Origin of the sequence: Nocardioides marmotae, assembly GCF_013177455.1 — a bacterium.
In the GTDB taxonomy this organism is placed as follows: domain Bacteria; phylum Actinomycetota; class Actinomycetes; order Propionibacteriales; family Nocardioidaceae; genus Nocardioides; species Nocardioides marmotae.
The window spans coordinates 2200254-2311251 of sequence record NZ_CP053660.1 but is presented as its reverse complement, the minus strand read 5'-3'; the positions used below and the strand labels follow the sequence as shown (position 1 = coordinate 2311251).

Sequence of the window (110998 nt, the reverse complement as noted above, 5' to 3'; positions counted from 1 at the left end):
CTGGTTCCTGCTCAACCTCAGCGACCGGGCGCCCTTCGCGGCCACGCGCGACGCGATCGCCGGCCTGCGCTCGGTCTTCCGCCGCACGCTGGTGGCGGCCGAGCCGGCCACGCTCCGCGCCCGCCGGCCCGGCAACCTCACCGTCGTGGCCGGCCCGGACGACTCCCTCGCCGAGGCGCTCGCCGCCCGCGCGTCCGGCGGGGCGCTGGCGGCCCGTGTGCTGGGCCACGACCGGGTGAGTGACTCCTTCGGCGGCGGAACGGGTACCTGAGGGGCATGAAGATCATGAGGAACGTCGCCCTGCTCGGGGTCGCCAAGAAGGTCTACGACGAGGCTCGCAAGCCCCACAACCAGGAGAAGATCAAGTCCGCGGTCGGTCAGGTCCAGCGCCGCGCGGGCAAGAAGCGCTGACCGCACGCGCCGGGCACGCCCGGCCCTGACGCCACGAGGCCGTCCCCCTGACCGGGGGACGGCCTCGCCTGCGTGGTGCGAGCTGTGTGGTGCGTGTTGCGTGGTGTCGCGTCAGTTGCCGCTGCGCGAGGTACCGGCCCACATCAGGCGAACGGCGTACATCATGAGCGCTCGCTTCACGGTGGTGCTCCTTCGGGTCGGGCCTGGGCCGGTGCCGGGGGACTGTGCCCGGCGTGCTCGAGCGGGAACCTCACCCGGACGGGCGGCTGCTGCCCCGCGCGGCCCTGGGTACCGACCTGACATGAGCGACACGAGCAGCACCGACGACCCGAGCAGCGCCGGCAGCGACCCGTCCTACGGGCACGACCAGGACGCCGAGCCGCCCCTCACCGCCTCCGGGCTCGACGGCCCCACCGCGGCCGACGACGACCCCACGGGCGACCCGGTCGACGGGGGCAACCCCGACGCCGACGACCAGGACGCCCAGCCGTCCACGAACGCCCCGCGCACCTGAGCAGTGTTCTTCTTCTTCAGCAACCGGCTCGGCTGCCTCGGCTCCGTGCTGGTCTCGCTCGTGCTCACCGCCGTCCTCGTCGCGGTCCTGATGCTGTTGTAGCTGCTGGTCGAGCAGGAGGCGCCCCCGGCGCCGACGTGTCGAGGCCCCTGGCAGCCGAGCTTCGGCCTGCGGGCCCGCCGCTGGTCGAGCAGGAGGCGCCCCCGGCGCCGACGTGTCGAGGCCCCGTGAGCCGACCTTCGGCCTGCGGGCCCCGGCCGCTGGTCGAGCAGGAGGCGCCCCGGCGCCGACGTGTCGAGGCCCCGAGCCGACCTTCAGCGTGCGGGCCCCCGCCGCTGGTCGAGCAGGAGGCGCCCTGGCGCCGACGTTGTCGAGGCCCCGGCGGCCGAGCTTCGGCCTGCGGGCCGCCTCCGCTGGTCGAGCAGGAGGCGCCCCGGCGCCGACGTGTCGAGGCCCCGTGAGCCGACCTTCGGCCTTCGGGCCCTTCCGCTGGTCGAGCAGGAGGCGCCCTGGCGCCGACGTGTCGAGGCCCCGAGCCGACCTTCAGCGTGCGGGCCCCCGCCGCTGGTCGAGCAGGAGGCGCCCTGGCGCCGACGTGTCGAGGCCCCGGCGGCCGACCTTCGGCCTGCGGGCTGTGGGTGGTTGCGGTATTGGCAGCTATGGGACGAGGTACGCCGTGGGTTGCGGTCGGCTGCTGGGTCTCTGGCCGCCGCCTCGGGCTGGCGTGTCCGATCGGTTCGGCAGGATCTGTTGAGAGCCTCTTCCATTCGAGCATGTGTTCGAGTAGAATGAGGCATGGCCTTGATCGCGACGCTCGAGCACCCGCTGGACACCCCAGCCGACGTGCTGAGCCTCGCGCGCGCCAAGCAGCGCGCCGCCAATGCGGCCGAGGCCGAGCTCCTCGAAGCGGCGGTCCAGTGGTGCGTGCTGCACCCGGCGGAGTCGTTGGACGATGCAGCGTCCTGGTCGGTGTTCCGCGGGTTCGGCGACAAGCCGGTCTGCCTGGCGGGTGAGGGTGCTCCGTTCGTGACCGAGTTCGCGGTGGTGGAGTTCGCCGCGGGCCTGGGGAAGTCCGAGGACGCCGGCCGGGCCTATCTCGCCGAGGCCCTCGAGCTGCGCTACCGGCTCCCGAAGCTCTGGGCCAAGGTCACCTCGCTGGACCTCCCGGCCTGGAAGGCGCGGTCGCTGGCGCGGCGGACGCTGCACCTGCCGAAGAAGGGTGCGGCGTTCGTCGACACCCATGTCGCGCCGGTGGCCTCGACCATCGGGCCGGCGGCTCTGGAGCGGTTGCTGGAGGAGGCGTTGGTCCGGTTCGACCCTGACGAGGCGCAGCGGGTGGCGACCGAGCGGGCCGAGGCTCGGCACGTGACGGTCCAGTCGCGGCAGGTGTCTTTCGACGGGCACGTGGACGTGTGGGCGACCCTGGACCTGGCCGATGCGCTCGACCTCGACGACGCCCTGGCGAAGGGCGCGGCGAGGCTGGAGGCGCTGGGGTGCACCGACACCCTCGACGCCCGCCGCTCGGTCGCGCTGGGTGACATGGCGCGGCGGCAGATGCAGCTGGAGTTCGACACCGACCCCAAGCCCCTCGTGGTCCACGTCCACCAGCGTCCCGACGGGACCCTCGACGACATCACGCGCGTCGAGAACGTCCGCGGGTTCGTCCTCACCAGCCAGCTCGCGGACTGGTGCACCCGCGCCGCGCGGTCCGACGCCGGCAAGACGATCACCGTGAAGCCGGTCATCGACCTGAGCGAGCGGATCCACGTCGAGGCCTACGAGGTCCCCGACCGCCTCTCGACCCAGACCCGGCTCCGCGACCTGCACTGCGTGTTCCCCTGGTGCACCCGCCCCGCCCACGCGTCATCGCGAGTGGATGACGACCACGTCATCCCCCACGCCAGGGGCGGACCGACGGCGACCGAGAACATCGCCCCACTCTGTAGGCGCCACCACCGCGCCAAGACCCACGGCGGCTGGTCACAACAATCACCCTCGCCGGGCACGTTTGAGTGGCGAAGTCCGACCGGACTCACCTACCGGGTCGACCACCGAGGCACCCACGACCTCGGCCCCGAACCGCCCCCGACATAGCCCACCGCCCCGACCCCGCCGGACCACCCAGCCGGCGGGGCACAGGCACGCCCGGAGCTCGGCGGCCCCTGGTGCCATCACTCCCGGCGCCACCGCGAGGTCATCGGCTGGTGTCGAGCACGACGCGGGCACCGGTGGTCAGGACGAGCACGCACGCGCAGATGGGGACGAACAGGGCGCTCAGCTGCGCGGCGCCGCTGGTCACGTAGAACAGCAGGAGCAACAGCAGCGATCCGGCCAGGGCAACGCTCGCCGCGCCGATCGGCGTGAGTGCTCGGCCGCGTCTCCGGGCCCGTACCAGCCACCACGCCAGCATCACGTGCGGGAGCGACCAGAGCAGACCCCCGACCACCATGAGCCCACCGAAGAACAGCCCGAGGCCGTCCCAGTCCTCGCCCTGCGTCCTGGCGTCATTGACCATGACCAGTGCTCCCCAGCCCACGACCAACAGGCCGACGCCGGTCGCGGCCCACAGTGAGAAGTCCAGGAGACGAGAGCTGCTGGTGCTGACGACGCGAGTCATGGGCTCACTCTCTGGGATCACCGAGGCCGGCGTCATGAGCATGGATGCTCGGCAGCCCGGGGGATCTCCTGCGAGGCTGTGCCGGCCGGGGTGCGGCTCAGGCCAGGTCGGGGTGCGCGCGGCCGGCGACGAGCGGGAGGTCGAGGAAGGTCTGGATGCCCGGCGGTGCGGCGACGACGTACGGGATGGAGTTCACGCAGTGGGCGGCGGTCGCGACGACGCCGGGGTTGCGCAGGAGCCCTTCGGCGACGCTGCTGGGCTGCCAGCCCTTGATGGTGACGTACGACGGCGGGTCGCCCTGCACCTCGACCTCGAACCGCTCGCCCTCGGGCCCGAACGTCCACGGCGGGTCGAGGTGCTCCTCGCCCATCAGCCAGTTGACCGCGACCCGGACGACGACGAGCTCGCCGACCACGGCTTCCCAGACGAAGCGTTGCGCAGCGACGCGACCCGGCTCGATGGGGCCGATGGGGGAGTCGATCGGGGCGGTGGCGACCGCGACCTCCTGGGAGGTGCGCAGCTCGGCGTCCTTGCTGAAGCCGAGCGCGTCCAGGCACATCCGCACCGACTGGCGGAAGCCGCCGGTGAGCAGGCCGAGCATGGGGCCGCCCATCGCGTCCTCGGGGAGGCCGCCGAACATCATGATGTGGCGGACCACGTCGGGGGCGTCGTACGTGCGGATGTCGGAGAACTCCTCCCCGCGCACGAACGTCACCGCCGAGGAGAGCGCGGAGAACATCAACGGGTGCAGCTCGGTGATCCCGCCCGGGTTGATCCCCGTGCCGTGCAGCGTGGTGCCGCCCTCGGCGCACGCCTCGGCGAGCGGGCCGGCGGCGCGCTCGGAGGGGTAGAACCAGCCGACCGGCGTGACGACGTTCTTGCCCGACCGCAGCAGCGCCGCGACCTCGTCCCGGTCGGGCACGAGCGGGGAGTAGAGGACGCAGTCGGCGTCCAGGGCGAGGATCTCCTCGACGCTGGAGGTCGCGGTCACCCCGATCGGCGCGCGGCCGATCAGCTCGCCGACGTCGCGGCCGTGCTTGTCGGGGGAGTGGACCCAGCACCCCACCAGCTCCAGCTCGGGGTGGAGGAGCAGGGTCTCGATCGCGGCCTTGCCGACTCCGCCGGTGGCCCACTGGACGACGCGCACGGGCGCCACCGTGGCAGGTGGAACGCGTTCTCGTCCAGCGTCGGGACGGGGCCGATGAGTCCCGATGGCAGGGCGGGTCGGACTGGTGACCGCACGCCGACCCGACTCCGATCCACCCCGACCCCCCAGGAGCGCCCATGCCCGCCTACCTCCTCGCCTTCCCCGGAGGCGCGATGGACCTGACCGACGTCCCGCTCGACCGCGTGAGCGAGGAGTCCCACGCCGCCGTCCGGGAGGCCAAGGCCGCCGGTGTCTGGGTCTTCGGCGGCGGGATCCTCGACGAGGTCGCCCCGGTCCGCGTCGCCGCGGACGGCTCGGTCACGCCGGGCGCCCACCCCGAGCACGCCGGGCTCCCGGGCGGGTTCGCGGTGCTGAGGACGGCCTCCCGAGCCGACGCCGAGGCGTGGGCGGCCCGCTTCGCCGCAGCGTGCCGGGCACCGCAGGGACTCTGGCAGTTCGGCGACGACCCCGAGTCCTGAGGCCGGAGGACCGGCCGAGCCGCTCAGAGCGAGGTCATCACCCCGACCGCCTCGGGCCGGAAGCCGGGGAAGACCTTGGCGGTCGAGGCGCGGAACCGGCTCGCGACGACCTCGGCGAGCACGCTGCGGTAGTCGGTGGTCACCAGCAGGTCGGCGTCGAGGGTGTCGGCCAGCCCGGGCCAGGTGCCGTAGTAGCGGCCGCCCTTGACCCCGGCGCCGGCCAGCAGCATCACGTTGCCGTAGCCGTGGTCGAGCCCGTTGCTGTCGTTCTCGACCACCCGGCGGCCGAACTCGCTGATCGTCACCAGCGTGACCTTGGAGGCCAGCGGACCGAGGTCGGCGAAGAACGCCGCGATCGAGGCGGCGAGGTCGCCGACGTTGCGTCGCATCCGGCCCCACTCGAGCGTCCCGAGGTCGGAGTGCATGTCCCAGTCGCCCTGGTCGACGGTGAGCACCTCCACCCCGACGTCGCCGCGGATCACCCGGGCGACCTCGGCGAGCGACGTGCCCAGGTCGGATCCGGGGTACGCCGCGGAGCGGTCCGGCGTCGCCCGCGCGGGCCCGAAGGCGTCGACCGCCGCGAACGCCGATCCGACGGCGCGACCCAGCGGGCCGGTGTCGCGGTCCCACATCGTGTGCAGCGAGCGGACCCGGCCGCCGGTGGTGTCCCACTGGTCGTCGCCCGGGATGGACACCGCCTTGACCGACCCCGTCGACATGACCGGCTCGGCGCCGTACAGGCTGGTCGGCACGACGCCGCCGCCGAGGGCGACCGCCTGGAGCGGGGAGCGCCGGGTGTCGGTGCTGATGAGCCGGTTGAGCCAGCCCTGGCGAGCGGCCGAGCCCGGGTTGGCGTCCTCGACCTCCTCCATGGCGGCGAAGTGTGAGCGGTTCGGGGCCGGCAGCCCGGTGGCGTGGACGGCCGCGAGCCGGCCCGAGCGCCACAGCGGCACCAGCGGCGCGAGGTTCGGGTGCAGGCCGAACATCGCGTCCTTGGCGAGCAGGCTGCCGGCCGGGACCGCGATCCGCGGGCGGGCGGCGTAGTAGACCGGGTCGCCGTGAGGGACCACGAGGGAGAGGCCGTCGGCGGCGCCGCGCAGCGAGAGCACGACCAGCACGGCGTCCGCGCTCGCGGCGCGCGCGGGGGAGGCCGTGACCACGGCCGAGCCGATCGCGGTGGCGGCGCCGGCCATCGCCAGCGCGCCGCCGATCAGGCCGCGCCGGGAGACGCGGGCGAACTCCGCGCAGCAGGCGGCGTCGGAGGCGGAGGCTGAGGCTGAGGCGGAGTCGGAGGAGTGCGTCGAGGAGGTCATGGCGGTCACCGGGTCAGGTGGGCGGGGGAGTCGAGGACGGTGCCGAGCAGCCGGTGGAAGTCCCACTTCACCAGCGCGTGGTCGGCGGTGACGACCTCGCCGGGCTTCATGACGCACGCCTCGCAGCAGGCGCGCAGGAGCGTGGCGGTCGACCGGCGGTGCAGCAGCTGCTGGCTGAGGTGGTCGACGAGCAGGTCGAAGCGGATCCGCTTGCGCGGCAGCCACTGCGCCGGCGTGCGGTAGCTGATGCCCTGCTTGGGCCACCAGCCGCCGGCGAGGGTCCAGTGCAGCTCCATCGAGGCCAGCACGCGCGAGGCCGAGGACCACGACTCGCTGTCGATCGGCTGCCCGTCGGGCCGCGGCCAGGAGAAGGGGCTCACCCCCAGGTTGCCGACCTGCCAGAGCATCGCCCGCACGGCGTACTCGCCGCCGGCCCGCCCCGCCGGCGGCCGGGCCAGCCCGGCGCGCAGCACGCGGTAGGTCGCCACCACGTCCTCGCCGGGGTCGCGGACCTTGGCGCCCACCGACGCCTTGAACTCCGGGCTGGCGACCAGGGCCCGCAGCACCGGGCGGAGCTCGGTGCCGGCGTCGAGGTAGACCTTCGCCAGCCGGTCCACGAGCGCCTGCGGCGGGTCGTCGCGGACGAGCTTGACCGCGAGCCGGCGGGCGACCCGGACGGCGGTGGCCGGGTGGTGGGCCAGGTAGGTGAGGTAGCGGCGTACCACCTCGCGGCCGTCGCGGTCGGCGTTGGCGTCGCTGAACCCCATCACCCGCACGGGGCCGGTCCAGTGGTCGCGCGGGGAGTACGCCGCCTTCCAGGTGTTCCACAGGTCGACCCGGTAGCCGGTGAGGATCCGCGCCGACGCCTTGACGTCGTCCTCGTCGAACTGACCACGGCCGACGGTGTGCAGCTCGAGCAGCTCGCGGCCGAGGTTCTCGTTCGGGTGCTTGGCGGTGGAGACCGCGTTGTCGAGGAAGATCCCCATCGCCGGGTGGGTGATCGCGGCGTGGAGCAGCTCGTCGAAGCGGCCGAGCGCGTGCCGGCGGATCGTGTCGCCGTAGGAGACCCGGTAGGTGAACTGGGCGTCGCCGACGGCCGGCACGTTGAAGTGGTTCTCCCACAGCTCGGTCATCACCTCGAGGACCTGGCGCTGGGAGGTGATCCGACGCACCAGCGCCCAGCGGGCGTAGTCCTCCATGACCTCCCAGCCGCCCTCGACCTCGGCGACCTGGCGCTCCCACAGCTCGGCGGGCCCGCGCTCGAAGCTCGGCCACCACGAGCGCAGGGCGTCGGCCTGGCGGTCGGCGACCCGGTCGGGCTCGAGCTGCTGCTCGAACCAGCGCCGCGCCCCGCCGGCGGCGCGCACCTGGGCGGCGAGCGCGGGGGTCACGCCGTAGGAGAAGCGGCCGACGAGGTGGCGGTCCTGGGTGCCGAGCAGCGGCGCGCCGGGAAAGCGCGCGGGCCGGTACGCCGGGCGGGCGGTGCTGGCTGCGACGGTCACGGGTGCTCCCAGGAGGTCCGGCGGACCCGTCGGTGACGGGCAAGGTCCGGGCAGCCCCCCATGCCGCCGGGACCAGTGTGGCCCCGCGGGGGCCGGTTTCACCTCCCTTGTTCCTCCGGCGCGCCATGGCCCGGGTGGGCCATGCCCGGGCGGCGAAGGGCCGACCCGTCGCGCACGCGGGCTGGGTCGGGGGACGGCGCCGCTGTATCGTGGCCCCGCTCACCGGCCCTGACCCGACGAGGACCCAGAGAAACCCCTGATGGACGGCTCTCAAAGTAGCCCGCTCTCCCTTGATGGAGAGCGCCCATGACCCCCCTGATCCTGCTCGCGATCGCGCTGCTGCTCGTCGTGGCCTGCGGACTGTTCGTCGCCGCGGAGTTCGCCTTCGTCACCGTCGACCGCACGAAGGTCGACCAGGCCGCCGCGGCCGGTGACGCCGGCGCCCGCGGTGTGCAGAGCGCCCTGCGGTCGCTCTCGACGCAGCTCTCCGGGGCCCAGGTGGGCATCACCGTGACCAACCTCGGCATCGGCTTCCTCGCCGAGCCCGCGATCGCGGACCTGATCGAGGAGCCCCTGGGCACCCTCGGCGTGCCCGCCGGAGCGGTCTCGCCGGTCGCGGTCGGCCTGGGCCTGGTGATCGGCACGGTGCTCACGATGATCTTCGGCGAGCTGGTCCCCAAGAACCTCGCCATCGCGCTCCCGCTCCAGGTCGCCCGGGCGACCCAGGGGCCGATGCGGCTGTTCACCGCGGTCAACCGCGGCCCGATCCGGCTGCTCAACAACTCCGCCAACGCCGTGGTACGCCGCCTGGGCATCGAGCCGCAGGAGGAGCTCCGCTCCGCGCGCAGCTCCCAGGAGCTGGCCTCGCTCATCGCCCGCTCGGCCGACGAGGGCACCCTCGACGCCGACACCGCCGAGCTGATGGAGCGTTCGGTGGAGTTCGGCACCCGCACCGCGGGGGAGATCATGACCCCGCGCGTGCGCACCCACACCCTGGAGGCCAACGACCGCGCCTCGGCCGTCATCGAGCTGGCCCGCTCGACCGGCCACTCGCGCTTCCCGGTCCTCGACGACGAGGACACCGTCGTCGGCACCGTCCACGTCAAGAACGCCGTCGCGCTGCCGCTGCACGAGCGGAGCACCACCAAGGTCAAGCACCTGATGGCCAAGCCGATCGTCGTGCCCGACACCCTCCGCCTGGACCCGCTCCTGGCCCAGCTGCGCAACGAGAGCTTCCAGATGGCCGTCGTCCTCGACGAGTACGGCGGTCACGCCGGGATCGTGACCCTCGAGGACGTGGTCGAGGAGATCGTCGGCGACATCGCCGACGAGCACGACCGGATGAGCGCCCGCGCCCGCCAGCGCCGCGACGGCACCTGGCTGCTCTCGGGCCTGCTGCGCCCCGACGAGGTTGAGGACCTCACCGGCGTCGCGCTCCCGGAGAACGAGGACTACGACACCGTGGCCGGTCTCGTGCTGCGCGTGCTCGGCCGGGTGCCCGACTCCGGCGACATCGCCGAGGTGCCGGTGCCCGACCACAGCGACCCCGAGCAGCCGCGCGAGCGGCTCGCGGTGCTGACCGTCGAGCACATGGACGGCCTGCGGATCGACCGGCTCTCGCTGCGCCTGCACGACGTCGAGCCGTCGACCGCCACCACGACCCGCGGCAGGGGTGAGCGCGGATGAGCGACCTCGCCGGTGTCCTCCTCGTCGTCGTGCTGCTGGCGTTCAACGCCTTCTTCGTGGGCGCCGAGTTCGCCCTCGTCTCCGCGCGCCGCAGCCAGATCGAGCCCCACGCCCAGGCCGGCTCCCGGATGGCCCGCACCACGCTGCGGGCCATGGAGCAGGTCTCGCTGATGATGGCGGGCGCCCAGCTCGGCATCACCATCTGCTCCCTCGCCCTCGGCGCGGTCGGCGAGCCCGCGATCGCGCACCTGATCGAGCCGGGCATCCACGCCCTGGGCGTGCCCGACTCCTTCCTCCACCCGATCGCGTTCGTCATCGCGCTCTCGCTGGTCACCTACCTGCACGTCGTGCTCGGCGAGATGGTGCCGAAGAACATCGCCATCGCCGGGCCCGAGCGCTCCGCGATGGTGCTGGGCCCGCCGATGCTGGGCGTGGTCACGGTCCTCAAGCCGCTGATCGTGGTCCTCAACGCGATCGCCAACGCCGTGCTCCGGCTGATGCACGTGGAGCCCAAGGACGAGCTGACCTCGGCCTTCACCCGCGAGGAGGTCGCGGCGCTGGTCGAGGAGTCGCGCGGCGAGGGGCTGCTGGAGGCCGACGAGTACGACCGGCTCGCCGGCGCGCTCGGCTTCACCGAGAAGACCGTCGCCGCGGTGCTCATGCCCGCCGACACCCTCACCGTGGTCGGTCGCGGCTCGACCGCCGCGGAGGTCGAGGCGGTCTGCGCGAGCACCGGCTACTCCCGCTTCCCGGTCGCCGGCGCCGATGGGGACCTGATCGGCTACCTGCACATCAAGGACGTCCTCGAGCCCGACGAGGAGCGCCGCGAGCGCCCCATCGACGACAAGTGGATCCGCCCGTTCGCGCCGGTGACGCCCGACGAGTCGCTCCACGACGCGCTGGAGACGCTGCAGCGGCGCGGGGCGCACATGGGCCGGGTGGTCGACAGCGAGGGAACCACCCTCGGCCTGGCCACCCTCGAGGACGTGCTCGAGGAGCTGGTCGGCGAGATCCGCGACGCCGCGCACCACGAGGACCCGGTGCCGAACCCGAGCACCGCCGTCTGAGCGGCCCCGCCGGCCGGGGCGGCGCGCGCCGCACCACCCCTGACCTGCTGCTTCGAGGGCGTCGTACCGGCGGTTAGGGTGGGAGTGTGGCAGCCGATCCTCCCCGCTCGACGCGCGTGTGGACGTTGCCGAACGCGTTGAGCATGCTGCGCCTGGCCGGCGTCCCGCTGTTCCTGTGGCTCGTGCTCGGCCCGGAGGCCGACGTCTGGGCGCTCGTGGTGCTCATGATCTCCGGCTTCACCGACTGGCTCGACGGCTACCTCGCGCGCAAGTGGGACCAGGTCACGCTGCTCGGGCAGGTGCTCGACCCGGTCGCCGACCGGCTCTACATCCTCGCCGCCGTCGTCGGGCTGGCACTGCGCGACGTGATCCCGTGGTGGGTCGCGGTGCTGCTGCCGCTGCGCGACGTGCTCATGTGGGGACTGGTGCCGCTGCTGCGCACCCGCGGCTACACCGCGCTGCCGGTGCACTTCCTCGGCAAGGCCGCGACCTTCAACCTGCTCTACGCCTTCCCGCTGCTGTTCCTCGGCGACGGCGAGGGCACCGTCGCCACGCTCGCGCAGGTGCTCGGCTGGGCCTTCGCGCTGTGGGGGATCGGCCTGTACTGGTGGGCCGGCCTGCTCTACGCCTGGCAGGTGCGCACCCTGCTCGCCACCACCGAGCCCCGGCGCCGGACGGCGCTCGATGCCTGAGTCGGCACCGCCCGACCGGCCCACCCCCGACCGGTCGACCCCGGACCAGCCGCTGCCCGAGCGGGTCCGGCTGCCGCTGCTCACGCTGATCACCCAGCAGTCGCTGGAGGAGGACTACCTCCACGCCGCCGAGCGGCGCGCCCTCGCCGCCCGCGAGGCCGGCGCCCCGGCGCCCGGCTCCGGGGCGGGGTCGGGCTCGGGCACGCCGGGCGTGCCCGTCCGCAGCCGACCCCACCGGATGGCCGCCGTCGTGGTCGCGCTCTTCGGCGTCCTCGTCACGACGGCCTTCGTGCAGACCTCCCGCAACGAGGACGTCGACGCCGCCAGCCGCGCCACGCTGGTACGTCGCGTGACCGACGAGCGCGAGCGGGTGGCCGATCTCCAGGAGCAGATCGTGGACCTGCGCGAGCGCAACGCCCAGCTCGAGGGCGAGCTCACCCAGGCGCGCTCGACCTACGAGGGCGTGCTCACCCGGCTGCGCCGCGTGCAGACCCGCACCGGGTTCGTCGCGGTGAGCGGCCCCGGGGTCGTGATCACCCTCGACGACGGGCCGCCGGAGATCGTCGACAGCGACGTGCGCGACCAGGACCTGCGGATCGCGGTCAACGGGCTGTGGCGGCTCGGCGCGGAGGCGATCGCGATCAACGGCCAGCGGCTGACCGCGCTGTCGGCGATCCGGACCTCGGGGATGGTGGTGCGGGTCAACAAGGTCAACCTGTCGCCGCCGTACCGCATCGAGGCCATCGGCGACATCGACGTCCTGCAGTCCCGGTTCCTCGAATCGCCGGAGGGGGGCAGGCTGTTGCTGCTCGAGTCGAGCTACGGCATACCCTTCGACATGAGGAACGAGGACTCACTCGAGCTGCCTGCCGCGCGTCTGCGCGAGCTGCGCTCGGTCGAGCCCCTCGAGGACAACGACCCGCGACCCCCGGAGGAGGCCTCGTGATCGCCGCGCTGGGCCTGCTCGTCGGCATCGCCCTCGGGCTGGTCTTCCAGCCCGACGTGCCGCTCGGCCTCGAGCCGTACCTCCCGATCGCCGTGGTCGCCGCCCTCGACGCCGTCTTCGGCGGCCTGCGCGCCTACCTCGACGGGATCTTCGACGACAAGGTCTTCGTGGTCTCGTTCGTCTCCAACGTCGTGATCGCGGCCGCGATCGTCTACCTCGGCGACAAGCTCGGCGTCGGCGGGCAGCTCTCGACCGGCGTCATCGTCGTCCTCGGCATCCGGATCTTCTCCAACGTCGCGGCCATCCGCCGCCACCTGTTCCATGCCTAGCACCAGCAGCGGACCCCCGGACCAGCGATCGAGCGGACGCACCCGGCTGTTCCGCGCGATGCTGCGCCCCTCGCGCAGCCAGGTCGTCGTCGGCGTGCTCCTCGCCCTGGTCGGCTTCGCCGCGATCGTCCAGGTGCGCGCGACCGAGGTCGACGCCACCTACGCCGGCCTGCGCGAGCAGGACCTGATCGACGTCCTCAACGGCCTCGCCGGCACCACCCAGCGCGCCGAGTCCGAGATCGAGCGGCTCGAGGCGGCCCGGGAGGACCTGCGCTCGGACAACCGCCGGGTCGGCGCGGCACTCGAGGCCGCGCAGACCCAGGCCGACACGCTCGCGATCCTCGCCGGCACCGTGCCGGTCACCGGCCCCGGCATCCGGATCACGATCACCGAGACCGACACCCCCGTGGACGCCCAGGACTTCATCGACCTGGTCCAGGAGCTGCGCACCTCCAACGCCGAGGCGATGCAGCTCAACGGCAAGGTCCGGCTGGTCGCCCAGTCCTCCTTCGCCGAGGCCGAGGGCGGGCTCGTCGTCGACGGCGAGCTGCTGGGCCCGCCGTACGTCCTGGACGCCATCGGCGACCCCGACACCCTGGCCGGCGCCATCTCCATCGCCCGCGGCGTGACCTTCGAGCTGGAGAAGGACAACGCGATCGTCGAGGTGCAGGAGCTGCCCTCGCTGGACATCGAGAGCGTCCGCGAGCCGGTCCAGCCGGAGAACGCCACCCCCGAGCTGGACACCAGCACCCCCTGAGGGCCAGTAGGGTCGGCGGGCACCCCTCGGACCGACAGCTTGGAGACCGCGTTGTACCCCGACGACCTGAAGTACACCAGCGAGCACGAGTGGCTGCGGACCCCCGGCGAGGCCGAGGGCTCGGTCCGCGTCGGCATCACCCACTACGCCCAGGACGCCCTCGGTGACATCGTCTACGTCTCGCTGCCCGAGGTCGGCGCGACCATCGAGGCCGGCAGCACCTGCGGCGAGCTGGAGTCGACCAAGTCGGTCAGCGACGTCTACGCGCCGGTCTCCGGCGAGGTCGTGGCCCGCAACGAGGCGCTGGACGCCACCCCCGAGCTGGTGAACAACGACCCGTACGGCGGCGGCTGGCTCTTCGAGGTCGTGCCCACCGAGGCCGGTGGGACCGACGGCCTCATGGACGCCGCGGCGTACGAGGCCTCGCTCGACTCCTGAGTACCGCTTGATCACCCTCGCCCGGCTGATAGGTTCGGACAACCGTCAGCCTCAGCCCCGAGGTGAGGGTTTTCCGCCCCCGACGCCGAACCCCGGAGGATGCCCCGATGCCGTTCTGCACCGCGTGTGGCAGGCAGAACCCCGACGACGCCCGCTTCTGCTCGCAGTGCGGCACCAAGCTGGCCACCGCCGACGACGCGACGGGCTCCGTCGCCGTGCAGCCGGGCCAGCCCGCGACCTCGGGCGACTCCACCGCCACGATCCAGATCGGCCTCGGCGAGAAGACCGAGACCTCCGACCGGCAGCTCAACCCGGTCGACGCCGCGGCGGTCGACGCCCTGCCCGCCGGGCACGCGCTGCTCGTCGTGCAGCGCGGACCGGGGTCGGGCAGTCGGTTCCTCCTCGACGCCGACGTCGTGACCGCCGGCCGGCACCCGGAGAGCGAGATCTTCCTCGACGACGTGACCGTCTCGCGCCGGCACGCGCAGTTCGACCGCTCCGGTGACACCTTCACCGTGAGCGACGTGGGCTCGCTGAACGGCACCTACGTCAACCGCGACCGCATCGACACCGTCCAGCTCAAGGACGGCGACGAGGTGCAGATCGGCAAGTACCGACTGGTGTTCTTCTCCGGTCACCAGGCCGGCTGAGCCCTCCGCAGATGAGCTCGATCGGCTCGGCCGGCACCGGCCAGGCAAGTGCGCCGCGCGCGCGGATGAACATCGGAGAGGTCCTCGACCACCTCCGGCCGGACTTCCCGGGGATCACCATCCCCAAGATCCGCTTCCTCGAGGACAAGGGGCTGATCAAGCCCGAGCGGACGCCGGCGGGCTACCGGAAGTTCTCGGCCGACGACGTCGACCGGCTGCGCTACGTGCTGCGCATGCAGCGCGACCACTACCTGCCGCTGAAGGTGATCGGCGAGCACCTCGACGCGATCGACCGCGGCCTGGAGCCCCCGGCGATCGAGCCGGTGGTGCCGACCGTGCCGAAGGTCGCCCTCTCCGCCGACGGCCTGCCCAGTCCCGAGTCGTTCCGCCGCCACGACGGCATGCGGCTCTCGCGTCGCGAGCTGGTCAAGGTCGCCGAGATCTCCGAGGACCTCCTCGAGCAGCTCGAGCAGTACGGCCTGATCAGCGCCAAGCCCGGCACCGGCCACTACGACACCGACGCGCTGGTCATCGCCCAGACCGCCCGCGAGCTGGCCGACTTCGGCTTCGAGCCGCGCCACCTGCGCGCCTTCAAGACCGCCGCGGACCGCGAGGTCGGCCTCGTCGAGCAGGTCGTCGCCCCCCACAAGCGCGGCCGCGACGCCGCCGCCCGGGCCCGCGCCGAGGAAGCCGTCTCCGAGATCGCCGCCCTCTCCGTGCGGCTCCACGCCACCCTCGTCAAGGCCGGCCTCCGCTCCTCCTGACCCCCGCGACGTGGGAGTCCTGCAGCGCCGACGTGGGAGTCCTGCAGTGCCGAGGTGGCAGTCCTGCAGTGCCGAAGTGGCAGTGCTGCAGGGGAACTCGTGCACCGGTGCCACCTCGACCGTGCAGGGGTGCCACCTCGACCGTGCAGGGGTGCCACCTCGACCGTGCACGAGTGCCACCTCGACCGTGCAGGGGTGCCACCTCGGCGGGGGGAGGGGGGTTCCGGGGCGGGAGTAGGCTGAACGCGTGCGCGAAGTCGATGTCATGGGTGTCCGTGTGGAGATGCCGTCGAACCAGCCGATCGTGCTGTTGCGCGAGGTGACGGGGGAGCGGTACCTCCCGATCTGGATCGGCGCGGTCGAGGCGACCGCGATCGCGTTCGCGCAGCAGGGCGTGGTGCCGCCGCGACCGCTGACGCACGACCTGATGAAGGACGTGCTGGAGGCAACCGGCAACGAGCTCACCGAGGTACGGATCACCGACGTCCAGGACGGCGTGTTCTTCGCGACCCTGGTCTTCGACTCCGGCGCGGAGGTCAGCGCCCGCCCCTCGGACTCGATCGCGCTGGCCCTGCGCACCGGCACGCGGATCGTCTGCGCCGAGGAGGTGCTCGACGAGGCCGGGCTGGCGGTGCCGGCCGAGCAGGAGGACGAGGTCGAGAAGTTCCGCGAGTTCCTCGACCAGGTGACCCCGGAGGACTTCGAGTCCCGCTGATCCTCCTGGGCTCTCCGTGAGAGGTCTCACCCTCAACCGCAACTTGAGGGTGCCGACACGCCGCCATGATCTTTGACGGCCTCGACAGAGGGGCCTACCTTGAACTGTCTCTGTTGTAACTCCACCGTTGTGGTTGCGCTCCCGCCGCCACGGCACCTTCCCCGGGTAGTTACGCGCAACGGAGTAGACCCACGGAGGACCGTGTGAACGAGCAGGAGCAGCAGGGCGAGCACCCAGAGGCCGCAGTCGCGGCCGAGGTGGCCGAGGAGCAGGGTCTCCTCTTCACCGACGATGTCTCGCCCCTGCCCAGTGACACCGGCTACCGCGGTCCGACCGCGTGCAACGCCGCCGGGATCACCTACCGCCAGCTGGACTACTGGGCCCGCACCGGGCTCGTCGAGCCCACCGTGCGCGGCGCGAGCGGCTCGGGTTCGCAGCGGCTCTACTCCTTCCGCGACATCCTGCTGCTCAAGGTCATCAAGCGCCTCCTCGACGCCGGCATCTCGCTGCAGCAGATCCGTACGGCGGTCCACCACCTGCGCGAGCGCGGCACCGACGACCTGACCCGCGTGACGCTGATGAGCGACGGCGCCTCGGTCTATGAGTGCACCAGCAACGACGAGGTCATCGACCTGCTCCAGGGCGGTCAGGGTGTCTTCGGCATCGCCATCGGCGGCGTGTGGCGCGAGATCGAGGGCACCCTCGCCGAGCTGCCCAGCGAGCGCACCGCCGACCAGGCCGCCCCGAGCGCCAGCGACGAGCTCGCCGCGCGCCGCGCCGCCCGCAAGATCGGCTGACCCGAGCACCACAGCACACCGACGCGACGTCGTACGTCGTCCGGCCCGCCACCCGCGCAGGGGGCGGGCCGTCGTCGTTCCCCGGTGCCCCGGGTGGCTGGTAGCCTCGGCGACGCTGACAATCCCGCACGGGAGAGTCTCCGCCCGGCCACCCGCAGGACCGCAGGACTCGCAGCACCCGGCCGGCAGCGGAGCGCCGAAGGGGCAATTCCTCCCCGGAACCTCTCAGGCGCCCGGACCGTGCGGACCAGGCGACTCTGGAGCACCGACGAGGCTGTGACAGAGGGGGAGGCACCCAGACCCCCGCGTCCGAGGAGCCCGCCATGTCAGACCACCCCACCCTCGCCGAGCTCGACGCGGCGCTGCCGTTCGTCGACCGCCACATCGGCCTCCGGCCCGCCGACCAGAGCGCGATGCTCGAGCGGCTCGGCTTCGACTCCCTCGAGGCGCTGATGGAGGCCGCCGTGCCCGGCGGCATCCGCGCCGACGCCGCGCTCGACCTCCCGCCGGCGCAGTCCGAGGACGCCACCGCCCGCGAGCTGCGCGCGATCGCAGCGCTGAACAACCCGCTCGAGGCGATGATCGGGCTCGGCTACTCCGCGACGATCACCCCGCCGGTGATCCGCCGCAACGTGCTGGAGGACCCGAGCTGGTACACCGCGTACACGCCGTACCAGCCGGAGATCTCCCAGGGCCGGCTCGAGGCGCTGATCAACTTCCAGACCGTCGTCGGCGACCTGACCGGGCTGCCGACCGCGAACGCCTCGCTCCTCGACGAGGGCACCGCGGCCGCCGAGGCGATGACGCTCGTGCGGCGCGGGAACAAGAAGGCCGCCGGCCCGTTCGTCGTCGACGCCGACGCGCTGCCGCAGACCATCGAGGTCGTCCGCACCCGTGCCGAGGCGATGGGCATCGAGGTCGTCGTCGCCGACCTGACCGACGGCCTGCCCGAGGGCGAGACCTCGGGCGTGCTGGTGCAGTACCCCGGCGCCTCGGGCCGGGTGCTCGACCCGCGGCCGGTCATCGAGGCCGTCCACGAGCGCGGCGGCCTCGCCGTCGTCGCCGCGGACCTGCTCGCCCTGACCCTGCTGGAGTCGCCCGGCTCGATGGGCGCCGACGTCGTGGTCGGCTCCTCCCAGCGCTTCGGCGTGCCGCTGTTCTACGGCGGCCCGCACGCCGGCTACATGGCGGTCGCCTCCGGCCTGGAGCGGCACCTGCCCGGCCGCCTGGTCGGGGTGTCGGTCGACGCCGAGGGCCGGCCGGCGTACCGCCTGGCCCTGCAGACCCGCGAGCAGCACATCCGCCGCGACAAGGCGACCTCCAACATCTGCACCGCGCAGGTGCTGCTCGCCGTGGTCGCCTCGATGTACGCCGTGCACCACGGCCCCGAGGGGCTGCGCGCGATCGCCACCCGCACCCACCGGTACGCCGCCGTGCTGGCCGCCGCGCTGGGTGCGGCCGGGCACGAGCCGCGCCACGGGCAGTTCTTCGACACGATCCACGTCGCGGCGCCCGGCCGGGCCGCGGAGGTCGTCGCGGCCGCACGCGAGCGCGGCCTCCACCTGCGCCTGGTCGACGCCGACACCGTCGGGATCAGCACCTCGGAGTGCACGACCCGCTCCACGGTCGAGCGGGTGCTGGCGTCCTTCGGCGTCGAGGGCACCGACCTCGAGGCCCTCGACCGCGCCACGGCCGACGCGCTGCCCGAGCCGCTGCGCCGCACCACGCCGTACCTCACCCACGAGGTCTTCTCCACCCACCACAGCGAGACCCAGATGCTGCGCTACCTGCGCCGGCTCTCGGCGCGCGACTACGCGCTCGACCGCGGGATGATCCCGCTCGGTTCGTGCACGATGAAGCTCAACGCGACCACCGAGATGGAGCCGGTCTCGCTGCCGGGCTTCGCCGACCTGCACCCGTTCGCGCCGGCCGAGGACGCCGCGGGCTACCACCTGCTCGTCGACCAGCTCGAGGGCTGGCTGGCCGAGGTCACCGGCTACGACCGCGTCTCGATCCAGCCCAACGCCGGCTCGCAGGGCGAGCTGGCCGGCCTGCTCGCGATCCGCGGCTACCACCGCGCGAACGGCGACACCGGCCGCGACGTGTGCCTCATCCCGTCCTCCGCGCACGGCACCAACGCCGCCTCCGCGGTGATGGCCGGCATGCGGGTCGTGGTGGTCAAGGCAGCCGCGGACGGCGGGGTCGACATGGCCGACCTGCGCGCGCAGTGCGAGAAGCACGCCGACGACCTGGCCGCGATCATGGTCACCTACCCCTCGACCCACGGCGCCTACGAGGACACCATCACCGAGCTGTGCGAGGTGGTCCACGCCCACGGCGGCCAGGTCTACGTCGACGGGGCCAACCTCAACGCGTTGCTCGGGCACGCCACGCCCGGCGAGTTCGGCGGCGACGTCTCGCACCTGAACCTGCACAAGACCTTCTGCATCCCCCACGGGGGCGGTGGCCCCGGGGTCGGGCCGGTCGCGGTGCGCGAGCACCTGGCGCCGTACCTGCCCTCGCACGGCATGCACCCCGACGTCACCAAGCGCGAGGGCATCGGCCCGATCAGCGCGGCGCCGTACGGCTCGGCCGGCATCCTGCCGATCTCGTGGGCCTACGTGCGGATGATGGGCGGCGCGGGCCTGACCCGGGCGACCGCGAGCGCGGTGCTCTCGGCCAACTATGTCGCCGCGCGGCTCGGGGAGCACTTCCCGGTGCTCTACCGCGGGCACGGCGACCTGGTCGCGCACGAGTGCATCCTCGACGTCCGCGGGATCACCAAGGAGACCGGCGTCAGCGTCGACGACGTCGCCAAGCGGCTGGTCGACTACGGGTTCCACGCCCCGACCATGTCCTTCCCGGTGGCCGGCACGCTGATGGTCGAGCCGACCGAGTCCGAGGACCTCGGCGAGATCGACCGGTTCTGCGAGGCGATGATCGCGATCAAGGGCGAGATCGACCGCGTGGCCGCGGGGGAGTGGAGCCCGGCGGAGTCCCCGCTGCGGGGCGCGCCGCACACCTCCCGCGCGCTCGTCGGCGAGTGGGACCGGCCCTACTCCCGCGAGCTGGGCGTCTTCCCCACCGGCGTCGACCCGGACAAGTACTGGCCGCCGGTCGCCCGCATCGACCAGGCCTACGGCGACCGCAACCTGCAGTGCTCCTGCCCGCCGCTGGAGGCGTTCGCGGAGTGAGCAGCCCCGTCGGCGACACCACCGCCCACCGCCTGCTGGGCCACCTCGCCCGCGTCCAGACCGCGGGCCGGCTGCCCTCGGTGACGGCGGGGGTGGTGCGCGACGGCGCGCTGGCCTGGTCGGGCACGTACGGCACCCCGGCGGTGCCCGGCCACGACCCGGCCGACGTCCAGCACCGGATCGGGTCGATCACCAAGACCCTGACCGCGGTGCTGGTGCTCCAGCTCGCCGACGAGGGCCGGCTCGACCTCGACGCGCCCATCCGCGCCGTCCTCGGCGAGGTGCCGTACGCCGACCGGTCGGCGCGCCAGCTGCTGGCCCACGCCTCGGGGATCACCGCGGAGCCGGCCGGTGAGTGGTGGGAGCGCTCGGCGGGCGTCTCGTTCGAGGAGCTGCTGGCGCGACACGCGGCCGCGCCGGCGGTGACCTCGCCGGGCAGTCGCTTCCACTACTCCAACCTCGGCTACGCCCTCCTCGGCGAGGTCGTCGCCCGCCTGCGCGGGCGGCCGTGGGCCGACTGCGTCGCGGAGCGGGTGCTGGCGCCGCTCGGCATGACCCGCACCTCCTACCTCCCGACGGGGCCGGCCGCCCAGGGCTGGAGCGTCGACCCCTACACCCGCGAGCTCGTGCCCGAGCCGGCCACCGACACCCGGGCGATGGCACCCGCGGGCCAGCTCTGGTCGACCGTCGCCGACCTGGCGACGTACGCGGCGTTCCTGGTCGAGGGGCACCCGGGCGTGCTCGACGCCTCCTGGCTGGAGGTCGCCGCGGTGCCCCAGGCCGGCTCGGCCGGGGACGCGCTCGCCGCGGCGCAGGGTCTCGGCCTCCAGCTGCTGCGCGGCGGCTCGGGGACGCTGGTCGGCCACGGCGGGTCGATGCCGGGGTTCCTGGCCGCCTGCTTCACCGACCGCCCACGTCGGACCGCCGCAGTGGTGCTCGCGCCGGCGACGACCGGCTTCTCGCCGACCGACCTGGCCCGGGCGCTGCTGGAGGAGCTCGAGGCGTGCGAGCCCGCGCTGCCGCGCCCGTGGCGGCCGACCGACGTGGTGCCGGCCGCGCTCGACGGCGTGCTCGGCACGTGGCACTGGGGCAACACCCCGCTCGTGCTGGCCCTGACCGGCGGGCCGGGCGGGGGCGAGGTCGTGGCGACCGGCCCCGGTGGGGCGGAGAAGTGGCGCTTCGCGGTGGTCGACGGGCGGATCGTCGGCACCGGCGGCTACCACCACGGCGAGGAGCTGCACGTGGTGCGCCGCGCCGACGGCTCGATCAGCCACCTGGAGGTGGCGACGTTCGTGCTGACCCGGACGCCCTACGACCCGGACGCCCCCGCTCCTGGGGGACATCCGGGTCGTTGAGCCACGCCGCTGGGCGTGCCCGGGTCAGTCGCCGGTGGTGTCGGTCGTGGTGACCTCGAGGTCGTAGAAGAACGCCTCGCCGCAGTCGAGGCCGATCGTGCGGCCCTTCCAGGTCATCGCCAGGTCGGTGCGCAGCGCGCGGTGGAAGCCGTCGATGACGATGTGCTGGCCGGCGTCGTCGTGCTCCTCGTGGACGGCGATCCGCTTCCCGACCCGCTTCGCGGTGCCGGCGACGAGGACCCGGCGGTCGTCGAGCCGCAGGCCGGCCCGCACCTCGCCGCGGGAGACGAACCCGTTCGCGGACTCCCGCGACCGGCCGAGACCCTCGTCGCCGACAACGACCTGGAAGACGTTCGCGAAGGTGTTGTTCTCGTAGACCGACACGTAGACGTCGTCGCCGCGGAACCTGCCGCCGCACTCGACGACCACCCCGCGCTCGTGGGTGACGGTCGGCTCGGCGGCAGCGTTGGCAGCGTTGGCAGTACTGGGGGAGAGGCCGAGGCCGGCGAGGGCGGTGGCGGCGGCGAGGACGAGGGGAGTGCGCATCGGTGGTGCTTCTTCCTGTGAGGTGCAGCGGGTCGCTGCGGTCTGTCAGGAGGAGTACGCCGGGGCGCGCGGCGCGGTTGCGTCGCAGCCGGGCCGGGGTGCCCAGTGGCCGGGACCGGTCGGTGGGTACCGGGCCCGCATGCCGCGCACCCACCTCGAGATCGAGCACACCTACGCGCCGCCGGCGGACGCCGAGCCGCCCGAGCTCGCCGGCGAGGGCGGGCTGCCGGGGGTGGCGCGGGTCAGCGAGCCGGTGGTGCACGAGCTGCACGCGACGTACCACGACACGAGCGGGCTGGACCTGACGGCTGCCGGGGTCACCCTGCGCGCGCGGACCGGTGGGCCCGACGAGGGCTGGCACCTCAAGCTGCCCGCGGCGGGCGGCCGCGAGGAGATGCACCACCGCCTCGGCCGCGGCGAGACCGTGCCGGCCCGGCTGCGCGAGCTGGTCGTGCCCTGGACCCGCGGCGAGGCGCTCGCCCCCGTCGCCACCGTCACGACCCGCCGGACGGTGCGGCAGCTGCTCGGCGAGGACGGGGCGGTGCTGGCCGAGCTGGCCGACGACGAGGTCACCGGCACCCCGACCGGCACCCCGACCGGCGGTCCGCCGGTGACCTGGCGGGAGTGGGAGCTGGAGCTCGTCGAGGGCGACCCGAGCCTGCTCGCCGCGGCCGACGAGCTGTTCGCCGACCACGGCGCCCCGGTGCGCCCGCTGGCTCGCAAGATCGTCGCCGTGCTCGGCGACCGGGTCCCGCGGCTCCCGACGGCCGAGGGGCCGGTGCTGGGGGCCGTCGGCGCCGACGTCGGCGAGCTCAAGATCCTCGACAGCCGGCTGCGGCGCGGTGAGCCCGCCGCCGAGGAGCTCGCGGCGGTGGTGCGCCGGCTCCGGTCGGCGCTGTGGGTGCTGCGCCCGCAGTGGGGCCGCGCGGTGACCGACCCCGTGCGCGCCGAGCTCGCCTGGCTGGCCGAGCCGCTCGGCGAGGCCGCGGACCTGGTGGTGGCGCGCGAGCGCATCCTGGCCGCGCTCGAGGGGGAGCGCGTGGGCGTCGCCCCGGTCCGGCGGCTGGTGCGCACGAGCCTGGGCCAGCAGGAGAAGGCGGACGCGGCGCGGACGCTCGAGCGGCTGCGCGACGATCGCTACCTGGCCCTGCTGCGCACCCTCGACCGGCTCGTCGCCGAGCCGCCCTCGGCCGAGCCGCCGACGAAGAAGCAGCTGCGGCGCCGGTTCGCGAAGGCCGCGCGGACGGCGACGGCCCAGACGCGCCAGGACGAGGACTCCCTCGACCCCGAGCGGCTCCTCGCCCACCTGGAGCGGCTCGCGGACGTCGCCACGCTGGCGCGGGCGGCGGTCGGCAAGGAGGCCAAACGGACCCGGCGCCGGGCCGAGGACCTGGCCTGGCTGCTCCACGACGCCCGCATCCGGGCGCGCGCCCAGCGCGAGGTCCGGGCACTGGCGGACGCCGCGACCACGACCGGCGAGGCGTTCCTGCTCGGACGGCTGCACGCCTTGCTCGAGGTGCGGCTACCCGGCTGACCGCACGGCCGTCGCCACGAACCGGTCCCCGTCGCAGCGCACCCGCGCGCTCACCTCGCCACCGGTCCACAACGTCTCGCGCACGTCGTCGGGCCCGAGCAGTGGGTCGGTCGCGGCGGTGACCTGGAGCCGCAGCGTCGTGCCGAGGTACGCCGCCTGGCCGGCGGTGACCGCGACCTCGATCCGGTACGGCGGCCGGATGTCGCCGTCGAACTGCGCCTCGTGCGGGCCGGTCACCCCCAGCCAGGCGCCGGTCAGCTCGACCACGCCCGCGTGCTCGCAGGTCGGCGAGTCGAACCAGGCGCGCGCGGCCGGCGGGAGATCCTCGCCCTCGCGCACGTAGACGCTCCCGTCGAGCAGCACCGCGACGGCGGCGGGCACGTCCGCGAGCTCCTGCGCCCGGGCCGTCCGCGCCGGCTCCGGATCGTCCTGCCCGCCGGTGTCGTCGCACCCGGGCACGAGCGCCTCGAGGTTGCGGCCGGTGACCGCCGGCTCGCGGCGCAGGTCGCCGTGGCCGAGGTAGGTCCGTCCGTCGATCTCCAGGACGGCCGCGCACGACGCCTCGCCCCCGCCGCCCTCGCCGCCACCCGTGCCGGTGCAGCCCGCGAGCAGGACACCGCCGGCCAGGAGCGCGACGGCGAGGCGGGAGGAGCGCATGCCGGTGCGACGCCCGCGGCGGCGCACCGGTTCCGCTCGCCTGCGGCTCACATGGCCTGGGAGACGCTGGACATGTTGAAGTCCGGCACCCGCAGCGCCGGGGTGGCGGTGCGGCTGAAGTAGTCGTCGCCCCACTCGCGGCTGAAGCTCGGCACGGTCGCGCCCGCGTGGGTGAAGCGCCGCAGCAGGTCGACGGGGCTCTCGTTCCAGCGGAAGTTGTTGACCGCGCCGGTGATCTCGCCGCCCTCGACGAGGTAGACCCCGTCGCGGGTCAGGCCGGTGAGCAGGAGCGTCTGCGGGTCGACCTCGCGGATGTACCACAGGCAGGTCAGCAGCAGCCCGCGCTCCACACCCGCGACCAGGTCCTGCGTGCTGCCGGCCCCGCCGTCGACGTCGAGCACCAGGTTGTCGACCGCGGGCGTCACCGGCAGGGCGGTCATCGCCGCGGAGTGCCGCGTCTGGAGCAGCGCGGTCAGCTCGCCGTCGCGGACCCAGTCGGTGCGGCCGAGCGGCAGGCCGTTGTCGAAGACCGAGGACTCGTTGCCCGAGGAGGAGGCGACGACGAACGGCGAGCACTCCAGGCCCGGGTAGGCCGGGTCGGAGAGCAGGTGGACCCCCTCGCGGGCGATCCGCTCGCCGACGCGGGTGCCGCCGCCCCGGCGGCTGTAGACCGACTGGCCCTCGTGGGCGACCCGGGCGCCGGCGTACCAGTAGGCGTCGATCATCAGGTCGGCCACCGCGCTCGGCGGCAGGACGGTGTCGTACCGGCCGGCGGGGAGGTCCACGCGGCGCTTGCCCCAGCCGAGTCGCTGCTCGAGCTCGGCGTCCATCGCGAGCGCGTCGACGTCGGCGAAGTCGCGGGTCGCGCCGCCGACCCAGGCGCTCTGGGTCAGGTCGCTGGTCTTGCCGGTGCAGCCGTAGTGGCCGGTGGGCTGGACGTGGCGCAGCCGCAGGCCGGTGGTCGAACCGAGGTAGGTGGTGGTCAGCTCGTGGTTGACGAAGCCGTAGAGCACGCGGCCGGCCGCCCCGGCCCGGCCGAACGCCTCGCCGAGCGCGGGTGCGAACGCGTCGTAGACACCGATGCCGGTGCGGACCGGCTCGTCGGCCCAGTCCGGCGAGGTGCGGTCGCGGACGAGCTCAGCGGCGTCCTCGGCGGGCTCGGCTGCCCGGGCGGCGGCGTCGGCGGCGGCGACGAGCGCGCTCATCTGCGCCGGGTCGGTCGCGCTGCCGGAGACCGAGCCCGCGCTGGTGCCGCCGGCCTGCCGGACGAAGGAGACGACGGTGACGTCGAGGCCGTGCATGACGCCGTTGGTGGTCAGGGTGTTGCCGGCCCAGCGCAGGTTGGCGCTGGTGCGGTCGCGGACGATGACCAGGCATTCGTCGGCGCCGGTCGCGGCGAGCGCGTGCTCGACCAGGTCCTGCGGGGTGGTGGTCGCCATCAGTTGCCTGCCTCGTCGGTGGTGTTGAGGATCCGGACGTCGCGGAAGAGCGCGGTCGGGCAGCCGTGGCTGACCGCCGCGACCTGGCCGGGCTGGGCCTTGCCGCAGTTGAACGCCCCGCCGAGGACCCACGTGTCGGGGCCGCCGACGGCCTCCATCGAGCCCCAGAAGTCCGTGGTCGTGGACTGGTACGCCGCGTCGCGCACCTGGCCGACGATCTCGCCGTCGCGGATGGCGTGGAACCGCTGGCCGGTGAACTGGAAGTTGTAGCGCTGCATGTCGATGCTCCACGACTTGTCGCCCACGACGTAGAGCCCGCGCTCGACCCGGCTGATCAGCTCCTGGGTGCTCGGCCCGTCGGGGGCGGGCTGGAGAGAGACGTTGGCCATCCGCTGGATCGGGATGTGGCCGGGGGAGTCGGCGTACGCGCAGCCGTTCGAGCGGCCCTGCGGGTGCTCGGGTCCGGCGAGCTCGGGCTTCATCGCGGCCATCGGCCGGTCGAGCTGGTAGCCGACGAGCACGCCGTCGCGGACGATGTCCCACCGCTGGGTGGCGACGCCCTCGTCGTCGTACCCGGTGGTCGCCAGGCCGTGCTCGACGGTGCGGTCGCCGGTGACGTTCATGACCGGGCTGCCGTACTGCAGGGTGCCGAGCTGGTCGTAGGTCGCGAAGCTGGTGCCGGCGTAGTTGGCCTCGTAGCCCAGCGCGCGGTCGAGCTCGGTGGCGTGGCCGATCGACTCGTGGATGGTCAGCCAGAGGTTCGAGGGGTGGATGACCAGGTCGTAGGTGCCGGCCTCGACGCTGGGCGCCTTCAGCTTCTCGGCGAGCAGCTCGGGGACCTCGGCGAGCTCGGCGTCCCAGTCCCACAGCGGCCCGGCGGAGCCGCCGACGAGGTACTCGTAGCCGCGGCCGACCGGCGGCGCGATGCTCGCCATCGAGTCGAAGGTGTCCGCGCCGGCGCCCATCGCCTCGAAGGAGGGCTGGAGCCGGACCCGGCGCTGGGTGGTGCGGGTGCCGGCGAGGTCGGCGTAGTACTTGTGCTCGTCGACCTGCTGGAGGTGGGCGCTGGCGTGGTCGACGGCCGCGCCGGCGCGCAGCCGGCGGGTCCAGTCGATGAGCAGGGCGGCCTTCTCCGCGACGGGCACGGAGAAGGGGTCGATCTCGAAGGCGGAGACCCAGGTGACGTCGTCGTACACGGGCTCGGGCGCCAGCTCCACCGGCACCGGCGTCATCGCGGCGGCGACCTGCGCGACCTGGATCGCGGTCTCGGCGACCCGGACGGCCTCCGCGGGGGTGAGCACCACGCCGGAGGCGAAGCCCCACGCGCCGCGGTGGACGACGCGGACCGCGAAGCCGAGGTCCTCGGCGTCGCTGGCGCCCTGGAGGGCGCCGTCGCGGACGCCGAGGTTCTGGTAGCGCACCCGCTCGAAGCGGAACTCGGCGTGGCTCGCGCCGAGCTCGCGCGCCCGGCTCAGCGCCACGTCGCCGAGCTGGCGGTGGGGGAGGGCGAGGAAGGTGGGATCGAGACCCGGCTGGCTCATGGCGTGACCCTAGTGGGGCGCACCGACAACGGGGCGACCGGTTTGCGTGGGGCGGGGTGGCGGCTCGTTAGGGTGCTCCCCATGAGCGCACCGGCATGGTTGGGGATCGGCGCCCAGCGCAGTGGCACGACCTGGTTCACCGACCTGCTGACCCAGCACCCCGCGGTGGGGCTCGGGACCAACGGCAAGAAGGAGCAGCAGCTCCTGCACAAGGTGGCCGACGGGCGGGTCGAGGCCCACGAGTACCTCGACCTCTTCCCCGCCGACGGGGTGCACCGGGGTGACTGGACCCCGCAGTACCTCCGCCACGCCTCCGCTCCCGCGACCGCCGCCCGGCTCGTCCCCGACGCGCCGGTGCTGGTGCTGCTGCGCGACCCGGTCGAGCGGTTCCGCTCCGCGATGCGGCTCGCCGCCACCCGCGGGAAGTCCTGGCCCTACCCGGTCCCGATCACCATCCAGACCTGGAGCGGCTTCTACGCCGACCAGCTCGACGCCTGGGCCGCCGCCGTCGGCCGCGACCGGATGCACGTCATGGTCTATGAGGTCGTACGCCGCGACCCCCAGGCCGCGGTCGACGAGGTGTGGCGCCGGATCGGCGTCGACCCCGTCCCGCTCGCGGAGGTCGAGCGCGCCTCCGGCTCCTCCTCGCAGGCCGAGTGGGACTGGACGCCGGGCCTGAAGGAGTCGCTGCAGGTGATGTACCGCCCGCAGGCCGAGCGGCTCGCGAAGGACTGGGGGCTCGACGTCTCCGCCTGGTCCGGCCTGCACTAGGTCGCGGGGGTCCCCGGACCCGTTGAGATCCACGCGAGGGGGCAACGGGGAGGTCGACGTACCTCAGCGGCTCGGCCGCGAACCTCCCGGGAGACTCCCTGTGGCAACTGCCCCCGATCGCACGTCGCTGTCGCGGCGGCTGGAGACCGGCCGACTCCTGCTGGGCTCGCTCCTCGAGGCCGGGATCAAGGCGTACGGCGCCGGCGCGGCCCTGGCGGTCGCCCTCAGCGATGCCGAGACGGTGGGCGGCAAGGGGCAGGACGCGCTCGCCGCGGTGCCCAGCCTGATGGAGCGCTACCGCGCCGCGGAGTACGTCGTGGACCACCGCCAGGAGATCCAGGTCGCCCTCGACTACGTCAACGAGCAGACGCCCCCCGAGGCGGAGCTCGAGGCGGCGATCGAGAGCAGCACGGCGACGCTGAGCGGCATCGAGACGACGTACAGCTCGGTGCTCGAGGCGCGGGACGCGCTCCCGTGGAACCCGCGCGACGCGTGGGGGCACGTCAGCGATGCGTGGGGCGCCAAGCCCGACCTGGGCTCGATCGCCGACCTGGCCGCGACGGCGGAGCGGATCGGTCCCTACGTCGACCAGGTGGAGGTGCTGACCCCGGTCTACTACGGCGGACTGCTCGCCGTGGTCGACAACTTCGCGAGCGACGAGATCGTGGGCACGCTCGCGGTCATGGCGCTGGCGCTCGGGCTCGCCGTCGTGCTCGGCCAGGCGGTCGGCTTCTGGGTCCGGCGGGGCCGGCCCGGGCTGGTCGCCCGGACGCTGCAGCGCTGGGGCGCGCGCACGTTCCGCGGCTGGTACGTCGCCAACCTCCCTGCCGCGCTCAGCCCGCCGCTGTACGCCGCGGCCCGGGAACGGCTCCAGCGCGACATCGCCGCGGACCCCGAGCAGGCGCTGGACCCGGCGACCCTCGCCGAGCTCGAGCGCTACTTCGCGAGCCGGCTCCCGGAGGACGTCGGCCGCTGACCGGCGCGGCGCTTTCGACCGCTCAGGCGCCTCGGTCCGGGCCGACCTCCGGACGCACGAGCACCTCGAAGCTGCGTCCGTCGTGGGTGGCGTCGAACCGGCCGACCGGCTCGAAGCCCAGGGACCGGACGACCCGCAGGGCACGCACGTTGAACGTCGCCACGGTCACGCGGAACGCCGGGGGCGCGAAGGTCTCCCGGCCGAACGCCAGGCCGGCGGAGATGGCCTGCCGGCCGAGCCCCCGGCCGACCAGCTGCGGCCGCAGTCCGCCTCCGGTGTCGAGCGCCCGGTCGTCGTACCTCCAGCCCGGCACCTGCCCGTCGATTCCGAAGGAGCGGAAGCCGACCAGCCGGTCCTCGGCGGTCACCGCGTGGAAGCCGGACTCCGGCTGCAGCAACCAGTCGGGGTCCGCACCGGTCATGTCGTAGCAGTCGTAGGGCGGGTCGTACCGCCACGTGCAGATGTCCAGCGCCTGCTCGGGCGTCAGCGGCACGACCTGCATGGTCCGCAACCTAGCGCTGCAGCTCGGGGCTGCCGGTCCCACGCGGTACCTGTGGCCGACGGTCCGGCACCTCCGGCCGAGGCGCGTCCCGGTCCCGGCGGGCAGGCTGGTCGAGGTCGACAGGTGCGGCCCGCAGGGAGGGGAGGAGCCAGGATGTTCCATGAGGTGTCGGTGCTGCCGGTGGTGGTCCCGCTCGCCGGGGTGGTGCTCGTGGTCCTGGTCTGGCGCCTGCACCGGCGGGGATCGCTGACGGCGCCCCGCGCGGCGGTCGCGCTCGCCGCGTGCGTGTACGCCGCCGGCGTGGTCGCGAACACCGTCTTCCCGATCTACCTCGACAAGCCCGCGCGCACCGCCCGGTGGGACGACTCGCTCCACCTCGACCTGCTGTCGGACTACGAGGTCGCCGACGCCGTGATGAACATCGGTGTCTTCGTCCCGGTCGGGATCCTGCTGGCGCTCGTCGCGCCGCGGTGGTCGGGCGCCCGGGTGCTGGCCGTGGCGACCGCGTGCAGCCTCACGATCGAGGTGAGCCAGTACGTCGCCGCGCAGACGCTGGCGGGCGGCCACGTCGCGGACGTGAACGACCTGCTGTTCGACGTCGTCGGCGCCGCGCTCGGCCTGCTCGCGGTGACCGAGCTGCGGCAGATGCCGCTCGGGGCGCGCCTGGTCGACCGCTTCCGCTGGGCCTGACCGCCTGCCGGAGCGAGCCCCGGCGCGCCGTCCGAAAATCGCGCGACGATGTCGGTGCTCCAGGAGAGAATCTCCAGCGATGCTCACCGCGCTCCGCAACTACGTCAAGCCTCCGTCCACCCTCGCCGGACGCCTCTCGGTCCAGTCGCTGCTCTTCGCGACGGGGGAGGGCGCCTTCCTCGCGGGCTCGGCCGTCTACTTCGGCGTCATCCTCGGGTTGTCGCTGGGGCAGGTCGGTGTGGGTCTCACGGTGGCGGCGATCGCCAGCTTCTTCGCCGCGGTGCCGGCCGGGAAGCTCGTCGACCACTTCGGCCCGAAGCGGATGTGGTCGCTGAGCGCCGTGCTGCAGGGCGCGCTGTTCCTCGCCTGGCCCTTCATCGACAGCTTCCCGCAGTTCATCGCGCTGGCGGTGGTGATGGAGCTGGCGGGCAGCCTCGGCGGGGCCGCCCACGGGGCGTACGTCCTCGACGTGCTGCCCCCGGCCGAGCGCGTGGAGTCCCGGGCGTACATGTACTCGGCTCTCAACGTCGGCTTCAGCATCGGGGCGTTCCTGAGCGGCGGCGCCATCGCCTTCGGCTCCGACGTGCTGCGCTGGGCCCCGCTCCTCACCTCGGTCCTCTTCCTGGTCAACGCGGTGGCGATCCTCCGGCTCCCGAACGCCTCCCACGACGTCCGCTCGACCGAGCCCCGCCGCAAGCCGGAGGGCCCGCCGGCGATCCGCAACCGCAGCTGGCTGGCGGTGACGTTCCTGACCGGCGTGCTGTGGTCGAACCAGGTGCTGCTGCACACGGTGATCCCGCTGTGGCTGGTGCTGGAGACCGACGCTCCGCACGAGCTCGTGGCGGTGCTCTTCGCCACCAACACGGTGATGTGCATCGTGCTGCCCCGGCTGACCTCGCGCGGCATCCGCGACATCGACACCGCCCTGCGCGCGGTGCGCCTCTCCGCGGTCTTCTTCGCGCTGACCTGCATCGTCACCCTGGCCACCCACGAGACCGTCGGCTGGGTCACGGTCGTGCTGTTCTTCGTCGGCCACATCGTGCTGACCTGGGCCGAGCTGTACCTCTCCGCCTCGGGGTGGACCTTCGAGGCCGAGCTGATGGACCCCCGCAGGCGCGGGGACTACCAGGGCGTCTCCGAGCTCGGCAACACCCTCGGCCGGTTCTGGGCGCCGGCCGTCTACGGCTTCCTCGCCATGGAGTGGGGCGCCGTCGGCTGGCTCACCATCGCCGCCATCGTCGGTGTCGCCGCGGCCGCCATGCACCCCGCGACCCGCGCCGGGCGGCGCTACCTCGAGCAGCACGTCCCGCCCGACATCCTCGCCGACGCGCGTGCCGGCGCCCCCGAGGACGCGCCACCGCCTCCGACGACCCTCACGGACCCGCTCGACCCCGGCACGACCGTCACCGACACCCCGCTGCCGCGCTGACCGTCAGGTCCTCTACGTCGGGCTGTTACGTGCCGCCGGGGGAGGAGGGTCGGACCGGCTCGGGGCCCTGCGGGGAGCCGACGTTCCGCGCGACGGCACACGTCAGCCACAGCAGGACCCAGAGCAGCAGCGACAGGGCGACGACCGCGACCCCCAGCGTGGTCTGCTCCCCGTCCGCGAGGGCCATCCGCAACCCTGCGACGACGCCCACGGCGGCCAACGCTCCTCCGCCCCACAGGGCCAGGTCGACGCGCACGCGCCACTCCTGGGGTGTCGGTGGCGCAGCCGAACCGAGTGGTGGGCTCTGAGCCTCGTCGTCCATGCGCAGACCCTAGGGCCGGTGCGGGCCGGTGCGGGCCGGTGCGGGCCGGGAGGCGCTAGGGACGCAGGGTCGCTGCGAAACGCTGAGCCATGACCTCGCGCGCGACCTGCACGTGCACGAGAGGCGTGCGTGACGTCGCCACCGTGGAGACGCGTCCGCTGGGCACGTCCCACAGCCAGAGGTCTCCGCTGCTCCAGTCGTCGACCAACAAGGTGCGGTCCGTGAGCCACGCCTGCGGCACGAGCTGGCACTGACGCCCCTGCCCGTTGGCGAGCATGGCCACGACCGTGCCCTCCGACGGCTCGACCACGACGACGCCGCCGTTGTCCCGCGCCCGGGGCCGGGCGGAGCAGTGGGAGAACGCGACGTGCCTGCCGGCAGCCGGGCCACCAGCGGTGTACGACGAGGTGCGATGTCCCAGCTCAGCGACCGTGGACGTCCCGCCTGCGTGGTGCGTGATGATCCGCGCTGGGCGGCTCCTGGCCGACCCCTTCACCTCGAACGCCTGCCCCGCGCCGCCGTGCGTGGTGTGGAAGAGGTCGTACGGGACGGGACCGAGGTCGCCGGTGGTCACGTCGAGGGCGCAGCCCTTCGGCCCGCAGGGTCGCCTGCTACTGGTCCGGTCCTTGAGGAAGAGCGTCGCCCCGTCCGCGGACCACTCCAGGGCGACGGCGTGATCCACCGGCAGGTCGTACCGTCGGAACCCGTTGCTCTGGAGGTCGACCGTCACGAGCCCGGACGGGTCCGCCAGAGCCACCTTCCGGCCGTCCGACGAGATCGCCGTCGACAGCTCCAGGTAGGCGACGGCACCGAAGCCGTACCGCTGGAGGTCGAGCTGCCGCCAGTCGCCCGTCCGTGTCATGAGGTAGGGGTGGCCCACGCGAATCGTGTCGCGGTCCTCGTCCGTCGAGTCGGGGAGCAGCTGCGCGAGCAGCATCGCTGTCCCGACGGGTGCCTCGTCGACCGTCGGGGCCGCGACGGCGCTCATGAGGTCGATGTCGATAGCCCCCTGGATCGGCACTGTCGCGGTCGGGAGCCGCAGCCGAAGGGCGTCGGGGATCGGGTCGAGGGCTCGCGGAGGTGAGGGAGTCGATGTGGGGGAGGCTGTCGACCGTTCGGGAGCGGGAGGCGGGCCGGTGTCCGGTTCACCTCCGGCAGAACAACCCGTGGCCGCCAGCAGTGTCCCGCACCACGCCGCCACGCTTCTGCGTCTCACCGGCACCCTCTCCACCCACCTGTCGTCGTCCACCTGGGACACCAGTCAGGAATGCTTGGTTGCCCTCCTGAGCGGGAGGTGGAGATCTACGCGGACCGACCCGTCCGCGCCGACCACAGCGAGAAGGTACGGCGTCCGCGGTCGCGGGGAGGCGACCCCGAGGCGGCTTCCGGACGCACCGATACCCGGCGGCGTTCCCGGCTGATCCTGCTGGCCGGCACGGTGCCGCGGTGCCCGCGCACGTCGCCGAGCTCGTGGGTGGTGGTCCGCGGGGTGCCCCCCGCGATCCGTTGACCGGGGAGACCGGGCAGTCCTACGTTGGCAAGCACCCCCTGGGGAATCGCCGGAACCCTCCGGCGGCCAGCGGAAACAAGAGGCCACCATGCCCGAACGCGAGCCCCACCCCAGCCCGACGAACCCTCTCGGACCAGCTGACACGGGGCGGTGGTGGGCGCTGCAGGACATCGCCGACCTGAGCCTCGTCCTGGGACACGGTGCCGACGCTCCGGACCCGGCTGACCTCGGAGAGCCGGCCCCCGTCACCGAGGCGATGAACCGACATGTCGCGGCCAGCCTCACGCGACGGCGCGCGCTGGCGGCAGGGGCGGCCGGCGTGGCGGCCGGAGTGGTCGGGGCTGGGCCGGCGGGGTCGGCAGCTGCGGCGCCGCAGGCCGCCAAGCCGTGGCGGGGGGACGTCACCACCCTGAACGAGGCGCTCGACACCGGGTACATGCGTCGGGTCACCCAGCGGATCACCCGCTTCGGAGACACCGCGGACGGCTGGCGGCCCGGCGGTTCGCCCGCCAACCTCGAGGCGGCCGACTACATCGAGCGGGAGATGCGCCGCCTCGGCATGCGCAAGGTTGCCCAGCTGCCGGTCCCGATCGACCGGTGGGTCTTCCGCGGCGCCTCGGTCACGGTGGCGGGCGGCGGACCGAGGTTCGAGGCGAGCTCGTGGGGAGGCGTCCCCGGCACGCCCGCCGGCGGGATCACCGCCGAGGTCATCGACGTCGGTGCCGGCCAGGCGGCCGACTACGAGGGGATCGACGCCACCGGCAAGATCGTGCTCGTCGACTGGGCCTTCGGCGACCACTGGGTCAACCGGCACGGTCACCAGGCGACGCTGGAGGGCGCGCTGGCAGTCATCTTCTACACCGGTCGCACCGCGGAGGGGGCCTACTACAACAAGCGCGACGACGGCCTGCTCAGCTTCGACGGCACCTACGACGACGACTGGGTGCCCTTCGTCTTCGTCACCCGCAACGCCGCCAACGACCTCATCGCCCGGATCGCCGCCGGCACCACGCGGGTCCGCCTGAGGTCCGACGTCGAGCTCACCCGCGCAGCCGAGGGAGGGGTGGGCTACAACGTGCTCGGGGCGGTCCCCGGCACCGACCGCGCGGACGAGTTCATCATCTTCACCGGCCACCACGACGCCTGGTTCCGAGGCGCCGCCGACGACGCGACCGCGATCGCCGCGATGCTCGGCACCGTGAAGGCGATCAAGGAGTCAGGCTTCAAGCCCCGGCGGACGCTGCTCTTCCTCGCCAGCACCAACGAGGAGTACGGCTACACCGACGCCTACTACGAGTGGCTGATCGGTGCCTGGTACGCCGTGACGCACCAACGTCCGGACTGGGGACGCAAGGCGATCCTGTCGCTGGACTTCGAGCTGCTCGGCACCGGCGACCCGGGGGAGCGGCTGCTGATCCGCACCCACGGCGAGCTCCTGGCCCAGGCCGTCGAGAAGCTGGAGGCCGACCCCGCGCGGACGCCGTACGGCACGCTCTCGCAGAACGTCATCTGGGCGAACGCCGACCACTTCACGCTGGCTGCCGCGGGAATCCCCAGCATCTACTTCAACACGGTCGGCACCGAGTACCTCACGCACAACTACCACACGAACTTCGACCTCATCGAGAACGTCGACTTCGACTACCTGCGCATGAACGTCGAGGTCGTCAACGACATCTGGGTGGAGCACGACCGGTCGACGCTGCCCATCCTCGACTTCGTGGCGCGGGCCACCGAGGCCGAGGCACGCATCGACTACCACCCCGAGCCCGAGGTCGGCCTCGCCGAGCTCCCCGGCGTGGACCAGCCGCTCGTCAGCGCACTGCAGGAGGCCGTCGCCCGGTTCCGGTCCGCCGCCGAGCGCCTCGACGCCCGCCTGGCCCGGGGCAAGGTCGCCCACCAGCGCGATGTGGGCGACGCCATGATGAGGGCCGAGCGGATGATCCTGCGCAGGCTCGTGGCCCTCGACGTCTTCGACCAGTACGTCTTTCCCCACGAGCAGGTGCAGCGCGACGCCACGCGCCTGCAGCTGGCGCTCGACGCGCTGGAGGCGGGCGACCCCGGACTGGCCAACGAGACCTACGTGCGCCGTACGGGGCTGACGGACGCGGGCCGGCTGTTCGCCTACGAGGCCTACGCATCCGAGCTGGCGCGTCACGACCATGACTTCGACCGGCTGCAGTGGGGCGCTCAGGCGCACCTCGCGCCGTACGTCGACCTGTGGAAGGAGTACCACTCGATCAGCGCGAAGGTGGCGGCCGGGCTGACCGCCCCGACGGCGTACGCCGAGGAGATCGCCTCGATCCGGGCCAAGCTCGCGCACCTCTACCGGGAGCTCAACCGCAGGCTCGCGTAGATGGCCCGCGTCTTCGAGCTGGCCGGTGACGACCTGGCGAGGGCGCGGCGGCGGGCGCAGTAGGCCGGTCGCGGCGCCATCACAGCGCCTGCGACACGCTCGACATGTTGAAGTCCGGCACCCGCAGCGCGGGGGTGGCGGTCCGGCTGAAGTAGTCGTCACCCCACTCCCGGCTGAAGCTGGGAACGGTCGCGCCGGCGTGGCTGAAGCGGCCGAGCGGGAGGTGGACACGCACGCGCGTCGACACGTCCGCGCCGACCACAGCGAGAGGGTACGGCGTCCGCGGTCGCGGGGACGCGAGCCCGAGGCGGCTTCGAAGCATGGAGCGGACGCGAGGATTTGAACCTCGACCCCTTCCCTGGAAGGGAAGCGTGCTGCAACTACACCACGTCCGCGGAGCCGGTCTCTGACGAGGCCGACACGTCGGAAGTATGGACCACCGCCAGGGCTACCCGGGCGCCAGGGTGCGGCTCTCGCCCGTCGCCGGCGCCGGCTCCGTGCGACCATCGGCAGCGAGCCGGGTCCACCCGAAAGCGGCCAGCCCCACCAGCACCGGCCACAGGGCGAGGCGTTCGAGGGCACCCGCTGCGGGGCCGTCGGCGGCGAGCACGAACGACACGGCTGCCGCGCCGGTCACGACCCCCGTCGCCACGAGCGTTCCGGCCAGACGCGGCCGGTCCTTCCGCATCCGCGCACCGAGGAGGATCAGCGCGACCGGTTGTGCCACGAACAGCGGTGTCGCGGCGATCGCATGCAGGGTGGCGTCCTGGTCGAGAGGCGCCAGGCCCGTGGCGACCGAGCTCAGCCCGGAGACCACGAGCAGCCCCGTGACCCACGGCCCCAGGGACCGCGAGAGCAGCACCGCACCGCCGGCCAGCAACGCCCCGAAGCCCATGAAGGAGCCGTTCATGATCTCGTGACGCGGGGAGCAGTACGCCGCCGAGCAACCGACCTCGCCGAGTCGGCTGACCGAGTCGGCCAGGAAGCTGTAGCCGCCCCTCGTGGCCGCCGCGACGACGAGCTCGGTCGCGATGTAGGCCGGTCGCACGAGCAGCGCCAGCGCTCCCCAGCGCGCAGCCCGCCCCGAGCCCGGTGACCCCCACGGCGTACGTCGTCGGGCCAGGCGCATCCGGTCACCGTAGACCGTGCTGGAGACGCAGCTGCGTCCAGTCGAAAAGGCCCGGTACGCAGCCGCGGATCGACTCGGGACACCTCGTAGGCTGGCGGCGTGAGCAACTACCTGACCGACCAACGTGATCGCCCGGTCAGCGCGTTCGTCGCCGTCGTCGTGGCCCTGCTGACCGGCGGCTACATGCTGCCGTGGGCCGTTGCGGCCCTGCGCGGCAAGTCGAACCACTGGACGATCTTCTGGATCAACCTGCTGGGTGGCTGGACGGTGATCCTCTGGATCGTCGCCCTCGTGATGGCCTTCGGCTCCCACAAGCCGATCGTGCGCTACTGACCTCATCCTCGCTCGGCGGGGCGATCGGCCACCGACATCAGCACGTCAGTCGATCGGCGGCTGTGGCGGCGGAGCGACGCACCTCGGAACCACTCGACTCGCGGCACCGCGCGACATTGCCGTGATCGCGGGAGACGTACGCTGGCAATCATGACCGTCCGGGTCAGTAGGGTGCGGCAGCACAGCGTCTGGGCGAGCCTCGTCAGCGATGACGCCCAGGCCCTTCGCGGTTGGCTGCTCCAACTCGGGTTCGCCGAAGACCTTCTGATTCCCGGTGAGCGTGTGGATGCCATTCACCACTGCCAGCTCGACTGGCCCGAGGGTGGGCGGATCCTGCTCTCGAGCACCGGTGAGCGACCCACACCGTGCCGGCCGGGGACCGCCTCGCTGCACGTGGTGACCGCAGATCCAGACGCGGTGTTGGCTCGCGCAACTTCACTGGACGCGAGAGTCGTGCGCGAGATCGTCGACCAGACCGACTATCCGTCGCGCGACTTCACGGTGGCTGACCCCGACGGCAACCATTGGACCTTCGCAACGTTCGCAGGCTAGGCCAACACGGCAGGGGCGTGGCCGACTGTTCGACCGATGCGCGGCTTTGGACGAACGATCTGACCAGTATCGCCACGGACCGCAGATCGGTGCCGATGCAGATCGGCGCCGTGCTGCTCCTCGATGACGACGGCTAGCGTCGGCTGTGTGAGCGAACTCACCGTGATCCCGGCCCGCCCTCCCGTTCGGGGGCTCGTCATTGTCCTCGACGTGGCGGCCAAGGTGATGCTCCTGCTCCTGCTGATGACTGCGCTCCGGTACCCCGAGCTCGGCCACCTCGAGGGCAAGGGCGCCACCGCGCGGGCGGTCGGCTATCCACTGGCGGCGTTCATCATCCCCGCCGCGTGGTTCCTGCGCTGGCGCCGCCGGGTGACGTTCCCGTGGCTCGTGGACGTGATGGTGACCCTCACCTGCTTCACGGACACGCTGGGCAACCGGATGAATCTCTACGACACCGTCCGACGGTTCGACGACCTGATGCACTTCGTCAACACTGGCGTGCTGACCGCGGCGTTCATCCTCTTCACTCTCCCGCCGCGGTCGACGCGTGCACAGGTGCTCGAGCGCTCCCTCGCCTTCGGGGTGACCGCAGCGCTCGCCTGGGAGATCGCCGAGTACTACGCCTTCCTCAGCACCTCCGGCATCGTCGACCGGTACGCCGACACGCTGGGCGACCTCGCGCTCGGTTCGCTCGGCTCGGTGGCCGCTGGGCAGCTCGTGTACTGGGCTTGGCAGCACCACCACCTCCTGACCGCGGGGCCGCAACCCCTGCCGGCCTACCCGGGGGCCAACGCACGTCCACCGGCCAGCGGGCAGCCGGGACTCTGAGCAGGAGCGACCCTGTCGGCCGATCAGAAGGTCCCGGATCTGCTCAAGCGCGACTTCACCACCCAGGCGCCCAACCAGCGCTACGTCGGCGACATCACCTACCTCCCCCTCGCCGACGGCACCAACCTGTACCTGGCCACCGTGATCGACTGCTACTCACGTCGACTCGCCGGCTGGGCGATCGCGGACCACATGCGCACCGAGCTCGTCGAGGATGCCCTCAACGCCGCTGCTGCGACCCGCGGCACCCTGGCGGGCGCGATTTTCACAGCGCCCACGGGTCGGTCTACTGCTCGAAGGCGTACGCCAAGCTCTGCGCCGACCTCGGCGTGACCCAATCGATGGGCGCCGTGGGCTCCTCGGCCGACAACGCGCTCGCGGAGTCGTTCAACACCACGGCGTCCGGCTCGCGGCGGATAGACGCAGGTCGAGCTCAGGGCTCGTTGAGGTGGGACGGCGTGCTGTCGGCGACCACCGCTCTGCGTTGGCCCGGCGGGCGCTCAGGACCGGTGGTTGAGTCGTACCCGGTCTGCCTTTCCGACTCACCGTTGACAGCCGCTCCGAACACGATGAGCAGGATGGTGACCCACAGCCAGAACATGCTGATCGCTACACCGGCGAGCGAGCCGTAGGTGGTCCCATAGGTGCCGAGGTTCTGCACGTACGTGAACAGCGCAGCGGAGGTGGCTGCCCACAGCACGGTGGCACCGATCGCTCCCCACGTCGTCCATCGCCATTGGGGGCTCTTGCGGTCCGGGGCGAACCGGTAGAGGACAGCAAGCATCGTGACCATCACAACTGCCAGCATCGGCCAGGCCGCGATCGCCGCCACCCCGCGTACGTAGCTGGGAGAGTCCTCGATGGTCCGGGAGATCATGCCGGCAACGGCGATCACCGCGCCCAGCAGGAGCGCCCCGCTGAGGACGAACAGCAGGCCGAGGAACGTCCGTCGCAGAAAACTTCTCGTCTCTGTCTCGTGGTAGGCCACGGTCAACGCATCGATGAGAGCCACCATCGCGGTCGTGGCGGTCCAGAGCGCCAGCGCGAGCCCGGCCAGTCCGCGCACCGTCAGCACCTCCGTCGAGGCAGTGGTGATGCTGGTCAGCTGGTCGGTGACGAGCAGTTCGACCTGCGGCGGCAGCACCTCCGCCCCACGAGCGAGCTGACTCATCGCCTGAGCGGGCGTATTGAGGACGCCGTAGACCGAGAGGGCGGTCACCAGCACGGGCGCGACCGACAAGACTGCGAAGAACGCGACCCCGGCGCTGAGGAAGGGAAGACGGGCCTTCACCACATGCTTCGCGGCTCGCCCCAGCAGTTGTCGCCAGCTCCGGACCGACAACTGGGAGGGGGCGAGAGCATCCTCCGTCCCGCCGCCCGTGGGATCGTCCACGCTTTGCGTCACCGGACTCATCATTCGCTCCGGTTGCGTGGGTGTCGATGCCCAGGTGCCACCGCCATGAGTACGGGCGGAGGCGCCGCACTCACGGCGATCGATCTCTCATCGCCTGGCAGACTCAGGCCGACACGCGGGGGAAGGACGCAGCCAGCGTGGACGCATGAGCAGCAGCAGGTGCGGAGACCGTGATGCTCCGATGGACAGCAGTTCGCCAGCGTCAGGCAGGACGCCCGATGGCGGTCCAGTTGCTGACGTTGCTCTGGCCGTACTCGTTGTCGCCGGTAGCGACTACCTGGCCATCGGCTCGCAGCCCCAATGTGTGGTTGGCGCCAGCAGCGACCTCGACGATCTCTCGCCAGGTCGAGACATCGCACTGACCCGCGTCGTTGTTGCCCACGGCCATCGCCCGGCCGGACGAGGTCACGGCCACCGTGTGCTGGCTGCCGGCGGCCACGGCCACGACGTCTGACTACTGATCTACCTCGCAAGCACCTGCCGACTTCGATCCTGCCGCGAGGACGGTTCCGGTCGTGGTGAGCGCGACGGTGTGGACCGAACCCGCCGCGACAGCGACGACGTCACGCCAAGCTTCGAGCCTGCACTGCCCGCGGCGGTCGTTCCCGCTGGCCACGACGGTCCCATCGCTGCGCACGCCCACCGAGTGCCAGTCCCCGCAGGCGAGCGCAACGATCTGACGCCACGAACCGACATCGCATGCGCCTTCGTCGCGACGTCCCGCAGCGACGACGGTGCCGCCCGCCCGCAGCCCGAGCGTCCAGCGCCAGCCTGCGGCGACAGCGGTGATCTCGCACCAATCGGCCACATCGCACTGACCGTTCCCGTTCCAGCCCACCGCGGTCACGGTGCCGCCCGCGAGCAACCCCACGCTGTGCGACCGCCCGGTGTTGGACGCCGCGTGCACGTTCCCAGCCGCCACCGCCACCACCTCTGCCCAATCGAAGGTGCGAGACTCTCCCGCTGCCCCCGCCCCGGCCGAGGCGACGGTCCCATCGATCCGCAGTCCCAGCGAATGGCGCGGCCCCGCAGCAAGGGCGTGGATAGTCACCGCACCAGCATGCTCGGGAGATCGAGCGTTCGTGAGCGCGGCCGTCCGCGCGCCCACGGACCCCCATCGCGTCGACACCCGCAACGGCCGCTGATCAGCACACCCGGGCGTCCGGCTCGCGGCGGAAAGACTCAGGTCGCCCACACCCTGACGGCGGCAGAGTCGGAGTTCGAACTCGAGCGGGACCGCGATTGTGTGGACAGTTCGGACACGCGATTCGAATGAAAGTCGGTGCACCTCCCTAGCCTCTGTGCATGAGCGAGCAAGAGTTTCAAGCCGTTGCCTGGGCGCCACACGCTGACTACGCCGGAGTCGACAGCGGGGAGGCGGACCGCGAAGCCGAGATCGACTGGCTTCGCCGGCGCGACCAGCTCGCCGTCGCGTGGGTGTTACATCGAGCCAAGGCGGACAACACCACCCTTGTCCTGCGGGTCCCCTCCCACGCGCATCACTACAAGGAAGGGCAGGGAGCGATCGCACAGTTCGCGCGCAGCGCACAGATCGTCACCAACCGAGGGGGTGGAGCGAGGGGAGCCACGCTGGTCCCGAACGGCTACGCCAAAGAAGTCGCCGGGGGTATGGACTGCGCCGACGGATCCAGCATCGCGGTTACCGAGCACCCGGCGTTCCCTCTCAAGGGCTGGGCTATGGCGCTAGGGGCGCTGGACCTGCGCACCAAGCGCCCGACCCCCGACGAGCGAACGCCACAACAGCTCGAGATCTTCCAGAGCATGGTCGATCAGCTGTACGGCGGGTGGTCCCATCCGTCCGGGAAGAGCGCAGCCAAGTACTACTTGCCCCAGTTAGCCGATGCCGGTATGTCGCACGCGATCTTTTCCGGTGCGCTACTCGCCGTAGCTCCCGAACGGTGTGACAGGGAAATGATCAAGAAGAACTCGCCGCCCAAATGGATCGCGGAGCTGAGGTCCCGAACAATGCGAAACACCCGAACGCTCTAGCTTGGGTTCATGTCGTGAGCGCAACGCACGACTCGAGTTCTGGGTCCGGGTGCCGGCGTCGCGGTCGGCTGTGGGCAGGAGTCTCGACGGGTCCGACCGGGTCTGGAAGCGGTGGCTTGCGGATTCTGGCGGGGTGAAGCCGAGACTGGTCGAGCCGACGCGGAGACGTCGTCCGCGACAGCCTCTGTGACGCCGACCACGCGCAGTCATTGACCGCACGAATCTGCCCCATTCTTGGCCAACAGCGGTCTTCGGAGACCGCAACGGGGGGCGACTCTCGGGACAGTCCCCATCAGGGCCTGGTCGCGGCGAAAAGACACACTCAGCGCGGCCGATCCGAACCTGCGTTCTACGGTGAGCGGCCAGCGTTTCGCTCACACTCCGGTCAATTCTTGTTGTGTCCGAGCGATCGCGCGTGAAGCACTTCCTTCCAGTACGACTCCCGCTCAAGGACGTGGTCGTCGTCGGTCCGCATTGACCAGTACTCAAGGAGCGCGAACCTCATGTTGGTCCGGTAGTACTCCTCACCCTTCGCGTCGACGACCTCCTTCAGGCCGACGTTGCCGCCGTGCAGCGTTGCCGCGTACGTCGACCAGCGTTGCCAGACGCCAGTGTCGCCGTAGGCGGACCCGACGTAGCGCTGTCCGGTCTCCTTGTCATGGATGACGTAGACGCCTTTCATGCTCTCCAGCGCGATCCGCCAGTCTGCCCGGGCTTGAGCGACGACAGCTTGTAAGTCGGCGAGGCTGTGGTTGATTCGGTCGTGCCCCGGGAAAGGGTCGCCGGCGAACGGCTCTTCAAGGATGGACGAGACGAACATCGTGGGCAGCACCGACTCCATCGTGCGTCGGATGTTCCTGCCGGTCCGCTTGTGGCGGATGTAGAGGCGGCGGATGAACGGACCCATGAGGTCCTCCCGGACCGCCACGGTGTACGAGTGCGCCTGCTGCTCGGGTTTACGGTCCAGGACCTCCCAGATTCCACCGAAGAGCCAGCGCGTCGCGTCGTGCTTGTCCTGGGCGACCGAGAAAATGAACTCACGGTTGAAGTCGTCCTTCACGCTGCGCCACGAGTTCCAGCCCTGCCACTCCTGCTGGTTGGTTGCTAGGACATCAATCGGGTGCTTGATGCCGTTCCAGACGGCGAAGTGGACCTTGAAGGCTGTCGCGTCCAGCCCCGCTGGGAGGAGGGCGGCGAGCGGGATGGCTTCCATGGATCGACCATAGGCGGGCACCTGCCAAGAAGTTGGCGGTGCGCGCCGAGCGGCCGCGCGGACATCGGCTCGAGCGGTCGCGCCGATCAGTCGCCGATCGCGGTGGAAAGACGCACCTCTGGAGCGACCTGATCGCGCGGAGATCTCCCCTCTCGGACGGAGGCGCGCGGAGCGCGGCGGAGAACTCTCCTTGAACCGATCCGAGCATGTGCCACTATCAGGGACCCGGATGCCAGAACCCCGAGGGGGGGCAAGTGGAGATCGCCATGGGCCTCCTTGCCATTATTCTGTTGTCGTTGTCGTGGTTCGGGACGATTATCTACCTTCGCGCGCATCCGCTGTTCCGTAGGCCGCCGTACAAGTAGGGGGTCTTTTGCGCGGTCCAACTTCGGCAGATCCGTGCGGACAGGCGGCGGTTTGAGGCACCTTCGTGGAGCCGCGTGGGCCGATTCGGCCGCACTTGCCCATCCCAAGGCCCGGCGGCCCTTCCGATGAGATCGACCCAAGCTTGCGCTCAGTCACTGACCCGCGGGGACAACTCGTCGGCGAAGTCTGCGGCGCTCATCCACTTCACCTGGTGGCGTTCGCAAGCTTCGCGGACCGCGATGTCGTCGGTGACCACCGTGTAGACCTCACCGACGAGGACCCGGCTGCGCTGCTCGGCACCGTCTAGGGCGCATGCGACGAGAAGCGGGTCAGCCGCACCTTCGCCCGCGTACAAGTCGATGAGTTCAAAGTCGTCAGCCGGCACTTGGTCCATCACGTCCTTCAGGTGCCGGAGCACCGACGAAGTGGCCATGTACTCGAGTGGCGGCAGGTCGTACCTGGTCGCGTACGGGCCGGCTTCATGGATCACCTCGGACGGGAACCGCACCACCATCCGGAGCTCCTTGGATGTCCGCATGGTCCGAGGGACACGGAACAGGGCGTTGTTGTCGAAGAGATAGCGCCGAATGTCGCCGATCATGCTCCCGCCAAGTCACGAACCTCGGAGACGGACAGGTGGTTGAGGCAAACGCTGCGCCGGAACTCGCCAACGTCTATGCGGCCTAGGCCGAGTTGGATAATCATGCGGGAGAAGTACTCATGACCGCAGTATCTCCTGATGGCGTTGATCGGCGTGGCTTGGCCGGCGAGTGATTTCTTCTCGCGTTCGCGCCACGCCCGCGCTAGTTCCTCGAGCCACGCGTCGGCCGTTTCGCGGTCGATGAGACCCAGCTTCCACGCGCGCATCACAAAGGCAGACGGGGTGACCTTGTAAGCGTCGGCGTACGCCCGGGCGGCCGCCAGGTCAGGCACCGACAGTCGTTTGAGCTCGGCTCGGGGCATGAGAACTTCACCGGCGACTTCGTACTCGCGCTTGATGTCGCCGTCACCGGTCTTATCTTCGAACGTGACTGGTGAGAAGGTGCCGTACCCGATGAGGGCGGCAAGGAGGACCATCGTGAAAATCTTCCGCCCCTCAGGCTCGAAGTCGCCTTCGTCGCCAGACGCCAGGAACAGGTACGGGATCTTGTTGTCCTTAACGGTGAGCCCGGAGAACTTGATGCCTTGCGGGACCCGCTGGAGCATGTAGCCGGGCTGGTTGCGCGACACGAATACCTGCTGGGCCTCGAATCGCTCAATGAGGTAAGCGAACGCCCGTTCCTTCTTGCCGTAGGCGTGTAGCTCCGCAAGCGTGAACCCGAGGGCGGCGCGAAGGATGCTGGCGTCCTCCACTACTGAGCGCTTGGTCATGGCGGGCTTACCGAGGCAGCCGACGACCTTGTTCCTCCCTAGTCCGGAGTCGAGTCGCTTTAGGCGCTCTTGCTTGCGGAGCAGGTCCTTGACGATTAGCTCCACGTCAGCCAACTGCACTTCGTGGCGAGAGTTCATCGAGAATGCCTGCTTGGACGTGCCCTTGAGCAGCAGTGCAGTCTTCCGTTTCACCTGGGCGCGGATGTTCTGGACCGGGGCGAAGAACAGGGTCCAGGGGATGTCGGCGGCCCGGGCGTGGTGCACTAGGGCGGCCCAATGAATGTAGCCATCTTCACGGGCGTGGCGGATGTCGGCATATGCCCGGCGGTGGGAGTTGTCGAAGAGCAGGTCGAATCCGGTCCGGGAGATGGGGACGGCTTCGCCGTTCAGTTTCACGAGCAGCTCGTCGCTCGGGTCGGGGTGGGTCATGCCTGCGCCTAGTCAGTGTCGAAGAGTCCACCGATTCCGGCCAACAAGCCCCGATCCCCGGTGCCGCCGTGTACGGCTCGTCTATGTAATCACTGCAGCCGGGCATCTGCAGCAAGTTTCCGAGTGAGTCGCGTGATCCGAGCCGACTGCGCGCGGGTCTGCTGCAGTAGGGGCGCCGGGTGTCGACGAGGAACATCTACGCCGGCACGGACAAGTGTCCCGGCAAGAATCAGATCTCCAGCAAATGTCCTGATCAGAATCAACCATTCGCCGGCCCGCCCCAGTGTCCGGTCTGGACGCTCTGACACTCGCGCTGGAGTACGCAGGCGTCGGCCCAGCGCCGAGGCGCTCGATCTGGTGGTCTCGCGCTCAACACCGGGTATCGAGGTGCGGCCGCCCTCGTGGCAGAGCGAGATGCGTCTTTGTGGGCGGTGTGGGCGCACGGGCAGAGACCTGGCCCCACCAGGTGAGCGCCCGGCTCAGCCGGTGAGCGAGACGGTCGAGCCGTGGCGGGACTTCGCGACGAGCAGCTGGGTGGGGATGCGGTCGCGCATCTCGGCGACGTGGCTGACGACGCCGACGACGCGGCCGCCGTCGCGGAGGGAGTCGAGGGTGTCCATGACGTCGTCGAGGGTGTCGGCGTCGAGGGAGCCGAAGCCCTCGTCGACGAAGAGGGTATCCAGCGCGGCGCCGCCGACCTCGTTGGTGATGACGTCGGCCAGGCCGAGCGCGAGGGCCAGGGAGACCACGAACGTCTCGCCGCCGGACAGGGTGGCGGGGTCGCGGGCCTCGCCGGACCAGTCGTCGCGGACCTGCAGCGACAGGCCGCCGCGGGTCTCACCGGCGCCGCGGCGTCCGGTGTGCTCCAGGGAGTAGCGGCTGTCGCTCATCCGGGCCAGGCGCTCGTTCGCGGCGGCGACGACCTGGGAGAGGCGGTAGGCCAGGACGTACGCCGAGAGCCGCATCTGCAGCCGGTTGTCGGCCGACTTGCCCTCGACGAACGCGCACAGGCGGGTGGCCAGCTCCAGCTCGGCGCGCAGCGGCGCCCAGTCGTCCAGGGCCTCGGCCAGCGAGGCGCGGAGCGAGGCGAGCCGGCCGGCGCGGGTGGTCCACCGGTCCTCGGTGGCGCGGGCGTCGTGCAGGGCGGCCAGGGCGGCGCGGTGCGCGGCGACCAGGGCGTCGACGTCCGGCGGCGCGGTGGCGGCGAGCTCCTCCGAACCGGGTGCGCGCAGCACCTCGGTGACGGCGGCGAGCCGCTGCTCGTGGCGGGCGAGGCGCAGCTCGAGCCGGGTGCAGGCGGCGGCGTCGCGCAGCGCGGCGGAAGCGTCGGCGGCCGTGGCGAACCCGGCCGCGGCGACCGCCTCGGCCAGCGCCGCCTCGGTCTCGGTGAGGACCCGCTCGGCCTCGGCGAGCCGGTCCAGCGCCTCCAGGGCCGCGCGGCACTCCCGCTCGGCCGTGCGGTGGCGGCGCAGCAGGCGGCCGAGGTCGGCGGTGGCGTCGCCGGTGGTGTACTCCGCGGCGTCGGCCAGCGCCTCCTCGAGCTCGTCGGCGAGGTGCTCGGTCTCGTCCGCGAGCGAGCGGGAGGTGGCCTCCACCGAGGCGTACTCGGCCACCAGCTCCTCGACGGCGCGGGAGGCGGTCGCGGCGTCCGGTGCGGGCCGGCCACCGGCCGAGGCGAGCAGCCGCTCCAGGGAACGGGCCAGCTCGGCGCGCTCGGCCTCGAGGGCCGCGGTGTCGCCCGGGCCGGCGGCGTCCACGGCGTGCTCGAGGCGGATGACGAGATCGCGGACCTTCCCGTCCTGCAGGTGCTCCAGGGTCGCGGCGTCGTCAACGGCGCGCTGGGCGGCCTTCTCGGCGTGCTCGTCGGGGGCGTCGGGCCCGGCGACGGCCTTGGCCGGGTGGTCGTCGGAGCCGCACACGGGGCAGCAGGCGCCGACCGCCAGGGCGCCCGCGAGCTCGGCGGCCATGCTGTCCAGCCGCGCGCGGCGTACGTCGACGGCGTGCTCCCGCGCGGCCAACGTGACCTCGCGCGACTCGTGCCAGGCCTCCCGGGCGGCGGCCAGGTCGCTCCGAAGGCGGGCCACGGTCGCGTGGGCGGCGATCCGCTCGGCGACCGTGTCGAGGGCGGCCTGCACCTCGACCGCCTCGCACCGGGCGCGGGCGGCCGAGGTGAGCCGCTCCAGCTCGGCGGAGCGGGTGGCGAGCCGCCCGGCCTCGGCGCGCAGCGTGGCCAGCCGGGTCGCCCGCGGGCGCAGCGCCTCGACCCGGGCGGCCGCGCCGACGGCGGTGTCGAGCTCGGTGACCAGCGCGTCGCGGTCGTCGTGGGTGACCGCGCGGGCGGCGGTGTCGCGGGCCGAGCGGGCCTGGTCGACCAGGCGGAGCACCGGGGCGACGCCCGCGGCGCGCCGGGCCGCCTCGAGGACCGCGCGGTCCTGCTCGACGGCGTCGGCCTCGGCCAGCAGCCGGCGGTGCTCCTCGGCGGCGGCGTCGAGCCGGGCGCGTCGCTCGGCCAGTGCGCGGCCGGCCTCGAGGGCGTGCCGGGCGTCGGCCTCGACCGAGCCGGCGGCGGTGGCCTCGGTGGCGGCGGTGGCCGCGGACGAGGAGGCGGCGTCGGTGAGCTCGCCGGCCCAGGAGAGCAGCGAGCCGTCTCCGGCGGGCTCGGTGAGGTCGCGGACGTCCCACGGCGGGGGAGCGCCGACGACCTCGCTGACCCGGCTGGCGAGGTCCGCGACGCCCTGGTGCGCGGACTCCGAGCGGCGACGCAGGTCCAGCCGGCGGTCGCGCAGCCACCGCTCGACGTCGGCGAACCGTCCGGTGCGGAAGAGCCGCTGGAGCAGCTCGTGGCGCTCCTCGGACTTGGCGCGCAGGAACGCCTGGAACCGGCCCTGGGGGAGCATGGCGACCTGGGTGAACTGCGCGAGGTTCATCCCGAGCAGCTCGGAGACCAGGTGTCCGGTCTCGTCGAGCCGCGAGGACAGCGGGACCCACGCGCCGTCGACCAGCTCCGAGAGCGTGACCGAGGCCTGCTGGGTGGTGGTGCCGGTGCCGCGCTTCTTCGGGCGATCCCAGGCAGGCGAGCGGACGATGCGGAAGCGGCGGCCGCCGAGGGTGGCCTCCAGCTCGACCTGCGGGGCGACGCCGGGGGCCGCGCCGTCGCAGCGCAGCCGCTTGGCGCTGGACCGGTCGCCCGGGACGTCGCCGTACAGCGCGAAGCACACGGCGTCGAGCACGCTGGTCTTGCCGGCGCCGGTCGGCCCCGACAGCAGGAACAGGCCCGCGGCCGAGAGCCGGTCGAAGTCGATGTGGACCGTGTCGGCGAACGGACCGAACGCGGTCGCCTCGAGGGAGTGCAGCCTCACCGGGCCACCGCCTCGCCGAGGACGGCGCGGTCGAGGTCGGTGTCGTCGCAGCAGGCGTCGATGGCGGCGTCGAGCAGCGCACGCTCCTCGGCCGTGGGCGGCGCGCCGCGCAGGTCGCGGACGAACTCGTGGGCGATGTCGTGGTCGGTGCGGCCCGCGGTGCGCGCGGCGGGCGCGACGCCGAGCCCCGGGGGCGGGGTCGCGAAGCCGAGGACCAGCGCGTGCGGGAAGCGGCGGCGCAACCGGTCCATCGCCTGGAGCGGCCGCACCTCGTCGGTGAGGGTGGCCTGGACCCACGAGCCCTCGTGGCGGGCGTGGCGCGGGTCCTCGAGCAGCTCGGCGAGCGTGCCGGTGAGCCGGGCGAGCGGGCGGGGGACCGGCGCGTCGACGTACTCCGCGGTGATCGCGCCGTCGGCGGCGAGGTCGACGAGCCAGGAGCCCTTGTGGTGGTCGGCCTCGGAGAAGGAGTAGGCCAGCGGGGAGCCGCTGTAGCGGACCCGGTCGGTGAGGGTGTGCCGGCCGTGGAGGTGCCCGAGGGCGACGTAGTCGATGCCGTCGAAGAGCGTGGTCGGCACGATCGAGACGCCGCCGACGGAGATGTCGCGCTCGGAGTCGCTGGGCTGGGCGCCGGCGACGAAGGCGTGGGCGAGGACGACCGAGCGGACCCCGGGCCGGTTCGCGAGGTCGGCGCGGACCCGGGCCATCGCCTCGGTCAGCGCCGCCTCGTGGGAGCGGCGGGGGAGGTCCCAGGGGGCGGCGACGGCGTGCGGGTCGAGGTAGGGCAGCGCGTGGACCGCGACCGGGCCGTGCTCGTCCTCGAGCAGCACCGGCGTGCCGACCCCGGCGGGGTCGGTGCGGATGAAGACGCCGGCGGCGTCGATGAGCCGGGAGCTGAAGCCGAGCCGCTGGGCGCTGTCGTGGTTGCCGCTGGAGACGACGACCCGGGCGCGGGAGGCGGCGAGCCGGACGAGCACGTCGTCGGCGAGCCGGACGGCGTCGACGTGGGGCAGCGCGCGGTCGTAGACGTCGCCCGCGACGACCACCAGGTCGACCCGCTCGGAGGCGACGACCTCGAGCAGGTGGTCGGCGAACGCGGCCTGGTGGGTGAGCATCCCCTCGCGGTGGAAGGACCGGCCCAGGTGCCAGTCGGAGGTGTGGAGGATGCGCACACGAGGACCGTAGGAGGCGGCGCCGACAGTCCCTCGGACCCACGCCGGGGGAGGGCTCAGGTGTAGCGCACGCAACGCCGCGCGGAGGTGAACCCGTAGAGCACGAGCCCGGCCTCCTTCGCCAGCCGCGCGGAGAGGCTGGTGGGTGCGCCGACCGCGACGAGCGCCCCGACGCCGGCGGCCAGCGCCTTCTGCACCAGCTCGAAGCCGGCCCGCCCGCTGACCACGAGCGCCGCCTCGGCCGGCGAGGCCCCGGCGAGCACGCGCGCGCCGGTCACCTTGTCGACGGCGTTGTGCCGTCCGACGTCCTCGCGCACCACCAGCGCCTCGCCGGCGGCGGTGAACAGCCCGGCCGCGTGCACCCCGCCGGTGCGCTCGAAGACGCGCTGGTGCTCGCGCAGCGCGTCCGGCAGGCGACGTACGACGTCGGGCTCGGGGAGGTCCCCGGGCCAGCGCGCGGCGGCGCTCACGGTCAGCGCCGAGGCGACCGAGTCCTTGCCGCAGACCCCGCACGCGGAGGAGCCGGAGGAGAACGTGTCGTGCCGGTGGCCGGGGTCGGCCAGCGGCGGCCCGTCGAGGGTGACGGTGACGACGTTGAACTCCTGCTCGGGGCTCAGGTCGGTGTCGGTGCAGTAGGCGACGCCGTGGACGCCGCGGGTGATGCCCTCGTGGACCAGCCAGCCGGCGGCCAGCTCGAAGTCGTGGCCCGGCGTGCGCATGGTGACCCAGACCCGCCGCGCGGCAGTCCCGGGCCAGGCCAGCCGGATCTCCAGCGGCTCCTCGGTGGCCAGCCGGTCCTCGTGGCGCCGCTCGCCGTCGGCGCGCAGCTCGTGCACGCGGGTGCGGACGGTGGGGCCGGGGCGGCGGTCCTTCATCGCGGGTGGGCCTCGGCGACCGCGAGCATCCGCGCCAGCCGGTCGGTGCAGTCGGCCAACCGGCGGCGCACCGACGCCTCGAGGGCGGGGTCGTCGAGCAGCGCGCGGGCCCGGTCGAGCGTGGACCGCTCGAGGGAGGCGAAGGGGAAGAACGCCTCGGCGGCCTGGGCCAGCACCCAGCCGCTGCGCACCGCGGCGGTGGCGGGGAGCTCGACGAAGTAGCGGTCGACGTACGGCGCGGTCAGCTCGGGCTGGGTGGGCTGCCACAGGCCCAGGCCCGCGGCCTCGAGCTCGTAGTTGGGCACGTCGACGTCGCCGGTGAACCGCGACCAGGCCCACGCCTTGGCCTCCGCGTCGGGGAGCGACGCCCGGGCCCGGGTGTGCTCGACGGTCGCGGCCGCGGTGGGGGCGGCGGCCAGCTCGGCGTCGAGCTCGGCGGCGTCGGTCGCACCGAGGACGGCGAGCCGGACCAGCACCCGCCAGCGCAGGTCCAGGTCGGCGTCGATGCCCTCGGGCGTCTCGGTCGTCCAGCGCCGGAGCAGGTCGGGGTCGGAGGCGGAGCGGATCGCCGCGCGGAACGCCGCGAGCTGCTCCTCCGAGCCCGCCTCGAGCGTGGCCAGCCGGCCGACGACCGCCTCGTGCAGCCGCTCCAGCGAGCCGGTCGGGGCGAGCGGCAGCAGGGTCTGGAAGAGCCACGGGATCGTCCGGCGGGGGACCGCCACGTGCGGGAAGTCGCCGGTGTCCTCGACCGGGAAGCGCGCCACCGCGAGGTCGACCAGCGCCGCGGGGTCGACCTGCGCGAGGTGGAGCGCGGTGCGGACGTTGTTCCAGGCGCCGGCGACCAGCGCCGGGTCCTCGACGTCGGGCAGCAGCGCGGGCAGCGCGGCGACGGTCGCGGCGTCGGGCACGGCCGCGGCCCAGGTGTCGTTGAACGGGTCGATGAGCACCGGCGCGTCGCCGGCGTCGTACGTCGTCTCCGGGCCGTCGACGGCGACCCGCTCGACCTCCCAGCGACCCTCACGGGCGACCGCGACGCGGAAGGAGTGCGCCCGGTCGGCCGGGTGGTCGGCCGGGGGCGTGCGCAGCAGCGTCCCGGCCGCGCGGTCGAGGGTGATCGTGTCCGGCCCGGCGGTGCGCAGCCACTGGTCGGTGAACCCGGCCAGGTCGCCGGCGCCGGCCTTCTCCCAGCTGGCGAACAGGTCGTGCATGGTCGCGTTGCCGAACCGGTGGGACTCCAGGTGGTCGATCACGCCGGCGAAGAACGTCTCGTCGCCGAGCCGGCCTGCGAGCTGGCGCAGCACGGTGGAGCCCTTGGCGTAGGAGATGCCGTCGAAGTCCTGGAGCGCAGAGACCGCGTCGGCCGCGCCGTTGCCGGCGACCGGGTGGGTCGAGGGGCCGAGGTCCGCTGTCAGGCCCCACTGGCGGCGCAGGTAGGAGTTGTCGACCCAGGCGTCGGCGTACTCGGTGACGTCGGCGGTGACGCGGACGCCCATGTACTCCGCGAACGACTCGTTGAGCCACAGGTCGTCCCACCAGCGCGGGGTGACGATGTTGCCGAACCACTGGTGGGCCATCTCGTGGGCGACCGTGGTGGCGCGCGACATCTTCAGCCCGCGGGTGACGCGGGTGTCGAAGATGAGCTGGTCGCGGAAGGTGACGCAGCCGGGGTTCTCCATCGCACCGGCGTTGAACTCCGGCACGAAGGCCTGGTGGTAGTCGCCGAACGGGTAGCGGATCCCGAAGAGCCGGTGGAACTCGTCGAAGCACTGCCGCGTCATCGTCAGCAGCTCCTCGGCGTCCGCCTCCAGCGCGCCCGCGAGGCTCTGCCGGGCGCTCAGGCCCAGCGGGATGCCGTCGTGCTCGTCGCGCACGAGGTGGTAGGGCCCGGCGACGACGGTGACGAAGTACGTCGACAGCGGCTGCGTCGGGCCGAGCCGCCACAACCCCGGCTCGGGGTTGGTCGCCGGCGCGTTCCCGACGACCGTCCAGTCCTCCGGCGCGCGGACGGTGAAGGTGTACGGCGCCTTGAGGTCGGGCTGGTCGAAGCAGGCGTAGACGCTGGGCGCGGCGTCCATGAACGACATGCCGTAGACGTAGTGCCGGCCGTCCGCGGGGTCGACGCTGCGGTGCAGCCCCTCGCCGTCGTTGCGGAAGCGCATCGTGGCCTCGACGACCAGCTCGTTGGGACCCGACGCGGTCTCCAGGGGGAGCCGGCCGCGGTCGAGGGTGTCGGGGTCGAGCGTGCGGCCGTTGAGCACCAGGCGGTGCACGTCCACGGGCTTGAGGTCGACGAACGTCGGCCCGCCGAGGGAGTCGAAGTGGATCGTCGTGGTCGAGCCGAAGGTCGCCTCGTCCGCGGCCAGGTCCAGGCTGACGTCGTACGACTCGACGGTGAGGAGGGCCGCGCGGGCCTCGGCCTCGGTGCGCTGCAGGCTGCGGAAGGGGGTGCTCACGCCGCCACCCTACGGAGGGCCGCGGAGTCGTCGGGGCTCGCCGGGCATGTTCGGCGGCGGGCCGTCGTGACCGGAAAAGTCACCGCGTGTCCCGGCCGAGGCAACCAAACGTGTCGGCGCCGCGTCGTAAGTTGCAGCGAGCGTGATCACGCTCCGACGTCCGGGACGAAAGAAGACCCTCATGACCACCACTCGACGCCGGGGCACGGCCCTGGTCACCCTCACCGCCACGACGGGACTGCTCCTCGGGACAGCATCCCTCGGCGCCGGTCCGGCCACCTCGGCCGAGCCGGCAGGCGACTGCGCCACTCCGTTCCCGGTCTCCGAGCTCGCCGAGGGTGACGCGGTCACCGGGCTGACGGTCACGAAGGGCACCACGCCCGAGTCGTTCGCCGGCGAGGTCATCGGGGTCTACGAGGACGGCATCGGCCCGGACCTCGACATGATCATGGTCGAGGTCGACATGCCCGCCGTCGCGAAGGCCGGGATCTGGCAGGGCATGTCGGGCTCGCCGGTGTACGCCGCCGACGGCCGCCTCATCGGCGCGATCGCCTACGGCCTCTCCTACGGCCCCTCGCCGGTCGCCGGCATCACGCCGTTCGAGGACATGGACGACTACCTCGACGAGCCGTTCGAGCCGCCGGCCCGGGTCAAGGTCGGCAAGGGTCTCGCTGCCCGGATCGCCGCCGCCACCGACGTCACCCGTGCCCAGGCCTCCCAGGGCCTGCGCCAGCTGCCGATGCCGGTGGGCGTCTCCGGGATCAGCCAGCAGCGCATCGACGGCGCCGAGAAGCGGCCCTACCTGCGCCGCGGCGCCACGGCGAGCGCCGGCGGCACCTCCGCCGCCGCTGCCGGGCCCGAGACGCTCGTGGCCGGCGGCAACATGGCCGCCTCGCTGTCCTACGGCGACGTGACCCAGGCCGGCGTCGGCACCGTCACCTCGGTCTGCAACGGCCGCATCGTGGGCTTCGGCCACCCGATGTCCTTCGAGGGCGAGACGACGCTGAGCCTGCACCCGGCCTCGGTGCTCTACATCCAGGAGGACCCGGTCTCCCCGGCCTTCAAGGTCTCCAACCTCGGCGCCCCGACCGGCACGATCTCCGAGGACCACCTCACCGGGATCACCGGCTTCCTCGGCGCCGTGCCGCGCGCGACCACGATCAGCAACACCGCGACGTACGACGGCCGCACCCGCACCGGCACGACCAAGAACACCGTCGACACCGCCGCGGCGAGCACGACCTTCTACCAGATCGTCGCCAACCACGACCGCGTCCTCGACGCGATGATGCCCGGCTCGGAGACGATGGCCTGGTCGATCACGGGCACCGACACCGACGGCTCGCCCTTCGAGCTGCGCTTCGAGGACCGCTACGCCTCGGACTACGACCTCACCTACGAGGTCGGCTACGAGCTGTCCGACCTGGTCTACGCGCTGACCCGGATCACCGGCGTGACCCTCGACAGCGTCACCAGCGAGTCGGTCATCAGCGACGACAGCACCAGCTACCGGGTCCGCGGCGTCCAGCAGAAGCGCGGCTCGAGGTGGGTCCCCCTCGGCAAGGGCGAGGTCGCCCGTGCCAAGGCCGGCAAGACGCTCGTCCTGCGTGCCGTCCTCGCCGGGCCCGAGGGCCTGAGCTACGTCCCGGCGTCGATGAAGGTCCCGGCCTCGGCCAAGGGCATGAAGGGCCGGCTCTCGCTCACCGGCGGCGGCTGGATGTACAGCGGCGGCAACATCAACTCCGTCACCAAGGCGAAGAAGGTCGTCGACGCGATGATCCGCAACGACGAGGTCGAGCTCAGCCTGTCGCTCTCGAAGAAGCGCAAGAACGTCGAGCGGACCAAGGTCGTCGGCCCCGCCGACCGCGTGGTCTTCGGCTCCAAGCGGGTCCGGGTCGTCGTGAAGTGACGACCTGACCGACGCGCGTCACCCACGCGCAGCGGCACGGCACCGACGGGCCGGGAGCACCAGCTCCCGGCCCGTCGGTGTGTCTCGGGGTGGTCGGTCCCGGCGTCCGCCGGGCGGGGCCGAGCTGGCTTGTAACGGACCGTTCGCCGCTCTTCCTGCACGCTGCAACGTGCATCAAGAGCGGCGAACAGTGCGTTACATGGAGCGCCGGGCCCACCAGCCGCGCGGCGTACGGCTCAGCCGACGGCCTGGTAGCGGACCTCCGCGGTCATGGCGTCGGCGACGCCGCCGTTGGCGAGGGTGACCTCGACGCGGGAGACCGTGCCGGCGGCGAACGGCACGGTGACGTCGCCCTTGCCCTGCTTGTTGGTGGCGACGTACGTCGTCGTGGTGGCGCCGCCGGCGCGGTGCACCGTGACCGCGGCGCGGCCGGCCGTGGCGTCACCGAGGTCGACCCGGACCTTGAGGTTGCGGCTGCCGGCGAACGGCACGACCGAGCCGGTCGCGCTGGTGAGGTGGTCCAGCACGGCGGTGCGAGTCGCGTGCGGGGCGTTCCGGGCGAGGGTGGCCGCGGCGAGCGTGTCGGGCGCGGTCGGGTAGCGCTGCTCGACGGCCTCCTCGTAGACGTCCCAGGGGTGCTGGTTGGCGTCGGCGAAGGCGACGTACTCCTGCGGCGTGGAGGTGCCGCGCGCCCGCAGCACCTTCTCCAGCGCCTGGAGCGAGGAGGTCGGGTTCGGGCGGCGGGTGGTGTCGAGCGCCTCCCAGACCTCGCGGACGAGGTTCGGCACGCCGGCGGTCTCGTCGGGGTGCTGCTCGGTGAGGTAGCGCCAGAAGATCCAGTTGCCGTAGGCGGTGAAGTCGAAGGTGTCCAGCGGCGTCGCCGGGCCGGCGAGCGGGTAGCCCGACGCCGCGGGGTCGCCCAGCTGGCCGTAGCCGAGGAAGCTCGCGTTGTCGTTGACCGCGTCGTAGAGCTCGTCCTCCATCGCGGTCGCGGTCGACTCCATCAGCCAGCCGTCGTCCTCGGCGTCGTACGCGAACTGGACGGCGTGGAAGTACTCGTGGGCGACCGTGATCCGCAGCAGCGAGGTCGGGTCGAGCCACGGCGAGCTCGCGTAGTCGTTGTCGAAGCCGCAGTAGGCGTACCAGGCGGAGCCGACGACGGGTCCGTCGGCGTCGGAGCGGCAGAAGCCGAGCGCGCCGTAGGCGTCGATGTCGCCGAGGTAGAAGTCGGTGCGGGTGTCGCCCTCCTGGCCCGCGTCGGGCAGCGGGGCGCGGAAGCCGGCCGCGGCGTAGACCCCGGCGACGTGGCGGATCGTCTCGAAGGCGGTCGCGGCGAACGCCGGCGTGGTGGCGTGCTCGCCCTCCTCGACCCAGTGCAGGCAGAAGGTGGCCGTGCACTGCGTCCGGAGGTCGGCGTCCGCGCCGTAGTAGATGTCGCGCGGGTCGCTCGGGTCGTCCGGCGGCGTCGTCGGCCGCAGCAGCAGGCTCTCGGCATCGGCGCGGTCCTGGCCGCGCAGGGTGTCCTTGGCGAGGAGCAGGTCGCGCAGGACCAGGGTCAGGTTGCGCCCCTCGGTGGCGCTCGCGCCGGCGGTGCCGGTCACGGCAGCCTCGGCCTCGGCGAGGGCGGCCTTCGCGGCCGTCCCGGCCTTTGCGGCGGCAGACGTCTGGGACGCGGGCCCGGGGCCGGCGGTCGCGGGCGAGGCGAGGGCGGCGCCGAGGGAGGCGGTGACGGTCAGGGCGAGACCGGCGGCGAGGAGGCCGGTCGTGGGGCGCTTGCGCAATGGTTTCTCCTGGTCAGGGGGCCCGCGCATTGTCCCGTCCGGGCCCGCCCGCGTCCCCGGAACGACCCACCCCGCCGGCGACGTCTCAGCGGGTGAACGTCAGGTGGGTGACGCCGCTGGGGGAGGCGACGACCTCGACGTCGTACTGCGCCTCGAGACCCTCCAGACCGTCCCACAGCCGTACGCCGCGCCCCAGCAGGATCGGCACCTGGACCAGGTGCAGGTGGTCGACCAGTCCCGCGGCCAGGAAGTCCCGCACCATCGTCGGCCCGCCGCCGATGCGGACGTCCTGCCCGCCGGCCGCCTCCTGCGCGACCGCCAGCGCCTCGGCGGGCGGGGCGTCGAGGAAGTGGAACGTCGTGCCGCCGGCCATCTCCAGCGACGGGCGTGGCCGGTGGGTCAGGACGTACGTCGGCGTGTGGAACGGCGGGTCGTCGCCCCACCAGCCGCGCCACTCCGGGTCGTCCTGCCAGCCGGGCGGGCCGAACTTGCCCGCGCCCATCACCTCCGCGCCGATGCCCGGCCCGTGCTGCTCGGCGAACGAGCCGTCCACCCCGGTCGTCCCGCCGTCCCCACCGGTCATGTCCGCCCAGAACCGGGTGGCGGTCATCCAGGTGTGCAACCGGTGGGCGGCGTGCCCGAACGGCGCCTCCAGGCTCAGCCCGTCGCCGGTGCCGAACCCGTCGAGGGAGATCGAGAAGTTGTGGACCCGGGCGCGTGACATGGCGGCTCCTCCGATGGGCGGGTACGGCCTCGCCCGGGTGGACCCGCCGGCCCGCCCGTTCTCATCGGCCGCCCGTTCTCATCGCCCGACGTCAGAGGCGGACGAGCATCTTGCCGGTGTTCGCGCCCTGGTGGAGGCCGAGGAACGCCTCGACGGTGCTGTCGAGGCCCTCGGTGAAGGTCTCGCGGTGCTTCAGCCGGCCCTCGGCGAGCCAGGCGCCGGCGCGGCTGTAGAACTCCTTGGCGGCGTCGCCGTGGTCGGTGACGATGAAGCCGCGCAGGGTGATCCGCTTCTGCACGACCATGAACATGTTGCGCGGCCCGGGCGTCGGCTCGGTGTCGTTGTAGGAGGCGATCGCACCGCACGCGGCGATCCGCCCGAAGTCGGCCATCCGTTGGATGGCGGCCTCGAGGTGCTCGCCGCCCACGTTGTCGAAGTAGACGTCGACCGGGCCGTGCTCCTTCAGCTGCGCCGCGACCGGGCCCTCGCGGTAGTTGAACGCCGCGTCGAAGCCGAGCTCCTCGGTCAGCCAGCGCACCTTCTCCGGCGAGCCCGCCGAGCCGATCACCTTCGCGGCGCCGAGCTCGCGCGCCACCTGGCCGGCGATCGAGCCGACCGCGCCGGCGGCGCCGGAGACGAAGACCGTGTCGCCCTCCTGGACCGGCGCGATGCGGGTGAGCCCGACGTACGCCGTCAGGCCGGGCATGCCGAGCACGCCGAGGTAGGCGCTGGCCGGCGCCCGGGAGACGTCGACCTTGCGGACCTGGCCGGCCGGGAGCAGGGCGTGCTCGCGCCAGCCGGCCTGGTGGAGCACGGTGTCGCCGGGGGAGAGGCGCTCGTCGCCGGAGGCGACCACCTCGCCGACCGCTCCGCCCTCGAGCGGGGCGTCGAGCGCGAAGGGCGGGACGTAGGACTTCGTGCCGTTCATCCGGCCGCGCATGTAGGGGTCGACCGAGAGGACGGTGTTGCGGACGAGCACCTCGCCCGGGCCGGGGTCGGGGAGCTCGGTGGTCACGGTGCGGAAGTTCTCGGGCACCGGCCAGCCGGTGGGTCGGGAGGCGAGGTGGATCTCTCGGGTCGTCGTGGGCATGGGCCGATCCTGCCAACCGGCTGGGCGCCCGGGACGCCGAAGGGCCCCGACCGCGTGGCGGTCGGGGCCCTTCGAGTGGAGCCGGAGGCGCTCAGGGCTGGATGCCGAGCGCGAACTCCACCTTCCCGCTGGGGTCGACGGCGGCGTCGAGGACCTTGTCGTCGAGCATCAGCGCCGCGGCCTCGTCGAGGTAGATCGTGGCCCCCGACTGCTGGACCACCTGGTCCCCGGGCTCGGCCGCCTCGGCGGGCGCGACCGCGAAGGTCGGCTCGCTCGCGCTCTCGGAGGTGATGCGCAGGCCGGCCGTGTCCGGCAGCCCGGGCTGGGTGGAGATGTCCTTCACGATGGTGCTGGCGTTCTCGGTGAGGGTGAGCATCGGCTCGCCTCCTCCAGATCGTGTGCAGGTCCCGACCCACCGTTCCCGAGACGCCGCGGTGGCACAAGTCGAGGCGCAGGCCGGCGTGTCGTGGCAGGCTGCCGCCCGTGCCGAAGCTGCCCGTCCTCCGCCGGTCCTCCGTGCCCCGGTGGCGCGACGTCCCGCCCCAGCACGGCCGCCGGTTCGTGGTCACCGGCGCCAGCAGCGGCATCGGGCTGGAGGCCTCCCGCGCGCTCGCCGGCGCCGGCGCCGAGGTCGTGCTCGCCGTCCGCGACCGGGCCAAGGGGGAGCGGGTCGCCGCCGACCTGCCCGGCCGTGTCGAGGTGCGCGTGCTCGACGTCGCCGACCTGACCTCGGTGCGTGCCTTCGCCGACGGCCTGGACCGGGTCGATGTGCTGGTCAACAACGCCGGGGTCCTGGGCGTGCCGTTCAGCCGCACCGCCGACGGGTTCGAGACGACGCTGGCGACCAACCACCTCGGCCACTTCGCGCTGACCAACCTGCTGCTCCCGCGGCTCACCGACCGGGTCGTCGTCACCGGCTCCCGCGCCCACCTGCACGGCGAGCTCGACCTCGACGACCTCGGCTGGGAGCGGCGCGCTTACCGCCCCTACGCGGCGTACGCCGCCTCGAAGCTGGCGAACCTGCTCTTCCTCGCCGAGCTCCAGCGGCGGCTCACCGCCGCCGGCTCCACCCTCCGGGCCACCGGCGCACACCCCGGCTCGACGGCCACCGCGATCACCGCGAGCTCCGGCAACGCCGTCTTCGCCTGGGTGGGCTCCTGGGGCCACCGGCTCGCCGGCATGGCGCCCTGGCAGGGCGCGCTGCCCACGCTGTACGCCGCCACGATGGACGTGCCGGGCAACACCTACGTCGGGCCGCACGGACCCGGCGAGATGCAGGGCTGGCCGACCACCGCGCGGCGTGCGCCCGCGGCCCTGGACCCCGAGCTGGCCCGCCGGCTCTGGGAGTGCTCCGAGCAGCTCACCGGCGTGCGGTTCCCGCTGTGACCGCGCGCCGGGGCCCGGGGCCGGAGCAGCCGGTGCGGTGGTGGGCGTGGTTCTTCCCGCTCGTCGCGGCCGCCTGCGCCTGGCCGGTGGTCGTCGACGCGATGTTCGGCGACCTGCCGGACCGCACCGCGGGCGCCTGGGCCCTCTGGTCGGTCGCGGTGGTCGCCGTCGCGGCCTGCGGGACCGGTCTGCTGTGGGGCGCGACTCGCCGCCGGACCGCGGGCGCCCGGGAGCCGTGGCTGGTCGTCCACCCGGTGTTCTGGGCGGTGTCGCTGGGCGGCCTGGGCCCGGGGCTCACCGGCGCCGTGCTCGACCGGACCTGGCCCGGGGGCGGCCCGGCCCGGACGGCGCTCTGGCTCGGCGGGCTGCTCGTGATCGCCGTGGCCGGCACGATCGTCCTCGAGCTGGCCGCGCGGCGCCGCCGGCGTACGTCCGGGCGGGCAGCGCCCTGGGTCAGTCGTCGATCGTGACCGACTCGATGTCGACGGCGACCTTCGGCTGGCCGTCGGGTCCGCCGTCGGTGGTGCCCTCGGCGGCGGCCTCCTGCACGGCCTTCAGGCCGGCCTCGTCGATGCTGCCGAAGACGGTGTACTCCGGCGGGAGCGGCGTGTCGCCGTACACGATGAAGAACTGCGAGCCGCCCGAGTCGGGCGCCGGCGTCTTGGCCATCGCCAGGGTGCCGGCGGGGTACGTCGTGTCCGGGGTGACCTCGTCCTCGATGGTGTAGCCGGGTCCGCCCGTGCCGGTGCCGGTCGGGTCGCCGCACTGGAGCACCTCGATGCCGGTGTCGGCGGTGGTCAGCCGGTGGCAGGTGGTGTCGTCGAAGTAGCCCTGCTCGGCGAGGGAGACGAAGCTGTTGACGGTGCACGGCGAGGCCTTGGCGTCCAGCGAGATGCCGATGTCGCCGATGGTGGTGGCCATGCTGCCCTCGATGGTGCCCTTGACAGCCGCCGGGTTGGGCGGCAGCTCGACGTCCTTGGCAGCGGGCTGGCCGTCCTGGGGGTAGACGCAGGTCGGGCCGCTCGCCCCCTCCGCCGACGGCGTCGCCTTCTCCGAGCCCGACGAGGCGGACGCGGCGGGGCTGTCGCCCGCGTCGGGCGAGCTCTCGTCGTCGCCGCACGAGGCGAGGAGGGAGACGGCGGCCAGGGTGGCCAGGGCGGCGAGCGGGCGCTTGAGCATGGGCTCGATGGTAGGCGCCACCACCTCAGCAGTTGAGGCCGCGGGCGGCCACCGGCCACGGCCGCAGCCCGCCGGCCTCCTCGACCCACAGGTCGTCGACGAGGTTGACGGAGGTGCACACGTGGTTCGGCACGACGTCGACCTGCGAGCCGAGGCGGGGGAGCGGGGCACCGCCCAGGTCGACGACGGCACGGTTCTCCGCGACCAGGACGACGCGGGCGTCGGGGTACGCCGGCAGCCGGCCGTGCCCGGTGGCCCAGGGAGCCCGGTCGGCGCCGAGCAGCTTGCTCCCGGCGTCCAGCACGGCGCGACCGCCGCTGTGGCTGACCACGGTGGTCCGGCAGCACAGGGCGACCCGGTCCGGGGGGACCGTGCCGAGCTCCCACTGCTGGGCGTCGTTGAAGACGTAGACGCCCGGGCGCAGCTCGGTGACCACCGAGGTGTCGGTGTGCTGGAACGTCGGGGTCGACCCGCCGCTGACCACGCGCACCTCGACGCCGGCGGCCTCCAGCGAGGCGCGTGCCGCGGCCAGCGCGGCGGCCTCGTCGCGGGCCGCCTGCTCCACCGCACCGGGGGCGTAGGAGTGGCCGGGGAAGGTGAACACCCCGCGCACCTCGAGCCCCGCGCGGACCGCGGTGGTGGCGACCTCGCTGGCCTCCTCGGGCCGCACGCCGGTGCGGTGCTGGCCGCTGTCGACCTCGACCAGCACCTCGACGGGGGTCCGGCCGAGCAGGCGCCCGGCGTTGGCGGCACCCGCGGCGGAGTCGACGGCGAAGGCCACCGTCGCCTTCTCGGCGAGCTCGCGGACCCGCGCAGCCGCGCGCTCATCGAGCCAGAGCGGGGAGGCGATGAAGACGTCCTCGCAGCCGTGCCGGGCGAACAGCTCGGCCTCCCCGATGGTCGCGACGGTGACGCCGCTCGCGCCGTGGGCGAGCTGGAGCCGGGCGATCTCGGGGCTCTTGTGGGTCTTGACGTGTGGGCGCAGCGCGACCTGGCGGGCCGCGGCGAACTCGGCGGCCACCCGCACGTTGCGCCGCAGCCGGTCGAGGTCGACGCACAGGAAGGGGGTCACCGCCGGCATGTCACATCTCCTCGTGGGTCTCCGGGTCGCCGTCGAAGAGCCGCCCGTCGGGCCGGGAGAGCCCGGTGATCGCCGCGACCTCCTCCTCGGACAGCTCGAACCCGAAGACGTCGAGGTTCTGCCGCTGGCGCTCGGGCGTGGCCGACTTCGGGATCGGGACGTTGCCGAGCTGGAGCTGCCAGCGCAGCACCACCTGGCCCGGCGTCACGCCGTGCCGCTCGGCGGCGGCCACGACCGGCGCCTCGCCGAACGGCGCCCGCCGCTTGCCCAGCGGGCTCCACGCCTCGGTCACGACGCCGAGGCGGTCGTGGACGGCGCGCAGCTCGACCTGGGGGAACCACGGGTGCAGCTCGACCTGGTTGACCACCGGCACCACGCCGGTCGCCTCGACCACCCGGGAGAGGTGCTCCTCGGTGAAGTTCGAGACCCCGACGGAGCCGACGAGCCCCTCGGCGCGCAGGTCGACCAGCGCGCGGTAGGCCTCGACGTACCTCCCGACGCGGGGGTTGGGCCAGTGGATGAGGTGCAGGTCGATCCGGTCCAGCCCGAGGGCTTCCAGCGAGCCGCGCACGCTGGCGACCGCGTCGTCGTACGCATGGGCCCGGCCGGGCAGCTTGGTGGTCACCACCAGCTCCTCGCGCGGCACGCCGGAGCGGCGGATCGCCTCGCCGACCTCGCGCTCGTTGCCGTAGTTCACCGCGGTGTCGATCAGCCGGTAACCGGCCTCGATCGCCGACCGCACCGCGGTCACGCACTCCTCGCCCTTGAGCGGGTAGGTGCCGAAGCCGATGGCGGGGAGGGTGGAGCCGTCGAGCAGGCGGCGCTCCCGCGGTACGGCGCCGGTCATTTGTCGGGAGGGGTCTCGGCCGGGGTGGCCTCGTGGTGGGTCGCGCCGTGGGTGCGGCGCTCCTCCTTCATCTCCGCCTCGTAGAGGTGGCGGCGGCCGCCGACGAGCGTCTCGCGGGCCTCCCGCTCGACGTCCTTGAACGCCGAGTAGTAGGTGTCGTCGTAGGCCTCGACGATCTGGAAGGTCCAGCGACCCTCGATGACGTTGCGCCCGACGATCTCGGTGCGGACCTTCTCGGCGAGCTCGGTGTGCCCGGCCTTCTCCAGCAGCTCCACCGCGTCACCGGCGGTGAGGTCGGCGGTGCCGCTCATCCGGTGGAAGTTGTAGAGGAAGCCCCGGGCGGCCTCGACCGCCTCGAGGGCCTCCGACAGCTTGCCCAGCGCCTCGACGGTGGCGTCGGTGACGCCCTCGGGCCGGGTGTGGCGCTCGTCCGGGCCGCCGGCCGGGCCGCCGGTCACGACAGGACGCTCGCGGCGTCCACCGCGCCGTGCCGGGACTCGATGGCGTCGGCGAGCTTGGCGATCTCGTCGGCGGACAGGCTGATGCCGACCTCGTCGGCGCCCTTGCGCAGCTCCTCGGCGACGGTGCCCTCGGTGGCGCCGTCCTGCCAGGAGGAGACCCGGTCGACGATGATCTGGACGGCTTCGTTCTTCTCGTTCGCGTTCGGCTCGGTCATGCGCGACCTGTACCCACCTCGCGCACGCACACGTCGGCCCCCGCGTTTGTCTCCGGACGCCGCCGGGAAGCACCCCCACATGGCCGACCGCTTCCTCCGCCGCCCCCTCCGCCGCTCCCTCCGCCGCGCACCAGCCGGGCTCCTCGCCGCTGTCCTGGCGCTCGCCACGCTGTCCGCCTGCTCCGGCGGCGACGGGTCGGACGACCCCGAGACCGGCGGGACGTCGGCGTCTCCGTCGGCGTCTCCGTCGGCGTCCGGCGGGGCGTCGGGGGAGGGGACGGAGGCCGAGGAGGTCGCCGCGGCCGAGCCGGTCCTGCTGGGTGACCAGCCGCTCATCCAGCCCTGCCGCCTGGTCGACCTCGACGCCGTGGAGCAGCAGTTCGGGCCCATGCCGAAGCAGGGAGTCGTCGAGCAGCACTACCCGACCGCCTCGGTCACCGGCGCGGCCTGGGAGCAGGCCTCCGTGAACGACAGCGTCGAGGCCTCCTGCAGCTACAGCTGGGGCGACGGCCACTCGCTGCGGGTGCGGGTCGACCACTACGAGTCCGAGGAGCGGGCCAAGGCCCAGTGGGCGGCGATCGCCTACCTCGGCACCGGGGCGGAGAGCCGGGAGCTGGCCGGGCTGGACTTCCCCGCGTGGCTCGAGTGGGTCAAGGACCTGCAGAAGGAGCTCGAGGCCGACACAGGCGGCGAGCCCGTCGCCGGCGCGAAGCACCTGCTCCACGTCCCGGGCCGCCAGCACTGGGTGACGTGGCGGGACAACGCGCTGATCACCCTGTCGTGGAGCCGACCGGTCGACGTGTTCCGCGACGAGCCGCTGAGCCCGCAGGAGTACCGGTTCCAGGCGCCCCGCATGAAGGCCCTGACCCAGGTGGCGCGCACCGCCGACGTCACCGACCAGACCCCGCTGCCCGTGCAGCTGGCCAACGAGGAGACGTTCGAGGGCACGCCCTACCTCGAGCCCTGCGCCCTGGCCGACGACGAGGTCGTCACCACGCTCGTGCAGTGGGAGCCGACGGTGGAGGTGCGGTCGTACTCGACCGAGCGCGACGTACGCCGCCGGGCCCGGCAGGGCGGCGACGCGCCGTTCTACCGCAGCCCGGGCGCGTCCTGCGAGCGTGAGGCGGAGGGCGGGCCCACGAACATCAAGACCCGCAGCGTCGAGGTGGAGGTGCGCTACGCCGCTGATGCGAGGAGGACCCAGAAGCTGATCGGCGAGTGGGCGGTCGACAACTTCTACAACGAGGAGTACGAGAAGAAGTACGGCCTGCAGGACCTGGTCGCCTTCCGGATGGCGACCCCCCGGGCCAGCGACGCCGACTGGCTCTACATCCTCGACACCAAGGAGGTCTCCAGCACGCGGGTGGTCAAGGCGTACGCCGCGGTCGGGCCCTACGTCGTCCGGCTCGTCGCCGACCGGGGCCTGGCGGGCGGCGACCTCCGTCAGGTCGACGCCGACAGCTACGTCGACGCCGTCGACCTCGTCGCCGCCCGCATCCGCGAGCTCACCGACGACTGCGGCGGGGACTGCCCTGTCGCCGGCCCCGCCACCGCCCCCGCTGGGTGAGCCACCTCGGGCTCGACCGGCGGGGTGCGTGGGTCAGCCGGCGGTGAGGCCGGCGCCGACGGGCTCGGAGCCAGGGGTGGCGTCGACGGCCTTGCGCTTGGGGATGAGAGCGGCGATCGCGACGCCGGCGAACGCAGCGATCGCGCCGACGAGGAAGCAGAGCTGGAAGGCGCCCTCGGTCGGGATCTCGAAGCCGTTGCCGGCCGGCATGGTGTTGCTGGTCAGCAGGGTGCCCATGACGGCCGCGGAGACGGTGGTGCCGACCGAGCGCATCAGCGCGTTCAGGCCGACCGCGGCGCCGGCCTCGCGCGGCGGGACCGCGTCGAGGATGAGCGTCGGCATCGCGGCGTACCCGATGCCGACGCCGGCGGAGAGGATGCAGGAGACGAGCAGCAGCTGCCAGGGGGCGTCCATCAGGACGTACGCCACCAGGTAGCCGCCCCCGAGCACCGCGGCGCCGATCATCAGGGTGACGCGGGCGCCGATGGTGGAGATGAGCCGCCCGGAGACCGGCGCGAAGAGCATCATCACCAGGCCGCCGGGGGCCATCCAGAGGCCGGCGGCGAGGATCGACTGGCCCAGCCCGTAGCCGGTGGCCTCGGGGAGCTGGAGCAGCTGGGGCACGACGATGGCCTGCGCCATCATCCCGAAGCCGACCGCGACGGCGGCGAGGTTGGTCATCAGCACCGGCAGCTTGGCGGTGGCGCGCAGGTCGACCAGCGGCTCGGCCTGGCGCAGCTCGAAGGCGCCCCAGACGAGCAGCACGAGGACGCCGGCGGCGATCGCGCCGAGGGTCCGGGCGTCGGCCCAGCCCCAGGTGGTGGCCTTGGAGACCCCGACGAGCAGGGAGACCAGGCCGACCGCGAGGCCGAGCGCGCCGACGAGGTCGAAGTGGCCCTTGCCGCCGTCGTGGACGTGGGGGATCGCGACGGCGGTCAGCACCATCACGCCCGCGGCGAGGCCGGTCGAGACCCAGAACAGCGCGTGCCAGTCGCCGACCTCGACGATCCACGCCGAGAGCGGCAGGCCGATCGCGCCTCCGACGCCGAGGGTCGCGCTCATCGCGGCGACGGCGCCGCCGGCCAGGTGCGGCGGCACGATCTGGCGAATCATCGAGATGCCGACCGGGATGAAGCCCATCGCCAGGCCCTGGAGCGCCCGGCCCGCGAGGACCGGCACCAGCGTCGACGACATCGCCACGAGCGCGGAGCCGACGAGCAGGATCGCCGAGGTCGCCACCATCACCCGCTTCTTGCCGAAGAGGTCGGCCAGGCGACCGGCGAGCGGCATCGACACCGCGCCGGCCAGCAGGGTCACGGTGACCACCCAGGCGGCGTTCGCGGCCGAGGTGTCGAGCAGGCGCGGCAGGTCGCTCTGGATCGGGATGACCAGCGTCTGGGTCAGCGCGGCGGTGAGGCCGCCGATGCACAGGACGGCGATCGCGAGACGCGGGTTCGGCGTCCGTGGGGCCGCGGGTGCGGTGGGGCTCGGCACAGGTGAGTCCTTGTCGATCGGCATGAGGGTCACACCGTAGAGATGATTGCCTCAGGCAACCAACCGCGGCGCGTGTGACGTGGGCGACTCCCCGCCCGGTCGGCGCTCGCCCGCGGTGCGCGGCGGCTCGGCGGCTCGGCGGGGCGCAAGGTTCATCGGCCGGCCGATAAACCTGCCGGTGGGCCGATGGAACTTCAGCGTCCAACCGGGAGTTTCGTCGGCCGGCCGATGAACCTTCCGGCGCGCCGCCCAGATGCACCACATCTCAGGGGAGTCCTGCACATGTCGGGGCAGATCTGTCGCGGTAAGTGCAGGGGTCACCGGTGAACCGGGGACCCCGACAGGCGCCCGGCGGCCCGACACCCCGACGCACCACCGCCCCGGCGCCGAGGTACGACGCCGGGGCGGTGGTCCGGGTCAGACCGACCGGAAGGGATCAGACGGCCGTGGGGAACCGGTCCCAGACGCGGTGGAAGCCCATCTCCTCCGAGACGGTCCCGAAGACCTCGACGGGGGTGTCGCCGGTGATCACGCCCGGCTCGTCGATGGAGACACCGGCGCCGGCCAGCGCGTTCACGCCGTCGCCCCACGCACCGATCACCTTGGCGTGGCGGTAGCACTCCTGGACCAGCAGCGCGACGCGCGGGTCGAGCGCGGCCGAGCCCGGGGCGCCGGCCTTGTCGTCGCGGGCGGCGAGCGCGTCGGGCGCGGGCTTCGGGGCGCCGGCGAGCAGCAGCACGTCGACCTCCACCGAGCGACCGGTCGCGAAGGTCCGTTGCACCGGCATCCCGTCGATCATCCCGCCGTGCGGGCCGAAGAGCAGCGGCACCATCCCGGCCTCGTGGATGCTGCGGCGCAGCGCGTCCACGCCGCCGAGGTCGCCGTCGGGGTCGACGACGATGCCGATCATCCGGCCGTCGGGCGGGAACGGGCCCTTGATCTGCGACAGCGCCGGGCTGGGCTCGAGGTCCTGCAGCGGGATCGTCGGCTCCGGCGCGGGCAGGCCGAGACCGGTCGCCACCTCCTGGCACAGCACCGGGTCGATGTTGGCCAGGCTCTGCAGCTGCCGCTCCTTGACCGCCTGCTCGTAGCACTTGCCGAGCTCGAAGGTGTAGGCCCGGATGATGTGCTCCTTCTCGACCGGCGTCATCGACAGCCAGAACTGGCGCACCTGGCTGTAGTGGTCGTCGTACGACGCCGGGTTCTCCCGCACCTTGGTCGCCTCCGCGACGGTGACCGCCGCCTCGACGAACGCGCGCGTCTGCTCCTCGGAGAGGTCAGTGCCGGCGGCGAAGGGGCAGCCGCCGTCCATCGAGTTCGGCTTGTACGGCGCCACGCCGGAGTGCACCGCGTGCTGGTGGAACCCGTCGCGGAACATGTCGTTGGTCGGCACGTGCGGCCGGTTCACCGGGATCTGGTTGTAGTTCGGCCCGCCGAGCCGGGAGAGCTGCGTGTCGACGTAGGAGAAGAGCCGCGTCTGCAGCAGCGGGTCGTCGGTGACGTCGATTCCCGGCACGAGGTGGCCGACGTGGAAGGCGATCTGCTCGACCTCGGCGAAGAAGTTCGTCGGGTTGGCGTTGAGGGTCAGCTTGCCGATGGGCTGCACCGGCGCGATCTCCTCCGGCACGATCTTGGTCGGGTCGAGCAGGTCGATCCCGGCGAACATCTGGTCGGGCTCGTCGGGGAAGACCTGGACGCCCAGCTCCCACTCGGGGTAGGCGCCGGCCTCGATGGCGTCGTACAGGTCGCGCCGGTGGAAGTCGGGGTCGATGCCGCCGATCATCTGCGCCTCCTCCCAGGTCAGGGAGTGCACGCCGAGCTTCGGCTTCCAGTGGAACTTCACCAGCGAGGTCCCGCCCTCGGCGTTCATGCACCGGAAGGTGTGGACGCCGAAGCCCTCCATCATCCGGTAGGAGCGCGGGATGCCCCGGTCGGACATGTTCCACATCGTGTGGTGCTGGGCCTCGGTGTGCAGCGAGACGAAGTCCCAGAACGTGTCGTGCGCGCTCTGGGCCTGCGGGATCTCGCGGTCCGGGTGCGGCTTGCCGGCGTGGATGACGTCGGGGAACTTGATGCCGTCCTGGATGAAGAACACCGGGATGTTGTTCGCGACCAGGTCCCAGTTGCCCTCGTCGGTGTAGAACTTCGTCGCGAACCCGCGGGTGTCGCGGACGGTGTCGGCGGAGCCGCGCGAGCCCAGGACGGTGGAGAACCGGACGAAGACCGGCGTCTCCTTGCCCTTGGCGAACACCCCGGCCATCGAGACCGAGGTGGCGGTGCCGTAGCCCTCGAAGACGCCGTGGGCGCCGGCGCCGCGGGCGTGGACGACCCGCTCGGGGATCCGCTCGTGGTCGAAGTGGGTGATCTTCTCGCGCAGGTGGTGGTCCTGCAGGAGGGTCGGCCCGCGGCTGCCGGCCTTGAGGGAGTGGTCGGTGTCGCGCAGGCGGGTGCCGGTGGCGTTGGTGAGGTACGCCGACTGCTGGGCGCGCGCGGTCGGCGGAGCGCCCGTGGGCGCACCGGTCGCGGTGCCGGTGGCGGGGGCGCCCTGGTCGGGCTTCGGGGGGAGCGGGGGCTTCGGGGTGGTCGGCTCCTCGAGGGTGGCCGGCGCCGGGCCGGGCACACCGGGGACCGTGATGTCAGCGGCCCCCTCGAGCTTGTCGATCGCGGCCTTCGCGGCGTCCTTGGGGTTCACGTTCGGTGTCCACCTTCCGTCTGATGTCGGTCACCGGTCCGTTACCCGAGTGGGTATGGCGCAGACAGGTGAAGCAGCGGCACGAAGTCCGACCCCCACCCGTTCCGCGCGATTCCCGCGACCTCTCACCCCGCCGGGTGAGGTCCGCCGGTGCCGGCCCGTCCTCCGGGGACGGCTCAGCCGCTGGCCCCGAACTGCTCGACCCGGATGGTCGTGGGGTCGACGCCGGCCTCGATGAGCAGGGGAGTGGCGAGCCCGACGAAGCGCGGCGACCCGCAGACGAACGCCACCTGCGCGCCGTCGGCCAGCGCCCGCAGCTCGGCCCCGGTCGGCACCCCGCGGGTCCGGTCGCCGCCGTCGTGACGGGTGTAGGCGACCAGCGCTCCGGCGCGCGCCAGCTCGGCGGCGTACGGCAGGTGCTCGGGGTCGCGCCCGACCGCCGCCACCCGGAGCAGGTCGGTGCGGCCCAGGCGGCGCGCCGTGCGGAGCATCGCGACGGCCGGGACCACGCCGGTGCCGCCGACCAGGCACACCGCGGGCGTGCGGGTGTCCCAGCGGAACCAGCGGCCGATCGGGCCGCGCACCTCCAGCACGTCGCCGACCTCGGCCACGTCGGCCAGGTGGCCTGAGACCTCCCCGTCGGGGAGTCGCTCGACCAGCAGCTCGATCAGCGGGTCCTCGCCGTCGGAGGCGACGGAGTAGGAGCGCTGGGCGGTGTAGTCGTCGGGCGCGCGGAGCCGGACGACGTAGTGCTGGCCCGGGTCGTGGGGCTGCCGGTCCTCGACGTGGAGCCGCAGCCGGACCTGGTCGGGCGTCGGCTGCTCCTTGGTGATGATCGTGCCGGTCGTCCACTCCGTCGCGCGGGGGACGACGTCGTCGATCGCGCTCACGCGTCGCCCTGGTAGCGCTGCTCGCGCCACGGGTCGCCGCGGTCGTGGTAGCCGTTGCGCTCCCAGAACCCCTGCTGGTCCTCGTCGAGCAGCTCCAGCCGGGAGACCCACTTGGCGGACTTCCAGAAGTAGAGGTGGGGGACCAGCAGCCGAGCCGGGCCGCCGTGCTCGGGGGTCAGCGGACGCCCCTCGGCCTCCCACACGACCCACGCCTTGCCGCCGGTGACGTCCTCGAGCGGGAGGTTCGTGGTGTAGCCGGTGCTCGAGTGCGCCAGCACGAACCGCGCCTCGGGCCGCGGCCGCGCGGCGGCGAGCAGGTCGTCGACGCTGATGCCTCCGAAGACCATGTCGAACTTCGACCAGGTCGTCACGCAGTGGATGTCTCCGGAGTACGTCGCCGACGGGAGCCGGTGCGCCTCGTCCCACGACCAGGTGGTCGGCTCCTCGACCAGCCCGTCGACGGTGATCGACCAGTCAGACCGCGCGATCCGGGGCGTGGCCTCGGCGGTGAGCACCGGCCAGCCGCTGCCGGTGTCGTACTGGCCTGGTGGCAGCCGCCCCGCGGGGCCGTCGGCGCGCTTGCGGAAGAAGCCACGGGTGACAGGCACGGACCGAGTCTAGGCAGGCGCCGAGCGTCCCCAACGTTGGCGAAGTGCGGCCGCCGCCGGCCCCCGGGGCGCGGGGGACGCGCAGGCTCGACGGGACTCGTCCCGGGAGCGCCCATGGCAGCAGAGGTCGGCACCGCCCGGCTGGGCGCCGTCGTCGCCCTGGTCGCGGCGGTCGCGGTCGCGGCGGTGGTGGTCCTCGCCAGTGTGCCGGGGCCCGGGCCGCAGGCGCAGCACGCGCAGCAGGCGGCGCCGGGGGAGCGGGGGCGGTCCGCCCCGGCCTCGGCCGGGGCGCGCCCATCGGGCACCGGGACGATCGCGCTGGACTGGGGGGACCTCGACCGCACGCCGGCGCGGGCGATCGCGCGCGGGGACTACGTCGTGATCCAGGCGTGGGAGCACGCCCGGCTCCGGGCGCTGCACCGGGCGAACCCCGCGCTGCGGGTGCTGATGTACAAGGACGTCTCCGCCGTGGTCCGTCGCCCCCACGAGTCGGGAGTCTTCGCCACCGGCCTCGGGTACGCCGAGGCGCGCCGGGGCGGTTGGCTGCTCACCGACGAGCGCGGCCGGCGGTTGGAGTGGTCGGACTGGCCGGGGCTCTTCCCCGTCGACGTGGGGGACCGCGGCTACCAGGACGCCTGGGCCGCGAACGTCCTGGCCGAGCTGCGGCGGCACCCCTGGGACGGAGTGATGCTCGACGACACCCTCACCGGCCTGTCCCACCCGACCATCGGGGGCCGGGTCTCGGTCCAGATCCCGACCGACGCCGCGATGTATCGCGCGACCTCCTCCTTCCTCGCGCGGGTCGGTCCGCGGCTGCGCCGCGCCGGCCACCTCGCCGTGCCGAACGTGACGGTGGAGTGGGACACCTGGCGCAGCACGCTCCGGGCCTGGACGCGGCACGTGTCGGGCTGGGAGAACGAGTACTTCGTGAAGTGGGGGCTCGGCCGCGAGCCCCGCTTCGGCGCCGCCGACTGGCGCTGGAAGGTCCGCATGGCGGCCTGGTGTGCCCGCCGGCGCGTGCCGCTGCTCGCGGTGACCTACGGCTCGGGCAGGGATCGGGCCACGCAGGTCTACCACCGCGCGACCTGGCTGCTGACCTGGAACGGCGTGACCGGCGCCGGGATCTACGTGCCCCAGGAGCCGTCCGCCAGCCATCGCCAGCCCGCGGCGAACCAGCCGCTCGGGCGCCCCGCCGGCCCGGACCGCGTGGTCGCCGGCGGGCTCCACCGACGCGCCTACACCCGCGGCACGGTGGTGGTGAACCCCACCGGGCGGACCCGGACGACCCGGGTCGCGGGCCAGACCGTCCGGCTCGCGCCACGGACCGCGCGGATCGTGCGGCAGTGGCCGCGTGGGTGGGGTCCGAAAGGGTGAGCACGAACGACGTCGGACGAGCCCCCGGCGGCGTACCGTCGTGATCCGGCGTGGATCCACCGCGCCCTCGCGAGGCCGGATCGGGGAGTGAGGCGTGGACGAGCTCGACGACCGGCTGCGGACCGCCACCGGCGACCGCCTCGCCTACGACGGGCGGCGCGGGGAGCTGGTGGTGCGCCCCGCCGACGCCGACACCGCCGTCGTCGCCGCGGGGGAGCAGCGGATCGCGGTCAGCCGGCAGGCGGTCCGCAACGCGCTGCAGACCGCGCTGCTCGCGGCCGACCCGGCCCCGGCCGCCGACGACGCGCTCAGCGCCGGGGCCCGCGCGCTGCTCGAGCGGTACGACGCCGACCCGGCGGGCTTCGAGCGGCTGGTGCTGCGCAGCGCCGCGCAGTTCCATGGGACCGCAGCCGCCCGACGCAGGCGCGGCGGCTGACGGGCCGAGTCGGCACTTCGCGCGGGTCGAGTCGGCACTTCGTGCGGGTCGAGTCGGCACTTCGTGCGGGTCGAGTCGGCACTTCGTGCGGGTCGAGTCGGCACTTCGTGCGGGTCGAGTCGGCACTTCGTGCGGGTCGAGCGCCCTGGCCACACCGGTCGCTGCACGAAGGGAATCTGCGCCGCCGTTCACCGACGCGCGTGGGCACCGCCGCAGGCAGGGCCACCCACCGGTGATATAACACGTTCTAGTTCTGTCGTCGCAGGGAAGTCGTGGGGGAGTCGCATGCGCCAGCTCGCCGGTCGGGTCGCCGTCGTCACGGGCGGGGGCAGCGGCATCGGCCGGGTCACCGCCGAACGGCTCGCCGCCCGCGGGTGCCATCTCGCCCTGGTCGACGTCAGCCCCGGCGGGCTCGAGGAGTCCGCCGCGCTGGTGCGGCAGGCCGGCGTGACGGTCTCGACCCACGTCGCCGACGTCTCGGACGCCGATCGGGTGGCCGAGCTTCCCGCGGAGGTGGTCGACGCCCACGGCGCCGTGCACGTGCTGGTCAACAACGCCGGCGTGACCTCCGCGGGTGCGTTCGCCGACGAGAAGCTCGATGACGTGCGCTGGATGGTCGGGGTCAACATGTGGGGCGTCGTCCACGGCTGCCACGCGTTCCTGCCCGCGCTGCTGGAGCAGGACGAGGCGCACATCGTCAACGTCTCGAGCATGACCGGCCTGCTCGGGCTGCCGCACAACGCGGCGTACGCCCTGACCAAGGGGGCGGTGAAGTCGTTCACCGAGGGGCTGCGCGGTGAGCTGATCACCACGAACGTCGGCGTCAGCACGATCTTCCCCGGCACCCACCGCACCAACATCACCAGCAGCGCCCGCGGCGCCGAGGGGGAGCGGATCGCCAAGCTCGGCGCCTCGCGGATGTCGGCGCTGATGCCGCCGCCCTCCCGGGTGGCCAAGGCGATCGTCCGGGCGATCGAGAAGGACAAGCCGCGCATGGTCGTCGGCCCGGACGCCCGCGTCCTCGACCTCGCCGCCCGTCTTGCGCCGGGCCGCACCGGCTTGGTCGGGCGCGCCACCTCGCGGGTGGCGGCGAAGGGGCACTGAGAGTGGGGCGACCTCAGCCGGCCCCGCCGAGCCCGCCGAGGCGGATCAGATCGGCGAGGATCCGATCGAGGTGGACGATCAGCGAGAGGTGGCCCTCGTCCTCGAGCAGGCGCGCCTCGGCCGTCGGCACGTGCTCGGCCAGCCACACGCCGTGCTCGAAGGGGACCATCGCGTCCTGCCGGCCCTGCCAGACCGCCACCGGAACCCGGATGTCGGCGAGGTCGAAGCCCCACGGCGCCACCGCGGCGAGGCCGTCGTCGCGCATCCCGACCACCCCCTGGGCGGCTGCGTGGTTGAACGTGCGACTCATCCAGTCGGCGAAGCCCGCGTCCAGGGCGGCCGCGTCGACCGGCGTCACCAGGCCGCCCATGCCCTCGAGGACCTGGTCGGGGGAGGCCTGCAACAGGTCCAGGGCGTCTCGCTCGAGGAACCTGCCGTAGACCTCGGGACCCTGCTCGGCCGCGCGGTACTCCTCGTGGTTCTCCTCGGCCATCCCGGCGAACCAGTCCAGGCCCTCCGTGTCGTACGGCGCCACCCCGGCGATCGTCGCGACGGCACGGCACCGGTCCGGGAGCATCGCGGCGCAGGCGAGCGCGCGCGGCCCGCCGCCGGACCAGCCGGCGGTGAGGAACGTCGCGGCCCCGAGGTGGTCGAGCACGGCGACCGAGTCGGCCACGTCGTCGGCGAAGCTGCCGGCCTGCGGGCGCGGGGTCGAGGCGCCGTACCCGGGGCGGGAGTACGTCGCCAGCCGCAGCCCGGCGGCGCGCACCGTGTCGTCCATGCGCGCCCATTCGGCCACCGCCGACGGTGACCCGCCGTGGAACAACAGCCACGGGCCGGCGTCCGCGCCGCCCACCAGCACCTCGATGGACCGGCCCTCGGGCCCTGCCACGTGCAGACGCTCGCTCATCCTGTGATGGTGCCAGTCCTCGGGCCCCGGAGGGGCGGGTCTGCGGACCCCTGCCTCCCTCGCCCCCAGGATGTGGACCTAGGGTTTCGCATCGTGAAACAAGCTGCGAGCCCGGACGTGCGACCCCTCGGGGCTCTCGCACTCGGCTCGGCGATCCTGAGTGCGGGTTTGTCCGTGTCGTACTTCCTCAGCCCGTACGCCTTCCTCGTCGCCGCTGTCGCCGTGGTCCTGGGGCTCGTCGCGCGCACGGAGGCAAGCAGTCGCAGGCTCGGCAATGCCGCTGTCGCGGTGGGTTGCGCGGCCGTGCTCGCCGCCAGCGCGACGCTGCTCGTCGTCTGACCGCGCAGGGCCCGCGAGGCCACGCGACGTCGGACGGGGGAGTCGCCCGCCGACGGCACGACGCGAAGGTGAAGCGCCTGATGCTATTTCAGGGCTTCACCTTCTTCTGGGCACTGACGATGGAGATGCCGATCTGATCGTCGTGGTCGGCCATGAGCATGCTGATCACCGGGCCGTCCTCGTCCTCGCCGAGTGCTCTCGACCAGCGCACCCAGTCCTCGCGTCCCTGCTCCTGCATCCGGGCAGTGATGTTGTCGACCAATCCGCTGAGGCGCCAGTGCGTCTCCCACCAGTCCGGCGCGTGCCAGCCGGCCGCTTCCCACCCGATCACATCGGTCACGTAGGTGGGTGGCGAGCTCTCGTAGGGATCTGTCCGCAGGGCAGGGGTCGTCATGCCGAGAGCCCCAGCCGGCTTCAGAACACGTAACACGGACGGCAAGATTCGGACGTCGGTGCCGAAGTACTCGAAGGCGTCAATGCTGACGATCACGTCGAACTCGTCGTCATCGAAGGGAAGGTCTCGCACATCGCCGTTGACGGCCGTCACGCGGTCGGCGACGCCGTGCGCCTCGAGATTGCTCCGCAGCTCGTCCTCCTCGACCCACAGGTCGAACGCCACGACGTCGACGTCGAGCTCCCGTGCCAAGAAGACCGATGTGGCACCTTTGCCGCAGCCGAGGTCCAAGACTCTCGCGCCTGGACGAACATCGAGATCCTTCAGGAGATCCTCGAGCTGCCAGAGAGGGTGCGGGCCCATGTCCAGGCCGAGAAGCCACGCGGGGTCGTACGTGGCCGAGAGCGGATACCGGTCGGGCTGTGACAACGCGGTGACGTCCATGGCGGCCACCGTGGTGCGCTGCCGGTGCGCATGTCGAGCGGTTTTGGCATGCCGGCCTCGAACGCCGCAGGAGAGGTGCTCGGCCTGTGGCCGCAGCAGTCACCTAACCGGACCAGACGTGGAAAGGGGCAGTCCGCCAACGCTACCTGACATAATGTCAGTTATCGGCGATCAACCAACGGGAGTAGAAGTGCATACAGCCCGGACCCGGTGAGAACCTTCGGGGGGATGACGCCGCCTACGAGACGAAAGGGCTCATTCTGAGCGGACGTATGCAACGGATCGTTCGATGCCGGTCATGACCTTCACATCAGCTCCCCAGAAGGAAGGCCAACGCGGCGATGAATGAAGCCGAGCTCGACGAGATGCTGCGCCAGAGCGCGCCGACACTCTCGCCGGCAGCGACCCAGACCGCGCTTCGCCTAGCAAGGCAGGTGCATGGTGCTCACGATGGTGCTACTCCGCGCGAGCGTCGAGGTCCGTACCGCGGGCGGATGGCCGCGGTGGTGGTGGCGAGCACGCTCGCGTTGACAGGCGCCGGAACCATTGCCGCCTACCAACTCAGCGTTCCGCCGTTTCAGACGCTGGAGGACGGTGTCGAACGAGCTCGTACCGGGATTCCCGTGACGTACACGAATTCGCTGGGCCGGGAGGTCGAGTGCCTGGCCTTCATCGAGTACCGCAAGCTCGACGCAGAACAGCGGGCTGCGATCGAGACAGCGTCCAACGATGATCGCTGGGAGGGCTATGGAGAGCGGGTTCTGACCGGCCTGGGCATGCCTCAGGCGGCACCTGAGGCCCAGAATGACGCCATTTCCGACGTGCTCGGCGAAGACCTGTGGGAGGCAGCACGCCAGGCCGTGCCCGAGATGGTCTACATGGAGGACTCCACCGGCCCTGTGTTCAACGGGTGGTCGTTCTCGTGCGCAAATCCAGGAGGCGTGGATGGGCGCCCGTGACCGTGACGTCGATGACCGCGTACGGGCGCTTGTCGATGCCAACACCTCACCCTTGCTCGCCTTCTTCCTGCGGCGGGTCGAGGCGCCCGAGGATGCCGCCGATCTGCTGCACAACGCGCTGCTGGTTGTTTGGCGCAGGCGCGCCGCGACTCCGTCCGACGAGGTGGAGGCCCGTATGTGGATGTACGGAGTCGCCCGCAAGGTGTTGCTCACCCATCACCGTAGTCTTCGGCGCCGCAGCGCCCTTCACGACAAACTCCGGGACGAACTCGCCGGTGAATCACGGGTGGAGACAACCCACCCGATGAGTTTGGACGTTCGAGATGCGATCAGCCGACTTGAGCGACTCGACCAGGAGATCATTCGACTCACCTACTGGGATGGCTTCACCCTGGCTCAAGCGGCACGGCACTTGCGCATGTCCGAGGGCACTGTTCGTAGCCGACACCATCGGGCACGTCATCGGTTGCGTGCCCTGCTGAGCGTGCCGGAACCCGACACTGCGAGGTGACCTGAGTCCTGGTCGCTCCGAGGCCACCGACGGCCTACTCCCGGCTCGCCAACTCCCGTTGCTGCCAGTCTTGGGAGGAGCGCCGACCGTGTACTCGACGCCATGCACAAGAAGGCCGGGATCGACACTCAGCGGCTGACCTCACACGCGGTGCCGTCCTTGTCGGCGTCGCTCTCGTCGTTGGCGGCATAGACCTTCGGCGCGACGGCCGGGCGGTAGTGACCCGAGCGCACCTGCGCGTTGGCCGCCTTCTTCGAGCGCGCGACGCCGTACTTGAAGTCTTGGTGCAGCGCGTCGCAGTTCGCGTAGTCGATGACGGCGGCGGAAGCAGGCGACGCGGTCAGCGACAGCGTGCCGGCGGTGACGGCGATCGCCGCGACGACGGCCTTGGTGGCACGGAGCATGGGAGTCCCCCTGAGGTTCGCGGGGCTGGGCGCTCCCGTCGGCCGGGAGCGTAGGCACGGCGGTGCCGACCGTGCAGGCGATCCCCCGCATCTGGCTCGCGGTCTGGACGTCCGGGGTCCACGAGGACCGAGTCGGCCCACCCGCTCAGCGCGGGTTCGCCGGACGCGGGTCGAGGCCGTCCGGACCGGGCGTCAGACAGCCCTGCAAGGCACCGACGGTGTGCATGCCGGCCAGGTCGCCGGCCTGGTAGCGCGCGTTGGCCGTGCTGTCGGGGATGGAGGACAGCATGACCTGGTTCTCGGCGTTGACGTGTCCCAGGCCGACGGCGTGGCCGAGCTCGTGCATCAGCAGGTGCGTGCGGTTCGGGAAGCGGCGAGCGCCCGGGTGGAGATAGAGGTCCTCCTCGTCGGAGATCGCGATGCTGGCCTGGTAGATGCGCGCGACGCGCCGACCCCGGCTGTCCTGCCAATCCGCGTCGTAGTGCGGGACCGCACGGCCCCAGGAGCCCGTGTAGCTGCCTGACAGCATCGACGTGCCGTCCTTGACCCACCCGACCACGATGTCGGCGCCCGAGGAGAACGTGACCGGCTTGGCGGCGACCCGGTCGCGCGTGCGTCCGAGGTAGCGGAACCGGATGCCGCTGGCCACGTGGAGGCGGCGGAAGGCGCGCTTGACGTCCCGCACCGCGCCGCGGGTGGCGAGCCGGTCGTTCACGGCGTACGCCACCGGCCGGCACGGGTCCCACCGCATGTAGACGTCCGGCGGGTCGAAGGATCCCTGGTAGATCCGGCGGTGCGCCTTCGGGTTGCCCCGTGGCTCGTACGGCAGCACCACCTCGACCCGGTCCGTCTGGGCCAGCTCGGGCTGGACCGCGCCGGGCGCCACCCTGACCCGGTACCGGGCCCGGTGCTGGTAGGACGTGGGCAGCGTGAAGGTGATCCGGCCGTTCCCCGCGGCCACGGTGCGAGCCCGGAGCGCCACCCAGCTGTCCTGCTCCTTGCGGAGCAGCTCCGCCTGCCGGTCGAAGCTGTCCGCGGCCAGCGTGACGCTCACGCGGGCCGGCGTGCCCACCGGCACCGGACCCGGCCAGGCGACCTCGATCGGTCTGCCGTCCGAGCCGGTCGCGGCGCTCGGCTGCAGCAGAGCGCCCAGCAGGACGGCGAGCAGCAGGGCCGTCAGGGTCCGGAGCGGGGTCATCGGTCCTCCTCGGCGGGGGCCGCCGGCCAGCCCAGGCGTGGTCCTCCCCCGTGTTCGCGCCGAGGCTAGGGCATCGCGTCGGCCCGGACCCCTGGGTCGACGAGGTGTCGCCAGCCCCACGGGGTCATGGCGGCCCCGCGCCCGGTCCAGACGTCAGGCCGAGGCGGCCTCGTCGGCCGACGCCTCGGCGAGGGCCTGGTCCGCGTCCTCCCTCTCCCGGCGCCGTGCGGCGCACTCGAGGGCGGAGAGTCGGGCGTTGTGTCGGGCTCGGCCCTGCGACATGGTCAGCGAGAGCGCGCGGCGGGTCCAGATGACAGTCCACGAGGTCACCGAAGGAGGATCCGCGCCGCGGCGTACCTCAGGCATCCCCCAGGCTGGGTAAACCGGCGAGTAGGGAGTTTGCGCACCGCCCGACCCAGCCCGACCCGCCGCGTGGGCCGACGGCTCAGGCGGTGAGGAAGACCCGCAGCGCGGAGACGAACGCCTCGGGCTGCTCGGAGTGCACCCAGTGACCGGCGCCCTTGATCGTGACCAGCCGGGTGCGCGGGAAGAGCCGGCGCATGGTGGCGTCGTGCTCGTCACGGACGTACGACGAGCGCTCGCCGGCCAGCCACAGGACCGGGTGGTCGAAGACGCCGTCGCCGAGCTGGGATGCGTCCGGGAACCCGCCGATGGTGGCGAGCTCGGCGCGCAGCAGCGCCAGGTTGGCCTGCCAGCGGAAGTCCGCGCCGTGCGAGCGCAGGTTCTGCAGGAGGAACCCGCGGACGCGCTCGTCGGGGATGTCCTCGCTGAGCAGCCGGTCGGCGTCGGCGCGGCGGGCGACGGCGTCCACGTCGAGCCGCGCGAGGCTGTCGAGCAGGTGCTCGAACTCCCCCGTGCCGCCGTTGGCGGTGGGCGAGATGTCGACCACGACGAGCCGGCCGACCAGGTCGGGGTGCCGCAGCGCCAGCACCATCGCGACCTTGCCGCCCATCGAGTGCCCGACGAGGTGGACCGGACCGTCGGCGGCGAAACCACCGCGCAGGTGGTCGGCCACGGCGTCGGCGACGTCCACGTAGTCGACCGAGTCGGTCCACGCGGAACGGCCGTGGTTGGGCAGGTCGACCAGCAGCGAGTGCAGGTCCGGCTCGAGCGTCCGCGCGGCCTGGGTGAAGTTCTTGCCCTGCCCGAAGAGTCCGTGCAGGAAGACGGTGCGTGCTCCCCCGGGCCCGCCGACCTCGGTGTCGTGGAGGGTGCCGGTGCGCTCGGTGGTCACGACGGCAGCCTAGGCCGGTGGCCCGGGCTCCCCCGGGCGGGGCCGACCGGCCGGTCCGGATGGCCCATCGGGGTCATCTCGGTGTGTTGTGGCCCACATCGCCGACCTGGGGGCCTACGGTCGCAGGGACGACTTCGGAGGTCATCGACATGTGGGACACCGTCCAGACCAGCGCCCGACCGATCTCGCACGACCTGCCGTGCGGGCAGTGCGGGCACGCCCCGCACACCTACCTGGCCTGCTCGGACACCTGCCGCTGCCAGCCCGTGCGGAACCTCGTCCACGCCTGAGTCGCGCCGGCCATCACTTCTCGGGGAGAACCGGGGAAACCGACAAGCCCCACCCTCACCCGCGGAACGGCACGTCGACGGCGGCCACCTGCTCCAGTGACGGCCGGTCCGGCTCGCCGTCGGTGACGCCGTGCGACCAGGCCAGGTGCAGCTCGTGCTCGCGCAGCTCGAGGACCGCGAGGTTGTTGTCGTACCAGGGGCCGCGCGGCAGCCGCCACCGCAGCGGGCTGCGCGGCACCCGGCCGCCGAGCAGCCGCCCCGTCGGCCGCGCCCGGCCGTGCGCGGCCAGTGCGGTCGCCGCGCGCATCACCCGCGGCAGCGGGTTGCGGATCGGCGAGCACACGGCCTGCACGATCGCGCTCTGCGCGGTGCGCCCGCTGGCCGGGTCCGGCTCGGCGAGCGCGACGTAGCTGTGGTGGACGTCGCCGGAGAGGAACGTCACCGTCCGCGGCGGCCTCCCCCGCTCCCCCGCGGCCACCTCGACGACCATTCGGCCGACCTGCTGGAAGCCGTCCTGGAAGGCCGCCCAGTGCTCGAGGTCGGCGGCCTGTCGCGCCTTCTCCCCCACCGTCTTGAACACCCGGCCGAACCGGCCCTGGGCGAGCGCCTCGCTGAAGGCCTCCACGTGGTGCAGCGCCGGCGCCAGCAGGAACGGCAGCGAGGTGCCGATGATCAGGTGGTCGACGTCGCCGACCATCCGCTCCTCGAGCCAGGCCATCTCGGCGTCGTCGAGCATGCAGCGCAGCTCGGGGGTGAGCACCCGTGCGGCCCGCGAGTCCACGACCACCAGCCGCGCCTGGGTGTCGAAGTCGCGGCAGAAGCTCCACCGGTAGTGGTCGGGCTGCTGGTCGGCCCGCTCGGCGAGCGCGTCGAGCTCGGCGGTCAGGTCGAGCTCGGTGGCGCCGTCGTACGACGCGATCCGCTGCCAGAGCGGGTCCGCGGCGCGCTCGGCGGGGCTGAGGTTGCCCACGTGCTGGTGGACCCAGTACGACGCCAGGCCGCCGACCACGCGGTCGTGCCACCACTCGGTGGCCTCCATCTTCGCCCGCCAGCTCGCGCTGGTGTTCCAGTCGTCGCGGATGTCGTGGTCGTCGAAGATCATCGCGCTCGGCAGCGTGGAGAGCAGCCACCGGTTGGCGGGGTCGTTCCACGCGAGCCGGTAGAGGTGGGCGTACTCCTCGTAGTCCTGCAGCTCGTACCACGGGGCCTCCGACGGGTCGCGCCGCTGCTCGATGAAGGCCTTCATCTCCGCGCTGGTGTCGTCGGCGTAGACCTGGTCGCCGAGGAAGAGCACCAGGTCGGGCCACTCGTCGTCGGCCACGCCGGCGCTGGTGTCGCCGGCGAGGTGGAGGGCGTAGGCGCGCAGCGCGTCGACGCCGTGCTGGGCGTTGCCGGCCTCGTCGTGGGAGACGCTGACCCGGCAGGAGCCGAACAGCATCCGCAGCGGCCGCCCCGCCTCCAAGGTCCCGATGACGGGGTCCGGGTAGGGGCTCTCGGCGGGCGGCCAGGCCCGGGCGCCGTCGACCTCGACGACGTACGGCGTGCGGGTGCCGGGGGTGAGGCCCGCGACCTCGACGAGCGCGTAGTGGTGGCCGTGGACCGCGAACGTCCGGGCGGTCCCGGTCGCGGTGCCGGCCCGGACGGTGACCGAGGCGGCCTGCTCGGTCTCCACCCACACCGTGGCGCTGGTCTCGTCGACGAACCGCAGCAGCGGTCCGAGTCGCAGGAGGTCGCTCACGGTTGCAGCAGCACCTTGATCGCCCGGCGCTCGTCCATGGCGCGGTAGCCCTCGGCGACCTGGTCCAGCGGCAGGGTCAGGTCGAAGACCTTGCCGGGGTCGATCGTGCCGGCGAGCACGAGGTCGAGCAGCGCGGGCAGGTAGCGGCGCACCGGCGCCATGCCGCCGGCGAGGCCGACGTTCTTCTGGAACATCCGGCGCACCGGCAGCTCCACCCCGTGCGGGACGCCGACGAAGCCGACGGTCGAGCCGGGGCGGGCGATCGCGAAGGCGGTGCCCATGGCCTGGTCGGTGCCGACGCACTCCAGGACGGCGTCCGCGCCGACGCCGCCGGTGAGCTCCTTGATCGCCTCCGCGCCCTCCTTGCCGCGCTCGGCGACGACGTGGGTGGCGCCGAACTCGGTGGCGATCCGCTGCCGCGGCTCGTGGCGCGACATCACCACGACCCGCTCGGCGCCCATCGTCGAGGCGGCGAGCACCCCGCAGAGCCCGACCGCGCCGTCGCCCACGACCACCACGGTGTCGCCGGGCTTGACCCCGGCGGCCACGGCGGCGTGCCAGCCGGTGGGCAGGACGTCGGAGAGCGCGACCAGCGAGGGCACGAGCGCCGGGTCGGGCGCCCCGCCAGAGACGCCGTCGACGCGGACCAGGCTGCCGTCGGCGTGGACCACCCGGGCGTACTCCCCCTGCCCGCTCGTGGTCATCCCGAGGTTCACGCAGGCCGACTGGACCCCGGCGAGGCAGTGGGCGCAGGTGCCGTCGCAGTGGTCGAAGGGGACGACGACGAAGTCGCCGACGCGGATGTCGCGCACCTCGCTGCCGACCTCCTCGACGACGCCGATGCACTCGTGGCCGATGGTCGCGCCCTCGGTGATCGGGTTCTCCCCGCGGTAGGGCCACAGGTCCGACCCGCAGATGCAGGAGGAGGTGACCCGGACGATCGCGTCGGTGGGCTCGATGATGGTGGGGTCCGGGACCTCGGTGAAGCGGATGTCGCCGGGGCCGTGGATGGTCGTGGCACGCATGGCGACATCCTGCACCCCGGCCGGGCACCCGACACGCGCCGCGGCGTTGGGAATGGCGTTATCTCACATGTGAGTTACCTTGGTCGGCATGACGCAGACCCAGGACTACAAGGGACGCATCGGCAACGTCATCCGCGACGCCCGCAAGCACCGGGGGCTGACCCAGCACCAGCTGGCGGACCTGCTCTCCACGAGCCAGAGCGCGATCAACCGGATCGAGAAGGGCCAGCAGAACCTCTCGCTGGAGATGATCGCGCGCATCGGCGCCGCCCTCGACTCCGAGATCGTCGCGCTCGGCGCCGGCCCCACCCACCTCCGCGTCACGGGCCCCACCACCCTCTCGGGCCGCATCGACGTGAAGACCTCCAAGAACGCCGGCGTCGCGCTGCTGTGCGCCTCGCTGCTCAACCGCGGCCGCACCACGCTGCGCAAGGTCGCCCGGATCGAGGAGGTCAACCGCCTGCTCGAGGTCCTCCAGAGCCTCGGCGTGCAGACGACCTGGCTCAACGACGACAACGACCTGGAGATCGTGCCGCCCCGCGAGCTCGAGCTCGGCGCGGTCGATGAGGTCGCCGCGCGACGTACCCGCTCCATCATCATGTTCCTCGGCCCGCTGCTGCACCGCGCGGAGAACTTCGAGCTGCCCTACGCCGGCGGCTGCGACCTCGGCACCCGCACCGTCGAGCCGCACATGGCTGCGCTGCGCCCCTTCGGGCTCGAGGTCAAGGCCACCGACGGCTCCTACCACGCGCGGGTCGACCGCAACGTCGAGCCGAGCCGCCCGATCGTGCTCACCGAGCGCGGCGACACCGTCACCGAGAACGCCCTGATGGCCGCCGCCCTGCACCCGGGCACCACCGTCATCCGCAACGCCTCGTCGAACTACATGGTCCAGGACCTCTGCTTCTACCTGCAGAAGCTCGGCGTCCGGGTCGACGGCATCGGCAGCACCACCCTGACCGTCACCGGCCTCAGCGAGATCGACGTCGACGTCGACTACGCCCCCAGCGAGGACCCGATCGAGGCGATGTCGCTGCTGGCCGCCGCGATCGTCACCCAGTCCGAGATCACCATCGAGCGGGTGCCGATCGAGTTCCTCGAGATCGAGCTGGCGCTGCTGGAGGAGATGGGCTTCTCCTACGACCGCTCCGAGGAGTACGTCGCCCTCAACGGCCAGACCCGGCTGGTGGACATCACCACCCACCCCTCGTTGCTGCACGCGCCGCTGGACAAGATCCACCCGATGCCGTTCCCCGGCCTCAACATCGACAACCTGCCGTTCTTCGCGGTCATCGCGGCCGTCGCGCAGGGCCAGACGCTGTTGCACGACTGGGTCTATGAGAACCGCGCGATCTACCTCACCGACCTCAACAAGCTCGGCGGCCGGGTCAAGCTGCTCGACCCGCACCGGGTGATGATCGAGGGCCCGACGTCGTTCTCGGGCGCCGAGCTCATCTGTCCCCCGGCGCTGCGGCCGGCCGTGGTGATCCTGCTCGCGATGCTGGCCTCCAAGGGCACCTCGGTGCTGCGCAGCACCTACGTCATCCACCGTGGCTACGAGGACCTCGCCGAGCGGCTCAACCTGCTCGGCGCGAACATCGAGTCCTTCCGCGACATCTGACCCGTGACATCTGACCCGCGGGTCCCGAGGCGGTCGCCGGAGCCAGCCATACTGCTCCGGTGACCGCACCTCGGACCGGCTGGGCCTACCTCGACGAGGTGCTCGCGACACCGGGGTCGGTGCTCGCCTTCGCCCACCGCGGCGGGGCCTACCACCCCGACATCGAGGGGTTGGAGAACACCCGGGCCGCCTTCGCCCACGCGGTCGGGCTCGGCTACGACTACCTCGAGACCGACGTCCACGTCACCGCCGACGGCGTGCTGCTGGCCTTCCACGACGCCGTGCTCGACCGGGTCACCGACCTGCGCGGCGCGATCGCGGACCTGACGTACGCCGAGGTGCGCCGCGCGCACGTCGGCGGGCGCGAGGAGGTCCCCACCCTGGCCGAGCTGGTGACGGCGTTCCCGCACGCGCGCTTCAACGTCGACCTCAAGTCCGACGGGGCGGTCGACGCGCTGGCCCGCTTCGTCGAGGACCACCGCGCCCACGACCGGCTGCTGGTCGGCTCCTTCGTGCAGTCGCGGGTCCGGCGGTTCCGCACGCTCACCGCGGGCCGCGTGCCGACCGCGGCGACCCCCGCGGAGATCGTCGCGTTCCGGCTGCTGCCCAGCGGCCGGCTGGCCGACCTGGTGACCCGGCGGCGGGTCGCGGCCCTGCAGGTGCCGCACCGCCGCGCCCGGTGGGTGATCGCCACGCCGGGCCTGGTCCGCCGCGCCCACCGCGCGGGCAAGCACGTCCACGTCTGGACGATCGACGCGCCCGAGGAGATGGAGCTGCTCCTCGACCGGGGCGTCGACGGGCTGATGACCGACCGCACCGACCTGCTCCGCGACGTCCTGGTCCGCCGCGGCCAGTGGCGGGGGCAGGAGCAGCAGCGAGGACAACGGAGGGAACAACCGTGAACCCGACCCAGATCGCCGACCTCGCGCCGCTCGCCCGCGCCCGGGAGCAGCGCGCCTGGTACTGGTACGACTGGGCCAACAGCGCGTTCGCGACCACGGTCGCCGGCGTGCTCTTCGGTCCCTACCTGATCGCGGTCGCCGAGGAGGCCGCGGTCGGCGACCGGGTCTCGCTGCTGGGCCTCAGCCTCGCGCCGGGCTCGCTGCCGGCGTACGTCGTCACCGCCTCGACCCTGATCTCGGCGATCGTGCTGCCTCTGCTCGGGGCCGTGGCCGACCGGACCTCGCGCAAGAAGGACCTGCTCGCGGGGTTCGCCTGGGCCGGCGCCGCGGCCGGCGCGCTGCTGTTCTTCGTCACCGACGACAACTGGCAGCTCGGCGTGGCGTCGTTCCTCGTCGCCAACATCTGCTTCGGTGCGGCCGCGGTCGTCAACGACTCGATCCTCGTGCAGATCTCGACCGAGGCCGAGCGCAACCGGGTCTCCTCGCGGGGCTGGGCGTTCGGGTACGCCGGTGGCGGCCTGCTGCTCGCGGTCAACTTCTTCGTCGTCACCGCTCACGACAGCCTCGGGCTGACCGAGGCGATGGCGGTGCGCCTGAGCATGCTCTCGGCCGTCGTGTGGTGGGCGGGCTTCACGATCATCCCGTGGCTGCGGCTGCGCAACCACGAGCCCGCCGACGTCGAGCACGTCGAGGGCGGTGTCGTGCAGCGCAGCTTCGGGCAGCTGTGGGTCACCCTGCGCGAGCTGCGGAACTACCCGGTCGCGGTCACCTTCCTGCTGGCCTACCTGTTCTTCAACGACGGCATCCAGACCGTCATCGGCCAGGCCGCGGTGTACGGCGAGAAGGAGCTCGGCTTCGAGACCGGCACCGTCCTGGGGACCTACCTGCTCGTCCAGGTCGTCGCGATCGCCGGCGCGCTGTCCTTCGGCCGGGCCGCCGAGCGGGTCGGGGCGAAGAAGGTGATCCTCGTCGGGCTCGTCATCTGGTGCCTGATCGTCACCGCGGCCATCTTCATCCCCGACGGCGCGCTGGTGCCGTTCCTGCTCCTCGGCGCCGCGATCGGCATCGTCCTCGGCGGCACCCAGGCGCTGTCCCGGTCCTACTTCTCGCTGCTGGTCCCCCGCGGCAAGGAGGCGGAGTACTTCAGCTTCTACCACGCGATGGAGCGCGGGACGTCCTGGCTCGGCGCCCTCGTCTTCGGGCTCGTCTACCAGTTCAGCGACTCCTACCGGCCGGCGATCTTCGCGCTGGTCGTCTTCTTCGTCATCGGCGGGCTGCTGCTGCTCCGCGTCGACACCGCCCGCGGGATCCGCGACGCCGGCAACGACGCCCCGGCGGTCGTCTGACACCCGCAGGCTCCCCGGGGAGCAGGTGCTCCCGCAGGCTCTCCCTGGGGCTGTGACCGACCGCGCGGACCACGAGCCGTGTGGACGCCCTCCGCGCGGGGCACCGGAGTGACGAACGCCGCTCGATTGTCGGAATGCCGGGCGGCTCAGTACCGTTCAAGACTTCGGGCTGTCAATGGCCGATATCAGGTAGCGAACACAGATTTGGGAGGCGTCTCAATGGCAGAGCGCACACTTCGTGGAGCGCGGCTCGGGGGCCAGAGCTTCGAGGACGAGCGCGGCATCGAGTTCGCCGCTCGCCAGCAGGTCGGCTACCGCTGCAAGCAGGGCCACGAGTTCGAGATCACCATGTCGGTCGAGGCCGACATCCCGGCGGTCTGGGAGTGCCCGCGCTGCGGCGCCGAGGCGCTGAGCACCGCCGGCATCCTGCCGGAGGAGAAGGCCGAGAAGCCCGCGCGCACCCACTGGGACATGCTGCTCGAGCGCCGCTCGGAGAAGGAGCTCGAGGACATCCTCAAGGAGCGTCTCGAGCTGCTCCGCGGGGGCGAGATCGGCCCCGCGCACCTGCACCGCGCCAACGCCAAGAAGCGCAAGGCGTCCGCCTGAGCGGACCCGCCGGCGCGGGATCGCGCTAGGGCTCGTCGACCACGTCGCCCCGGACCACGTCTGGTCCGGGGCGTCCGTCGTTCCCGGGCCCGGCGCCCGGCCCGCCCGGCCCGAGCGGGCCGACGACGACCAGCCGGCGGGCGACCACGGAGGTCAGCAGCCGGCGGAAGAACGGCCGGGTCACCGGCAGGATCAGCAGGATGCCGAACGCGTCGCTGACGAAGCCGGGGCTGAGCATCAGGGTGCCGCCGAGGAGCACCAGCGCCCCGTCGGCGATCTCCCGGGCCGGCATCCGGCCCGCGGCCAGCGTCGTGCGCAGCGCGGCCCACGCGCGGGCGCCCTCGCGCTTGATCAGCCAGCTGCCGAGGACGCCGGCGAGGATCAGCAGCAGGATCGTCCACCAGGCGCCGATGACCTGCCCGACCTGGATGAGCACGTAGAGCTCGAGCACCGGCATGGCCACGAACAGCACCAGCAGCAGCAAGGGCCAGCGCCGGCGTCGCGGCGGTGGCATCGTCCGGGGATGGCTCATGCGCGCCTGCGCCTCCACGCTCGTCGTACCTGGGCGCGGCGCTCGGCCAGCCCCCACTGGGTGATCCGCAGCAGCGACTCCGCGGCCACGGACCCACTCATCTTGGAGTCCCCGCGCTCGCGCTCGATGAACTCGATGGGCACCTCCACGACGGTGAGCCCGGCGGCCAGGGTGCGGGCGACGAGGTCGGTCTGGAAGACGTACCCGGTCGAGCGGACGGCGGCGAGGTCGATCTTCTCCAGGGTCTGGCGGCGGAAGACGCGGTAGCCCGCGGTCGCGTCGCGGACCCCGACACCGAGCAGCAGCCGCACGTAGAGGTTGCCGCCGCGGGAGAGCGCCATCCGGCGCCACGGCCAGTTGACCACCGACCCGCCCGGGATCCACCGCGACCCGATCACCAGGTCGGCGCCCTCGAGCGCGTCGAGGAGCCGGTGCAGCTGCTCGGGCTGGTGGGAGCCGTCGGCGTCCATCTCGCCGATGACGTCGTAGCCCTGCTCCAGCGCCCAGGCGAAGCCGTGGAGGTACGCCGCCCCGAGACCGGCCTTGCCGGTGCGGTGCAGCACGTGGACGTGGTCGTCCTCCGCGGCGAGCCGGTCGGCGATCTCGCCGGTCCCGTCGGGCGAGGCGTCGTCGACCACCAGCACGTCGACCTCGGGCTCGGCGGTGCGCAGTCGCCCGATGATCCAGGCGATGTTCTCGGCCTCGTCGTAGGTCGGGACGACCATGACCACGCGGCCCCGTGGCTCGCTCACCGCACGCTCTCCTGCTCCTCGTCCTCCCGGGCGGCCCGCGGGTCCGGCGACGCCTCGTCGGCGTTCCGGGGTGCGGTCGTCCCCCGCCCTCGACGATACGCGAGCACCGAGAGCAGCAGGCCGATCCCGGTGGCGATCGCGGCGAGCCGGCCGACCCACGGGCCGACCAGCACGCCGGGGGTGGTGCCCTCCCAGAGGCCGACCTCGGCGACCAGGACCTCCTGGGTGCGCGGGGCGGCGCTGGCCACGACGCCGCCGTCGGGGCCGATGATCCCCGAGACGCCGTTGGTGGCGGCGACGACCACGGTCTTGCCGGTCTCGATCGCGCGCAGCCGGGTGATCGCGAACTGCTGCTCGATCTGGTCGGTCTCGATGAAGGTGGCGTTGCTGGTCTGCACGGTGAGCATCTCCGCGCCGTTGCGGACCTGGGCCTGGATGCCGTCGTCGTAGGCGACGTCGAAGCAGATCGCGTCGCCGACCGCGGTGCCGGCGATCTCCAGCGGCGTCTCGCGGGTGCCGCTCATCATGTCGCGCGGGATCATCGCCAGCCGTCCGAACTGGCCGGTGAAGAACTCCCGGAACGGGATGTACTCGCCGTAGGGCACCGGGTGCCACTTGGTGTAGCGCTCTCCCGGCCCGGTGACCGGGTCCCAGACGATCCCCTGGTTGAGCACGTTGGTCTGGCCGGCGTCGACGATCGCGCCGACGAGCACCGGCACGCCGATCGCCTCGACGGCGCGGCGGATGCCGGCGTTGGTCGAGGCGTCGGCGAAGGGGTCGACGGCGGTGGAGTTCTCGGGCCACACCACGAAGTCGGGCCGCTCCACGGTGCCGGCGGCGACCTGCTCGGCGAGGTCCACGGTGGCCTCGACGTGGTTGTCGGTGACCCCGCGGAAGTCGTAGAGGATGTCGTTGCCCGGGCCCGGCACGTCGCCCTGGACCGCCGCGACCGTGGCGGTCTCCTCGGTCGCGGGCTCGAAGGGCACCGCGGCCGGCAGCACCGAGAGCAGCGCCACCCCGGCGAGGGCGGCCCCGGCGACCAGGGCCCGGCGGTCGCGGGCCCGGGCCACGGCGAGCACGAGCGCAGCCAGCAGGAAGCCGAGGAGCGCGAGCAGGAAGCTGACGCCGACCATGCCGACGTACGCCAGGGCCGGCGCGACGGGGGTGTCGGCCACGGCGAAGGACAGCCGGCCCCAGGGCATGCCGCTGAAGGGCCACCCGCTGCGCCAGACCTCCACGGTCACCCACGCCGCGGCGAGCCACAGCGGCCAGGCGCGCAGCCGGTGGAGGTAGGCCGCGGCGGCGCCGAGGAGGCCGTAGAACAGCGACTCGACGCCCGCGAGCGCGAGCCAGGCGTCGGTGCCGACGGCGGTCATCCAGGAGATGTGCGGGAAGTAGAACGCGACGCCGAAGACCAGGCCGACGACGAAGCCCGAGCGCGCCCGCAGGCCGCGGGTCGCGAGGGCGAACCCGGCGACGGCGACCGGCACGACGTACGCCGCGGCGACGGGTTCGAAGGCCGCCGCCAGGAGGACGCCGGCCACGAGGGCGACGAGGCACCGCTTCAGCACGGGCACGACGGTATCCCGCGGCCCGAGCCGGCGCGCACCCGGCGGCGGAGAACCCCCGCACCCCTTCGGTCCGTCCCGACCACCGCTGGGTGCCGGCGCCGGGACGTTGTCTACGGGGGTCGGGGGTTGCTCCGCATCCGCCCACGCGGGACGGACCGACCTCCGCGAACCGGGCCGGAGCGGTGTTGGGCACCACACCCCCTGGCCCGGTCACTCGGACGTCGGTCCGCGAGCCACGACGTGCCTGGGCGGACGGCACACACTCACCGCTGGCGCGGCCCCGTGTCAACCGGCCCCTGACCTGCGCCGACGCGCGTTGCAGCAGGTCAACGGGCCCGACGGCCGGGCCGATCTGCCGCAGGAAATAACCGGTCCTCGGCGTGTCCCCCGGCGTGTCGGCCCGGGCCGCCGGGCCCGGTCCAGCCCGCCCGGTCCAGCCCGGTCAGTCGCGCTCGCGCAGCAGCGCCTGGACCTCGCGGCGCAGGACCTTGCCCATGGGGTTGGTGGGCAGCTCGTCGAGGACCACGAACCGGCGCGGGACCTTGTACGGCGTCAGCGCGTGGCGGGCGTGCTGCTCCAGGGCCGCGGGGTCCGGGGTGCGCCCGTCCGTGGCGACGACCGCCGCGACGACGTCCTCGCTGCCCGTGGTGCCGCGGGCCAGGCCCACGACCGCGACGTCGGCGACGTCGGGGTGGCTGCGCAGGGCGTGCTCGACCTCGCTGGGGTAGACGTTGAAGCCGCCGGTGATGATCAGCTCCTTGACCCGGTCGACCACGGTCAGGAAGCCGCCGTCGGACATCGTGACCACGTCACCGGTGCGGAACCAGCCGTCGTGGAAGGCGGCCTCGGTCTCCTCGGGGCGGCCGCGGTAGCCGGAGAAGACCTGCGGCCCGCGGACCAGCAGCTCCCCCGGCTCGCCGAGGGGTACGTCGCGCGAGGGGTCGTTCCGGTCGACGACCCGGACCTCCACGTCCGGGAACGGCACGCCGATCGCGCCGGGCCGGCGGGCCGACGACATCGGGTTGCCGACGACGACCGGCGAGGTCTCGGTCAGCCCGTAGCCCTCCACCAGCAGCCCGCCGGTCGCGCTCTCCCAGCGCTCCACGAGGTCGGCCGGCAGTGGCATCGCGCCGGAGAGCGCGTAGCGGATCCCCTGCAGGGAGACCCCGCGGCGCTCGGCCTCCTCCGCGATCCGCCGGTAGAGCGGCGGCACGGCCGGGACGAACGACGGCACCCGGCGGCGCACCGCGTCGAGCACCAGGTCGACGTCCGGCTTGGGCAGCAGCACCAGCCGGGCGCCGAGCAGCACCCCGAACAGCAGCGAGATGGTGATCCCGTAGGCGTGGAAGAGCGGCAGGGCGACGAGGAAGGTCTCCTCCCCCTCGCGCAGGCCGGCCACCCAGGCGCGGCCCTGGATGCAGTTGGCCATCAGGTTGCGGTGCCGCAGCTCGGCGCCCTTGGGCTCCCCGGTGGTCCCCGAGGTGTAGAGCACCAGCGCCACGTCGTCGGCCGTCGGCCGCGGGTGGTCCGCGGCCAGGGGCGGCGCGGCGAGCAGCTCGGCGTACGGGATCGCGCCCGGGGCGGGGGCGGTCAGCTCGGCGCGGGTGGCGCGGGCGCGGGCGACCGGCAGCCGGAGGGCGAGCCGCTTGAGCAGCGGCAGCGCGGTGGTGAGGTCGACGGCCACGACGTGCTCCAGCGGCGCGTCGCCGCGCAGGCTCTCCACGACGGGCGCGATCTTGTCCCAGACCACCGCGACGCGGGCACCGTGGTCGCGGAACGGTGCGCGCAGCTCCTCGGCGGTGTAGAGCGGGTTGTGCTCGACGACGATCGCGCCGAGGCGCAGCACCGCGAAGAACGTGACCACGTGCTGGGGGCAGTTCGGCATCAGCAGCGCCACCGGGTCGCCGGGGCCGACGCCGAGCCGGCGCAGCCCTTCGGCCACCCGCTCGACCTGCTCGCCGAGCTCCGCGTAGGTCGTCTCGCCGCCGAGGAAGTCGAGTGCCACCTGCTCGCCGTGCCGCTCGACGGTCAGCGCGAGCTGGTCGACCAGCGACCGGTCCGGGTAGTCCAGCTCCCGGGGAACACCCGGGGCGTAGGAGTCGGCCCAAGGGTGGGTTCCGGTGGTCAACTAGGTTCCTCCTGCAGGTCGGGGCACCGCCAAGGTACGTGGCGCAGGACGACTGTTCACGCGCTGTGGCGAGGTTCTCGTGCGAGGTGAGGCGAGAGTCACGCCCGAGTCACCCCAGAGGCACGGTCCGCGGCCGGATCAGTCGTCGTCGGGCGTGTGTTCGGGGCCGTCCGGGGGGCCGTCCGCGGGGCGCACGCCGAGCAGCTGGCGCGCCATCGTGGCGTAGAGGTCGGCGAGCTCCTCCAGCGAGATCGGGCCGGCGGCGTCGTACCACCGCGCGACGCCGCTGCACATCTCCAGCAGCGCGCGGCGCGCGACCGCGGGCGAGCCCACCGTGAACGCGCCCGCGGCGGCGCCGGCGTCGATCGCGTCCTGCCAGACCCGCTCGTAGCTGTCGCGCAGGGCGACCACCTCGGCCCGCGGTCCCCCGCTCAGCGCGGCCAGCTCGCCGTCGACCACACGGGTCTCGCGCGGCCGCTCGGCGTGGCTGACGACGTGGGCGCGGACCAGGGCCTCGACCCGCGCGACGGGGTCGGCGTGGGCGGCGGCCGCCGCCTCGGCATCGCGCAGGAGCCGCTCGAGGCACTCGCGCATGATCGCGGCGAGCAGGTCCTCCTTGGTGCCCATGTAGTGGTAGAGCGAGGCCGAGGAGAGCCCGGCGCGGTCGGCGAGCTGGCGGATGCCGACGCCGTGGAAGCCGCGGTCGGCGAAGAGGTCCAGCGCGGCCTCCCGCACCCGGTCGGCTGCTCCCGCCATGCTCGACTCCCCGGCTCGTCCGTGCGTTCCCTTGCCCGCGACGCGCGCCGCGAACTACGGTCAGGTTAGCCGATCGATCGATCGATCGAACGGCTCCAAGGGAGGGGTGGACGTGGTCGTCGGCTACGAGTACGACGGGCGGGTCGCCCGGGTGGTCCTGGACCGGCCGGAGCGGCTCAACGCGGTGACCGCGGAGCTCACCGACGCCCTGGTGGCCGCCCTGCGCCGGGCGCTGGCCGACGGGGCGCGCGCGGTCGTGCTCAGCGGCAGCGGCCGGGCCTTCTGCGCCGGCCACGACCTCAAGGAGGAGCCGCCGGCCGAGACGGTGCTCCAGACCCGCGCCCGGCTCGAGGCGATCCAGGACGTCACCCGCCTGGTGCGCGAGATCCCGGCGCCGGTGGTCGCGGCCGTCCACGGCTACGCGCTCGGCGCGGGCTGCGAGTTCGCGCTCGCCTGCGACGTCGTCGTGGCCGCCGAGGACGCCGCGTTCGGCTTCCCCGAGGTCGGCGTCGGCCTCTCGGTGACCGGCGGCATCTCCCGGCTGCTCCCCCACCTCGTGGGCTGGGCCCGGGCCAAGGAGCTGCTCCTGCTCGGCGAGCGGGTCAGCGGCGCCGAGGCCGCGCGGATCGGGATGGTCGCCCGGGCCGTCCCGCCCGGCGAGCACGAGACGGTCGCGCTCGACCTGGCGCGGCGGCTGGCCGAGCGGCCGCCGCTGGCGGTCAGCCTGGCCAAGCAGGTCCTCGACCAGGGCCTCGACGCGACCTTCGGCGAGGCGCTGGCCCGCGAGGTCGACCACGCCGTCCTCACCTCGCTCTCCGGTGAGGGCGACGCCCCGCGCGAGGCGTTCGGCCGTGGCTGAGCAGCGCGCGCAGCTCCCCTCGCTCCCCCGCGACCTGGTCGCCGCCGTCGAGCACGCGGCCGCCACCTGGCCGGACCGGCCGGCGTGGACGTTCGAGGCCGCCGACGGGAGCACCACCCGGCTCACCTTCGCCGCGGTGGCGGAGCGGACGGCGGCGTACGCCGGGGCGCTGCGGGAGCGCGGCGTCGGACCGGGCGACCGGGTGGCGGTGCTGCTCGGCAACGAGCCCGGCTTCCCGCTCGTGTGGCTGGCGCTGGCGCGGATCGGGGCCGCGATCGTGCCGATGAACGTGCGCTACCGGTCCACCGACGCCCAGCACCTCCTCGACGACGCCGGCGTCCGGCTCGCGGTCACCACCCTCGAGCACCGCACGGTCCTCGACGGCCTCGAGCGCTCCCCCGAGGTCGTGCTCGTCGAGGAGCTGCGGCCGGCGGCGGCGTACGAGCAGGGCCCGGTGGACCCCGCGGCGGTCGTCAACGTGCAGTACACCTCCGGCACCACCGGCCGGCCGAAGGGCTGCCTGCTCACCCACGAGTACTGGACGACCCTCGGCGGCTCGATGCTCCACGAGTTCCCCCGGATCACCGCCGACGACGTGCTGCTGACCGCCCAGCCGGTCCACTACGTCGACCCGCAGTGGAACGTCGTCGCCGCGCTCCTCGCCGGCGCGCACCTGGTCGTGCTCGACGGGTTCCACCCCTCGACGTTCTGGCAGCGGGTGCGCGCCCACGAGGTGACCTACTTCTACTGCCTGGCCTCGATGCCGGTGCTGCTGCACAAGATGCCGCCGGACCCCGCCGACCGCGACCACCGGGTGCGCGCCGTGCAGTGCTCGGCGATCCCGCCGTCGCTGCACGCGGCGCTCGAGGAGCGGTGGGGGGTCGGGTGGTACGAGGCGTTCGGGATGACCGAGACCGGCGCCGACATCCGGGTGACCGAGACCGACCACGACGAGCTGGTCGGGACCGGCTCGCTCGGGCTGCCCGCCGGGCACCGCGAGGCGCGGGTCGTCGACGGCGAGCTGTGGCTGCGCGGGCCGGGCATGATGACGGGCTACCTCGGCCACCCCAGCCCGTTCCGCGACGGCTGGTTCCCCACCGGGGACCTCGCCCGGATCGACGAGGCCGGGCGGGTGACCCTCCAGGGCCGGCTCAAGGACATGATCCGGCGCAGCGGGGAGAACGTCGCCGCGCACGAGGTCGAGGAGGTCCTCGCCGCCCACCCGGCCGTCCGGCTCGCCGCCGTCGTCGGCGTCCCCGACGAGCTGCGCGGCGAGGAGGTCATGGCCTACGTCGTCGCGCCGGGCCTGCCCGCCGACCAGGCACCGGCCGTGCTCGGCGCCTGGTGCGCCGAGCGGCTGGCGGCCTTCAAGGTGCCCTCGCGGTGGGCGCTGCGCGAGGAGCTGCCGCTGACCGCCTCCCACCGGGTCGCGAAGGCGCAGCTGCGATGAGCCGCGCCCGCTTCTCCGGCAACCGCACCTCCGGCCTGCGCGCTGACCTGCTGCTGACCAACGCCCGGGTCCGCACGCTCGGCGGCCCCGACCACGACCTGGTCGCCTCCTCGGTGGCGGTGCTCCACGGGCGCGTGGTCGCGCTCGAGGACGTGCCGGCGCACCGGGTCATCGACCTCGACGGGGCCGTGGTGGTCCCCGGCTTCCACGACGCCCACAACCACATGGCGTGGTACGGCCTCTCCCTGGCCGAGGTCGACCTCCGGCTCCCCTCCCTCGACCACGTGTACGCCGCGGTCGCCGAGCGCGCCGCCGCGCTGCCGCCCGACGCCTGGGTCGTCGGGGCGGGGTACGACGAGAACAAGCTCGGCGGGCATCCCGACCGCGACGCGCTGGACCGCGCGGCCGGCGGGCGGCGGGTGTGGCTCAAGCACGCCTCGGGCCACATGTGCGTGGTCTCCTCCGCGGTGCTGGCCGACCTCGGGATCGCCGAGGCCGCGGTCGACGTCCCGGGCGGGCTGGTCGTCACCGACCCCGCGGGCCGGCCGACCGGGCTGCTCCAGGAGACCGCGCAGTCGCTGCTGTCGCGGCTGGTGCTCCCCTACCCGGTCGCCACGCTGGTCGACGCGATCGAGCGGGCCGGTCGCGCCTACCTCGCCGAGGGGATCACCAGCGTCGTGGAGGCCGGGGTCGGCGGCGGCTGGATCGGCAAGAGCCCGGTGGAGGTGGCGGCGTACCAGGCCGCGCGGGACGCCGGGCGGCTGCCGGTGCGCGTGGAGCTGATGGTGGCCGCCGACGTCCTCCACCCGCTCGCCGCGCACGGCGAGGACGGGCTCACCGCCGGCCTCGACCTCGGCATCCGCACCGGGCTGGGCGACGACCGCCTGCGCATCGGGCCGGTCAAGGTCTTCTCCGACGGCTCGCTGATCGGCCACACCTGCGCGCTGAGCGAGGACTTCGCCGACACCCCCGGCTCCCGCGGCTACCTCCAGGACGACGCCGAGGCGCTGCGCGCGCGCATCCTCGACGCCCACCGCTCCGGCTGGCGGGTCGCGGCGCACGCGATCGGGGACGCCGCCATCGACCTCGTGCTGGACTCCTACGACGAGGCGCAGCGCCGCTGGCCGCGCCCGGACGTGCGGCACCGGGTCGAGCACTTCGGCGTGGCCCGCCCCGACCAGGTCGCCCGCGCGGCCGCACTGGGGGTCGTGCCGGTGCCGCAAGGGCGGTTCGTCGGGGAGATCGGCGACGGCATGCTCCGCGCGCTCGGGCCCGGGCGGGCCGGCTGGGCCTACCGCGGTCGGTCGCTGCTCGACGCCGGGATCGTGGTGCCGGCCAGCTCCGACCGACCGGTCGTCGACGGCCGCCCGCTGCTGGGCATCCACGACCTGGTCAACCGCACCACCGAGGGCGGGCAGCCGCTGGGTCGCGAGGAGGCGATGACGGGGCTCGAGGCGCTGACGGCGTACACCCTGGGGTCGGCGTACGCCTCCCACCAGGAGCACGACCGCGGCCAGGTGCTGCCCGGGCGGCTGGCCGACCTCGCCGTGCTCTCCGAGGACCCGGCGACGATCGAGCCGTCGCGGATCCGCGACATCGAGGTGCTGCGCACGGTGCTCGGCGGGGAGGTGGTGCACGGATGAGCCGCCTGGTCGAGGCCGCCGACCTCGCGCCCGCGGACCTCGCCCGGGTGCGGGGGATCTACGAGGCGTCCTTCCCCGACGAGCTGCTCGCGCCCTTCGAGGACCTGCTCGCCGACCGGATGCTGGTCCACCTCGAGGACGACGGGCCCGCGGGCTTCGCGCTCGTGCGCGACCTGGGCCCGACGGCGTGGACGTTCCTGCGCTACTACGCCGTGGGCCGCCGCGGCCGCGGCACCGGGTCGACGATGTGGGCCGGGCTGACCGACCTGCTCGCCGCCGAGGGCCGCACCCGGCTGGTCTGGGACGTCGAGGACCCCGGCGAGCCGGGCCTGTCCCCCGTCGCGGTCGAGGAGCACCGGCGGCGGATCGTCTTCTACGAGCGGCTGGGCGGCCGGCTGCTGCCGGTGCGCGACTACGAGCCCCCGCACGACGACGGGCACGCACCCCGGCTGCTGCTCATGGACGCCGCGCTCGGGCCGTCGGGCGCGGACCACGAGGACCCCGCGCTGCGGGACGTCGTCGAGGCGGTCTTCCGGTGGCGCTACGGACGAACGCCGGACGACGCGGTCGTGCGCCGCACGTTGGCGGCCAGTGGACTCCTTTGACGGGAGATCCTCCGGCGTATGGGTGGTTGTGACGGAGATCATCCGTTATCGTCGCCACATGAGCATCGACACGTCGATCGGCCTGGAGACCGGCCAGCCCTACCCCTACCGGCGGGTCGAGCTCGTCGAGCCCGACTGGACGCGGTTCCCGGGGTGGCGCGACGTCACCCGCGCCGAGTGGGAGTCGGTGCAGTGGCAGCGCAGCCACTGCGTGAAGAACCTCAAGCAGCTGCGCGAGCTGATGGGCGACCTGCTCGACGAGCGGTTCTACGCCGACCTGGAGCGCGACCAGCGCGAGCGGGCCACGATGTCGATGCTCGTGCCGCCGCAGATGCTCAACACGATGGTGCCGCACGCGCTGCCCGCCGGGCCGGGCTCGTTGACCGAGGCCTTCTACGGCGACCCCGTGCGCCACTACATGATCCCGGTCTTCTCCGACCGGCGCACCGACTGGCCCTCCCACCCCCACGCCAGCCGCGACTCCCTGCACGAGCACGACATGTGGGTCGCGGAGGGGCTGACCCACCGCTACCCGACCAAGGTGCTCGCCGAGCTGCTGCCGACCTGCCCGCAGTACTGCGGCCACTGCACCCGGATGGACCTGGTCGGCAACTCCACGCCGGTCGTCGACAAGCTGAAGTTCCTCGCCAAGCCCCACGACCGGCTCGAGGCGATGCTGGGCTACCTGCGCGCCAACCCGCAGGTCCGCGACGTCGTCGTCTCCGGCGGCGACGTGGCCAACCTGCCCTGGCCCCGGCTCGAGGCGTTCGTCGCCGCCCTGCTCGAGGTCGAGAACATCCGCGACATCCGGCTGGCCACCAAGGCGCTGGTCGGGCTGCCGCAGCACTGGCTGCAGGACGACGTCCGCGCGGGGATGACCCGCCTGGCCACGGTCGCCCGGGCCCGCGGGGTGTCCCTGGCGATCCACACCCACGCCAACCACGCGCACTCGGTGACCCCGCTGGTCGCCGATGCCGCGCGGGCGATGCTCGAGGCCGGCGTACGCGACGTGCGCAACCAGGGAGTGCTGCTCGACGGGGTCAACGCCGACCCGCACGCGCTGCTCGACCTGTCCTTCGCGCTCCTCGACGGCGCCGGGATCATGCCCTACTACTTCTACATGTGCGACATGATCCCCGCCGCGGAGCACTGGCGGGTCTCGCTCGGCGACGCCCAGCGGCTGCAGACGGCGATCATGGGCTACCTCCCCGGCTTCGCCACCCCGCGGATCGTCTGCGACGTGCCGTTCGTCGGCAAGCGCTGGGTGCACCAGGTGACGTCGTACGACACCGAGCGGGGCGTGTCGTACTGGACGAAGAACTACCGCACCTCGATCGAGGCCAACGACCCCGAGGCGCTGACCCGCACCTACGAGTACCACGACCCGATCCACACCCTGCCCGCCGCGGGCCAGGAGTGGTGGGTGCGTCGCGCCGGCCTCGACGCCGGGCTCAGCCTGGCCTGAGGTCGGCAGCAGGCATCAGCGCGACGACGGTGCCGGTGGCAGCGTCTTGGCCAGGAACAGCTCGTCCCGGCCTTCGCGCACGTGCACCCGCTCCCCGGTGAGGTCGTAGCCGAGGCGGGCGTAGGCGCGTCGTCCGCGGGGGTTGTCCTCCATCACCCCCAGCGCGAGCGTGGTCGCGCCCGCGTCCTGGGCCACGGACTCGCAGGCCTGGCTGAGCGCCTCGACGACGCCACTCCGCCTCGTCGAACGCCTGCTCCTTCGCCAGGTCGGAGCCGAACATCTCGGGTGACTCGGCCAGCGCCGCCAGGCGCACGGCTCGGAGGCGCTGCCAGTCGTCGGGCTCGACACGGGTCAGGAGGACGACGCTCAGCCCTCGTCGACCTCGGGCTCCTCGGAGCTGACCGGGCGGTTCTCGTAGAAGGTGTTGAGCACGATCGTGGTGCGCGTGCTGACGTTCGCGGCCGCGCGGATCCGGGCGAGGAGGCCCTCGAGCGCCGACGGGGTCTCGGTGCGGACCTTGAGGATGTAGGACTCCTCCCCCGCGACCGACCAGCACGACTCGATCTCGCTGATCGCGGTCAGCTGCTCCGGGGAGTCGTCGGGCTGGCTGGGGTCGATCGGGCGGATCGAGATGAAGGCGGTCAGCGGCAGCCCGACCTGCGCGTGGTCGATCGACGCGCCGTACCCGAGGATCAGCCCCCGCTGCTCGAGCCGCTTGACCCGCTGGTGGACCGCGGAGGTGGACAGGCCGGTGGCCTTGCCGAGGTCGGTGAACGACATCCGCCCATCGGTCGCCAGGAGCGACAGGATGTGCCGATCGGTCGCCTCGACCTCGCTGTTGCCCACGGCCCCCAGCCTAGCCAGCGGGGCGGGGTCGTGGTGGACGGGTGGCGAAGGTCGTCGGCCGGCTCGCGACGCCCGGGCGGCCGCGTGGGTTTCTGAGAGGATGCGGCGGTGACCTCCGCGCCCGGCCGCCTGATGCTGCTCGACACCGCCTCGATGTACTTCCGCGCCTTCTTCGGCGTGCCCGAGATCAAGGGCCCCGACGGCACGCCGGTCAACGCCGTGCGCGGGTTGCTGGACTTCATCACCCGGCTGGTCGATGAGTACCAGCCGACCGACCTGGTCTGCTGCTGGGACAACGACTGGCGCCCGCAGTGGCGGGTCGACCTGCTGCCGTCGTATAAGGCGCACCGCGTCGTGGAGGAGGTGCCGAGCGCTCCCGACGTCGAGGAGGTCCCCGACCCGCTCCAGGTGCAGGTGCCGATCATCCGCGAGGTGCTGGACGCCTTCGGGATCCGTGTGCTGGGCGCCGACGGCTACGAGGCCGACGACGTCATCGGGACGCTGGCCACGGGGGCCGGGCAGCCGGTCGACATCGTGACCGGGGACCGCGACCTGTTCCAGCTCGTCGACGACGAGGCCGACGTCCGGGTGCTCTACATCGCCCGGGGCGTCGGCAAGCACGAGCGGGTGACCAACGACTGGGTGCGGGAGCGGTACGGCATCGACGCGCGCCAGTACGCCGACTTCGCCACGCTCCGCGGGGACGCCTCCGACGGCCTCCCCGGCGTGGCCGGCGTCGGCGACAAGACCGCCGCCAGCCTGCTCGGCCGGCACGGGGACATGGCCGGCATCCGCGCCGCCGCGCTCGACCCGGAGTCCGGGATGGGCCCCGGCCCGCGGGCCAAGCTCAAGGCCGCCGCCGATTACCTCGAGGTGGCCCCGCGCGTCGTGGCGGTCGCCCGCGACATCGACCTCGACCGCTCCGGGACGGCCCTGCCGCACACGCCGCGCGACCCCGAGCGCCTCGCCGCCCTCGCCGAGCAGTGGGGCCTCAGCAGCCCGGTCGAGCGGCTGACGGCCGCCCTCGCCCGCTGACCCACCGGGCCGGTCCGCGGCTCACCCACCCGTGCGTACCGTGGGGAGCATGTCCCGGATCGCCATCGTCGGGGGCCACGGCAAGGTGGCCCAGCACCTCATCACGACCCTCGTCACGCGCGGTCACACGCCCGTCGCGCTGGTCCGCAAGGAGGAGTACCGCGACGAGCTCGAGGCCAAGGGCGCCGTCGTACGCCTCCTCGACATCGAGCAGCAGGACGCCGCCGCGTTCGCCGCGGCCTTCGAGGGCTGCCACGCGGTCGTCTTCGCCGCCGGCGGTGGCCCGGACGGCAACATCGAGCGCAAGCGCACCGTCGACCTCGGCGGCTCGCTGAAGTCGATCGAGGGCGCGCAGAAGGCCGGCATCGAGCGCTTCGTCCAGGTCTCCGCCATCGGCGTCGACGCTCCCCTGCCCGACGACACCGAGGACGTGTGGAAGGCGTACGTCGAGGCCAAGCGCGACGCCGACGCCGCGCTGCGCGACAGCGGCCTGCAGTGGACGATCATCCGCCCCGGAGGCCTCACCGACGACCCCGGCACCGGCCTGGTCACCCTCGCCGAGTCCGTCGAGCCCGGCCAGGTCACCCGCTCCGACGTCGCCGCCGTCCTCGCCGTCTGCCTCGACGAGGACCGCAGCATCGGCAAGCAGTGGGAGCTCGTCGGCGGGGACACCCCCATCGCCGACGCCGTCGCCTCCGCCTGACCCCTCCCCGCCGAGTCGGCACTTCGCGCGGGCCGAGTCCGCACTTCGCGCGCCCCGAGTCCGCACTTCGTGCCAGCATCCCGGCAAAAGGTGCCGACTCGGTCGGTCAGAAGTGCCGACTCGGCAGGTCAGAAGTGCCGACTCGGCGGGGTGGGTGGGTAGTGGGTCAGTCGGCGAGACCGGAGTACGCGACGACGCCGCGGCGCAGTCGCTTGACCACGTCGCGGGCGGTGCCGCGCAGCGGCGAGTCGCCGGCGGCGTCGGCGACCTGGCCGGCGAGGTCGAGCAGCTGCTTCATCCAGCGCACGAAGTCGCCGGCGGCGAGCTCGGTGGCGCCGAGCACGTCGTCGAGCTCGTCACCCTCGGCCCACCGGTAGGCCATCCAGGCGAAGCCGAGGTCGGGCTGGCGGAGGAAGTCGAGCCGGTTCTCCTTCTCGAGCCGGTCGAGGTCGGCCCACAGCCGCCCCATCTCCTCCACGACGCCGCGCACACGACCGCCCGGGATCCGCGGGGAGGACTGGTCGTCGGCGCGGCGGGCCTCGAAGACCAGCACCGAGAGGACGGCCGCCAGCTCCGACGGCGTCAGGTCGTCCCACAGGCCGTGCCGCATGCACTCGGCGGCGAGCAGGTCCATGTCGGAGTAGAGCCGCATGAGGTGTCGGCCGCGGTCGGTGACGGACTCGCCGTCGAGGTAGTCCAGGACGCTGAGCACGTCGCAGACCCGGTCGAACTGACGGGCCACGGTGTTGGTCCGCTGCTCGACCCGCCTCGCGAGCGTCGCGGCGTCCCGCTCGAGCTTGAAGTAGCGCTCGGCCCACCGGCTGTGGTCCTCCCGCTCCGGGCAGGCGTGGCAGGGGTGGTCCTTGAGCCGGTGGCGCAGCTCGGCGACCTCGGGGTCCACGTCGGCGTCGGGCGCGCCCTTGCGCCGGCGGACCGGCGCCGGCGGCAGGTCGCGGGTGCGATCGCGCAGCGCCGAGGCGAGGTCGCGCCGCATCTGCGGGTTCCGGCCGTTGAAGCTCCGCGGCACCCGCAGCCGGGTCAGCGCCTCCACAGGGGTCTGGAAGTCGATCATCGCGAGCCGGCGCGCCTGCCGGTCCAGCGTGACGACGTACGGCCGCGGGCCCTCGTCGCTGTAGCCGGGGTCGACGACCACGGCGTACCCGGCGAACTTCCCCGACGGCACGTCGATGACGTCGCCGACCTTGAGCCGGGCCAGCGAGGCGATCACCTCGTCGCGACGGTCCTGCCGGCGCGCCCGGCTGGTCTCCTTCTCCACCTCCGAGATCCGGCGGCGCAGCGCGGCGTACTCCATGAAGTCCCCGAGGTGGCACTGCGCGGCCTCGCGGTAGCCCTCGAGCGCGTCCTCGCTCTTGCGCAGCTGGCGGGCGAGCCCGACGACGGCCTTGTCGGCCTGGAACTGGGCGAAGGACTGCTCGAGCAGCTCGCGCGAGCGCGCCCGGCCGAACTGGCTGACCAGGTTGACCGCCATGTTGTACGACGGCCGGAACGACGAGCGGAGCGGGTAGGTGCGGGTCGAGGCGAGGCCGGCGAGCTCGCGCGGGTTCATGCCCGGCTGCCACATGACCACCCCGTGGCCCTCGACGTCGAGGCCGCGGCGGCCGGCGCGGCCGGTGAGCTGGGTGTACTCCCCCGGGGTGATGTCGGCGTGGGTCTCGCCGTTCCACTTGCTGAGCTTCTCGATGACCACCGTCCGCGCGGGCATGTTGATGCCCAGCGCGAGGGTCTCGGTGGCGAAGACGACCTTGCACAGCCCGCGCAGGAACAGCTCCTCCACGCACTGCTTGAACGCCGGCAGCATCCCGGCGTGGTGGGCGGCGACGCCACGGGAGAGCCCCTCGAGGAAGTCGTGGTAGCCCAGGACGTGGAGGTCCTCCTTGGCCAGGTGCCGGGTCGACTCCTCGACGTAGGCGACGATCTCGTCGCGCTCGGCGGGGGTGGTGAGCCGGACGCCGGCGTTGAGGCACTGGGTGACCGCGGCGTCGCAGCCGATCCGGCTGAAGATGAACACGATGGCCGGGAGCAGGTTCTCCCGCTCGAGGCGGTCGATGACGTCGTACCGGCTCGGGATCCAGACCCGGCGACCGTTGCCGACCTGCCGTGCGCCCCGCGCGCCGGACCCGCGCGCCGAGCGGCGGTCCTTGATCCGGGAGGCGGCCCAGTCGTCGCGGGCGACCTTCATCAGCTCGTCGTTGACGGGGGCGCCCTCCTTGACGAACCCGGCGGCGGCGTCGACGTCGGAGGAGGCGAAGAGGTCGAGCAGCCGGCGCCCGACCATGACGTGCTGGTAGAGCGGCACCGGCCGCTTCTCCTCCACGATCGTGGCCGTGTCGCCGCGCACGGTCTCCAGCCACTCGCCGAACTCCTCGGCGTTGGACACCGTGGCCGACAGCGAGATCAGCGAGACCGACTCGGGGAGGTGGATGATGACCTCCTCCCACACCGCGCCGCGCGAGCGGTCGGCGAGGTAGTGGACCTCGTCCATGACGACGTAGCCGAGCCCGATCAGCGTGCGCGAGCCGGCGTAGAGCATGTTGCGCAGCACCTCGGTGGTCATCACCACGATCGGCGCCTCGCCGTTGATGACGTTGTCACCGGTCAGCAGGCCGACCTGCTCGGGGCCGTAGCGGCGGACCAGGTCGTTGTACTTCTGGTTCGACAGCGCCTTGATCGGCGTGGTGTAGAACGCCTTGCGGCCGCTGGCCAGCGCGAGGTGGATCGCGAACTCGCCGACGATCGTCTTGCCCGAGCCGGTCGGCGCCGCGACGAGCACCCCGCGGCCCTCCTCGATGTGCTCGCAGGCGCGGACCTGGAAGTCGTCGAGCGGGAAGTCGTGCAGCGCCCGGAAGTCCTTGAGCACCGGGTGCTGCTTGGTGGCGCGGTACGACGCGTAGCGCTGCGCCGGGCTGAGCTGGTCGGTCTCGGGCTCCTCGGCGGCGCTCATGCGAGAACGGTAAGCGCGCCGGGCGCGACCTCGATGGTCAGGGGCAGCGGGCCGAAGCGTTCGCCGTCGGCGTACGAGACGATCCCGGGCGCCGCGACGGTGACGGTGCGGGCGCGGTGGTGCTCGTACTGGGGCAGGGTGGTGTGCGTGCCCGCGAACAGTCGCGGGTAGGCGCGCACCAGGCCGACCTTGCTCAGCGGCTTGATGATCACGACGTCCAGCATGCCGTCGTCGAGCAAGGCGCCCTCGGCGATCCGCAGCCCGCCGCCGAAGGACGGCCCGTTCCCGACCGCGACCAGCATCGCGTCGGTGCGGATCCGGCGGCCGTCGACCTCGATCGTGTAGGGCAGCGGCTCGAAGACGCGCAGCTCGGCGAGGGTGGCGAGGTTGTAGCGCATCTGCCCGCGCGGCCAGGTCATCGCGTTGGCCCGCTCGTTGACGATCGCGTCGAAGCCGGCGGCGAGCACCGTGACGAAGTACCGCCGCCCGGATCGCGCCAGGTCGATGGTGCGGGTGCGCCCCCCGATGATGCGGTCGGCCGCGGCGAGCGGGTCGGTGCGTGGCAGGTCGAGGATGCGCGCGACGTCGTTGCCGGTCCCCGCGGGCACCAGCCCGAGCGGCACGCCGGTGCCGGCGAGCGCCTGCACCGCGAGGTGGGCCATCCCGTCGCCGCCGCAGACCACCAGCGCCTCGACGCCGTCGGCGACGGCGGCCCGCGCGAGGTCCAGCGCCTCGTCGGCGTCGCGGCCGACCAGGTCGCGGACGCCGAGGCCGGCGTCGCGGAAGCGCCCGATCGCGGCGGCCCGGTGCCGCGCACCGCGACCCTTGCCCGCGGACGGGTTCGTCAGGAGCGCGATCTCGCGGGTGCTGCCGGCCACGGGCGGACCCTACCGGCGCGGAGCCGGCTACGAGCGGCGTTCGGCACCGATCCGCAGGCGCGCGGCGTACCGGTCGGGGTCGGCGCCGACCGCGCGGGCCAGCCGCTCGAGCACGTCCAGCACCCGGTCGGCGGTGAACGACGTCCCCGGGACCGCGAGCGTCAGCCGCTCCTCACGTCGTACGACGTCGACCTGGCCGTGCCGCCAGGCCTGGTGCGCCCGTCGGCGGGCGTCCTCCTCGGCGACCGGCCCGGGCCAGGCCTCGTCCAGCGCGAGCAGGTCGCAGGGCAGGTCGTCACCGGCGCCGGTGAGCGTCCCCCGCACGAGGTGCCCGGTGCGGACCCCGGACTCCGGCACCCACAGCACGTCGCCCTCCGCCAGCCACTCCGGCAGGTCGAAGGGGTCCTGCGGGACCAGCCCGGCCGGCCCGGTCACCGGGCCCGCCCCTGGGCCCGCCCCTGCTCCGGTCACAGCGGCGAGACGGCGTCGTCGTCCCACTGGTCGGTGCTGTGCGCACCCCGACCGCGGGAGCGGTCGACCATCCGGGCGATGACCTCGGCCAGGAGGAACAGCAGGAGCATGGGGAGCGCGAGCATCAGCATCGAGAACGGGTCGGTCGACGGCGTCGCGACCGCGGCGAAGACGAAGGTGCCGATGATGATCCAGGGCCGGTAGCGGCCCAGCGCCTTGCCGCTCACCACGCCCGCGAGGTTGAGCATGATGACGAACAGCGGGATCTCGAAGGCGATCCCGAAGACGAGCAGCATCCGGGTGAAGAAGCTGAAGTACTCGCCGAACTCGACGAGGTTCTCCAGGCCGTCCGGGGTGAACCCGATGAGCACCTCGAGCCCCTTGGGGAGCACGTAGTAGCCGGTGGCGACGCCGAGGAAGAAGATCGGGCCGGCGATCGCGGCGAAGACGCGGGTCCAGCGGCGCTCGTTGGCGTGCAGCCCCGGCACGATGAACGCCCAGATCTGGTAGAGCCAGAACGGGCTGCTCGCGACGATCGCGGCCACGCCGGCGAGCTTGAGCTGGAGCAGCAGCGGTCCGCCGGCCGAGGCGATGTAGGCCTTCGTCTCGACGCCGGGCAGCGCGGCCTGCGCCTCGTTGTAGGGGTCGAGGATCAGGTCGAGCAGCCACGGGTCGTAGACGACGAGGCCGATGATGAAGGCGACGAGGAAGAACATCGACGCCTTGAGCAGGCGGGCCCGCAGCTCACGCAGGTGGTCGGACAGCGCCATGCGGCCGTCCGCGCCCACCGGGTGGTGCGGTCGACCCCGGAAGAGGTCGAGGACCCCGGAGATGGACAAGCGTGGCCCTGGATCAGGCGGTGTCGCCGCGGCGCTGGCGCTCGGTCTCGGCGTCGAGCTGCGCCTGCTGGCGCGCCTCGATCTCCCGCTGCTCGATGGTCTTGGCGGCGTCGTCCGCGTCGTCGTCCATCAGGCCCTTGGTCTCGGCCTTGAAGATGCGCAGCGCACGACCGCTGCCGCGGGCGAGCTCAGGGAGCTTGGAGGCACCGAAGAGCAGGATCAGCACGGCCAGGATGATGAGCAGCTCGGTGGTGCCGAGACCTGCGACGAGGGGGAGCATGAGGATCCTCACGGGTGCTGGGGGGCGGTGCGGGGTGCGTCTGGCCCTGAGTCTACGCCGGGTTGCGGTACAGGTTCAGCGCATCCTGCACGGCGGCGACGAACGGTTCGGTGAACTCCGGGGGGACGACCACGCGGGCGTGCGGGGCCAGGCGCAGCAGCAGCCGCAGCAGCCAGCGCTCGTCGGCGACGACGAGGTCGACCTCGAGCGTGCCGTCGTCGCGGGGCCGGACCTCCTCCATGGCGTAGTACTCGGTCACCCAGCGCGCCGGCGGGTCCAGGTGGAGGGTGACCCGGCGGGTCTCCTCGGACTGGCTGAAGATCCCCTCCCCCAGGTCGCGGGGGGCCGTGGGCTCGGTCTCGATCGGCCGGTCGAGCACCTCGAGCCCTTGGATCCGGTCGAGACGGAAGAGGCGCGGCGCCTCGGCGCCGTGGTCCCAGGCGTCGAGGTAGGACCAGCCGTGGTGGTGGACCACCCCGCGAGGGTCGACGACCCGCTCGGTCTGCTCGTCGCGGCTGGGCACCCAGTAGGTCATCCGCACCTGGCGCCGATCGGCGGCGGCCTGCTGGAGACGCGTGGCGCGCAGCGCCAGGTCGACGTCGGCGGCGTCCAGCCCGGGGTCCACGCGCGGCACGGCCTCGGCGGCCGCGGCCTCGAGCTTGGCCAGCGCGCGGTCGACGATCGAGCGGGTCTCCTCACCGGCGCCGCCGCGCAGGGCCCGCAGCGCAACGATGATCGCCGTCGCCTCGGTGGGGGTCAGCCGCAGCGGCCGGGCGAGGTAGTCGGCGTTGGAGATCCGGATGACCCCGTCGGCCTCCGGGCCCTCCAGCGAGTCCAGGTCGACGTCGATGAGGTCGTCGGGGTAACCGCCGGGCAGCCCGACCATGAGCAGCACCTTGAGGTCCTTGACGACCTGCTCGGGGCGTACGCCGAGGGCGGCCGCCGCGTCGTCGACGCGGACCTGGCCGTGTGCGTGGAGGTACGGCACCAGCGCCAGCAGCCGGGCGACCTGGTCCTTGGCCCCGCTGGTCGGCTGCCCGCCGCGGGGGGCACGTCGCGCGCTCACGAGGCCTGCTCCCCCGGCCGGGCGGCGGCCAGCGCCGCGGTGAGCCGCGCGACGACGGTCTCCCGGAGCCAGGTCGGCTCCTCGACGACGACGTCGGCGCCGTGGGCGAGGATCTCGTCGGCCGCGCCGGGGATGCCGCGGGTCAGCACCAGGCGGTCCCACGGGGTGCGCTCGTCCGGCCCGGCCACGCCGGTCTCGGTCTCGTCGGCGTTGCGCCGCAGCGCGTACCCGGCGCCCGCGCGCACCAGCACGACGGTGCGGTCGCTGCTCGGCGGTGGCGCCAGCCGGCGGGCCACCTCGCGCACGTCGGTGCCCGGCGGGACGTCGTACGACCCCGGCTCGCCGGCCTTGCGCGCCTCGCCCTGGACGCGGGAGAGCCGGAAGACGCGCTCCGCGCCGCGGTCGGTGTCCAGCCCGACGACGTACCACCGGCCGGAGTAGCGGGCGACGCCCCACGGCTGGAGGTGGCGGCGCGTCGGCGTGGCCTCGCCGCTGCGCAGGTAGTCGAACTCCACCGGCGTGCGCTCGGTGGTCGCCTCGAGGAAGACGTCGAAGGACGGCTCGTCGGCGCTCAGCCGCGGCTCGACGATGTCGAGAGCGCTGACGTCGACGGGTACGCCGAGGGCGACCAGCTTGCGGACCGCCTCGGTCGTGGCGTCGGCCAGGCGCGCGTGCTCCCACACCTTGGTCGCCAGCGCGATCACCGAGGCCTCGTCGGCCTCCAGGTCGATCGCGGGGAGCGCGAACTGGTCGGGACGGATCCGGTAGCCCGGCTCGTCGTCGAAGTAGGCGTCGATCTGGCCGACCTCGATGGGGACTCCGAGCGAGCGGAGCTCGTCCTTGTCGCGCTCGAACATCTTCTCGAACGCCTCGTCGCTCGTCCCCGGGTAGAGGATCGAGCGGATCCGCTCCTTGGGCACGAAACGGCGTTGGACCAGCAGCATGATGAGCAGGTTGAGCAGGCGCTCGGTCTTCTTGCCGGTCGTCCCGCTCATCGCTCTCCCGTCCTGGCCCTCGCGCCGGCCCGCGTCCGCCCCGGTCGCACGCGACCGGGGCGTCGCATCACTTCGCCGAGATGATGTCCAGGACGAAGTAGAGCGTGCTGCCGGCCGGGATCTCACCCTGCGCCTGGTCACCGTAGCCGAGGTCCGGCGGGATCGAGAGCAGGACGCGGCTGCCGACCTTCACGCCCGAGAGGCCGTAGGTCCAGCCGGGCACCAGGCCCTGCAGCGGGCTCTCGAGCGGCTGCTTGGAGAACGACTCGTCGAACGGCTTGCCCGCGCCGTAGGTCATGCCCAGGTAGTCGGCCTTGATGGTGCTGTCCTCGGTGACGGTCTTGCCCTTGCCCTCGCGGACGACGTGGCGCAGCAGCTCGCCGTCGGCCTCGGGCTTCGGCAGGCCCTTGAAGCGCAGCCGCACCGGGTCGCCCTTCGGGCCGAAGACGATGCCGGGCATCTGGGAGGCGGGCACGTCCTTGGGGGCGGGCGGCTCGAACTCCTCGACCAGGTCGACGAGCACGAGCACGGAGTCCTGGTTGGCGATGTTCAGCTGCGGGTTGCCCACCTCGCCGAAGGCCTCCTCGGCCGAGGCGGTCACCGCGACGCGCGAGCCGATCGTCTGGCCCTCGAGGGCCTCGGCGAAGATCGGCGCCAGGTCGGATCCGACCTCGAGGGTCTGCGGCTGGCCGCCGTCGTCGTAGGTGCTGTAGGCCTTGGTCTTGGTGTAGCCGTTGCCGATCCAGATGTGGGTGACGACCTTGTCGCCGTCGGCCAGCTCCTCGCCGTCGCCCTCGACGACCGTGTCGGCCTCGATGTCGCCGGCGTCCATGACGCCCTTCCACTCCACCTTCGGCTGCTCGCCGATGTCGCCGGTGACCTCGACGGCGTCCAGGCGCTCCAAGTCGCCGGCGGCGCCGGAGCCGCCCTCGTCGTCGCCGCAGGCGGTCAACGACGCGGCGAGGAGGACGGGGACCAGGACGAGCGCGGGGCGACGGAGTCGTCGGAGCACAGGGTTCACCTTCGAGGCTGGGCGGTCGGAGCGGCGCTCACCCTACAAGCGGTGCCTGAGAGGAGGCTGGGCGGCTCACATGCCGTCGATGAGGCGCTGGACCCGCTCGTCGTGGGCCCGGAACGGGTCCTTGCACAGGACCGTGCGCTGCGCCTGGTCGTTGAGCTTGAGGTGGACCCAGTCGACGGTGAAGTCGCGGCGGCGCTCCTGGGCCTTGCGGATG

The 110998-nt window shown here is 73.0% G+C and carries 110 protein-coding genes, 1 tRNA gene, 1 pseudogene and 1 riboswitch (2 of these 113 only partly in view); of the genes and pseudogenes, 51 read left to right on the top strand and 61 right to left on the bottom strand.

Annotated elements, in window-relative coordinates:
* From HPC71_RS11200 to HPC71_RS11190, 4 genes are all read left to right on the top strand, one after another.
* Window positions 1-271 carry the final stretch of a spermidine synthase gene (locus HPC71_RS11200; RefSeq protein WP_171896700.1) on the top strand. 485 nt of this gene lie to the left of the window's left edge, so only the last 271 of its 756 coding nucleotides appear in the window; its start codon lies beyond the left edge, outside the window; the stop codon is at window positions 269-271.
* 5 nt (window positions 272-276) lie between these two features.
* Complete coding sequence (locus tag HPC71_RS21175; protein ID WP_257866172.1) at window positions 277-411, top strand: hypothetical protein; 135 nt, start codon at window positions 277-279, stop codon at window positions 409-411.
* A 301-nt stretch (window positions 412-712) separates the two neighbouring features.
* Window positions 713-925 carry a hypothetical protein gene (locus tag HPC71_RS11195; protein WP_154614230.1) on the top strand — a complete coding sequence of 71 codons (213 nt, stop codon included), beginning with the start codon at window positions 713-715 and terminating at the stop codon, window positions 923-925.
* A 795-nt stretch (window positions 926-1720) separates the two neighbouring features.
* A complete protein-coding gene (locus HPC71_RS11190; RefSeq protein WP_154614231.1) occupies window positions 1721-3019 on the top strand; it encodes an HNH endonuclease signature motif containing protein in 1299 nt (432 codons plus the stop codon).
* Window positions 3020-3119: 100 nt separating this feature from the next.
* Here the strand turns inward: HPC71_RS11190 and HPC71_RS11185 are convergent, their stop codons facing one another.
* Both HPC71_RS11185 and HPC71_RS11180 read right to left on the bottom strand, forming a co-directional pair.
* On the bottom strand, window positions 3120-3542 hold the full coding sequence (locus tag HPC71_RS11185) for a hypothetical protein (protein ID WP_154614232.1): 423 nt from the start codon (window positions 3540-3542) through the stop codon (window positions 3120-3122).
* A gap of 97 nt (window positions 3543-3639) precedes the next feature.
* Window positions 3640-4689 (bottom strand): NAD(P)H-dependent amine dehydrogenase family protein, encoded by a 1050-nt coding sequence (locus HPC71_RS11180; RefSeq protein WP_216656394.1) that lies wholly within the window; start codon window positions 4687-4689, stop codon window positions 3640-3642.
* Window positions 4690-4826: 137 nt separating this feature from the next.
* Between HPC71_RS11180 and HPC71_RS11175 the strand changes: the two genes are divergently transcribed.
* The gene (locus HPC71_RS11175) at window positions 4827-5168 is read left to right on the top strand and encodes a YciI family protein (RefSeq protein ID WP_154614233.1); all 342 of its coding nucleotides are present in this window, start codon (window positions 4827-4829) and stop codon (window positions 5166-5168) included.
* Between the two features lie 23 nt (window positions 5169-5191).
* On the opposite strand, the gene HPC71_RS11170 is transcribed toward HPC71_RS11175, so the two are convergent.
* Window positions 5192-6481, bottom strand: a complete 1290-nt coding sequence (locus HPC71_RS11170; protein WP_154614234.1) for a DUF1501 domain-containing protein — start codon at window positions 6479-6481, stop codon at window positions 5192-5194.
* A 5-nt stretch (window positions 6482-6486) separates the two neighbouring features.
* Window positions 6487-7983, bottom strand: a complete 1497-nt coding sequence (locus HPC71_RS11165) for a DUF1800 domain-containing protein (RefSeq protein WP_171896698.1) — start codon at window positions 7981-7983, stop codon at window positions 6487-6489.
* 306 nt (window positions 7984-8289) lie between these two features.
* Between HPC71_RS11165 and HPC71_RS11160 the strand changes: the two genes are divergently transcribed.
* From HPC71_RS11160 to HPC71_RS11100, 13 genes are all read left to right on the top strand, one after another.
* Entirely contained in the window at window positions 8290-9669 is a 1380-nt protein-coding gene (locus tag HPC71_RS11160; RefSeq protein WP_154614236.1) for a hemolysin family protein, read from the top strand.
* Entirely contained in the window at window positions 9666-10736 is a 1071-nt protein-coding gene (locus HPC71_RS11155) for a hemolysin family protein (protein ID WP_154614237.1), read from the top strand. The genes HPC71_RS11160 and HPC71_RS11155 overlap by 4 nt, the downstream gene beginning before the upstream one ends.
* 143 nt (window positions 10737-10879) lie before the next feature.
* On the top strand, window positions 10880-11428 hold the full coding sequence (clsA, locus tag HPC71_RS11150; RefSeq protein WP_154614350.1) for a cardiolipin synthase ClsA: 549 nt from the start codon (window positions 10880-10882) through the stop codon (window positions 11426-11428).
* Window positions 11421-12374, top strand: coding sequence for a DUF881 domain-containing protein (locus HPC71_RS11145; RefSeq protein WP_154614238.1), 954 nt, complete (start codon window positions 11421-11423; stop codon window positions 12372-12374). Before clsA ends, HPC71_RS11145 begins: the two co-directional genes overlap by 8 nt.
* Window positions 12371-12703 (top strand): small basic family protein, encoded by a 333-nt coding sequence (locus tag HPC71_RS11140; RefSeq protein WP_171896697.1) that lies wholly within the window; start codon window positions 12371-12373, stop codon window positions 12701-12703. The genes HPC71_RS11145 and HPC71_RS11140 overlap by 4 nt, the downstream gene beginning before the upstream one ends.
* Entirely contained in the window at window positions 12696-13460 is a 765-nt protein-coding gene (locus HPC71_RS11135; RefSeq protein ID WP_154614239.1) for a DUF881 domain-containing protein, read from the top strand. The genes HPC71_RS11140 and HPC71_RS11135 overlap by 8 nt, the downstream gene beginning before the upstream one ends.
* A gap of 51 nt (window positions 13461-13511) precedes the next feature.
* Window positions 13512-13898, top strand: a complete 387-nt coding sequence (gcvH, locus tag HPC71_RS11130) for a glycine cleavage system protein GcvH (RefSeq protein WP_154614352.1) — start codon at window positions 13512-13514, stop codon at window positions 13896-13898.
* Between the two features lie 107 nt (window positions 13899-14005).
* The gene (locus tag HPC71_RS11125) at window positions 14006-14548 is read left to right on the top strand and encodes a zinc-ribbon and FHA domain-containing protein (RefSeq protein WP_154614240.1); all 543 of its coding nucleotides are present in this window, start codon (window positions 14006-14008) and stop codon (window positions 14546-14548) included.
* Window positions 14549-14559: 11 nt separating this feature from the next.
* On the top strand, window positions 14560-15312 hold the full coding sequence (gene ftsR / locus HPC71_RS11120) for a transcriptional regulator FtsR (RefSeq protein ID WP_171896696.1): 753 nt from the start codon (window positions 14560-14562) through the stop codon (window positions 15310-15312).
* A 247-nt stretch (window positions 15313-15559) separates the two neighbouring features.
* Window positions 15560-16027, top strand: coding sequence for a bifunctional nuclease family protein (locus HPC71_RS11115; protein ID WP_171896695.1), 468 nt, complete (start codon window positions 15560-15562; stop codon window positions 16025-16027).
* Between the two features lie 203 nt (window positions 16028-16230).
* Window positions 16231-16824, top strand: a complete 594-nt coding sequence (locus tag HPC71_RS11110; protein ID WP_171896694.1) for a MerR family transcriptional regulator — start codon at window positions 16231-16233, stop codon at window positions 16822-16824.
* Between the two features lie 119 nt (window positions 16825-16943).
* Window positions 16944-17075, top strand: a riboswitch (glycine riboswitch).
* 72 nt (window positions 17076-17147) lie between these two features.
* Window positions 17148-20018, top strand: coding sequence for an aminomethyl-transferring glycine dehydrogenase (gene gcvP / locus HPC71_RS11105; protein ID WP_154614241.1), 2871 nt, complete (start codon window positions 17148-17150; stop codon window positions 20016-20018).
* Complete coding sequence (locus HPC71_RS11100; RefSeq protein ID WP_171896693.1) at window positions 20015-21373, top strand: serine hydrolase domain-containing protein; 1359 nt, start codon at window positions 20015-20017, stop codon at window positions 21371-21373. The genes gcvP and HPC71_RS11100 overlap by 4 nt, the downstream gene beginning before the upstream one ends.
* Window positions 21374-21397: 24 nt before the next feature.
* Here the strand turns inward: HPC71_RS11100 and HPC71_RS11095 are convergent, their stop codons facing one another.
* Complete coding sequence (locus HPC71_RS11095) at window positions 21398-21919, bottom strand: hypothetical protein (RefSeq protein ID WP_154614242.1); 522 nt, start codon at window positions 21917-21919, stop codon at window positions 21398-21400.
* Window positions 21920-22058: 139 nt separating this feature from the next.
* Here HPC71_RS11095 and HPC71_RS11090 point away from each other — a divergent pair, with 139 nt between their 5' ends.
* Window positions 22059-23453 (top strand): CYTH and CHAD domain-containing protein, encoded by a 1395-nt coding sequence (locus tag HPC71_RS11090; RefSeq protein WP_154614243.1) that lies wholly within the window; start codon window positions 22059-22061, stop codon window positions 23451-23453.
* Here the strand turns inward: HPC71_RS11090 and HPC71_RS11085 are convergent.
* From HPC71_RS11085 to HPC71_RS11075, 3 genes are read right to left on the bottom strand one after another with little or no spacing between them, the layout of a single operon-like run.
* A complete protein-coding gene (locus tag HPC71_RS11085; RefSeq protein ID WP_154614244.1) occupies window positions 23442-24110 on the bottom strand; it encodes a DUF6281 family protein in 669 nt (222 codons plus the stop codon). The two genes, HPC71_RS11090 and HPC71_RS11085, sit on opposite strands and share 12 nt — an antisense overlap.
* A gap of 47 nt (window positions 24111-24157) precedes the next feature.
* Entirely contained in the window at window positions 24158-25549 is a 1392-nt protein-coding gene (locus HPC71_RS11080; protein ID WP_154614245.1) for a metallopeptidase TldD-related protein, read from the bottom strand.
* Window positions 25549-27090, bottom strand: a complete 1542-nt coding sequence (locus tag HPC71_RS11075) for a TldD/PmbA family protein (RefSeq protein ID WP_154614246.1) — start codon at window positions 27088-27090, stop codon at window positions 25549-25551. Before HPC71_RS11075 ends, HPC71_RS11080 begins: the two co-directional genes overlap by 1 nt.
* An 81-nt stretch (window positions 27091-27171) precedes the next feature.
* Between HPC71_RS11075 and HPC71_RS11070 the strand changes: the two genes are divergently transcribed.
* The gene (locus tag HPC71_RS11070) at window positions 27172-27861 is read left to right on the top strand and encodes a sulfotransferase family protein (protein WP_154614247.1); all 690 of its coding nucleotides are present in this window, start codon (window positions 27172-27174) and stop codon (window positions 27859-27861) included.
* 100 nt (window positions 27862-27961) lie between these two features.
* Window positions 27962-28837: a hypothetical protein gene (locus HPC71_RS11065; protein WP_154614248.1), complete on the top strand. Its 876-nt coding sequence runs from the start codon at window positions 27962-27964 to the stop codon at window positions 28835-28837.
* Between the two features lie 22 nt (window positions 28838-28859).
* Here HPC71_RS11065 and HPC71_RS11060 read toward each other — a convergent pair whose 3' ends face one another.
* Window positions 28860-29339 carry a GNAT family N-acetyltransferase gene (locus HPC71_RS11060; RefSeq protein WP_154614249.1) on the bottom strand — a complete coding sequence of 160 codons (480 nt, stop codon included), beginning with the start codon at window positions 29337-29339 and terminating at the stop codon, window positions 28860-28862.
* 153 nt (window positions 29340-29492) lie between these two features.
* On the opposite strand from HPC71_RS11060, the gene HPC71_RS11055 reads away from it, so the two are divergent.
* Both HPC71_RS11055 and HPC71_RS11050 read left to right on the top strand, forming a co-directional pair.
* Window positions 29493-30029: a VanZ family protein gene (locus HPC71_RS11055; RefSeq protein WP_154614250.1), complete on the top strand. Its 537-nt coding sequence runs from the start codon at window positions 29493-29495 to the stop codon at window positions 30027-30029.
* Window positions 30030-30108: 79 nt separating this feature from the next.
* Complete coding sequence (locus HPC71_RS11050; protein ID WP_154614251.1) at window positions 30109-31458, top strand: MFS transporter; 1350 nt, start codon at window positions 30109-30111, stop codon at window positions 31456-31458.
* A 25-nt stretch (window positions 31459-31483) separates the two neighbouring features.
* On the opposite strand, the gene HPC71_RS11045 is transcribed toward HPC71_RS11050, so the two are convergent.
* Both HPC71_RS11045 and HPC71_RS11040 read right to left on the bottom strand, forming a co-directional pair.
* Window positions 31484-31714 (bottom strand): hypothetical protein, encoded by a 231-nt coding sequence (locus HPC71_RS11045; protein ID WP_154614252.1) that lies wholly within the window; start codon window positions 31712-31714, stop codon window positions 31484-31486.
* Window positions 31715-31835: 121 nt separating this feature from the next.
* The gene (locus tag HPC71_RS11040; RefSeq protein WP_154614253.1) at window positions 31836-33038 is read right to left on the bottom strand and encodes a hypothetical protein; all 1203 of its coding nucleotides are present in this window, start codon (window positions 33036-33038) and stop codon (window positions 31836-31838) included.
* Between the two features lie 688 nt (window positions 33039-33726).
* On the opposite strand from HPC71_RS11040, the gene HPC71_RS11035 reads away from it, so the two are divergent.
* Window positions 33727-35646 (top strand): M20/M25/M40 family metallo-hydrolase, encoded by a 1920-nt coding sequence (locus HPC71_RS11035; protein WP_154614254.1) that lies wholly within the window; start codon window positions 33727-33729, stop codon window positions 35644-35646.
* A 79-nt stretch (window positions 35647-35725) separates the two neighbouring features.
* Here HPC71_RS11035 and HPC71_RS11030 read toward each other — a convergent pair whose 3' ends face one another.
* From HPC71_RS11030 to HPC71_RS11020, 3 genes are all read right to left on the bottom strand, one after another.
* Window positions 35726-35881, bottom strand: coding sequence for a hypothetical protein (locus tag HPC71_RS11030; protein ID WP_154614255.1), 156 nt, complete (start codon window positions 35879-35881; stop codon window positions 35726-35728).
* An 86-nt stretch (window positions 35882-35967) separates the two neighbouring features.
* A tRNA-Gly gene (locus tag HPC71_RS11025) sits at window positions 35968-36041 on the bottom strand.
* 53 nt (window positions 36042-36094) lie between these two features.
* Window positions 36095-36775 carry a DUF998 domain-containing protein gene (locus HPC71_RS11020; protein ID WP_154614256.1) on the bottom strand — a complete coding sequence of 227 codons (681 nt, stop codon included), beginning with the start codon at window positions 36773-36775 and terminating at the stop codon, window positions 36095-36097.
* 99 nt (window positions 36776-36874) lie between these two features.
* On the opposite strand from HPC71_RS11020, the gene HPC71_RS11015 reads away from it, so the two are divergent.
* The 4 genes and pseudogenes from HPC71_RS11015 to HPC71_RS11000 form a co-directional block, all read left to right on the top strand.
* Entirely contained in the window at window positions 36875-37108 is a 234-nt protein-coding gene (locus tag HPC71_RS11015) for a superinfection immunity protein (protein WP_171896692.1), read from the top strand.
* A 150-nt stretch (window positions 37109-37258) separates the two neighbouring features.
* Window positions 37259-37660: a VOC family protein gene (locus HPC71_RS11010; RefSeq protein ID WP_154614257.1), complete on the top strand. Its 402-nt coding sequence runs from the start codon at window positions 37259-37261 to the stop codon at window positions 37658-37660.
* Between the two features lie 147 nt (window positions 37661-37807).
* The gene (locus tag HPC71_RS11005) at window positions 37808-38488 is read left to right on the top strand and encodes a DUF2238 domain-containing protein (protein WP_154614258.1); all 681 of its coding nucleotides are present in this window, start codon (window positions 37808-37810) and stop codon (window positions 38486-38488) included.
* Window positions 38489-38512: 24 nt separating this feature from the next.
* Window positions 38513-38886, top strand: a pseudogene (locus HPC71_RS11000) (DDE-type integrase/transposase/recombinase); the annotation flags it as partial.
* 35 nt (window positions 38887-38921) lie between these two features.
* Here the strand turns inward: HPC71_RS11000 and HPC71_RS10995 are convergent.
* From HPC71_RS10995 to HPC71_RS10990, 3 genes are all read right to left on the bottom strand, one after another.
* Window positions 38922-39881, bottom strand: a complete 960-nt coding sequence (locus HPC71_RS10995; protein ID WP_216656393.1) for a YihY/virulence factor BrkB family protein — start codon at window positions 39879-39881, stop codon at window positions 38922-38924.
* A gap of 223 nt (window positions 39882-40104) precedes the next feature.
* Window positions 40105-40347 carry a hypothetical protein gene (locus HPC71_RS20900; protein WP_216656392.1) on the bottom strand — a complete coding sequence of 81 codons (243 nt, stop codon included), beginning with the start codon at window positions 40345-40347 and terminating at the stop codon, window positions 40105-40107.
* Between the two features lie 9 nt (window positions 40348-40356).
* Entirely contained in the window at window positions 40357-40953 is a 597-nt protein-coding gene (locus HPC71_RS10990; RefSeq protein ID WP_216656391.1) for an RCC1 domain-containing protein, read from the bottom strand.
* A 254-nt stretch (window positions 40954-41207) separates the two neighbouring features.
* On the opposite strand from HPC71_RS10990, the gene HPC71_RS10985 reads away from it, so the two are divergent.
* Window positions 41208-41912 carry a hypothetical protein gene (locus HPC71_RS10985; protein ID WP_154614260.1) on the top strand — a complete coding sequence of 235 codons (705 nt, stop codon included), beginning with the start codon at window positions 41208-41210 and terminating at the stop codon, window positions 41910-41912.
* A 385-nt stretch (window positions 41913-42297) separates the two neighbouring features.
* Here the strand turns inward: HPC71_RS10985 and HPC71_RS10980 are convergent, their stop codons facing one another.
* From HPC71_RS10980 to pepN, 7 genes are all read right to left on the bottom strand, one after another.
* Window positions 42298-43125, bottom strand: a complete 828-nt coding sequence (locus HPC71_RS10980) for a GIY-YIG nuclease family protein (protein WP_154614261.1) — start codon at window positions 43123-43125, stop codon at window positions 42298-42300.
* A 514-nt stretch (window positions 43126-43639) separates the two neighbouring features.
* Window positions 43640-44092, bottom strand: a complete 453-nt coding sequence (locus HPC71_RS10975; RefSeq protein ID WP_154614262.1) for a hypothetical protein — start codon at window positions 44090-44092, stop codon at window positions 43640-43642.
* Window positions 44089-45291: a hypothetical protein gene (locus HPC71_RS10970; protein ID WP_154614263.1), complete on the bottom strand. Its 1203-nt coding sequence runs from the start codon at window positions 45289-45291 to the stop codon at window positions 44089-44091. The genes HPC71_RS10975 and HPC71_RS10970 overlap by 4 nt, the downstream gene beginning before the upstream one ends.
* Before the next feature lie 479 nt (window positions 45292-45770).
* Window positions 45771-48650: an AAA family ATPase gene (locus HPC71_RS10965; protein WP_171896691.1), complete on the bottom strand. Its 2880-nt coding sequence runs from the start codon at window positions 48648-48650 to the stop codon at window positions 45771-45773.
* Window positions 48647-49819, bottom strand: a complete 1173-nt coding sequence (locus HPC71_RS10960; protein ID WP_171896690.1) for an exonuclease SbcCD subunit D — start codon at window positions 49817-49819, stop codon at window positions 48647-48649. The genes HPC71_RS10965 and HPC71_RS10960 overlap by 4 nt, the downstream gene beginning before the upstream one ends.
* A 56-nt stretch (window positions 49820-49875) precedes the next feature.
* A complete protein-coding gene (locus HPC71_RS10955; RefSeq protein WP_154614264.1) occupies window positions 49876-50694 on the bottom strand; it encodes a formate dehydrogenase accessory sulfurtransferase FdhD in 819 nt (272 codons plus the stop codon).
* A complete protein-coding gene (pepN, locus tag HPC71_RS10950) occupies window positions 50691-53147 on the bottom strand; it encodes an aminopeptidase N (protein ID WP_171896689.1) in 2457 nt (818 codons plus the stop codon). The genes HPC71_RS10955 and pepN overlap by 4 nt, the downstream gene beginning before the upstream one ends.
* Window positions 53148-53328: 181 nt before the next feature.
* Between pepN and HPC71_RS10945 the strand changes: the two genes are divergently transcribed.
* Entirely contained in the window at window positions 53329-55056 is a 1728-nt protein-coding gene (locus tag HPC71_RS10945) for a SpoIVB peptidase S55 domain-containing protein (protein ID WP_154614265.1), read from the top strand.
* Between the two features lie 236 nt (window positions 55057-55292).
* Here the strand turns inward: HPC71_RS10945 and HPC71_RS10940 are convergent, their stop codons facing one another.
* The 4 genes from HPC71_RS10940 to HPC71_RS10925 all read right to left on the bottom strand — a co-directional run bounded on the left by HPC71_RS10940 (window position 55293) and on the right by HPC71_RS10925 (window position 59027).
* Entirely contained in the window at window positions 55293-56837 is a 1545-nt protein-coding gene (locus tag HPC71_RS10940; RefSeq protein WP_154614266.1) for an MXAN_6640 family putative metalloprotease, read from the bottom strand.
* 85 nt (window positions 56838-56922) lie between these two features.
* Window positions 56923-57561: a dihydrofolate reductase family protein gene (locus HPC71_RS10935; protein WP_154614267.1), complete on the bottom strand. Its 639-nt coding sequence runs from the start codon at window positions 57559-57561 to the stop codon at window positions 56923-56925.
* 91 nt (window positions 57562-57652) lie between these two features.
* Entirely contained in the window at window positions 57653-58651 is a 999-nt protein-coding gene (locus HPC71_RS10930; RefSeq protein WP_154614268.1) for an NADP-dependent oxidoreductase, read from the bottom strand.
* A gap of 91 nt (window positions 58652-58742) precedes the next feature.
* Complete coding sequence (locus HPC71_RS10925; protein ID WP_154614269.1) at window positions 58743-59027, bottom strand: Fe-S cluster assembly protein HesB; 285 nt, start codon at window positions 59025-59027, stop codon at window positions 58743-58745.
* A 107-nt stretch (window positions 59028-59134) separates the two neighbouring features.
* On the opposite strand from HPC71_RS10925, the gene HPC71_RS10920 reads away from it, so the two are divergent.
* Together HPC71_RS10920 and HPC71_RS10915 are read left to right on the top strand one after the other, a co-directional pair.
* The gene (locus tag HPC71_RS10920) at window positions 59135-60037 is read left to right on the top strand and encodes an oxidoreductase (RefSeq protein WP_253943691.1); all 903 of its coding nucleotides are present in this window, start codon (window positions 59135-59137) and stop codon (window positions 60035-60037) included.
* Window positions 60034-60507, top strand: coding sequence for a hypothetical protein (locus HPC71_RS10915; RefSeq protein ID WP_154614270.1), 474 nt, complete (start codon window positions 60034-60036; stop codon window positions 60505-60507). Before HPC71_RS10920 ends, HPC71_RS10915 begins: the two co-directional genes overlap by 4 nt.
* Here HPC71_RS10915 and HPC71_RS10910 read toward each other — a convergent pair.
* Genes HPC71_RS10910 through HPC71_RS10890 form a run of 5 tightly spaced genes read right to left on the bottom strand, consistent with a single transcriptional unit; the run spans window position 60491 to window position 63820 of the window.
* On the bottom strand, window positions 60491-61216 hold the full coding sequence (locus HPC71_RS10910) for a peptidylprolyl isomerase (protein WP_154614271.1): 726 nt from the start codon (window positions 61214-61216) through the stop codon (window positions 60491-60493). The genes HPC71_RS10915 and HPC71_RS10910 overlap by 17 nt on opposite strands.
* Window positions 61217-61241: 25 nt before the next feature.
* Window positions 61242-62297 (bottom strand): alanine racemase, encoded by a 1056-nt coding sequence (locus HPC71_RS10905; protein WP_154614272.1) that lies wholly within the window; start codon window positions 62295-62297, stop codon window positions 61242-61244.
* A 1-nt stretch (window position 62298) separates the two neighbouring features.
* A complete protein-coding gene (locus HPC71_RS10900; protein ID WP_154614273.1) occupies window positions 62299-63144 on the bottom strand; it encodes an aldo/keto reductase in 846 nt (281 codons plus the stop codon).
* On the bottom strand, window positions 63141-63602 hold the full coding sequence (locus tag HPC71_RS10895; protein WP_171896688.1) for a hypothetical protein: 462 nt from the start codon (window positions 63600-63602) through the stop codon (window positions 63141-63143). The genes HPC71_RS10900 and HPC71_RS10895 overlap by 4 nt, the downstream gene beginning before the upstream one ends.
* A complete protein-coding gene (locus HPC71_RS10890) occupies window positions 63599-63820 on the bottom strand; it encodes a hypothetical protein (RefSeq protein WP_154614274.1) in 222 nt (73 codons plus the stop codon). Before HPC71_RS10890 ends, HPC71_RS10895 begins: the two co-directional genes overlap by 4 nt.
* A 79-nt stretch (window positions 63821-63899) precedes the next feature.
* On the opposite strand from HPC71_RS10890, the gene HPC71_RS10885 reads away from it, so the two are divergent.
* The gene (locus HPC71_RS10885) at window positions 63900-65387 is read left to right on the top strand and encodes a hypothetical protein (protein WP_154614275.1); all 1488 of its coding nucleotides are present in this window, start codon (window positions 63900-63902) and stop codon (window positions 65385-65387) included.
* A 33-nt stretch (window positions 65388-65420) separates the two neighbouring features.
* Here the strand turns inward: HPC71_RS10885 and HPC71_RS10880 are convergent, their stop codons facing one another.
* The 4 genes from HPC71_RS10880 to HPC71_RS10865 all read right to left on the bottom strand — a co-directional run bounded on the left by HPC71_RS10880 (window position 65421) and on the right by HPC71_RS10865 (window position 71071).
* Window positions 65421-66905 (bottom strand): MFS transporter, encoded by a 1485-nt coding sequence (locus HPC71_RS10880; protein ID WP_154614276.1) that lies wholly within the window; start codon window positions 66903-66905, stop codon window positions 65421-65423.
* A 412-nt stretch (window positions 66906-67317) separates the two neighbouring features.
* Entirely contained in the window at window positions 67318-69573 is a 2256-nt protein-coding gene (locus HPC71_RS10875) for a catalase (protein WP_171896687.1), read from the bottom strand.
* A gap of 176 nt (window positions 69574-69749) precedes the next feature.
* Window positions 69750-70463, bottom strand: a complete 714-nt coding sequence (locus HPC71_RS10870; protein WP_253943690.1) for an FAD-binding oxidoreductase — start codon at window positions 70461-70463, stop codon at window positions 69750-69752.
* Window positions 70460-71071, bottom strand: a complete 612-nt coding sequence (locus tag HPC71_RS10865) for a sulfite oxidase-like oxidoreductase (protein WP_171896686.1) — start codon at window positions 71069-71071, stop codon at window positions 70460-70462. The genes HPC71_RS10870 and HPC71_RS10865 overlap by 4 nt, the downstream gene beginning before the upstream one ends.
* Before the next feature lie 114 nt (window positions 71072-71185).
* Here HPC71_RS10865 and HPC71_RS10860 point away from each other — a divergent pair, with 114 nt between their 5' ends.
* The 3 genes from HPC71_RS10860 to HPC71_RS10850 all read left to right on the top strand — a co-directional run bounded on the left by HPC71_RS10860 (window position 71186) and on the right by HPC71_RS10850 (window position 73985).
* Window positions 71186-72445 (top strand): putative glycoside hydrolase, encoded by a 1260-nt coding sequence (locus HPC71_RS10860; protein ID WP_154614277.1) that lies wholly within the window; start codon window positions 71186-71188, stop codon window positions 72443-72445.
* Window positions 72446-72539: 94 nt separating this feature from the next.
* Window positions 72540-72881, top strand: coding sequence for a hypothetical protein (locus tag HPC71_RS10855; protein ID WP_154614278.1), 342 nt, complete (start codon window positions 72540-72542; stop codon window positions 72879-72881).
* 285 nt (window positions 72882-73166) lie between these two features.
* Window positions 73167-73985, top strand: a complete 819-nt coding sequence (locus tag HPC71_RS10850; protein WP_154614279.1) for an SDR family NAD(P)-dependent oxidoreductase — start codon at window positions 73167-73169, stop codon at window positions 73983-73985.
* A 13-nt stretch (window positions 73986-73998) separates the two neighbouring features.
* On the opposite strand, the gene HPC71_RS10845 is transcribed toward HPC71_RS10850, so the two are convergent.
* The gene (locus HPC71_RS10845; protein ID WP_154614280.1) at window positions 73999-74895 is read right to left on the bottom strand and encodes an alpha/beta fold hydrolase; all 897 of its coding nucleotides are present in this window, start codon (window positions 74893-74895) and stop codon (window positions 73999-74001) included.
* A gap of 174 nt (window positions 74896-75069) precedes the next feature.
* On the opposite strand from HPC71_RS10845, the gene HPC71_RS10840 reads away from it, so the two are divergent.
* Window positions 75070-75234: a hypothetical protein gene (locus HPC71_RS10840; RefSeq protein WP_154614281.1), complete on the top strand. Its 165-nt coding sequence runs from the start codon at window positions 75070-75072 to the stop codon at window positions 75232-75234.
* Between the two features lie 88 nt (window positions 75235-75322).
* On the opposite strand, the gene HPC71_RS10835 is transcribed toward HPC71_RS10840, so the two are convergent.
* Window positions 75323-76072 carry an SAM-dependent methyltransferase gene (locus tag HPC71_RS10835; protein ID WP_154614282.1) on the bottom strand — a complete coding sequence of 250 codons (750 nt, stop codon included), beginning with the start codon at window positions 76070-76072 and terminating at the stop codon, window positions 75323-75325.
* 494 nt (window positions 76073-76566) lie between these two features.
* On the opposite strand from HPC71_RS10835, the gene HPC71_RS10830 reads away from it, so the two are divergent.
* Both HPC71_RS10830 and HPC71_RS10825 read left to right on the top strand, forming a co-directional pair.
* Entirely contained in the window at window positions 76567-77031 is a 465-nt protein-coding gene (locus HPC71_RS10830) for a hypothetical protein (protein WP_171896685.1), read from the top strand.
* Window positions 77018-77542, top strand: coding sequence for an RNA polymerase sigma factor (locus tag HPC71_RS10825; protein WP_171896684.1), 525 nt, complete (start codon window positions 77018-77020; stop codon window positions 77540-77542). The genes HPC71_RS10830 and HPC71_RS10825 overlap by 14 nt, the downstream gene beginning before the upstream one ends.
* 128 nt (window positions 77543-77670) lie before the next feature.
* Here HPC71_RS10825 and HPC71_RS10820 read toward each other — a convergent pair whose 3' ends face one another.
* The 4 genes from HPC71_RS10820 to HPC71_RS10805 form a co-directional block, all read right to left on the bottom strand.
* The gene (locus tag HPC71_RS10820) at window positions 77671-77946 is read right to left on the bottom strand and encodes an excalibur calcium-binding domain-containing protein (RefSeq protein WP_154614284.1); all 276 of its coding nucleotides are present in this window, start codon (window positions 77944-77946) and stop codon (window positions 77671-77673) included.
* Between the two features lie 145 nt (window positions 77947-78091).
* Window positions 78092-79144, bottom strand: a complete 1053-nt coding sequence (locus HPC71_RS10815) for a matrixin family metalloprotease (RefSeq protein WP_154614285.1) — start codon at window positions 79142-79144, stop codon at window positions 78092-78094.
* Window positions 79145-79297: 153 nt separating this feature from the next.
* A complete protein-coding gene (locus HPC71_RS10810; protein WP_154614286.1) occupies window positions 79298-79474 on the bottom strand; it encodes a hypothetical protein in 177 nt (58 codons plus the stop codon).
* 115 nt (window positions 79475-79589) lie between these two features.
* A complete protein-coding gene (locus tag HPC71_RS10805) occupies window positions 79590-80399 on the bottom strand; it encodes an alpha/beta fold hydrolase (protein WP_171896683.1) in 810 nt (269 codons plus the stop codon).
* Between the two features lie 149 nt (window positions 80400-80548).
* On the opposite strand from HPC71_RS10805, the gene HPC71_RS10800 reads away from it, so the two are divergent.
* Window positions 80549-80689, top strand: a complete 141-nt coding sequence (locus HPC71_RS10800; protein ID WP_171896682.1) for a hypothetical protein — start codon at window positions 80549-80551, stop codon at window positions 80687-80689.
* Between the two features lie 55 nt (window positions 80690-80744).
* Here HPC71_RS10800 and HPC71_RS10795 read toward each other — a convergent pair whose 3' ends face one another.
* On the bottom strand, window positions 80745-82427 hold the full coding sequence (locus tag HPC71_RS10795; RefSeq protein WP_171896681.1) for an alkaline phosphatase D family protein: 1683 nt from the start codon (window positions 82425-82427) through the stop codon (window positions 80745-80747).
* Window positions 82424-83452 carry a zinc-dependent alcohol dehydrogenase family protein gene (locus HPC71_RS10790; protein WP_154614287.1) on the bottom strand — a complete coding sequence of 343 codons (1029 nt, stop codon included), beginning with the start codon at window positions 83450-83452 and terminating at the stop codon, window positions 82424-82426. Before HPC71_RS10790 ends, HPC71_RS10795 begins: the two co-directional genes overlap by 4 nt.
* 88 nt (window positions 83453-83540) lie before the next feature.
* Between HPC71_RS10790 and HPC71_RS10785 the strand changes: the two genes are divergently transcribed.
* The 4 genes from HPC71_RS10785 to HPC71_RS10770 all read left to right on the top strand — a co-directional run bounded on the left by HPC71_RS10785 (window position 83541) and on the right by HPC71_RS10770 (window position 87927).
* Window positions 83541-85073 carry a UDP-N-acetylglucosamine 1-carboxyvinyltransferase gene (locus HPC71_RS10785; protein WP_154614288.1) on the top strand — a complete coding sequence of 511 codons (1533 nt, stop codon included), beginning with the start codon at window positions 83541-83543 and terminating at the stop codon, window positions 85071-85073.
* A 59-nt stretch (window positions 85074-85132) separates the two neighbouring features.
* Window positions 85133-85975, top strand: coding sequence for a glycerophosphodiester phosphodiesterase family protein (locus HPC71_RS10780; RefSeq protein ID WP_171896680.1), 843 nt, complete (start codon window positions 85133-85135; stop codon window positions 85973-85975).
* A complete protein-coding gene (locus HPC71_RS10775) occupies window positions 85972-87321 on the top strand; it encodes an MFS transporter (RefSeq protein ID WP_171896679.1) in 1350 nt (449 codons plus the stop codon). Before HPC71_RS10780 ends, HPC71_RS10775 begins: the two co-directional genes overlap by 4 nt.
* Before the next feature lie 219 nt (window positions 87322-87540).
* The gene (locus tag HPC71_RS10770) at window positions 87541-87927 is read left to right on the top strand and encodes an RNA polymerase-binding protein RbpA (protein ID WP_154614289.1); all 387 of its coding nucleotides are present in this window, start codon (window positions 87541-87543) and stop codon (window positions 87925-87927) included.
* A 25-nt stretch (window positions 87928-87952) separates the two neighbouring features.
* Here the strand turns inward: HPC71_RS10770 and HPC71_RS10765 are convergent, their stop codons facing one another.
* The 5 genes from HPC71_RS10765 to HPC71_RS10745 all read right to left on the bottom strand — a co-directional run bounded on the left by HPC71_RS10765 (window position 87953) and on the right by HPC71_RS10745 (window position 93666).
* Complete coding sequence (locus tag HPC71_RS10765) at window positions 87953-88459, bottom strand: FxsA family protein (protein ID WP_154614290.1); 507 nt, start codon at window positions 88457-88459, stop codon at window positions 87953-87955.
* A complete protein-coding gene (locus HPC71_RS10760) occupies window positions 88456-89184 on the bottom strand; it encodes a polyprenol monophosphomannose synthase (RefSeq protein WP_171897292.1) in 729 nt (242 codons plus the stop codon). Before HPC71_RS10760 ends, HPC71_RS10765 begins: the two co-directional genes overlap by 4 nt.
* A 23-nt stretch (window positions 89185-89207) precedes the next feature.
* Window positions 89208-90782: an apolipoprotein N-acyltransferase gene (lnt, locus tag HPC71_RS10755; RefSeq protein WP_171896678.1), complete on the bottom strand. Its 1575-nt coding sequence runs from the start codon at window positions 90780-90782 to the stop codon at window positions 89208-89210.
* A 442-nt stretch (window positions 90783-91224) separates the two neighbouring features.
* The gene (locus HPC71_RS10750) at window positions 91225-92910 is read right to left on the bottom strand and encodes a long-chain-fatty-acid--CoA ligase (protein WP_154614291.1); all 1686 of its coding nucleotides are present in this window, start codon (window positions 92908-92910) and stop codon (window positions 91225-91227) included.
* 138 nt (window positions 92911-93048) lie between these two features.
* Entirely contained in the window at window positions 93049-93666 is a 618-nt protein-coding gene (locus HPC71_RS10745) for a TetR/AcrR family transcriptional regulator (RefSeq protein WP_154614292.1), read from the bottom strand.
* A 112-nt stretch (window positions 93667-93778) separates the two neighbouring features.
* On the opposite strand from HPC71_RS10745, the gene HPC71_RS10740 reads away from it, so the two are divergent.
* The 5 genes from HPC71_RS10740 to HPC71_RS10720 are packed head-to-tail and all read left to right on the top strand — an operon-like array spanning window position 93779 to window position 99688.
* Window positions 93779-94525, top strand: a complete 747-nt coding sequence (locus HPC71_RS10740) for an enoyl-CoA hydratase/isomerase family protein (protein WP_187811198.1) — start codon at window positions 93779-93781, stop codon at window positions 94523-94525.
* Complete coding sequence (locus HPC71_RS10735; RefSeq protein WP_171896677.1) at window positions 94518-95975, top strand: AMP-binding protein; 1458 nt, start codon at window positions 94518-94520, stop codon at window positions 95973-95975. The genes HPC71_RS10740 and HPC71_RS10735 overlap by 8 nt, the downstream gene beginning before the upstream one ends.
* Window positions 95972-97618, top strand: a complete 1647-nt coding sequence (locus tag HPC71_RS10730) for an amidohydrolase (RefSeq protein WP_154614294.1) — start codon at window positions 95972-95974, stop codon at window positions 97616-97618. Before HPC71_RS10735 ends, HPC71_RS10730 begins: the two co-directional genes overlap by 4 nt.
* Complete coding sequence (locus HPC71_RS10725; RefSeq protein WP_154614295.1) at window positions 97615-98223, top strand: GNAT family N-acetyltransferase; 609 nt, start codon at window positions 97615-97617, stop codon at window positions 98221-98223. Before HPC71_RS10730 ends, HPC71_RS10725 begins: the two co-directional genes overlap by 4 nt.
* Before the next feature lie 58 nt (window positions 98224-98281).
* On the top strand, window positions 98282-99688 hold the full coding sequence (locus HPC71_RS10720) for a KamA family radical SAM protein (RefSeq protein ID WP_154614296.1): 1407 nt from the start codon (window positions 98282-98284) through the stop codon (window positions 99686-99688).
* A 15-nt stretch (window positions 99689-99703) separates the two neighbouring features.
* On the opposite strand, the gene HPC71_RS21245 is transcribed toward HPC71_RS10720, so the two are convergent.
* Both HPC71_RS21245 and HPC71_RS10710 read right to left on the bottom strand, forming a co-directional pair.
* Complete coding sequence (locus HPC71_RS21245; protein ID WP_412033864.1) at window positions 99704-100036, bottom strand: GNAT family N-acetyltransferase; 333 nt, start codon at window positions 100034-100036, stop codon at window positions 99704-99706.
* Between the two features lie 18 nt (window positions 100037-100054).
* Window positions 100055-100534 (bottom strand): Lrp/AsnC family transcriptional regulator, encoded by a 480-nt coding sequence (locus HPC71_RS10710; RefSeq protein WP_171896676.1) that lies wholly within the window; start codon window positions 100532-100534, stop codon window positions 100055-100057.
* A 132-nt stretch (window positions 100535-100666) separates the two neighbouring features.
* On the opposite strand from HPC71_RS10710, the gene HPC71_RS10705 reads away from it, so the two are divergent.
* Complete coding sequence (locus tag HPC71_RS10705; RefSeq protein ID WP_154614368.1) at window positions 100667-101569, top strand: 5'-3' exonuclease; 903 nt, start codon at window positions 100667-100669, stop codon at window positions 101567-101569.
* 49 nt (window positions 101570-101618) lie between these two features.
* Entirely contained in the window at window positions 101619-102272 is a 654-nt protein-coding gene (locus HPC71_RS10700; RefSeq protein WP_154614298.1) for an SDR family oxidoreductase, read from the top strand.
* A gap of 166 nt (window positions 102273-102438) precedes the next feature.
* Here the strand turns inward: HPC71_RS10700 and HPC71_RS10695 are convergent, their stop codons facing one another.
* The 9 genes from HPC71_RS10695 to pafA form a co-directional block, all read right to left on the bottom strand.
* Window positions 102439-105234, bottom strand: coding sequence for a DEAD/DEAH box helicase (locus HPC71_RS10695; RefSeq protein ID WP_154614299.1), 2796 nt, complete (start codon window positions 105232-105234; stop codon window positions 102439-102441).
* Window positions 105231-106112, bottom strand: a complete 882-nt coding sequence (locus HPC71_RS10690) for a diacylglycerol kinase (protein ID WP_171896675.1) — start codon at window positions 106110-106112, stop codon at window positions 105231-105233. The genes HPC71_RS10695 and HPC71_RS10690 overlap by 4 nt, the downstream gene beginning before the upstream one ends.
* A 27-nt stretch (window positions 106113-106139) precedes the next feature.
* Window positions 106140-106547 carry a hypothetical protein gene (locus HPC71_RS10685; RefSeq protein WP_154614300.1) on the bottom strand — a complete coding sequence of 136 codons (408 nt, stop codon included), beginning with the start codon at window positions 106545-106547 and terminating at the stop codon, window positions 106140-106142.
* Between the two features lie 32 nt (window positions 106548-106579).
* Window positions 106580-107353, bottom strand: a complete 774-nt coding sequence (gene tatC, locus HPC71_RS10680) for a twin-arginine translocase subunit TatC (protein WP_230084084.1) — start codon at window positions 107351-107353, stop codon at window positions 106580-106582.
* An 82-nt stretch (window positions 107354-107435) separates the two neighbouring features.
* Window positions 107436-107702 carry a Sec-independent protein translocase subunit TatA gene (gene tatA / locus HPC71_RS10675; protein ID WP_154614302.1) on the bottom strand — a complete coding sequence of 89 codons (267 nt, stop codon included), beginning with the start codon at window positions 107700-107702 and terminating at the stop codon, window positions 107436-107438.
* A gap of 52 nt (window positions 107703-107754) precedes the next feature.
* Complete coding sequence (locus HPC71_RS10670) at window positions 107755-108768, bottom strand: helix-turn-helix transcriptional regulator (RefSeq protein ID WP_171896674.1); 1014 nt, start codon at window positions 108766-108768, stop codon at window positions 107755-107757.
* Window positions 108765-109763 carry a helix-turn-helix transcriptional regulator gene (locus HPC71_RS10665; protein ID WP_154614303.1) on the bottom strand — a complete coding sequence of 333 codons (999 nt, stop codon included), beginning with the start codon at window positions 109761-109763 and terminating at the stop codon, window positions 108765-108767. The genes HPC71_RS10670 and HPC71_RS10665 overlap by 4 nt, the downstream gene beginning before the upstream one ends.
* Before the next feature lie 67 nt (window positions 109764-109830).
* Window positions 109831-110775 (bottom strand): FKBP-type peptidyl-prolyl cis-trans isomerase, encoded by a 945-nt coding sequence (locus HPC71_RS10660; protein WP_154614304.1) that lies wholly within the window; start codon window positions 110773-110775, stop codon window positions 109831-109833.
* A 75-nt stretch (window positions 110776-110850) separates the two neighbouring features.
* Window positions 110851-110998, bottom strand: partial view of a Pup--protein ligase gene (gene pafA / locus HPC71_RS10655; RefSeq protein ID WP_154614305.1) — the end only. 1214 nt of this gene lie beyond the right edge of the window; only the last 148 of its 1362 coding nucleotides appear in the window; its start codon lies off the right edge, out of view — the gene reads right to left on this strand; the stop codon is at window positions 110851-110853.

What these genes read in the sequence shown, in the direction of transcription:
- HPC71_RS11135 (WP_154614239.1), top strand. Translation starts at nt 12,696, where the DNA reads ATGCCTAGCACCAGCAGCGGACCCCCGGACCAGCGATCGAGCGGACGC.
- HPC71_RS10745 (WP_154614292.1), bottom strand. Translation starts at nt 93,666, where the DNA reads ATGGCGGGAGCAGCCGACCGGGTGCGGGAGGCCGCGCTGGACCTCTTC.
- HPC71_RS10730 (WP_154614294.1), top strand. Translation starts at nt 95,972, where the DNA reads ATGAGCCGCGCCCGCTTCTCCGGCAACCGCACCTCCGGCCTGCGCGCT.
- HPC71_RS10925 (WP_154614269.1), bottom strand. Translation starts at nt 59,027, where the DNA reads ATGCTCACCCTCACCGAGAACGCCAGCACCATCGTGAAGGACATCTCC.
- HPC71_RS10955 (WP_154614264.1), bottom strand. Translation starts at nt 50,694, where the DNA reads ATGAAGGACCGCCGCCCCGGCCCCACCGTCCGCACCCGCGTGCACGAG.
- HPC71_RS10945 (WP_154614265.1), top strand. Translation starts at nt 53,329, where the DNA reads ATGACCACCACTCGACGCCGGGGCACGGCCCTGGTCACCCTCACCGCC.
- HPC71_RS11170 (WP_154614234.1), bottom strand. Translation starts at nt 6,481, where the DNA reads ATGACCTCCTCGACGCACTCCTCCGACTCCGCCTCAGCCTCAGCCTCC.
- HPC71_RS10770 (WP_154614289.1), top strand. Translation starts at nt 87,541, where the DNA reads ATGGCAGAGCGCACACTTCGTGGAGCGCGGCTCGGGGGCCAGAGCTTC.
- HPC71_RS11160 (WP_154614236.1), top strand. Translation starts at nt 8,290, where the DNA reads ATGACCCCCCTGATCCTGCTCGCGATCGCGCTGCTGCTCGTCGTGGCC.
- HPC71_RS11070 (WP_154614247.1), top strand. Translation starts at nt 27,172, where the DNA reads ATGAGCGCACCGGCATGGTTGGGGATCGGCGCCCAGCGCAGTGGCACG.
- HPC71_RS11010 (WP_154614257.1), top strand. Translation starts at nt 37,259, where the DNA reads ATGACCGTCCGGGTCAGTAGGGTGCGGCAGCACAGCGTCTGGGCGAGC.
- HPC71_RS10985 (WP_154614260.1), top strand. Translation starts at nt 41,208, where the DNA reads ATGAGCGAGCAAGAGTTTCAAGCCGTTGCCTGGGCGCCACACGCTGAC.
- HPC71_RS11185 (WP_154614232.1), bottom strand. Translation starts at nt 3,542, where the DNA reads ATGACTCGCGTCGTCAGCACCAGCAGCTCTCGTCTCCTGGACTTCTCA.
- HPC71_RS10860 (WP_154614277.1), top strand. Translation starts at nt 71,186, where the DNA reads ATGGCAGCAGAGGTCGGCACCGCCCGGCTGGGCGCCGTCGTCGCCCTG.
- HPC71_RS10905 (WP_154614272.1), bottom strand. Translation starts at nt 62,297, where the DNA reads ATGCCGGCGGTGACCCCCTTCCTGTGCGTCGACCTCGACCGGCTGCGG.
- HPC71_RS10980 (WP_154614261.1), bottom strand. Translation starts at nt 43,125, where the DNA reads ATGGAAGCCATCCCGCTCGCCGCCCTCCTCCCAGCGGGGCTGGACGCG.
- HPC71_RS11145 (WP_154614238.1), top strand. Translation starts at nt 11,421, where the DNA reads ATGCCTGAGTCGGCACCGCCCGACCGGCCCACCCCCGACCGGTCGACC.
- HPC71_RS10820 (WP_154614284.1), bottom strand. Translation starts at nt 77,946, where the DNA reads ATGCTCCGTGCCACCAAGGCCGTCGTCGCGGCGATCGCCGTCACCGCC.
- HPC71_RS10720 (WP_154614296.1), top strand. Translation starts at nt 98,282, where the DNA reads ATGAGCATCGACACGTCGATCGGCCTGGAGACCGGCCAGCCCTACCCC.
- HPC71_RS10695 (WP_154614299.1), bottom strand. Translation starts at nt 105,234, where the DNA reads ATGAGCGCCGCCGAGGAGCCCGAGACCGACCAGCTCAGCCCGGCGCAG.
- gcvP (WP_154614241.1), top strand. Translation starts at nt 17,148, where the DNA reads ATGTCAGACCACCCCACCCTCGCCGAGCTCGACGCGGCGCTGCCGTTC.
- HPC71_RS11060 (WP_154614249.1), bottom strand. Translation starts at nt 29,339, where the DNA reads ATGCAGGTCGTGCCGCTGACGCCCGAGCAGGCGCTGGACATCTGCACG.
- HPC71_RS10890 (WP_154614274.1), bottom strand. Translation starts at nt 63,820, where the DNA reads ATGACCGAGCCGAACGCGAACGAGAAGAACGAAGCCGTCCAGATCATC.
- HPC71_RS10850 (WP_154614279.1), top strand. Translation starts at nt 73,167, where the DNA reads ATGCGCCAGCTCGCCGGTCGGGTCGCCGTCGTCACGGGCGGGGGCAGC.
- HPC71_RS10930 (WP_154614268.1), bottom strand. Translation starts at nt 58,651, where the DNA reads ATGCCCACGACGACCCGAGAGATCCACCTCGCCTCCCGACCCACCGGC.
- HPC71_RS10785 (WP_154614288.1), top strand. Translation starts at nt 83,541, where the DNA reads ATGACGCAGACCCAGGACTACAAGGGACGCATCGGCAACGTCATCCGC.
- HPC71_RS10970 (WP_154614263.1), bottom strand. Translation starts at nt 45,291, where the DNA reads ATGACCCACCCCGACCCGAGCGACGAGCTGCTCGTGAAACTGAACGGC.
- HPC71_RS10835 (WP_154614282.1), bottom strand. Translation starts at nt 76,072, where the DNA reads ATGGACGTCACCGCGTTGTCACAGCCCGACCGGTATCCGCTCTCGGCC.
- ftsR (WP_171896696.1), top strand. Translation starts at nt 14,560, where the DNA reads ATGAGCTCGATCGGCTCGGCCGGCACCGGCCAGGCAAGTGCGCCGCGC.
- HPC71_RS10815 (WP_154614285.1), bottom strand. Translation starts at nt 79,144, where the DNA reads ATGACCCCGCTCCGGACCCTGACGGCCCTGCTGCTCGCCGTCCTGCTG.
- HPC71_RS10700 (WP_154614298.1), top strand. Translation starts at nt 101,619, where the DNA reads ATGTCCCGGATCGCCATCGTCGGGGGCCACGGCAAGGTGGCCCAGCAC.
- HPC71_RS11190 (WP_154614231.1), top strand. Translation starts at nt 1,721, where the DNA reads ATGGCCTTGATCGCGACGCTCGAGCACCCGCTGGACACCCCAGCCGAC.
- HPC71_RS10825 (WP_171896684.1), top strand. Translation starts at nt 77,018, where the DNA reads ATGGGCGCCCGTGACCGTGACGTCGATGACCGCGTACGGGCGCTTGTC.
- HPC71_RS11090 (WP_154614243.1), top strand. Translation starts at nt 22,059, where the DNA reads ATGCCGCGCACCCACCTCGAGATCGAGCACACCTACGCGCCGCCGGCG.
- HPC71_RS10800 (WP_171896682.1), top strand. Translation starts at nt 80,549, where the DNA reads ATGTGGGACACCGTCCAGACCAGCGCCCGACCGATCTCGCACGACCTG.
- HPC71_RS10935 (WP_154614267.1), bottom strand. Translation starts at nt 57,561, where the DNA reads ATGTCACGCGCCCGGGTCCACAACTTCTCGATCTCCCTCGACGGGTTC.
- HPC71_RS10725 (WP_154614295.1), top strand. Translation starts at nt 97,615, where the DNA reads ATGAGCCGCCTGGTCGAGGCCGCCGACCTCGCGCCCGCGGACCTCGCC.
- HPC71_RS11035 (WP_154614254.1), top strand. Translation starts at nt 33,727, where the DNA reads ATGCGTCGGGTCACCCAGCGGATCACCCGCTTCGGAGACACCGCGGAC.
- HPC71_RS10900 (WP_154614273.1), bottom strand. Translation starts at nt 63,144, where the DNA reads ATGACCGGCGCCGTACCGCGGGAGCGCCGCCTGCTCGACGGCTCCACC.
- HPC71_RS10705 (WP_154614368.1), top strand. Translation starts at nt 100,667, where the DNA reads ATGCTGCTCGACACCGCCTCGATGTACTTCCGCGCCTTCTTCGGCGTG.
- HPC71_RS10760 (WP_171897292.1), bottom strand. Translation starts at nt 89,184, where the DNA reads ATGGTCGTCCCGACCTACGACGAGGCCGAGAACATCGCCTGGATCATC.
- HPC71_RS11080 (WP_154614245.1), bottom strand. Translation starts at nt 25,549, where the DNA reads ATGGCGACCACCACCCCGCAGGACCTGGTCGAGCACGCGCTCGCCGCG.
- HPC71_RS11195 (WP_154614230.1), top strand. Translation starts at nt 713, where the DNA reads ATGAGCGACACGAGCAGCACCGACGACCCGAGCAGCGCCGGCAGCGAC.
- HPC71_RS10665 (WP_154614303.1), bottom strand. Translation starts at nt 109,763, where the DNA reads ATGAGCGGGACGACCGGCAAGAAGACCGAGCGCCTGCTCAACCTGCTC.
- HPC71_RS10910 (WP_154614271.1), bottom strand. Translation starts at nt 61,216, where the DNA reads ATGCTCAAGCGCCCGCTCGCCGCCCTGGCCACCCTGGCCGCCGTCTCC.
- HPC71_RS10975 (WP_154614262.1), bottom strand. Translation starts at nt 44,092, where the DNA reads ATGATCGGCGACATTCGGCGCTATCTCTTCGACAACAACGCCCTGTTC.
- HPC71_RS11175 (WP_154614233.1), top strand. Translation starts at nt 4,827, where the DNA reads ATGCCCGCCTACCTCCTCGCCTTCCCCGGAGGCGCGATGGACCTGACC.
- HPC71_RS10765 (WP_154614290.1), bottom strand. Translation starts at nt 88,459, where the DNA reads ATGAGCCATCCCCGGACGATGCCACCGCCGCGACGCCGGCGCTGGCCC.
- tatC (WP_230084084.1), bottom strand. Translation starts at nt 107,353, where the DNA reads ATGGCGCTGTCCGACCACCTGCGTGAGCTGCGGGCCCGCCTGCTCAAG.
- HPC71_RS11050 (WP_154614251.1), top strand. Translation starts at nt 30,109, where the DNA reads ATGCTCACCGCGCTCCGCAACTACGTCAAGCCTCCGTCCACCCTCGCC.
- HPC71_RS11125 (WP_154614240.1), top strand. Translation starts at nt 14,006, where the DNA reads ATGCCGTTCTGCACCGCGTGTGGCAGGCAGAACCCCGACGACGCCCGC.
- HPC71_RS11155 (WP_154614237.1), top strand. Translation starts at nt 9,666, where the DNA reads ATGAGCGACCTCGCCGGTGTCCTCCTCGTCGTCGTGCTGCTGGCGTTC.
- HPC71_RS21175 (WP_257866172.1), top strand. Translation starts at nt 277, where the DNA reads ATGAAGATCATGAGGAACGTCGCCCTGCTCGGGGTCGCCAAGAAGGTC.
- HPC71_RS11075 (WP_154614246.1), bottom strand. Translation starts at nt 27,090, where the DNA reads ATGAGCCAGCCGGGTCTCGATCCCACCTTCCTCGCCCTCCCCCACCGC.
- tatA (WP_154614302.1), bottom strand. Translation starts at nt 107,702, where the DNA reads ATGCTCCCCCTCGTCGCAGGTCTCGGCACCACCGAGCTGCTCATCATC.
- HPC71_RS10880 (WP_154614276.1), bottom strand. Translation starts at nt 66,905, where the DNA reads ATGCCGATCGACAAGGACTCACCTGTGCCGAGCCCCACCGCACCCGCG.
- HPC71_RS10830 (WP_171896685.1), top strand. Translation starts at nt 76,567, where the DNA reads ATGGCCGCGGTGGTGGTGGCGAGCACGCTCGCGTTGACAGGCGCCGGA.
- HPC71_RS11085 (WP_154614244.1), bottom strand. Translation starts at nt 24,110, where the DNA reads ATGCGCTCCTCCCGCCTCGCCGTCGCGCTCCTGGCCGGCGGTGTCCTG.
- HPC71_RS10790 (WP_154614287.1), bottom strand. Translation starts at nt 83,452, where the DNA reads ATGCGTGCCACGACCATCCACGGCCCCGGCGACATCCGCTTCACCGAG.
- HPC71_RS11020 (WP_154614256.1), bottom strand. Translation starts at nt 36,775, where the DNA reads ATGCGCCTGGCCCGACGACGTACGCCGTGGGGGTCACCGGGCTCGGGG.
- HPC71_RS10885 (WP_154614275.1), top strand. Translation starts at nt 63,900, where the DNA reads ATGGCCGACCGCTTCCTCCGCCGCCCCCTCCGCCGCTCCCTCCGCCGC.
- HPC71_RS11055 (WP_154614250.1), top strand. Translation starts at nt 29,493, where the DNA reads ATGTTCCATGAGGTGTCGGTGCTGCCGGTGGTGGTCCCGCTCGCCGGG.
- HPC71_RS10845 (WP_154614280.1), bottom strand. Translation starts at nt 74,895, where the DNA reads ATGAGCGAGCGTCTGCACGTGGCAGGGCCCGAGGGCCGGTCCATCGAG.
- clsA (WP_154614350.1), top strand. Translation starts at nt 10,880, where the DNA reads ATGCTGCGCCTGGCCGGCGTCCCGCTGTTCCTGTGGCTCGTGCTCGGC.
- HPC71_RS11095 (WP_154614242.1), bottom strand. Translation starts at nt 21,919, where the DNA reads ATGCGCACTCCCCTCGTCCTCGCCGCCGCCACCGCCCTCGCCGGCCTC.